Origin of the sequence: Spirosoma terrae (genome assembly GCF_010435915.1) — a bacterium.
Taxonomy (GTDB): Bacteria; Bacteroidota; Bacteroidia; order Cytophagales; family Spirosomataceae; genus Spirosoma; species Spirosoma terrae.
Genome location: NZ_JAAFZH010000004.1, coordinates 1 through 115,343, shown reverse-complemented (window position 1 = coordinate 115,343; position 115,343 = coordinate 1). Strand labels below are relative to the sequence as shown.

At 48.2% G+C, this 115,343-nt stretch carries 91 protein-coding genes, 1 tRNA gene, 1 pseudogene and 1 riboswitch (1 of these 94 running past the window's edge); of the genes and pseudogenes, 53 read left to right on the top strand and 40 right to left on the bottom strand.

The genetic code is table 11. The annotated features are described in order from the left end of the window. The 4 genes from GK108_RS10890 to GK108_RS10875 all read right to left on the bottom strand — a co-directional run. Nucleotides 1-2,439: the 5' portion of a TonB-dependent receptor gene (locus tag GK108_RS10890; protein ID WP_246224810.1), read on the bottom strand. It extends 1,065 nt beyond the left edge of the window; 2,439 of the gene's 3,504 nt are visible here — the first part of the coding sequence; it begins with the start codon at nt 2,437-2,439; its stop codon lies off the left edge, out of view. 206 nt (nt 2,440-2,645) lie between these two features. Continuing rightward, a complete protein-coding gene (locus GK108_RS10885) occupies nt 2,646-3,770 on the bottom strand; it encodes a FecR family protein (protein WP_163947280.1) in 1,125 nt (374 codons plus the stop codon). A 115-nt stretch (nt 3,771-3,885) separates the two neighbouring features. Next, nucleotides 3,886-4,503 carry an RNA polymerase sigma factor gene (locus GK108_RS10880; protein ID WP_317166513.1) on the bottom strand — a complete coding sequence of 206 codons (618 nt, stop codon included), beginning with the start codon at nt 4,501-4,503 and terminating at the stop codon, nt 3,886-3,888. 209 nt (nt 4,504-4,712) lie between these two features. After that, the gene (locus GK108_RS10875; RefSeq protein ID WP_212592779.1) at nt 4,713-5,783 is read right to left on the bottom strand and encodes a cellulase family glycosylhydrolase; all 1,071 of its coding nucleotides are present in this window, start codon (nt 5,781-5,783) and stop codon (nt 4,713-4,715) included. Between the two features lie 132 nt (nt 5,784-5,915). Between GK108_RS10875 and rsmI the strand changes: the two genes are divergently transcribed. The 13 genes from rsmI (at nt 5,916) to moeB (ending at nt 20,713) form a co-directional block, all read left to right on the top strand. Further along, nucleotides 5,916-6,641, top strand: a complete 726-nt coding sequence (gene rsmI / locus GK108_RS10870; RefSeq protein ID WP_163947277.1) for a 16S rRNA (cytidine(1402)-2'-O)-methyltransferase — start codon at nt 5,916-5,918, stop codon at nt 6,639-6,641. Next, a complete protein-coding gene (locus GK108_RS10865; protein WP_246224808.1) occupies nt 6,634-7,893 on the top strand; it encodes a lipoprotein N-acyltransferase Lnb domain-containing protein in 1,260 nt (419 codons plus the stop codon). The genes rsmI and GK108_RS10865 overlap by 8 nt, the downstream gene beginning before the upstream one ends. Before the next feature lie 164 nt (nt 7,894-8,057). Then, on the top strand, nt 8,058-9,347 hold the full coding sequence (locus GK108_RS10860; protein ID WP_163947274.1) for an acetylxylan esterase: 1,290 nt from the start codon (nt 8,058-8,060) through the stop codon (nt 9,345-9,347). 176 nt (nt 9,348-9,523) lie between these two features. After that, entirely contained in the window at nt 9,524-10,456 is a 933-nt protein-coding gene (locus GK108_RS10855) for a D-2-hydroxyacid dehydrogenase (protein WP_163947270.1), read from the top strand. 157 nt (nt 10,457-10,613) lie between these two features. Then, nucleotides 10,614-13,349 (top strand): DNA gyrase/topoisomerase IV subunit A, encoded by a 2,736-nt coding sequence (locus tag GK108_RS10850; RefSeq protein ID WP_163947266.1) that lies wholly within the window; start codon nt 10,614-10,616, stop codon nt 13,347-13,349. A gap of 54 nt (nt 13,350-13,403) precedes the next feature. Further along, complete coding sequence (locus GK108_RS10845) at nt 13,404-13,769, top strand: VOC family protein (protein WP_163947263.1); 366 nt, start codon at nt 13,404-13,406, stop codon at nt 13,767-13,769. A 1-nt stretch (nt 13,770) separates the two neighbouring features. Further along, on the top strand, nt 13,771-14,475 hold the full coding sequence (locus GK108_RS10840; RefSeq protein WP_163947258.1) for a SanA/YdcF family protein: 705 nt from the start codon (nt 13,771-13,773) through the stop codon (nt 14,473-14,475). 178 nt (nt 14,476-14,653) lie between these two features. After that, nucleotides 14,654-14,745: riboswitch (TPP riboswitch) on the top strand. 180 nt (nt 14,746-14,925) lie between these two features. Further along, nucleotides 14,926-15,129: a sulfur carrier protein ThiS gene (thiS, locus tag GK108_RS10835; RefSeq protein WP_163947255.1), complete on the top strand. Its 204-nt coding sequence runs from the start codon at nt 14,926-14,928 to the stop codon at nt 15,127-15,129. 2 nt (nt 15,130-15,131) lie between these two features. Further along, nucleotides 15,132-17,030, top strand: coding sequence for a phosphomethylpyrimidine synthase ThiC (gene thiC, locus GK108_RS10830; protein WP_163947252.1), 1,899 nt, complete (start codon nt 15,132-15,134; stop codon nt 17,028-17,030). A gap of 59 nt (nt 17,031-17,089) precedes the next feature. Then, the gene (locus GK108_RS10825) at nt 17,090-17,704 is read left to right on the top strand and encodes a thiamine phosphate synthase (RefSeq protein ID WP_163947247.1); all 615 of its coding nucleotides are present in this window, start codon (nt 17,090-17,092) and stop codon (nt 17,702-17,704) included. 11 nt (nt 17,705-17,715) lie between these two features. Next, on the top strand, nt 17,716-18,501 hold the full coding sequence (locus GK108_RS10820) for a thiazole synthase (protein ID WP_163947244.1): 786 nt from the start codon (nt 17,716-17,718) through the stop codon (nt 18,499-18,501). Further along, complete coding sequence (thiH, locus tag GK108_RS10815) at nt 18,501-19,637, top strand: 2-iminoacetate synthase ThiH (protein WP_163948554.1); 1,137 nt, start codon at nt 18,501-18,503, stop codon at nt 19,635-19,637. Before GK108_RS10820 ends, thiH begins: the two co-directional genes overlap by 1 nt. Then, nucleotides 19,634-20,713, top strand: coding sequence for a HesA/MoeB/ThiF family protein (gene moeB, locus GK108_RS10810; RefSeq protein WP_163947241.1), 1,080 nt, complete (start codon nt 19,634-19,636; stop codon nt 20,711-20,713). The genes thiH and moeB overlap by 4 nt, the downstream gene beginning before the upstream one ends. Here the strand turns inward: moeB and GK108_RS10805 are convergent. The 6 genes from GK108_RS10805 to GK108_RS10780 form a co-directional block, all read right to left on the bottom strand. Further along, entirely contained in the window at nt 20,699-21,298 is a 600-nt protein-coding gene (locus tag GK108_RS10805) for a thiamine phosphate synthase (protein WP_163947237.1), read from the bottom strand. The two genes, moeB and GK108_RS10805, sit on opposite strands and share 15 nt — an antisense overlap. 117 nt (nt 21,299-21,415) lie before the next feature. Further along, nucleotides 21,416-22,279 (bottom strand): HAEPLYID family protein, encoded by an 864-nt coding sequence (locus GK108_RS10800; RefSeq protein ID WP_163947234.1) that lies wholly within the window; start codon nt 22,277-22,279, stop codon nt 21,416-21,418. Between the two features lie 58 nt (nt 22,280-22,337). Beyond that, the gene (locus GK108_RS10795) at nt 22,338-23,600 is read right to left on the bottom strand and encodes a sensor histidine kinase (protein ID WP_163947230.1); all 1,263 of its coding nucleotides are present in this window, start codon (nt 23,598-23,600) and stop codon (nt 22,338-22,340) included. Continuing rightward, a complete protein-coding gene (locus tag GK108_RS10790) occupies nt 23,597-24,295 on the bottom strand; it encodes a response regulator transcription factor (protein WP_163947227.1) in 699 nt (232 codons plus the stop codon). Before GK108_RS10790 ends, GK108_RS10795 begins: the two co-directional genes overlap by 4 nt. A gap of 154 nt (nt 24,296-24,449) precedes the next feature. Then, a complete protein-coding gene (locus tag GK108_RS10785; protein ID WP_163947224.1) occupies nt 24,450-26,285 on the bottom strand; it encodes a M64 family metallopeptidase in 1,836 nt (611 codons plus the stop codon). Beyond that, nucleotides 26,282-26,647: a hypothetical protein gene (locus GK108_RS10780; protein ID WP_163947221.1), complete on the bottom strand. Its 366-nt coding sequence runs from the start codon at nt 26,645-26,647 to the stop codon at nt 26,282-26,284. The genes GK108_RS10785 and GK108_RS10780 overlap by 4 nt, the downstream gene beginning before the upstream one ends. A 381-nt stretch (nt 26,648-27,028) precedes the next feature. On the opposite strand from GK108_RS10780, the gene GK108_RS10775 reads away from it, so the two are divergent. Continuing rightward, nucleotides 27,029-27,628, top strand: coding sequence for a CAP domain-containing protein (locus GK108_RS10775; protein WP_163947218.1), 600 nt, complete (start codon nt 27,029-27,031; stop codon nt 27,626-27,628). Between the two features lie 74 nt (nt 27,629-27,702). Here the strand turns inward: GK108_RS10775 and GK108_RS10770 are convergent, their stop codons facing one another. From GK108_RS10770 to msrA, 4 genes are all read right to left on the bottom strand, one after another. Next, nucleotides 27,703-28,746, bottom strand: a complete 1,044-nt coding sequence (locus GK108_RS10770; protein ID WP_163947214.1) for an acetate and sugar kinases/Hsc70/actin family protein — start codon at nt 28,744-28,746, stop codon at nt 27,703-27,705. Between the two features lie 97 nt (nt 28,747-28,843). Beyond that, nucleotides 28,844-29,857 carry a lipocalin/fatty acid-binding family protein gene (locus tag GK108_RS10765; RefSeq protein ID WP_163947211.1) on the bottom strand — a complete coding sequence of 338 codons (1,014 nt, stop codon included), beginning with the start codon at nt 29,855-29,857 and terminating at the stop codon, nt 28,844-28,846. Nucleotides 29,858-30,000: 143 nt separating this feature from the next. After that, nucleotides 30,001-30,708, bottom strand: coding sequence for a hypothetical protein (locus GK108_RS10760; RefSeq protein WP_163948550.1), 708 nt, complete (start codon nt 30,706-30,708; stop codon nt 30,001-30,003). Between the two features lie 187 nt (nt 30,709-30,895). Beyond that, on the bottom strand, nt 30,896-31,588 hold the full coding sequence (gene msrA, locus GK108_RS10755) for a peptide-methionine (S)-S-oxide reductase MsrA (protein ID WP_246224806.1): 693 nt from the start codon (nt 31,586-31,588) through the stop codon (nt 30,896-30,898). Nucleotides 31,589-31,729: 141 nt separating this feature from the next. Here msrA and miaE point away from each other — a divergent pair, with 141 nt between their 5' ends. From miaE to GK108_RS10720, 7 genes are all read left to right on the top strand, one after another. Next, nucleotides 31,730-32,326, top strand: a complete 597-nt coding sequence (miaE, locus tag GK108_RS10750) for a tRNA-(ms[2]io[6]A)-hydroxylase (RefSeq protein WP_163947208.1) — start codon at nt 31,730-31,732, stop codon at nt 32,324-32,326. Nucleotides 32,327-32,592: 266 nt separating this feature from the next. Continuing rightward, nucleotides 32,593-35,613 carry a PD-(D/E)XK nuclease family protein gene (locus GK108_RS10745; RefSeq protein WP_163947205.1) on the top strand — a complete coding sequence of 1,007 codons (3,021 nt, stop codon included), beginning with the start codon at nt 32,593-32,595 and terminating at the stop codon, nt 35,611-35,613. A gap of 143 nt (nt 35,614-35,756) precedes the next feature. Then, complete coding sequence (locus tag GK108_RS10740; RefSeq protein WP_163947202.1) at nt 35,757-38,222, top strand: outer membrane beta-barrel protein; 2,466 nt, start codon at nt 35,757-35,759, stop codon at nt 38,220-38,222. Between the two features lie 179 nt (nt 38,223-38,401). Continuing rightward, the gene (locus GK108_RS10735) at nt 38,402-39,907 is read left to right on the top strand and encodes an ArnT family glycosyltransferase (RefSeq protein WP_163947199.1); all 1,506 of its coding nucleotides are present in this window, start codon (nt 38,402-38,404) and stop codon (nt 39,905-39,907) included. Nucleotides 39,908-40,012: 105 nt separating this feature from the next. Continuing rightward, nucleotides 40,013-40,411 (top strand): hypothetical protein, encoded by a 399-nt coding sequence (locus tag GK108_RS10730; RefSeq protein ID WP_163947196.1) that lies wholly within the window; start codon nt 40,013-40,015, stop codon nt 40,409-40,411. Between the two features lie 93 nt (nt 40,412-40,504). After that, nucleotides 40,505-44,872 carry a CusA/CzcA family heavy metal efflux RND transporter gene (locus GK108_RS10725; protein ID WP_163947193.1) on the top strand — a complete coding sequence of 1,456 codons (4,368 nt, stop codon included), beginning with the start codon at nt 40,505-40,507 and terminating at the stop codon, nt 44,870-44,872. Nucleotides 44,873-44,876: 4 nt separating this feature from the next. Then, nucleotides 44,877-46,019: an efflux RND transporter periplasmic adaptor subunit gene (locus GK108_RS10720; protein WP_163947190.1), complete on the top strand. Its 1,143-nt coding sequence runs from the start codon at nt 44,877-44,879 to the stop codon at nt 46,017-46,019. Between the two features lie 342 nt (nt 46,020-46,361). Here the strand turns inward: GK108_RS10720 and GK108_RS10715 are convergent, their stop codons facing one another. Both GK108_RS10715 and GK108_RS10710 read right to left on the bottom strand, forming a co-directional pair. After that, nucleotides 46,362-47,069: an SIMPL domain-containing protein gene (locus GK108_RS10715; RefSeq protein WP_163947187.1), complete on the bottom strand. Its 708-nt coding sequence runs from the start codon at nt 47,067-47,069 to the stop codon at nt 46,362-46,364. Between the two features lie 32 nt (nt 47,070-47,101). Continuing rightward, nucleotides 47,102-48,109, bottom strand: a complete 1,008-nt coding sequence (locus GK108_RS10710) for a cation diffusion facilitator family transporter (protein WP_163947184.1) — start codon at nt 48,107-48,109, stop codon at nt 47,102-47,104. 73 nt (nt 48,110-48,182) lie between these two features. On the opposite strand from GK108_RS10710, the gene GK108_RS10705 reads away from it, so the two are divergent. Together GK108_RS10705 and GK108_RS10700 are read left to right on the top strand one after the other, a co-directional pair. After that, nucleotides 48,183-48,731: an NUDIX domain-containing protein gene (locus GK108_RS10705; protein ID WP_163947181.1), complete on the top strand. Its 549-nt coding sequence runs from the start codon at nt 48,183-48,185 to the stop codon at nt 48,729-48,731. Nucleotides 48,732-48,837: 106 nt separating this feature from the next. Continuing rightward, the gene (locus GK108_RS10700; RefSeq protein ID WP_163948545.1) at nt 48,838-49,476 is read left to right on the top strand and encodes a LysE family translocator; all 639 of its coding nucleotides are present in this window, start codon (nt 48,838-48,840) and stop codon (nt 49,474-49,476) included. A gap of 65 nt (nt 49,477-49,541) precedes the next feature. Here the strand turns inward: GK108_RS10700 and GK108_RS10695 are convergent, their stop codons facing one another. Both GK108_RS10695 and surE read right to left on the bottom strand, forming a co-directional pair. Further along, nucleotides 49,542-51,083: a GH3 family domain-containing protein gene (locus GK108_RS10695; protein ID WP_163947178.1), complete on the bottom strand. Its 1,542-nt coding sequence runs from the start codon at nt 51,081-51,083 to the stop codon at nt 49,542-49,544. An 81-nt stretch (nt 51,084-51,164) separates the two neighbouring features. Next, nucleotides 51,165-51,941 carry a 5'/3'-nucleotidase SurE gene (gene surE / locus GK108_RS10690; RefSeq protein ID WP_163947175.1) on the bottom strand — a complete coding sequence of 259 codons (777 nt, stop codon included), beginning with the start codon at nt 51,939-51,941 and terminating at the stop codon, nt 51,165-51,167. Nucleotides 51,942-52,047: 106 nt separating this feature from the next. Here surE and GK108_RS10685 point away from each other — a divergent pair, with 106 nt between their 5' ends. Further along, a complete protein-coding gene (locus GK108_RS10685) occupies nt 52,048-52,593 on the top strand; it encodes a GNAT family N-acetyltransferase (protein WP_163947172.1) in 546 nt (181 codons plus the stop codon). Further along, nucleotides 52,590-53,546: a glycosyltransferase family 2 protein gene (locus GK108_RS10680; RefSeq protein WP_163947169.1), complete on the top strand. Its 957-nt coding sequence runs from the start codon at nt 52,590-52,592 to the stop codon at nt 53,544-53,546. The genes GK108_RS10685 and GK108_RS10680 overlap by 4 nt, the downstream gene beginning before the upstream one ends. 21 nt (nt 53,547-53,567) lie before the next feature. On the opposite strand, the gene GK108_RS10675 is transcribed toward GK108_RS10680, so the two are convergent. Both GK108_RS10675 and trhO read right to left on the bottom strand, forming a co-directional pair. Continuing rightward, on the bottom strand, nt 53,568-54,473 hold the full coding sequence (locus tag GK108_RS10675; RefSeq protein WP_163947166.1) for a hypothetical protein: 906 nt from the start codon (nt 54,471-54,473) through the stop codon (nt 53,568-53,570). A 210-nt stretch (nt 54,474-54,683) separates the two neighbouring features. Further along, a complete protein-coding gene (gene trhO / locus GK108_RS10670; protein ID WP_163947164.1) occupies nt 54,684-55,658 on the bottom strand; it encodes an oxygen-dependent tRNA uridine(34) hydroxylase TrhO in 975 nt (324 codons plus the stop codon). 221 nt (nt 55,659-55,879) lie between these two features. On the opposite strand from trhO, the gene GK108_RS10665 reads away from it, so the two are divergent. From GK108_RS10665 to GK108_RS10645, 5 genes are all read left to right on the top strand, one after another. After that, a complete protein-coding gene (locus GK108_RS10665) occupies nt 55,880-56,518 on the top strand; it encodes a deoxynucleoside kinase (RefSeq protein WP_163947161.1) in 639 nt (212 codons plus the stop codon). 93 nt (nt 56,519-56,611) lie between these two features. After that, complete coding sequence (locus tag GK108_RS10660; RefSeq protein WP_163947158.1) at nt 56,612-57,232, top strand: RNA polymerase sigma-70 factor; 621 nt, start codon at nt 56,612-56,614, stop codon at nt 57,230-57,232. Between the two features lie 2 nt (nt 57,233-57,234). Next, nucleotides 57,235-58,326: a FecR family protein gene (locus GK108_RS10655; RefSeq protein ID WP_163947155.1), complete on the top strand. Its 1,092-nt coding sequence runs from the start codon at nt 57,235-57,237 to the stop codon at nt 58,324-58,326. A gap of 43 nt (nt 58,327-58,369) precedes the next feature. After that, nucleotides 58,370-60,223, top strand: coding sequence for an STN and carboxypeptidase regulatory-like domain-containing protein (locus tag GK108_RS10650; RefSeq protein ID WP_163947152.1), 1,854 nt, complete (start codon nt 58,370-58,372; stop codon nt 60,221-60,223). A 210-nt stretch (nt 60,224-60,433) separates the two neighbouring features. Beyond that, on the top strand, nt 60,434-61,150 hold the full coding sequence (locus GK108_RS10645; protein WP_163947149.1) for a head GIN domain-containing protein: 717 nt from the start codon (nt 60,434-60,436) through the stop codon (nt 61,148-61,150). Nucleotides 61,151-61,301: 151 nt separating this feature from the next. Here GK108_RS10645 and GK108_RS10640 read toward each other — a convergent pair whose 3' ends face one another. Further along, nucleotides 61,302-62,582 carry an AGE family epimerase/isomerase gene (locus GK108_RS10640; protein WP_163947146.1) on the bottom strand — a complete coding sequence of 427 codons (1,281 nt, stop codon included), beginning with the start codon at nt 62,580-62,582 and terminating at the stop codon, nt 61,302-61,304. Next, nucleotides 62,575-63,585: a bifunctional heptose 7-phosphate kinase/heptose 1-phosphate adenyltransferase gene (locus GK108_RS10635; RefSeq protein ID WP_163947143.1), complete on the bottom strand. Its 1,011-nt coding sequence runs from the start codon at nt 63,583-63,585 to the stop codon at nt 62,575-62,577. The genes GK108_RS10640 and GK108_RS10635 overlap by 8 nt, the downstream gene beginning before the upstream one ends. 214 nt (nt 63,586-63,799) lie before the next feature. Between GK108_RS10635 and GK108_RS10630 the strand changes: the two genes are divergently transcribed. The 3 genes from GK108_RS10630 to GK108_RS10620 all read left to right on the top strand — a co-directional run bounded on the left by GK108_RS10630 (nt 63,800) and on the right by GK108_RS10620 (nt 67,225). Then, nucleotides 63,800-64,846 carry a sensor histidine kinase gene (locus tag GK108_RS10630; protein WP_163947140.1) on the top strand — a complete coding sequence of 349 codons (1,047 nt, stop codon included), beginning with the start codon at nt 63,800-63,802 and terminating at the stop codon, nt 64,844-64,846. Further along, entirely contained in the window at nt 64,827-65,669 is an 843-nt protein-coding gene (locus GK108_RS10625) for a LytR/AlgR family response regulator transcription factor (protein ID WP_163947137.1), read from the top strand. Before GK108_RS10630 ends, GK108_RS10625 begins: the two co-directional genes overlap by 20 nt. A 104-nt stretch (nt 65,670-65,773) precedes the next feature. After that, complete coding sequence (locus tag GK108_RS10620) at nt 65,774-67,225, top strand: S41 family peptidase (RefSeq protein WP_163947135.1); 1,452 nt, start codon at nt 65,774-65,776, stop codon at nt 67,223-67,225. Nucleotides 67,226-67,298: 73 nt separating this feature from the next. On the opposite strand, the gene GK108_RS10615 is transcribed toward GK108_RS10620, so the two are convergent. From GK108_RS10615 to GK108_RS10575, 9 genes are all read right to left on the bottom strand, one after another. Then, a complete protein-coding gene (locus GK108_RS10615; protein WP_163947132.1) occupies nt 67,299-67,694 on the bottom strand; it encodes a hypothetical protein in 396 nt (131 codons plus the stop codon). A 296-nt stretch (nt 67,695-67,990) separates the two neighbouring features. After that, on the bottom strand, nt 67,991-68,866 hold the full coding sequence (locus GK108_RS10610; protein WP_163947130.1) for a PE-PGRS family protein: 876 nt from the start codon (nt 68,864-68,866) through the stop codon (nt 67,991-67,993). 141 nt (nt 68,867-69,007) lie between these two features. After that, a complete protein-coding gene (locus GK108_RS10605; RefSeq protein WP_163947128.1) occupies nt 69,008-70,375 on the bottom strand; it encodes an AAA family ATPase in 1,368 nt (455 codons plus the stop codon). Between the two features lie 53 nt (nt 70,376-70,428). Beyond that, entirely contained in the window at nt 70,429-71,505 is a 1,077-nt protein-coding gene (locus tag GK108_RS10600; protein ID WP_163947125.1) for a hypothetical protein, read from the bottom strand. A gap of 148 nt (nt 71,506-71,653) precedes the next feature. Next, entirely contained in the window at nt 71,654-72,376 is a 723-nt protein-coding gene (locus GK108_RS10595) for a hypothetical protein (RefSeq protein WP_163947122.1), read from the bottom strand. A 10-nt stretch (nt 72,377-72,386) separates the two neighbouring features. Continuing rightward, on the bottom strand, nt 72,387-72,812 hold the full coding sequence (locus GK108_RS10590; protein ID WP_163947117.1) for a hypothetical protein: 426 nt from the start codon (nt 72,810-72,812) through the stop codon (nt 72,387-72,389). 12 nt (nt 72,813-72,824) lie between these two features. Then, on the bottom strand, nt 72,825-74,066 hold the full coding sequence (locus GK108_RS10585) for a sulfite oxidase (RefSeq protein WP_163947113.1): 1,242 nt from the start codon (nt 74,064-74,066) through the stop codon (nt 72,825-72,827). A 186-nt stretch (nt 74,067-74,252) separates the two neighbouring features. Then, complete coding sequence (locus GK108_RS10580; protein WP_163947110.1) at nt 74,253-76,622, bottom strand: DUF7133 domain-containing protein; 2,370 nt, start codon at nt 76,620-76,622, stop codon at nt 74,253-74,255. Nucleotides 76,623-76,871: 249 nt separating this feature from the next. Continuing rightward, entirely contained in the window at nt 76,872-79,499 is a 2,628-nt protein-coding gene (locus GK108_RS10575) for a TonB-dependent receptor domain-containing protein (protein WP_163947107.1), read from the bottom strand. A gap of 257 nt (nt 79,500-79,756) precedes the next feature. Here GK108_RS10575 and GK108_RS10570 point away from each other — a divergent pair, with 257 nt between their 5' ends. Then, nucleotides 79,757-80,824 (top strand): sensor histidine kinase, encoded by a 1,068-nt coding sequence (locus GK108_RS10570; RefSeq protein WP_163947104.1) that lies wholly within the window; start codon nt 79,757-79,759, stop codon nt 80,822-80,824. Next, complete coding sequence (locus GK108_RS10565) at nt 80,821-81,582, top strand: LytR/AlgR family response regulator transcription factor (protein WP_163947102.1); 762 nt, start codon at nt 80,821-80,823, stop codon at nt 81,580-81,582. Before GK108_RS10570 ends, GK108_RS10565 begins: the two co-directional genes overlap by 4 nt. An 80-nt stretch (nt 81,583-81,662) precedes the next feature. Here the strand turns inward: GK108_RS10565 and GK108_RS10560 are convergent, their stop codons facing one another. The 3 genes from GK108_RS10560 to GK108_RS10550 all read right to left on the bottom strand — a co-directional run bounded on the left by GK108_RS10560 (nt 81,663) and on the right by GK108_RS10550 (nt 86,034). After that, nucleotides 81,663-82,949 (bottom strand): adenylosuccinate synthase, encoded by a 1,287-nt coding sequence (locus GK108_RS10560; RefSeq protein WP_163947099.1) that lies wholly within the window; start codon nt 82,947-82,949, stop codon nt 81,663-81,665. 202 nt (nt 82,950-83,151) lie between these two features. Beyond that, nucleotides 83,152-83,661 carry a Fur family transcriptional regulator gene (locus GK108_RS10555; RefSeq protein ID WP_163947096.1) on the bottom strand — a complete coding sequence of 170 codons (510 nt, stop codon included), beginning with the start codon at nt 83,659-83,661 and terminating at the stop codon, nt 83,152-83,154. A gap of 120 nt (nt 83,662-83,781) precedes the next feature. Next, on the bottom strand, nt 83,782-86,034 hold the full coding sequence (locus GK108_RS10550) for a RelA/SpoT family protein (RefSeq protein ID WP_163948542.1): 2,253 nt from the start codon (nt 86,032-86,034) through the stop codon (nt 83,782-83,784). Nucleotides 86,035-86,481: 447 nt separating this feature from the next. Here GK108_RS10550 and GK108_RS10545 point away from each other — a divergent pair. The 10 genes from GK108_RS10545 to GK108_RS10500 all read left to right on the top strand — a co-directional run bounded on the left by GK108_RS10545 (nt 86,482) and on the right by GK108_RS10500 (nt 99,661). Beyond that, nucleotides 86,482-86,566, top strand: a tRNA-Leu gene (locus GK108_RS10545). Between the two features lie 105 nt (nt 86,567-86,671). After that, nucleotides 86,672-88,018: a trigger factor gene (tig, locus tag GK108_RS10540; RefSeq protein WP_163947093.1), complete on the top strand. Its 1,347-nt coding sequence runs from the start codon at nt 86,672-86,674 to the stop codon at nt 88,016-88,018. Between the two features lie 210 nt (nt 88,019-88,228). Continuing rightward, the gene (gene holA, locus GK108_RS10535; RefSeq protein WP_163947089.1) at nt 88,229-89,263 is read left to right on the top strand and encodes a DNA polymerase III subunit delta; all 1,035 of its coding nucleotides are present in this window, start codon (nt 88,229-88,231) and stop codon (nt 89,261-89,263) included. 185 nt (nt 89,264-89,448) lie between these two features. Next, a complete protein-coding gene (locus GK108_RS10530; protein WP_163947085.1) occupies nt 89,449-91,854 on the top strand; it encodes a TonB-dependent receptor in 2,406 nt (801 codons plus the stop codon). A gap of 45 nt (nt 91,855-91,899) precedes the next feature. Next, nucleotides 91,900-92,469, top strand: coding sequence for a hypothetical protein (locus GK108_RS10525; protein WP_163947082.1), 570 nt, complete (start codon nt 91,900-91,902; stop codon nt 92,467-92,469). Nucleotides 92,470-92,651: 182 nt separating this feature from the next. Then, nucleotides 92,652-93,953, top strand: coding sequence for a hypothetical protein (locus tag GK108_RS10520; protein WP_163947078.1), 1,302 nt, complete (start codon nt 92,652-92,654; stop codon nt 93,951-93,953). A 122-nt stretch (nt 93,954-94,075) separates the two neighbouring features. Continuing rightward, on the top strand, nt 94,076-94,429 hold the full coding sequence (locus tag GK108_RS10515; RefSeq protein WP_163947075.1) for a PadR family transcriptional regulator: 354 nt from the start codon (nt 94,076-94,078) through the stop codon (nt 94,427-94,429). A 39-nt stretch (nt 94,430-94,468) separates the two neighbouring features. Beyond that, nucleotides 94,469-94,972, top strand: a complete 504-nt coding sequence (locus tag GK108_RS10510) for a hypothetical protein (RefSeq protein ID WP_163947072.1) — start codon at nt 94,469-94,471, stop codon at nt 94,970-94,972. A gap of 51 nt (nt 94,973-95,023) precedes the next feature. Continuing rightward, nucleotides 95,024-97,432 carry an ABC transporter permease gene (locus GK108_RS10505; protein WP_163947068.1) on the top strand — a complete coding sequence of 803 codons (2,409 nt, stop codon included), beginning with the start codon at nt 95,024-95,026 and terminating at the stop codon, nt 97,430-97,432. A gap of 126 nt (nt 97,433-97,558) precedes the next feature. Next, complete coding sequence (locus GK108_RS10500; protein ID WP_163947065.1) at nt 97,559-99,661, top strand: acylase; 2,103 nt, start codon at nt 97,559-97,561, stop codon at nt 99,659-99,661. 66 nt (nt 99,662-99,727) lie between these two features. On the opposite strand, the gene GK108_RS10495 is transcribed toward GK108_RS10500, so the two are convergent. Continuing rightward, nucleotides 99,728-100,438, bottom strand: coding sequence for a LytR/AlgR family response regulator transcription factor (locus tag GK108_RS10495; protein WP_163947062.1), 711 nt, complete (start codon nt 100,436-100,438; stop codon nt 99,728-99,730). Then, a complete protein-coding gene (locus GK108_RS10490) occupies nt 100,435-101,475 on the bottom strand; it encodes a sensor histidine kinase (protein ID WP_163947058.1) in 1,041 nt (346 codons plus the stop codon). The genes GK108_RS10495 and GK108_RS10490 overlap by 4 nt, the downstream gene beginning before the upstream one ends. 237 nt (nt 101,476-101,712) lie before the next feature. On the opposite strand from GK108_RS10490, the gene GK108_RS10485 reads away from it, so the two are divergent. The 7 genes and pseudogenes from GK108_RS10485 (at nt 101,713) to GK108_RS10455 (ending at nt 109,436) form a co-directional block, all read left to right on the top strand. Further along, on the top strand, nt 101,713-104,157 hold the full coding sequence (locus GK108_RS10485) for an outer membrane beta-barrel protein (protein ID WP_163947055.1): 2,445 nt from the start codon (nt 101,713-101,715) through the stop codon (nt 104,155-104,157). A 91-nt stretch (nt 104,158-104,248) separates the two neighbouring features. Beyond that, complete coding sequence (locus GK108_RS10480; RefSeq protein WP_163947051.1) at nt 104,249-105,262, top strand: bile acid:sodium symporter family protein; 1,014 nt, start codon at nt 104,249-104,251, stop codon at nt 105,260-105,262. Between the two features lie 119 nt (nt 105,263-105,381). Next, nucleotides 105,382-105,768, top strand: coding sequence for a hypothetical protein (locus GK108_RS10475; protein ID WP_163947048.1), 387 nt, complete (start codon nt 105,382-105,384; stop codon nt 105,766-105,768). Nucleotides 105,769-105,932: 164 nt separating this feature from the next. Continuing rightward, on the top strand, nt 105,933-107,300 hold the full coding sequence (locus GK108_RS10470; RefSeq protein WP_163947045.1) for a GH1 family beta-glucosidase: 1,368 nt from the start codon (nt 105,933-105,935) through the stop codon (nt 107,298-107,300). Nucleotides 107,301-108,245: 945 nt separating this feature from the next. Beyond that, nucleotides 108,246-108,615: pseudogene (locus tag GK108_RS31535) on the top strand (AIPR family protein). A 304-nt stretch (nt 108,616-108,919) separates the two neighbouring features. Continuing rightward, entirely contained in the window at nt 108,920-109,174 is a 255-nt protein-coding gene (locus GK108_RS10460) for a hypothetical protein (RefSeq protein WP_163947039.1), read from the top strand. Nucleotides 109,175-109,235: 61 nt separating this feature from the next. Continuing rightward, nucleotides 109,236-109,436, top strand: coding sequence for a hypothetical protein (locus GK108_RS10455; protein WP_163947035.1), 201 nt, complete (start codon nt 109,236-109,238; stop codon nt 109,434-109,436). Nucleotides 109,437-109,455: 19 nt separating this feature from the next. Here GK108_RS10455 and GK108_RS10450 read toward each other — a convergent pair whose 3' ends face one another. Beyond that, nucleotides 109,456-110,523, bottom strand: coding sequence for a PDDEXK nuclease domain-containing protein (locus tag GK108_RS10450; protein WP_163947032.1), 1,068 nt, complete (start codon nt 110,521-110,523; stop codon nt 109,456-109,458). A 424-nt stretch (nt 110,524-110,947) separates the two neighbouring features. On the opposite strand from GK108_RS10450, the gene GK108_RS10445 reads away from it, so the two are divergent. Beyond that, a complete protein-coding gene (locus GK108_RS10445) occupies nt 110,948-112,486 on the top strand; it encodes a Gfo/Idh/MocA family protein (protein ID WP_246224801.1) in 1,539 nt (512 codons plus the stop codon). A gap of 113 nt (nt 112,487-112,599) precedes the next feature. On the opposite strand, the gene GK108_RS10440 is transcribed toward GK108_RS10445, so the two are convergent. From GK108_RS10440 to GK108_RS10430, 3 genes are all read right to left on the bottom strand, one after another. After that, nucleotides 112,600-113,007, bottom strand: coding sequence for a hypothetical protein (locus GK108_RS10440; RefSeq protein WP_163947029.1), 408 nt, complete (start codon nt 113,005-113,007; stop codon nt 112,600-112,602). 88 nt (nt 113,008-113,095) lie between these two features. Continuing rightward, nucleotides 113,096-114,214 (bottom strand): FG-GAP repeat domain-containing protein, encoded by a 1,119-nt coding sequence (locus GK108_RS10435; protein WP_394366276.1) that lies wholly within the window; start codon nt 114,212-114,214, stop codon nt 113,096-113,098. 245 nt (nt 114,215-114,459) lie between these two features. After that, entirely contained in the window at nt 114,460-115,305 is an 846-nt protein-coding gene (locus GK108_RS10430; protein ID WP_163947024.1) for an AraC family transcriptional regulator, read from the bottom strand. Nucleotides 115,306-115,343 lie beyond the last annotated feature (38 nt).

The window sequence follows — 115,343 nt, the reverse complement described above, 5'->3', positions numbered from 1 at the left end:
GACCAACGTATTGTTGAAGCTGTAATTGTCGGGGCGGAGGATAGAAACATAGGGGTAGTTGTCGGCAAACGCATTGTTGCCCGAAAGACCATAACTAACCCGGAGCTTGGTTTCGGAAATCTGGTTCAGGCTACGCATGAACGGTTCTTCACTAACCCGCCATCCCAGCGATCCCGCCGGAAAGGTACCCCACCGATTCTCGGACCCGAAGATGGATGAGCCATCCCGACGTACTGATAAATTGGCCAGGTATTTCCCTTTGTAATTGTAGTTGGCGCGGGCAAAATACGATACCGACGCATTCTCGGTTCTGAAGGACCAGGCGGTGGTGGTTGATCCCTGTGCACTACCGTTCAGCGTTTCAACCACATCGTTCGGAAAAGCACTGGCCGACGTACTGCTCGATTCAACTTTCGACGTAGTGGTTTCCATCCCAACCAAAGCCTCGAAATTGTGGACGTTTTTAATCGACTTGTTATAGGTCAATACCTGGTTGAACAGCAAGTTGATTCCCTGATCGGAGTAAGCCGTTCCGGTGGCCGTGGTAGGAGGGAGCAGATTACTCAACGGCATTCGTGAGGTGCGGTAGGTATTACGTCGGTTGGTGCTAAAGTTGGCGTTCCCCGAGATGCGGTACGTAAAGTTGTTTAGAAAGCCGTACTCAACGTAGCTGTTTCCGAGTAAGTTAGCGGACTGAAACGGACTGTTGTACTCCGTGATGTTGGCCAATGGATTTGTAACACCTGGCAGGTTGTAAGGCGCAGCCAGGGCCAGTTGAGAAGAGTAGGAACCATCAGCGGCATAAATGGGAGCCATAGGTACGGCCGCTAGTGCCGCCGTAATAATGCCGCCATTAAACCATTGCCCCTCAGCAATGACTTCCTGTTGTGAACGGAACGAGGGATTCAGGTTAAACCCAACCTTTAGTTTTGGTAGCAGATTGGCCTCTACGTTAGCCCGAAAAATGTACCGGTCAAGTGTCGATTTGAGGATGACACCGTCCTGTTTTAAATAGCTGCCACTCACCAGATAGCGCACTTTTTCGTTGCCGCCAGAAACAGATAACTGGTAGCTACTCATCTTCGCTTTTCTGAAGATCAGATCCTGGAAATCGGTATAGGGCAGATTCGCTACTTTGGTTGGGTCATCGTAGTTGAACCAATCGAACAGGTCGCCCCGTGGGTATCGATAGCGCAGGTAACTGGCTGGACGGACACTGTTTGGGTCGGTGGCTTTGGCCCCCGGTACATTCTCTACGTAGGCTGTGTTAGCTGCTTCTTTGGCAAATTCGGCGTATTGCTGTGAGTTGAGCAGGTCGATTTTCTTCGTTACTTCCTGAAACCCTGTATATACGTCGAAATTGACATTAACCCGACCTGCTTTCCCCCGCTTTGTAGTGACGAGCAATACGCCATTCGATCCTTTCGACCCGTAAATAGCGGTTGAAGAAGCATCTTTCAATACGTCGATACTTTCGATATCGATACTGCTCAACAGGCCAAATACATTAGCCCCAACGATGTTTCCATCTACGACCACTAATGGCGAGTTACCCGCACTGATAGAGCCAAACCCGCGAATTTTAATGGCTGGCGCACTTCCCGGTGCTCCGCTGCTCTGTTGAATAACCACTCCTGGGATTTTACCCTGTAAGGCCGTTGCTACGTTCGAAACGGGCATATCTTTCACTTCTCCCAAGGGCACCGATGCAATTGCCGCGGTTACGTCCGACCGTTTTTGTGTGCCGTAACCAACCACGACTACTTCGTTCAGCGACTTGGTATCGGCCGATAAAATGACACTGACTACGTTTTGATTGCCAACTACGATCTCCTGTTTGACATACCCGACAAAGCTGAAAACCAATGTTGTTTCGTTGTCCGCTAAATCGATTCGGAATTTGCCATCGGCATCGGTTGATGTACCTTTTTGAGTTCCTTTCACAAGTACGTTGACACCGGGTAAACTTTCGCCCGTCTGGTCCGTTACGGTGCCTGAAACAGTACGAAATATAGTTTCGGGCGCAGTTGACAACGAAGCCTGAGGATTTTCATCGATCATCGCTTTGTCAGGACGATCAGGTCTGATAATGATATTGTTACCGCTAACTTCATACGTTAGCAACAGAGGTTTTAAAATCCGATTGAGCAGGTCGGCAAGCGGTTCGGCCTGACTACGTACCGATATTTTACGGTCTGACTGAATGATCTGGGAGCTGAAAACGAAACGGGCTTCAACCTGCTTTTCGATTTGATGCAATACTTTCTTTACGTTCTGACCTTCAATCAGAATCGTAACTTTTTGATCAAGAAGTAGCTGCTGGGCCTTCCCGTCATGCGCCCAGGAAATCCCGGCCAACGCACAGACCAGAAACCATTGGATAAGGGTGATACGCATGATTGTTAGAAGACTGTCATGTGCCAGTTGCAGTTTTTTCATACATTTGTACTGATTTGTTGGGTGAACGAAAAATTCGACAAAGTCCCCCCTATGTCATTCATTGTCAGTGAATGGCTTCGGCTTGTCAGGTCAGAAAATAGGGGAGTTATAGGGGTCAGCTATGCGGGAACATGGCTGACCTTTTTTATTGGATGGGAGCGCTCATTAATCGTTAAAAAAGTTAAAAGGTTAGGAATAGTATAAGGTTATTGACAACGATGCCCACCGGTAATAAAAACCTGATTGCCCTGAATGGAATAGTTTGCTTCCAGTGCTTTGCAGATGACCGACAGTTTTTCGTGAAAAGGCTGGCCAATCAACGTAGCTGAGAGGGAGCATTTCCCCAGTATGGGTTCTTTATATACGATATCGACACCGTAGGCTTTTTCCAGTGTTTGAAACACGTCGGGAATGGGGGTTTCGTCGAAGTCGAACGATTGCCGCGCCACTGCCAGCGTGCCAGGTTCTGCAAAGGTGGAGAGTGTGTCGGTTCCGCGTACTAACTCATGGCTATCGGTTCGGTATTCAGCACTTTGGTTAGGGGTTAAAACCATGCCAGTGAGTTCAGGGCCCGTTGGTTCTGGCGCTTTCGACTCGTCTGGGTCTAACGAATAAACGGCTACTTTTCCAGTCTTAACTGCCACCTTGATGGGTTGATCGGACGCGGGTGCATTAACGAAAAAACTGGTTCCCAGTACCTTCGTGGCAACTCCGCGCGTATAGACGATAAACGGCCTACTCGGGTCTTTCACAACTTCAAAAAAGGCTTTCCCTTCCAGATACACTTCCCTTTGTTTAAGCTTGTTAGGATAACTCAAACGGCTGCCGGGTTGAAGCACAACTGAACTGCCATCACTTAAGGAGATCGTTAAGGGTTTATCGTCATCATTTCGGGCTACGCTAAGGGCTGTTTTCGGCGAAGCAGATTTTGTGAAGTGCTGGTACCCTACCGAAGGTTTTTCCTGATTCGTATACCAGTAGCCACCGATGCCTAAACCAACTACCAACGTAACGGTGGCTGCGATCTGGAGCCAGCGCCAGTTGTTCCGGCTCGTCTTGACGAACGGTATGGCCCGACGGTCGTCCTGGAGGTGTTGCTGAATAACCTCCCGCATCGACTGGCTCTGCGCTTCGGTAGGCAATTGCTGGCCTGTCTGTTCAACTAATGCTAAAACATACTGTCGGGCGGCTTCAACAACTGGTTTCTTTGCCGGATATTGCTCCAGAAAATGCCGCCAGTACGTATCCTTCACGTCATCGGGATACTTTACCCAGCTAACAAAGTCTGAATCTTCCAGAAAATCAATCAGAGAGTAGAAGGCTTGTTTCATTGGTTAGAAAAGGGGATCTACACAAGACGTAATAGAACTTTTTTGCCTTTCATATAAAAAGAAGCACGGATCAGGCAATTGACCTCTTTTTTAGAGGGAAATTTTTCTAAAAATTTTACAGGCTCATTAACAGCCAGAGAATCAGTAGAGATCCAATGAGCCAGTTCCGGTTCTGCCGGAGCGAAGTGAGGGCGCGGTGAATGAAATTGCGAACCGATTTTTCGTTAACATCCATGATCTGGGCAATATCATGAATGCTAAAGTCGTCGAAATAATAAAGCGTCAGGGCTTCGGCCTGCCGTTTGGGTAAGTTAGTAATTAACTCCTGTATTCGTTTGTGTAATAACACCCGGGATTCCTGCTCAATCTGTATTGACTCTTCAGTAGCCGAGATTGGCGTAGTGGCTTCGTCTGCCACCTCGTCGATACGTTCGTCGGAATGGTATTTTTCCTGCATCCGGTGGATACGACGACGTAGCGATCGGTATAAGTAAAATTTTATCGAGTTAATATCGGCCGACAACGTCGCGTGCATACGCCAGATGTCGATAAAAACTTCCTGAATGGCATCTTCAATCAGCGACGAATCGGCGGTAAGCTTACTGCCGTAGTTGTATAGCGTGCGATGGTATCGCTCAAAAATTGCTGTAAATGCCGACTCATCCCCTTGGCGCAGATAATGCCAGAGTTGCTGATCGGAAGCATTCACCAGAGAAGTTGGAAGATTGGCCACTGTTGCTACAAACAACTACGCACGCATCGTGCGCTTTAATTAGATAAACTTAATTAAAGATGCGCAAAATACAATTAGTTTGACGAATGGATCGATGGAACAGACCTCATTTGCACTAAAAGGCCAACCTTGCTGTAGGAAATGGCAGACTTTTATAACAAATGAGGTTTGTAGACACAGACCGATGCAGTACGGTTCGAGAGCCGAACCTATTTTTTGCCCGTCATATCTTTGATGACGGCTGTCTCTTCGGCGTCAAACACGGAACCATCGGGTCGAAAAATGTCATGAAACCAGACCTTAGGTTCTTCGCCACTAAGCATTGGGGCATCCCAGGCATAAATCGTGTTCGTTTTACCTTTGACCAATCCCCAGTTGATGGCTCCGACTTTATATTTCTTGAAAACAGGTAAACAGGTTTGGAACGTACTGTTACGTGTCCGGGCCATATATTCCGTACAAATAAGGGGCCGACCGAGTTTTTGTAATTCCAGAATCTGTGCTTCCAGCTTTTCGGCCTCCAGGTAGTTGTGAAACGTAATGATATCAGACTGGTCGAACATAAGTTTGTTAGAAAGCGGATGGTCGTGCCACTGGCCAGCCGTTATAGGCTGCGACGGACGTACAGATTGTGCCCAGGTAAAGGTTTTGGTCAGCAGTGGAAGTACCGCATCGTTGTAGCCGCTGTTTGTAGGCTCATTGAATAGGTCCCAGGCCAGAATGCGTTTGTCTTTGCCAAAAGCAGCCAAAACGCCTTTGGTGTATTGTTCCAACCCACCCCAGGTACGTGAATCGAAAAGCCGTTTGGTGCCGGGGCCACGAACCCAGCCGGAGTTATGTTTGCCCGTTACGGGGGCTGGTTGCTTACCGAGTTTAGGCTCATCGTTCCAGCAGGAATCAAACAGCACAAACATGATTTTGATGTGGTGCTTGTCGGCAATCTGCAAAAACTGGTCAATACGTTTTTTGTAGGCTTCGGCGTCCTGCTCCCAAACCAGATTGTGCAGAAACACCCGCATACAATTCATGCCGATACTGGCGGCAAAGCCAAGTTCGCGGTCGATGGTCGTAGGGTCGAACGTATCGGCCTGCCACATTTCCAGTTGATTGATTGCGGTGCTGGGAATAAAATTGGCCCCGACCAGAAACGGTTGCGTTTTATACCAGTCGTTGGCTTGTTGAGCGGTCCATCGTTGACCAATAGCTGATCCTGGAGAAAGTATAGTCAGTAACGAAAAGCACAGGAAGGCATATACGGTACAGAAACGTAGCATTTTCATAAAGACGAATAGGTTAGGAATCGGTGAGTTTTACTGAAACCGAAAAGTAGTCTATAAAGATGCCGACCCTACATTCTATACCGATTGATGAAGTTTTTGTAATTGACCACGGCTTGGCCGTTAATTTGTGGTATGAAACTGTACTTAGTGCCAACGCCAATTGGTAATCTCGACGACATTACGTTACGGGCCGTAAAAATCCTGCAAAGCGTTGATGCCATTCTGGCCGAAGATACCCGAACCTCGGGCGTCTTACTCCGCCACCTCGCTATCAGTAAACCGCTTCATAGCTACCATATTTTCAACGAACACCAGACTGTTCAGCGGCTGATCAATCAGTTGAAAGAAGGGAAAACGCTGGCGCTGGTGTCGGATGCCGGTACGCCCGGTATTTCTGATCCTGGATTTCTGCTGGTTCGCGAATGTATTAAGAACGAGATTCCGGTAGAATGCCTGCCTGGACCAACCGCTTTTGTACCGGCACTGGTTAATTCTGGTTTGCCCAATGATCGATTTACGTTCGAAGGGTTTTTGCCGCATAAAAAAGGACGCCAGACTCGGCTGGGCGAACTCGTCACAGAAGAGCGAACAATGATATTTTATGAATCGCCCCATCGATTACTCAAAACGCTGCAACAGTTTGCCGACGTTTTTGGGGCTGATCGGCAAGCCAGCGTCTCGCGTGAATTGACCAAACTGTTCGAAGAAACGCAACGTGGCACCTTATCGGAACTTATTACGTATTTTGGCCAAAAAACCATAAAAGGTGAAATTGTTGTTTGCGTTCAGGGTGGAAAAAGTGAAAAAGAACGAAAAAAAGAGAGTAGATACAACGACGACGATGAGGACGATGACTAATCGAAAACCCAGAAACAATCGGCAAAACAGAGGTTGGTACTACAGTTTGCTGATGATGTTGCTCATCGGTTTCGGTCAGTCGGCGGTGGCTCAAACTTCCTTGATGGGGTTGAAACTCTCGCCGTCTTCGCAGGTCAGTCTGATTACCTATGGACCAGGTAACGACGATATTTCATCCTCGTTTGGGCATACCGAAATTCGGATAGTCGACCCAACCCTGGGGCTGGACAGAGACTACAGCTATGGTGGTTTCGACTACCGGGCCGATTACTTTATCATCAAATTCCTGAGAGGGACACTGCCGTATTACCTGTCGGTTCATAATCTGTATCAGGTGATGTGGTATTATCAGCAAAACAACCGAAGCATTCGTGAGCAATTGTTGAATCTGTCGCTGACGCAGCGTCAGGAGTTGTTCATGGCCCTGGAAAAAAACAGCCTGCCCGAAAATCGGGAATATCGATATAAGTTTTACTACGATAACTGCGCCACCCGGCCACGGGATATGATCGTTCAGGCATGTGGTGATAGCCTAACGATTCCGACGCGGAACGTAAAAACGGGGAAATCGTATCGGAACCTGATGAACGATTACCTGGGCGAACAACCCTGGTATCAGTTAGGTATGAATCTGGCCATAGGCAAAGCCGCTGATGAACAAACCGATGGCTGGCTGGCCATGTACCTGCCCAACGAAGTACACGATCAGTTTGCCAAATCGACGCTACGTCAGGCGAATGGGCAAGTTCTGCCGTTGGTACGTAGTGAACAAACCCTGTTTGCGGGGCAGAAAGGCTTTCGGAAGCAGGTGCCTTTTCTGCTTGATCCCGACGTAGTGTTTACCATCCTGGGTGTTGTTATTGCGGTATTTACGATTCGTCGGTATATGGTTGCCGGAAAAGTAGATCGTTGGCTTGACCTGGTGCTGTTTGGGGTAGCAGGTTTGTGGGGTTGGCTGGGTTTTGTGATGTGGTTGATTCGCGACGATGGCGTAACGGCCTGGAACCCAACGTTACTCTACCTGTTACCGTTTCACCTGCCACTGATTTTCTGGGCGACGCGCGCATCGGCAACGGCGCGACGCCGGACTACGTATTTTAGCGTTGTGTCCATCTTGATTCTGCTGGGAATTTTTCTGTCCAGGATTCCGGGCGGATTTGACGTAATTTTTCCGCTGACTTTGCTGATCCGTTGCATTGTCAACATTCAGATGGTACGGCGTGGTTACCATACACCGGCGAAGTTGGCTTAACAACTTGATTGGTCAAGACGCTACGTAACAGACTTACCGGCTGGCAATGGTCTGCTACGTAGCGTTTTCTTTGACATACGTAGCGAAGATGCCGTCAGAAAAGCTGAATAATGAGTAGGCTAAAATATGAATCACCTTCTACGCATAAAACTTTACCCTCATTCATGAAACGTCTTATTGTTGTTTTCTGGCTTTTTTGCAGCCTGAATCTGCTGGCTCAGCCTTCTGAGCGCCTGGTCACCGTCATTGTTACACCCGACCATGCTGACTGGCTCTATAAAATCGGCGAACCGGTAAAATTTACGATCTCCGTCTATCGCGACAATGTACTGCTCAAGGGAGCAAAACTTAGGTATGAAGTAGGCCCGGAGAAAATGGAGCCTACCAAAAAAGAGACTGTTACGTTGAAAGACGGTACGTTGGCGCTGGATGCAGGAAGTATGAAAACGGCCGGTTTTTTGCGCTGTATTGCCACTGTTGATGTAGATGGAAAAGAATATCGGGGGTTAACAACGGCCGGTTTTGCGCCCGAAACCATTAAGCCAACAGTCGAAAATCCGGCCGATTTTCAGGCGTTCTGGGACAAGGCAAAAGCTGATCTGGCCAAAATACCGATGGACGCGCGAATGACGTTACTGCCCGAGCGTTGTACGGAGTTAACGAATGTGTACCATCTGAATCTGCAGAATATCAACGGTTCTCGTTTTTACGGAATTCTGTGTGTACCCAAAAAGGAAGGGAAATATCCGGCCATTTTGCGGGTGCCGGGCGCTGGTGTTCGGCCCTATAATGGTATGATTAACGAAGCCGAAAAGGGCTTTATAACCCTGGAAGTTGGTATTCATGGTGTTCCGGTGACGATGGACCCTGGTGTTTATATGGATCTGGCGCGTGGCCCGCTGAATGGCTATCCGGCCACCAACCTGGACGACCGCGACCGGTATTATTACAAACGGGTGTATCTGGGTTGTGTTCGTGCCGTTGATTTTCTGGTAGGGATGCCTCAGTACGATGGGCAGAATCTGGCCGTAACGGGGGGCAGCCAGGGGGGCGCCTTATCGATCGTTACGGCTGGACTGGATTCCCGCATCAAGTGGCTGGCGGCCTATTATCCGGCGCTGAGTGACGTAACGGGGTACCTGCACAATCGCGCTGGTGGCTGGCCGCATTTGTTTGCCGGCGATAACCTGGCTTACAACAACAAACCCGACCGAATCAAAACAACGGGTTATTATGACGTAGTGAACTTTGCCCGACTGGTAAAAGTGCCGGGTCGTTATTCGTGGGGTTTTAATGATGAAACCTGCCCACCAACCTCGATGTATGCAGCTTACAACGTAATACCAGGAACGAAAGAGTTGGATTTGTACCGTCAAACCGGCCACTGGACTTTCCCTGAACAAACCGAAAAAATGACAAACTGGTTGCTGGCTCAGTTAAAAGGGAACAAGTAAGGGTTTTTTGACAGGATTTACATGATTAACAGGATACGATCTTTAATCGCATGCGTTCATCAGATTGTTAAATAAATGCCATCCTGTTGATCCTGTAAATCCTGTCAAAAAACTTGTAAATCCTGCCGAAAAGCACATCCACGCAACCAAAACGCCCCGAATTACGTAAATTTAGTATGCAACTATTTGTTTATACAGCACTCAACGACACGCTCAAGGCTGCGCTTCAGCAACAGCTCCCTGCCGATACATCTATTTCGTTTCGGCGCGATTTGCCCCAGGACGAACAGGAGTCGGCTTTTCGGTCGGCCGACATGGTGTTAGGGAATCCACCTGCTGCCTGGTTTGAACAAGAGTTACCCAATCTAAAATTCTGGCAGTTGGATTCGGCTGGTTTTGATGGGTATCGCAACGCCCGCGTCGCAGGCCGAATCGCAAATATGGGCGATTATTTTGCCTGGCCCTGCGCCGAAACCATGCTGGCTGGCATTCTGGCCCTTTACCGCCGTATTCCTGAGTTAGTGACATTACAAAATCGCCCGGAATGGGTAGGAGCTCCTATCCGTGGGCGAATGGGGCTGTTACGTAACAAAGAGGTTGTTATTCTGGGAACGGGAACCATCGGCCAGGCGGTACGTCAGATGATGACTGGGTTCGACTGTCGGATAAAAATGCTCGCCCGTACTGATCCTAACGCCGAACTGCATTCGGCTGATGAATTGAAAGCCGTTTTGCCCCAGACCGACATTGTGGTCAACTGTCTGCCTGGCACCGCCAAAGGGTTTTATTCGGCGGAATTGCTGGCTGCCATGAAACCCGGCAGTGTGTATGCGAACGTTGGCCGGGGTAGTACAACCGACGAACCGGCGCTGATTCGGGCATTGCAGGAAGGTCGGCTCGGTGGCGCAGTACTGGACGTAACGGCCACAGAACCATTGCCAACCGATAGCCCACTATGGACATTGCCGAACGTATTACTGACGCAGCACACGGGTGGTGGACAGCCCGACGAAGATGCGGGAAAAGTGGTTCTGTTTGTTACTAACTTTAACCATCTTCAGGCTGGTGAGCCATTGGAAAATGAGGTGGAATTGGGGCGGGGGTATTAATCAAAAAGGTAAAAGTCGATTGAGTAGGATTTGTCGGTTTTTAGGCCGAAAAGCCTGATTTTTCAACTTTTTTTTGTATATTTAAGGAGTCGAATCCGCGTTTTGGCTTTGGCTCTCCCGCCTGAATAATCCACGGAAAAAGTACCTATAACAATTCATGATGAACGAAGAAAATCAGGAACCGATAGACGACGATCAGTCAATGCCTCATGCAGAGTTTTCTGCCGATGGTGCCGAATCGACCGACGCTATTGGACCGGATGGACAACCCAATGACACCAATAACGAGCTTCTGCACGATCAAACCGTGGTTTCGGGGCTTTATGAAAATTATTTTCTTGATTACGCATCATATGTTATCCTGGAGCGTGCCGTACCTGCCGTTGAAGATGGCCTGAAACCGGTACAGCGACGTATCCTTCACGCGCTGAAGGAGATGGATGATGGTCGATTCAACAAAGTAGCTAACGTGATCGGGCAAACGATGCAGTTTCACCCACACGGTGACGCGTCGATTGGCGAAGCACTGGTCAATATTGGCCAAAAAGAATTATTGTTCGATACACAGGGTAGCTGGGGTGATGTACGTACTGGCGATGGAGCGGCAGCTCCCCGTTATATCGAAGTTCGCTTATCGAAGTTTGCGCTCGATGCTATCTATAACGATAAAACTACCGAATGGCAACTGTCGTATGATGGGCGCAAGCGTGAACCCGTTACGTTGCCGGTCAAGTTTCCGCTGCTGCTGGCTCAGGGCGTAGAAGGTATCGCCGTTGGGCTATCCACAAAAATTCTGCCGCACAACTTCAATGAACTGATCGAAGCGTCGATTCAGATTCTGAAGGATAAGCCTGTTTCCCTGTTTCCCGATTTTCAGACGGGTGGGTTAATCGATGTCAGCAATTATAATGATGGCCATCGGGGAGGCAAGGTACGTGTTCGGGCGCATATTGAAGAAGTTGACAAGAAAACCCTGGCGATCCGCGATGTACCATTCGGAGTTACTACGTCGCAACTGATTGATTCAATTGTTAAGGCTGCTGAACTGGGTAAGATTCGGATCAAAGCCCCGAGCCGCAATGTCGCTGCGGTGGTTGACAATACAGCCAGAGACGTAGAGGTGCTGGTACACCTGCAACCTGGTGTGTCGCCCGACGTAACGATCGATGCGCTTTACGCCTTTACGGATTGTGAAGTGTCGATCTCTCCGAATGCCTGTGTTATCATCGGCGATAAACCGCATTTTGTCAGCGTTACGGATATTTTGCGGGTAAATACCCATCAGACTGTTCACTTACTGCAACGGGAGCTAGAAATCCGACGTAGTGAACTGATGGAGCGATTATTGTACAGTTCGCTTGAGAAGATCTTTATTGAAAACCGGATCTATCGGAAAATAGAAGAATGCGAAACCTTTGAGGATGTACTGGCAACGATCGATAAAGCGCTTAAACCCTTCAAGAAACAGTTCTATCGGGACATCACACAGGACGACCTGATTCGCTTGACCGAGATTAAGATTAAGCGTATTTCAAAATACGACGGATTTAAAGCCGATGAATTGATGCGCAAGCTGGAGCAGGATCTGGCTGAAACAGAAGATAATCTGGCGAATCTGACCCGCTATGCCATTGCCTATTACAAAGATCTGCAAAAGAAATATGGCAAAGGACGCGAACGAAAAACCGAAATTCGGGCCTTCAATAATATAGCTGCCAGCGTTGTGGCAGCCGCCAATCAGAAACTGTATGTTGATCGGGAGGGCGGATTTATTGGTTATGGTCTGAAGAAAGACGAATACGTTAGCGACTGCTCCGATATTGATGATGTCATTATTTTCCGGCGCGATGGAAAATGCCTGGTTACGAAAGTGCAGGATAAAGTTTTTGTCGGGAAAGACATTATCTACGTATCGGTATTTAAAAAGAACGATGAACGGAAGATCTATAACCTGATTTATCTCGATAGTAAGTCGGGAATTTCTATGATAAAGCGTTTCCCCGTAACGGGCGTTACGCGTGATCGTGAATATGATCTGACGATGGGTAATCCGAAATCAAAAATTACGTATTTTAGTGCGAACGATAACGGAGAGGCTGAAGTGGTTACAATTAACCTGACGGCCCAATCGTCGGCGAAAATTAAACAGTTTGATTACGATTTTGCATCGGTTGGTATTAAAAATCGGGGGGCGCAGGGTAATATTCTGACTAAATACCCGGTTCGTAAAATCACCCAGAAAACGGGTGGCGTGTCCACATTGGGTGGCGTTGATATTTGGTTCGATGAGCATCTTGGTCGATTAAATCGGGACGAGCGGGGCCGATTACTGGGCAACTTTGATGCAAAAGATAGCATTTTGGCCGTTTATAAAGATGGACAGTATGAGTTGACTAATTTTGATCTGACGAACCGCTACGAACCAAACGATCTGTCTGTACTGGTGAAATTCGACCCAGAGATGGTGTTGTCAGCAGTCTATTACGAAGCGAATCAGAAGGCCTGGTATGTAAAACGGTTTAAAGTAGAAACAACCTCGCTGGATAAGAAATTTAGCTTTATTGGTGATACCAAAGGCTCTAAAAACCTGGCCGTGACGGCAGATCGATACCCACGTATTGAGATCATACATCAGGTGAAAGATCGGGGCCCCGTAGAAAAGATGGTATTGGAGCCAGAAGGGTTTATTGAAGTTCGGGGCTGGAAAGCGTTAGGAAATAAGTTGCCATTTGCCCGGGTCAAAGAAGTGAAACTACTTGCACCGAAGCTGGCAAATCCTAATCCGGTTAATAATCCGTTACTGGCCGAATTAAAAGCAAGTGCCGATGCCGACAGTACTGAAGCAACCGTATCCGAAGAAAAAGAATCAGTACAGTTAGGTTTATTCTCGTAAAACGTTTTATAATCTGACGGGGTTAGACGCGATCTCGTCAGATAAGTTAGATTCATGGAAGCAAAGCCTTTTTTGGGATTACGGACCGTAATCTACGCTGCCCCCGATCTGGCTGCCACCAAGGACTGGTATACGAAGGCATTTGATACAACGCCTTATTTCGACGAGCCCTTTTATGTCGGTTTTTCAATTGGCGGCTATGAATTGGGATTAGATCCTGACGCAGAATTAGTTGAGGGAAGTACAATAACCTATTGGGGCGTTACTGATATTAATGTAGCGCATCAGCGTTTACTTTCTTTGGGAGCATCCGCGCACACCGACATTCAGGATGTTGGCGATGGTATTAAAACTGCAGCTGTCAAAGATCCATTTGGTAATGTGATTGGATTAATCGAGAATCCGCATTTTCAATTGTGACATGAACACAACACTGGCCACCGATTATAGCGAAGACACGCCACATGAGGCTGTTGGCATTCGTGTGGTCAAGTTGTTGATCAAAGGGGGCATCGTCGTTACGTTTGTCGGGGCAATGTCCATTTTACTATCTAATTGGTGGGTAGTCTATAACACACGGGATCAGATCTATTTCGATATTAACGAACTGCCTTCCAACGATGTCGGCCTTGTGCTGGGTACGAGCAAGTTTGTGCGATCAGGTAAAGAAAATCTGTTTTTTCGATACCGGATGGAAGCCACTGCGCGACTCTGGAAAGAAGGTAAGGTCAAATACCTGATTTTAAGTGGCAACAATGACTCGGAGTATTACAATGAGCCGGTTGATATGCAGCGGGCACTGGTAAAACTGGGCGTTCCGGCTTCGGTAATGACGCTCGATTATGCTGGTTATCGGACGTTTGATTCGGTAGTTCGTTGTAAGGATGTATTCAATCAGGAGAAGATCACGATTATATCGCAGAATTTTCATAATGCCCGCGCACTTTACATTGGGAACCACGAAGGAATAGAAGCTATTGCATTTGCGGCACAGGATGTTCCCGATGGCTATTCACTACGTACGCTTGTTCGGGAATATCTGGCTCGTCCGTATGCGCTTCTGGATGTGTATGTGTTACGTCCACAACCCGAAAAAGGAAACTGGGAACGAAAGAAAAATCGCTAGTTATACCGTAAAACGAAACGAAGAGGCTGCCCATGAATACAGGCAGCCTCTTCGTTTTGCGTAGCCTGGACGTCTACGTCCGGGTTAATTTAAGACTAAACTTACCCGGACGTGGACGTCCAGGCTACGGGTTGCTTGTCATTGTCAACTTAATTTAGTTACCTTTGTCGTGCTAACAGCAATGCTTTAGGGGTGCCCGGACGGGCTGAGATACCACCCTTAGAACCTGAACAGGATAATGCCTGCGGAGGGAAAAGCGAGAACAATACCGGTTTAATCATTTTATACTAGTCAGTCAGAGACACGTGCTTCCAAGGTACTGTGAATTGTGACTCATTAAACCGCTTAGACGGTTTAGTTGGCTTACTTCGGTTTTGCTTCCGTTTCTTCATTCATTTTCTGGTTCTGTGGTAGCTCCTGGCGTTGCGTTTGTTCCATAACGCACGATTTATGACTGTATCCGTTAACAACCAGCTTATTCGTATTGAGTCTGACGCTTCGCTCGGAGGTCTATTGGCTCAATTGGCGCTGGACCAGCAAAAAGGGATAGCTGTTGCGGTAGACAACGCGATTGTTCCCCGCGCCCGCTGGCATCAACATCCGTTGTCCGGCAACGAATCCATCACGATTTTACAAGCAACCCAGGGAGGATGAGTATGAAAACCAACACCCAACCAGTGGTAACCCAGCCATCTATTACGCGTCAGCCCCTTTCCGGCTCCCGCAAAATCTATGTACCAGGTCAACTCCACGACATTCGGGTTGCCATGCGCGAAATTAGTCTGACCGATACGGTATCCTACGTCGGTACCAGCAAGGTACGTCAGCCCAACGCGCCGGTAACAGTCTACGATACGAGTGGACCGTATACAGATCCGGATGTGATCATCGATCTCAAACAGGGCTTACAGCGCCTGCGCGAGTCCTGGGTTTCGAGTCGGGGCGACGTCGAGCAACTGACTGCTTTTTCGTCGGATTACTGCAGCCAGCGGATGGCGGATGCGTCGCTGAACGCGCTTCGATTTACGCATATTCGTCACCCTTACCGTGCCAGGGCTGGCCGGAACGTAACGCAGTTGCACTACGCCCGACAGGGAATCATTACGCCCGAGATGGAATACATTGCCATTCGGGAAAACCAACGAATTGACGCCTGGCAGAATGATCTGAACAAAAAAACAGGGCAGGCAGGTTTGTTTCATCAGCATCCGGGCCACAGTTTCGGGGCCAATACGCCCAGGGGACTCATTACGCCCGAGTTTGTGCGTCAGGAGGTTGCTGCCGGACGAGCTATAATTCCCGCCAACATCAACCATCCCGAAAGTGAACCCATGATTATTGGTCGGAATTTTCTGGTCAAAATCAATACCAATATTGGTAATTCGATGGTGTCGTCCAGTATCGACGAAGAGGTCGAAAAGGCCGTATGGAGTTGCCGGTGGGGGGGCGATACGCTGATGGATTTATCGACGGGGAAAAACATCCATGAGACTCGCGAGTGGATCATTCGAAATTGCCCGGTGCCGGTCGGAACAGTACCGATCTACCAGGCTCTGGAAAAAGTAAACGGTAAAGCCGAAGCCCTGACCTGGGAACTGTTTCGCGATACGCTGATCGAACAGGCTGAGCAGGGGGTTGATTACTTTACAATCCATGCGGGGGTACTGCTACGTTACATTCCGTTGACGGCCAGGCGCGTAACGGGTATTGTGTCGCGGGGAGGCAGCATCATGGCCAAGTGGTGTCTGGCTCACCACCAGGAAAATTTCCTGTACACCCATTTTGAGGAAATCTGCGAGATCATGAAGGCCTATGACGTATCGTTTTCGCTGGGTGATGGACTACGTCCAGGTTCGATTGCCGACGCCAACGATGCCGCTCAGTTCGCCGAACTTGAAACCCTGGGCGAACTGACCAAGATTGCCTGGAAGCATGATGTACAGGTTATGATCGAAGGGCCGGGGCACGTACCCATGCATCTGATCAAGGAGAACATGGACAAGCAGTTGCGGGAATGCGAGGAAGCTCCTTTTTACACGCTTGGACCACTGACTACCGATATTGCCCCTGGCTATGATCATATCACATCGGGCATTGGGGCGGCCATGATTGGTTGGTTTGGAACTGCCATGCTCTGTTACGTAACGCCTAAGGAACATTTGGGGCTACCCAACAAGAAGGACGTAAAAGATGGGGTGATTACGTATAAGATAGCCGCTCACGCAGCTGATCTGGCGAAAGGGCATCCGGGGGCGCAATACCGGGACAATGCCCTCAGTAAAGCCCGCTTCGAATTTCGGTGGGAAGACCAGTTCAATCTGTCGCTCGACCCCGATACGGCCAGGGAATTTCACGACGAAACGCTTCCCGCCGAAGGGGCCAAAACAGCCCATTTCTGCTCGATGTGTGGGCCTAATTTCTGTTCGATGAAAATCACGCAGGACGTACGTGACTACGCTGAACAAAGCGGACTTATGGGCGACGATATACTGACGCAGGCCATGCAGAGGAAAGCAAAGGAGTTTGCCGAGCAGGGAAATCAACTCTATTTGTGAGCCCAATAGCTCAGCCTTTTATCACCATTCATCGCTCAAATGGGGGCTCTCTTTTATCTATGACGATTAGTCCGTTACAATACATCGTTACCCGGCCCGAACAGGCACAACTAGCCTGTCAGGCGGGTGTCGACTGGATTCAGCTTCGGGTCAAGCATTATCCGTACGAAGACTGGAAATACCTGGCGCAGGACACCCTGGCCGTCTGCCGTACTTACAACGCGCGGTTGATTATCAATGATAATCCTCATTTGGCTATCGACATAAACGCCGATGGAGTTCATCTGGGGCAGGAGGATATGCCTGTTGCGGAGGCTCGCTCATTGATGGGCCCCACGTATATCATTGGTGGTACAGCCAACACGCTGGAGCATATCCGAAAGCACCAGTTGCAGGGTGCGGACTACGTTGGTCTGGGGCCTTTCCGGTTCACAAATACTAAAGAGAAATTAAGCCCTATTCTGGAATTAGCCGGTTATCAGCGCATTTTGGAGGCCTTGCGGTTGGAACGAATAACGATACCGATGATCGGTATTGGCGGTATTACGCTGGCCGATATTCCGGCACTCCGTCAAACGGGGCTGTCTGGCGTAGCGGTCTCGTCGGCAATCAGTAATGCCGCTGATCCTGTAGCTCAGGCACGTCTGTTTTGTCATCACTTTTCAAAGGATTAACCTCACTCTTTATGAACGATTCTGTAACGCAGCCACTCGTACTGGCGGGACGGACCTTTTCTTCTCGTTTATTTACTGGTACGGGCAAGTTTAGCTCGTCAGCGCAAATGGAAGCTACGCTGTTAGCCACGGGAACGGAACTGGTTACCGTGGCTCTTAAGCGAATCAATGCGCTTGATCGTCAGGACGATCTGCTCACTCATCTGGCCCATCCGGGGATTCAGTTATTACCCAATACGTCTGGAGTCAGAACGGCTCGTGAAGCTGTTTTTGCCGCTCAGATGGCTCGCGAAGCACTGGAAACGAATTGGCTTAAGCTGGAAATCCACCCCGATCCAAAGTACTTACTGCCCGACCCGATTGAAACCCTGGAAGCCGCCGAAGAGCTTGTCGAGCTGGGGTTTGTCGTATTACCGTACGTCCATGCTGATCCTGTGCTGTGTAAACGGCTGGAGGATGTGGGCGTAGCCGCCGTCATGCCGCTGGGGGCTCCTATTGGTACGAACAAAGGGCTACGTACGCTGGACTTTCTGGAAATTATCATAGAACAGAGTCGGGTACCCGTCGTTGTCGATGCGGGGCTGGGGGCACCTTCCCACGCAGCCGCTGCGATGGAACTGGGTGCCGATGCTGTACTGATTAATACGGCACTAGCCATATCGGGCGATCCGGTGCGTATGGCAATTGGCTTCCGACTAGCTGTTGAGGCAGGACGACTGGCCTACGAAGCGCGGCTGGCTCAACCATCGTCCCACGCACAAGCGAGTAGCCCATTAACCGCTTTTCTCAACGAATGATGAATTTGCAAACCTGGTTTGATCGCCACGATTGGAACGCTACCCAGCGTGCTATTAATGCGACAACCCCTCAACAGGTCGAGCAGGCGCTGGCGCGGTCCCGACGCACGCTCGACGATTTTAAGGCGCTGATTTCGCCAGCCGCTCAGGCATACCTGGAACCAATGGCCCGAATGAGCCAGCAGCTAACCCAAAAACGGTTTGGCCGGACGATTCAACTGTATGCTCCACTGTATCTGTCGAACGAGTGCCAGAATATTTGCACGTACTGCGCGTTCAGTCTGGACAACAAAATTCAGCGAAGGACACTAACCGACGACGAAATCCGTCGTGAAGCGGATTGGGTGCGACAACTGGGTTATGAGCACATTTTGCTCGTAACGGGAGAAGCCAGTCAGACGGTTGGTGTGCCGTATCTTAAAAAAGCCATTCGATTGCTGCGAGACTACTTTGCGCAGGTGTCTATGGAAGTTCAGCCGCTTGATCAGCCTGAGTACGAAACGCTCATTGCCGAAGGGTTGAATACGGTACTGGTTTATCAGGAAACTTACCATGAAGCTACGTATCGCCAGCATCACCCCAAAGGGAAAAAATCGAACTTTCGGTATCGACTCGATACGCCGGATCGATTAGGTCGGGCAGGAATTCACCGAATCGGTCTGGGCGCTTTGCTGGGGCTGGAAGACTGGCGCACCGACAGTTTTTTCACGGCGGCCCACCTTCAATACCTGGAACGAACGTATTGGCGTACCCGATACAGTATCTCCTTTCCCCGTCTGCGACCGATCGATCTGGCGGAAAATGAAACGATCTCTGTCAAAATCTTTGACCAGTGCATGAGCGACCGGGATCTGGTTCAACTGATTTGTGCGTATCGGTTGTTCAACGAAGAAGTGGAGTTATCGCTGTCGACTCGGGAAACGCCCCGCTTTCGCGACCACGTACTGAAACTCGGTATTACCAGCCTGAGCGCGGGGTCGAAAACCAATCCGGGCGGCTACGTCGTGGAGCCGCAATCGCTCGAACAGTTTGCCATATCGGATGAGCGTAGCCCCGGCGACATGGCCGACGTAATTCGCCGTCAGGGCTACGAACCAGTCTGGAAAGACTGGGATAAAACATTCCTACACGTATGACAGAGGCTGAACTCAACCGGTATAACCGGCATATTCGCCTACCTCAGATTGGCCTGGCCGGGCAGCAGCGACTCAACCGTGCGCGAGTAGCCTTGGTCGGGGCGGGTGGGCTCGGCTGCCCGGTAGCGCAATACCTGACGGCCGCTGGCGTTGGCACGCTGGGAATTATCGATGGCGACAACGTAGCAGAAAGCAACCTCCAGCGTCAAATACTCTTCTCGCCAGAACATATTGGGCAGAATAAAGCAGACGTGGCTGCTAGATTATTGACGCGGCAAAATCCGCATATTCAGGTAGTGGTGCATCCATTTTTTCTTGACGCAGGCAACATCCTGAACACGTTAAGTCAGTACGATCTGGTAATCGATGGATCGGATAATTTTGCTACCCGTTATCTGGTCAACGATGCCTGCGTACTGCTCAATAAGCCATTAGTGTTTGGCTCGATCTACCAATTTGAGGGTCAGGTCAGTGTATTCAATTATCAGGATGGACCAACGTATCGGTGCCTTTACCCAGAACCGAGCGATCTAGAAGCCTGCGGGGAGGTGGGCGTGCTGGGTGTATTGCCTGGAATAACGGGATGCCTGATGGCCAACGAAACCATTAAACTCATAACGGGTGTCGGCGATGTGTTGAGCGGAACCTTGCTGACATTCAATGCGCTTTCTTGCTCGTTTCAGCGATTCTCACTGACGGCCGACCCCGCCAATAAACTTATTCAATCACTTTCTGATCACGTCGCCGTCTGCGCTCAGGTTGTTCCCGCTGTTTCGGTTCCAGAACTGGACGTAGCTACGCTGCTCGATTGGCTGAACAGTCCGGTTCCTCCATTGTTGATCGATGTTCGTCGAGCGGATGAACATGCACGGGATAATCTAGGGGGGCAGCTAATTCCTTTGGACGTATTGCAACAAAATCCGGAACAAGTACCGACGAACCAGCCTGTTGTTGTGTATTGTCAATCGGGGGGGCGCAGCCGTCAGGCTGTCCAGTTTTTGGGCCAGCGAGGCTATACGAACGTAACGAATCTAATCGGGGGACTCAATGCTGTTCGTAAGCTAAGCAGAAATTGATGCCTTGATTTGCTGAAGGGCGGTAACTGGATCGTGGTTCTGCCAGAGGGCACCCATCAAAGCGGCTCCGTCAAATCCTGCCTGGCGAACCTGTGATACGTTGGTAGCGTCGATGCCTCCCAGCCCGATTAATCGGGGTAAATCCTGATGTTGCTTAGCCCGAATGGCCTGGACCTGCCGGGCCAGTTCGTCCAGAGGAACAGTAGGGGCGTAGCCAGTTTTGCTAATGCTGGGAAACAGAGGGCTGTAAAAAACCAGCTCTACTCGCCCGGCCAGGGCTGGCCAATCTGCCAGATTGTGAATGCTGGTCGAGAAGGGAAGGTGAGTCTTCAGGTCCTCTTGCGCTGACAAGCGCAGTCGATCAGCTTCTTTCAGATGCCAGCGATACGGGGGCGGGACCATATCAGGAGCTGGGGCAGCTAGTAGTATCTGATTCTGGCCGTAAAGGCTGTCTGTAGGTAAGCCTACGGGTGTGGCCGAACGGTGATAGATATAATTCAGACCATTTGCCAGTAGGGCCAATAGCGTTTTTTTGGATGGGTACGGTCGGTTCTCGTCTACAATGCCAATCAGTTGAAATGCCATCTCAGTGTTGATAAATAGGCCTATATACACACACATAAGGGCTACCAGTTGGCAAATTAATATAAGAAAACGGATAGAGTATGATCGGGATTATCAAGGCGGCAGGTGTGCCGATGACTAGTGTTGGCGTTTTCTTGGTTCGTATATAAGCCGGACGAAGGAACTGTATGATCCAGGCTGTTGCAAGTCCAGGCTGCCAACCAGACCAACTAGCAGGTTATCTTTCAGGGCTATCCGTACTTGCGGGCGGGCGACTTGCTCATGCTCCGGACCATTCCAGAACTGATAAACTTCGATCCCAATGAACGCTTTGGATCGCGGGAAGGCATAATGAACCGCCAAATTAAGCTCTCGTCCACTTGGGCGGATAGGCCCCTGTTTTGGAAGTTCTCCACCCCATGCCGCGTACAATAACGTGTGCCAATGCGACCCCCACCGTTTGGCCGCCACCAAAAAGGGGTGGCCCCGTTCGCTCAAGAATAAGGTTCCAGTATGACCTGCCGGACGGATGATTAGCTCATTGGTATAGCCAACCGCCAGCGAGGTTTGCCAGCGTTTCAGTACGGCAAATGTCCACTGAATGGAGGTTTTAACACTGTGTAGTTGTAGCGAAGCGGGCACTTGCAGAGCTTGATCCTGAGTCGGTACAGTTGCCTGAACAGGTAGTTCGACCTCCAGACCGAGCCGATTGACAGGCGCAAATTCGTATTCAATGAAGGGGTGCCAATTCATTGCGCCGTTGTGCTGGCTTAATTCAGTACCGATGTTCCATTCGCGTTCTCCCCGACGAGCCCCCAGGTCCCGCACTAAATCCATATACAACGGTTCGGCGTGTGAGATTTTATAGGGACGGACAGGGTATTCAACCGATTTCGTCAATGTGTCGTTGGATGTATACTGATTGTTTGACGGACGCTGTGCCCAACTGCCGGAGAAAGTCGCCAACAATATACCCAGTCCGTTTATCAATGCCTTTTTCATACCCGTTGTATTTTGTTGGGGTAAAGGTCAAAGGCATTTCTGGAACGAATCTGGAATCCTAGAAATGAATAGAAATAATGAACTGCTTACCTTGCAACATAATGATTGGCGTGAACTGATACGTATCGCAGATCGATTTAACAATGGCTAATCCCAGACCCAGCGATTGTGGTTTATCGCTCTGCTTGACAAATCGGCCGAATAATAATTCTGGATGGTCAACGGGAGCGACAGCCGTATTCTCGATGCGCAGGGATCGGTCAACCTGTTGAATCGTAATCTTGCCTTGGGAGACTGAATGGACCAGAGCATTTCGGACGAGGTTGCGCACGAGTATGTCAAGCAGGTGCTCATTAACCGTGACCACAATCGGTGATTCAATAGTCAACTGGAACTGAATATTTTTCTGCTCAGCCAGGAAAGCATACTCATCTACCGTCTGGCGGACAATTTCGCCTACGTCGACTGATCGGGTTTCAACAAATTGCTTATTGTCAATTTTGCTGATTAGCAGTAGCGTCTTATTCATGGCGGATAAGCGTTCCAGTTGCTGAGTGAGCAACTCCAGCGCCTGCGCATCGTTTGCCTTCAGATCCGGGTTCTGAATAAGTAGCTCGGTTTGATGAAGAGCAATCGCTAATGGTGTCTGGATTTCGTGGGACGCATTTTCGACAAATTGTTTTTGCTGTTGAAAGACTCGTTCGTTGACCGCTGTCAGCTTTTCGATGGTTTCATTTAACTGGTTAAACTCTTTAATCGTGCTATGAGGAAGCTGCAATGAGTCTGATTGATCAAAACGGAGAGCTTTCAACTGATCGAGCGTGATGTAGAAGGATTTCCAGAGCTTTCGTTGAAGAAAACGATTGACCAGCAAGGCTAACAGAAGCAGGCCAACGATTACCCATAACGTACTGTAAGCGATCACTTCCCCCATATCTTCCAGATCGAGCAGCGACGTCTGAATACGTAGTGAATAATAATGGCCCGCCCATTCAAATTTCGTTAGCAGTTGTCTATGAGGTTCGTGTTCTTTCTCAATCAATTCATAGATGGAAATGTCCTCAAAATGTTCCTGTAAAACGCTGAAAGTACTGGCACTAATCGAATCGATGCGAAAATCAGTAGCGATCGGTGTAGCAGAGATGCTGCTCCCCGACAAAGGGAGGCTGGCCAGAATTTCAAGCTTACGGTTGAGTAGTTTCTCATCAATCTCGTCCCGTACTTCCTGACTAACCTGATCAAATATGTAAAACCCACTGATGAGTAAAGCCAGCAGTAATATCGTTGAGCTGATTAGCGTACTTTGAGTCAATAGTCTCATAACGGCGACGGTTGGTGATCGGTAGGTGTAAACTTATACCCCACACCGTATACTGTCTGGATGGCCAGCTCATAGCCAAGCTGACTAAATCGCTTGCGGAGGTTTTTGATTTGCGAGTAGATAAAATCGTAGGAGTCAACCTGGTCGGACTGATCCCCCCACACATGCTCGGCCAGGGCTGATTTTTGTATTACCCTATTCTGATTGGTCGCAAACAAGAGGAGCAAATCGTATTCTTTTCGATTCAGAGTTACTTCCTGCTGATCGACAAAAACAGTCCGGGCCTCGGTATTGATCCGAAGTCGACCAAGCTCCAGGTGCTCCGAACCATCAAACTTCATCCGGCGCAGGATCGACTTAATCCGGGAATTGAGTTCGGCCAGATGGAACGGTTTAGGCAGGTAATCATCGGCTCCCAGATCAAGCCCCGCTAGTTTATCATCCAGTGAATCCTTCGCCGAGATAATAATGGCTCCTGTCTGTCGGTGCTCCTGTTTAAGCGTTTTTAAGAGATTCAATCCATCTCCGCCAGGTAGCATAAGATCGATCAGCACACAATCGTAAGCGTATATACTGATTTTATCCTGGCCTTCCTGATACGTAGTAGCTAACTCGCAAAGATGTCCCTGTTCACTCAGAAAACGAATGATGGTTTGGCTCAGCGCCTGCTCATCTTCAATCAATAATAACTTCATAGAATTGATAGGCTATTTGCAAATCAAGCCGTTAATTCTGGAAAGATTCTGGATTGTCGCTTAGAGATGCATCAACACACTAAGTACTACTGTATCATCTTTACTGCGAGGTTCTTCTCTTTTATCTCCTGATTTACTGGCGTTCAGTCTGATTCTACTCGACCAATAGCTTGCCTGTGATTGTCTGCTTGCCATTACTGACCCTGTATACGTATAACGCTTTGGGTAGGTTCTCGGTTGACACGACAGTAGTTCCCCGGAATACTTTTTTTAAGCGTTCATGCCCCGCATTGTCAAATAAAACAAAGTCAAGTTCGCCTGTCAACGTTGACTGAATCTGAATCTGATCATGAGCAGGATTGGGAAATATTCGGAATAGATCTGTGGATGGTGGAGCTACAGATAGCACAGGGCTGATACTGACAACTGTTTGGGCTGAACCCATACAACCATTAGCGTCTGTTACGTCGACCGTATAGACACCTGACTGGTTCACGTTGGCGGCTGTAATCGTTGGATTTTGTTCAGAAGATATAAAGTTCATCGGGCCATGCCACGAATAACGAGTTCCGCCGTCGGCAGTCAACTGAACTGTTTGTGCTTCCAGATAAGGCCCGGTATTAGCAGCTTTGGCTTTTGGTAAGGGAAATACTGTAATCTCAAGAGTAGCTGTTTGCGTCGCACCGTCCGCAGACGTACATCGGGCCGAATAAGCAGTTGAGTGGGTGGGCGAAACCGTAAAGACACTGGTTGTGTCTCCCGTCGACCAGTTAAGTTTTCCTGGGCAGTTTTTAACGGATAGTGTAGCCGACTCACCAGCGCAAAGCGAGGTTCGGGTGCTTGAAAGAGAGAGTGGAGTAAGTAAAGTGGCTTTTTCGAGCGCCCATTGGTAGGAGTAGAGGTGCTGCTGTCGGGGGTTTTCCAGTCGTATGTAAGCTGTCGTGTCAAGTACAGTAACACGTAGCGTATTGGTGTTTTCTGTCAACTGAGCGTTGGTGATTGCTACTTCATCGATATTGTGACCAATCGCTACGTCATTTAGCCACCATTCCACTTTAAGCGTGTTGGGGTTGGGCTTGAGCAAAGAAAGTCTGAATCGTTCTGGCGTGTTTTTTACCGTAACCCTCGAGTCGGATGCGGGCTGGGTGGTTAAAACGGGTTTGACAAGTTGCAAAATTTGGCTCGCTGTTGCCTCCTGACACACGGCGCAAAGTGGTTTTCCGTTAACCTCCATCATGCAATTCCTGGTGGTGGGTTTATACCAGCTGCTAGCACCTTCTCCGCCTGTATGTGAATGAATTCCCACATTGAATTGATTCAGCCAGTTTTTCCACTTAATAGTAGCCGGATTGTTATTGCGGGTCATGTTCGGGCTTTCGCGACCATAGCCTGCCCCGGCAAAGTATTCATCAGAAAGTCCTGTGAAGGCATGAGCAATTTCGTGGACACCGATCAGATTGGCCTGGCCGTTAGTAGTGAATACGGCTAAATTTCCTCCCCCTGAGCCACCATACCAGCTAGTATTGACAATCATTATAACCAGATTATACGACGGGAAATTTGTGGCCATTACATTAGAGAAAGCCTGGTAGTTCCTGATGGTAACTAATCGGTGAATATCATTGGTGCCGAATGATGAGCCATAAAAAGTTTCTTTTGTTTCAACTGGCTGATCAGGATAGCGGTCAGGGGCGGTACCGGGATTGGTAGCTCCGCTTTGCTTCGATGGAGTTTTGATCGAAAAGAAATTGAAATAGTCTTTGTAGGCTTTGTAGGGGTCATAGGTCATAAAAAACGCCATAAACTGTTTGGTATCCTGATCAAACTTTGCCATTTCTCCCTCGGTGTAGCCATCCCCCAGAATAACTACGTTAATACGTTGGTTGAGTGGTCCCGTTTTCTGCAAGGTATCGACTGGGAATTTCTGAGCGTGGCAAAGCGTGCTTAGGAGGATAAAACAGATAAGCAGCCGCAGTACAGTTGGGTTCATGGTTTTATCTGTATCGTGTGGATTTTTATGGTGCCTTTATCGGGAGTAACGCTATAAAAGTCAATCTTTTTGAGCGCAGTTGTATACGGAAATCGAATGGAGAAATTCCCGGTTAGTTCACTAGTTAGTTTGCGAGTCAGAGAGCCATCTATATCCGCAATTTCTATGGATCGTAGAAGAGGATGCTCAATACTGTCGGCTACGGGAGGGTGTTGGTCTGCGTATTGCCGGACGAATTTAAGTTGATAGGGAGAGTGAATCGCCTTGCCTATGTTTTTCATTTCACCATTGCCTACGATTGAGTTCGTTAACGTAAGGCGCTCCCGTTTGCCCGGCCCTGATCGATTTACTGTAAAATCCATAAAAAGGATGCGGTGGGTGGTATTGTTGTCATAGTTCGGTAAGGCATGAACGGTTAGCCTTTGATAAGAAGATTGACAACTTATCAGAACAATGAGCAACAGACAAAAACAGGAAGGTATAGGACGTAACATTTATGATCGAATAAACATGTGTTTTGTGCAAATCGGCGAAAATACTGAAAGTTCGGTATAAAGCTACAGCCACAATACCCGAAGTATTATCTGCTTTTGGCCTTTATAGAGAGTCGGTGAAAAGATGAATGCTACGTTGTTTTCTGTTTTGGGTACTATAAGTATATATTTTATAATTTATGTTAATGTTATTAATAATAAATACTCATATAGACCGTTTAATTTATAAATTATTTGCTTTATCTACTTATGAAAATTACTTACTTATTTGGGATAGCAGCCCTGTTCGCTGTAGTGTCCTGCCAATCGGATCAGGAGGCAACTCAAACACCGAATCCTGTAGCATCGTCGGTTTATAAAGAAACCACTGCTGGTGAAGCAACGTCGGTAACGCCAGACTTGTCGGGGGCCAGAGCTGCGGCTGCTACGTCCTCGCAGCAACAGGAAGTACTGACGTATATCAATCAGGCCCGATCCAAACCTTGTCAGTGTGGAACAACCGTATATCCCGCTGTTCCCGCTTTGACGCTTAGTACACAGCTTAACAGTGCTTCGGACAAGCACGCGGTGGATATGGCGACGTATAATTATTTTAGTCATACGGGGCGTGATGGGTCACAACCCTGGGATCGGATGACGCGTGAAGGGTACAAGTGGCGAGCTGCCGGTGAAAATATAGCTGCGGGATACACAACTACCCGAGCCGTGGTAGATGGATGGCTTCAGTCGCCGGGGCACTGCAAAAATATAATGAGTGCTAACTTTAAAGAGGTGGGCGTGGGATACGGATATAGTGTATCCAGTACGTACAAACACTATTGGGTTACTGATTTTGGTACTAAACTGTAAACGTATCGTAACCCTATAAGAAAGGCCAGCATTGCAAGATGCTGGCCTTTCTTATGAGCATAATTTAGTTGAGACTATTTGGGCATGTTCAACAGGAAGCCAATTGTAAAGTTCGCATCCCAGTCGAAAACAAACTGATCGCAACCCGTGGCTTCGGCAATCGCCTTATAAATGGTCAAACCGGCTTTTGATTTGGCATTGTCGAGTTTGTAGGCCGATGGCGCGTCGAGAACAGTATAGCGTTCTTTACCGTTACGTACTGCTTTGGCTAATTCGAAGGGTACGCCCCCGATGATGAAACAGGTTTTACGGTGATCTTCCGGAACCTGTTTAGCCTTGGCTTTAACCTCCGAAGTCACTACGTCGTCGCTGGTGCCATTCTGAAAATACTTGGCTCCATAAGTTTCAAGCGCTTTGGTTGAACCGCCATTTTTCCAGGAAATTTTGGTGTTGCCCGAGCCAATGTCTACGACGAACGAGTTGTTGTCGTAATCGGCAGGCAGAACCGAACGTAGCGCCAGGGTTCCTTCCTGCTCTGGAGTTACGGTATTTACGAAGTAATTGAGCGATTTCAGGGCTTTGATAATCTTCTGCGTGCCTTCGGCTTTGACGGCGCCCGAGCTAACCACAAAGTGAATGTCGCGGCCACTTACGCCGAAATCAAGCATTTTGCCAATGTAGCTTTTTAAACCAGCCCGGATATCGTCGTCCGAAGCCATGTTTTCAATAACCAGACTATTGCCGAATTCCGCCTTTTCGAGTTTCCAGTTCTTCTGATCGTCGATACGAATAATGAACGAGTTGAAACCACTCGCGCCCAGTTCAACGACGCCTTTGAGTTTACCGCCGTTGGGAGCCGGAGGAGTGTAGGTGAAGGCCCGGCGAGGAGTATCGCTGGCGGTAGCCTCTGACGAAGTGTTATCGGTAGCCGACGATTCTTCGGCCGAAGAAGACGAGCTTTGATCGTCCGATTTGGGTAGCGTTGCCGACTCTTCTGATTGTTTGGGAGCGAGTTTACGTAAAGCATCGTTCCCGCCAAAATAACGGAATCCGAAAAAAATAGCGGCCAGAATAAGCGCCGTGATGAGCAGCCGACCGGCTACGGTTAATCGTTGCATGGATGTATAAAAGATTGATTGATGGAATGATTGAATTGCTGGCAGTTGATTGGTTGACAGCGTAGAAAGGCCTAATCAGTCAACCAATCGATTCTGCTTAGTCGAGCAGATTACGGTAACCGGCGTCTTTCTGGGGATTAGGTCCCAGGTTAACAGTCGGTGCGGGGCTATCGAGCTGAACCATCTTGAATTCGCCCTTATTGTAGGCTTCCAGGAGTGCCTGGCCTTTGTCAGAAAGAATACCGTTCTGAATATCAACCCCGTTGATAAAGTCCATCGACAGATCCATCGCCCGTTTCATTTCGCCCAGTTTCTGACTCATGTCATCCTGAATAAATTCCATCGACTGATCGAAGTAGAATTTCTTGTCCGGGTCGCCCTTGAATATGCTCACGGCCGTTTTCAGCGCATTCGAACTTTCCTTCACGATCTGATATTCAGTCTCTTTCAGGCGTACTTTAATCTCGGTTTCCTTGATAATGTAGTCGGCGCTCTGGTTCACTTTTTCCATGAAAGCCATCACCTGCTTAATGTTCCGTTGCAGCGGCAGCAATTTTTCGTTCATCTCCTGGAGACCGGCCCCTTCGATGGTTGCCAGCTGGGCTGTTTCGCGCATGCCTGGCTTGTCGCTCATGGAGTTTGCCTTGTTGGCTTCGGCGAATTTCTGCTTAATGGACTCATTGTTTTCGTTAATCCGTTTGTTCAGCTTTACCAACTGACCAGCCAACGTATTGATTTGCCCCTGCATCTTCTCGCGTTTGTCTTTCAAATCCTGAATGTAGATTTTCATGATGGCGATTGGATTCAGTTGTATCACCGTACCCGTAATGCTACGCATCAACGATTTGAACAGAAAGAAAACGGCTGTACGAACATCTTTGCTCGTAAACAGGAAAATAAGAACGCCTAGCGCACCGAGCAGGAGCGACAATTCAAGAATATTGGACGTAGCCCGGATCAGGAATTCGAGTATATCGTTCAGATGCCACAGACCGAATCCGGCCAATCCGGCCAGAACCATCGTGCCAAAAATACCTTCGGGGCGGCTCCAGAACGAACGCTTATCTGCATTCGTACCACCACCCAGTTGTGAGAAATCAGGAGTTGCCATTTTATAGTTTTCAGTTTGGAGTTCGGGGTTTTCAGTTTGGAGTTTTCAGTTTATAGTCGCTGACGCAAGAGAACTGCTGATGCGTTAGTCACCGTTCGGGCGGCCCTGTATAAACTATAAACTCTATACTATAAACTGAAAACTTACTTAAGGTACTGCGTTATTTTGGTAATGTCGCTTTTGATCTGCTCCGTAAAGTGCTCAAAAGTCGATTCGTAATTTTGCCGGTTCTGCGTGATTTTTGCACTCTGGTCGTTGATTTCACCGCCAATAGCCTGCAAACGATTGGTATTAGCGCTGATTTTTTGCTGTATGTCGACGAGCTGTTTTTCCAACGCTTCGTTTTCTGATTGCAGACGCTTCTGCTCATTTTGCAAACCACCCACCCGGTCAGATAGAGCTGCTTCAACACTTTTGGAGAAAGCGTCACGGTCATTGTTCAGCGCGGCAATATACTGATTGGCTGTTTTCGTCAATGTCGTCATGTCGTTGCTTCCTCCCAACGCTTTGAAACTAGCCCAGGCTGCCTGAAACTGTTTATCTTCCGGTAAACCCAGATTAGATAAGCTACGTAGCGTTTCTCTAAACTCGAAATAATCGGGGCCTGGCGGGTTGTTCTTAGCAAGAACATCAGCCAGATGTTCAGCAAATTTTGGATCAATTGCCTCCTTATCCGCAGGGGCTACTGGTCGAGTAGCGGACGGCTGGGGCGTTGGAGCCGTATTTGCCGGACGTGGCGCTGTTGGTGTTGGAGATGGCGCAGGGGGCGTTCCTGCTGCCACATCGGAGCCTTCTTCTTTGATGAAGAAGCCCAGGATTTTTCGACCAAGCGATTTATCGGGTTCTGGCATAAGTTGTTTGTCATGTCGGAGCATTTCTGCGTGAAAATGCCCGTTGATGAATTACGAAACAATTTTACAAGGTTCGGCTCATTCCCGCAATACCAGATTTGGCCGAACGGTTACGGGGACTGACAAAATGTCCCTGGACGGGCCGAACGTTTTGACTAATTACGTACTTTCTTTGTTTTTGACCGGCTTAATCCGTTAACCAATTATGCATTCGTTCCCGAAATTTATCCACTTTGGGTTCCGAAACCAGATGAATATAGAGGCTGTAAGGATGTTGCCGATAGTAATCCTGATGATACATCTCGGCCGGGTAAAAAGCCTTGAAGGGAACAACCTGTGTAACAATGGGTGCTTTGTGATGCGTCGATTCACGTTTTATAGCCGCTTCAATAGCCGCCTTTTCGACTGTATTACGGAAAAAGACGATGGAACGATAGTGTTTGCCTATATCCGGTCCCTGTCGGTTCAACTGAGTCGCATCATGACCCGCAAAGAATGCATCCAATAATACGTTATAAGGCATGACAGCAGGATCGTAATAGACCTGAACCGCTTCGGCATGGCCCGTCTGATCGGTTCCAACCTGCTCGTAGGTAGGATAGTCCAGGTCTCCACCGGCATAACCCGACACAACCGCCCTAACGCCTTTCAGCAATCTCATTTCTTCTTCAACTGCCCAGAAACAACCACCACCAAACGTAGCAACTGCTTCTCCTGGACGTAGCGAGGGCAACGTAGCCAAACGGGTATCTACGACATCTGTTGTTTCTCTGGAGGCTGTAGTGGGCGCTTGATTGCAGCCTGACATCGCCAGATTTACCAGAAGAAAAAGAATAGTAAATAGGGGCAGATAATTAGGACACATATGCAAAGGAAACATAATGACACAACTAAAAAGTAAGCCAGTCAGTTAGAAGAAGCGTTTTATTTTTAGGCGCATATATAGGCTTGCGAAACCGTCGCGATACATTTTCAATACGTATCAGCTGTTACCTTTGTGGTTGGCTTAACAGATTGATTCATGTCGCTCACAACCTTAGGACTCGAACTGCCAACTGATCCTCGTTGGGTCAATATTGCCGAAATGAATATTGGTGATATTTTGATCGATCACGCTTACTGCGAGCAGAAAGCAGCTTCGTCCTGTATTTCGCTGATTGTTCAATATTCCGATAAAGAAAAGCTGGTAGAGGTGCTCACACCTGTGGTGGCTGAAGAGTGGGGACATTTTCAGCGCGTGCTGAAAGAACTCCGCAAGCGAAACATTCCTCTGGGTCGTCAGCGTAAAGACGAATACGTGAATCAACTGCGGTCGCGGTTACGTCGGTCGATTGGCGATCAGAAAGAGCAACTGATGGATAATCTCTTGCTTAATGCACTAATCGAAGCCCGGAGTTGCGAACGGTTCAAACTTTTGTCAGAGCACATTGAGGATGAGGGCTTGCGGAAATTTTACCGGGAATTGATGATTTCGGAAGCTGGACACTACCGCAATTTTATCGAACTGGCCGAAACGTATTTGCCTGCAGAGCGAGTGCGTGAGCGCTGGAAAGAGTTTTTAGCGGTTGAAGCCGATATCATGGCGAATCTGGAGGTACGTGGTGACCGGATGCACTAGGGGGAAAATGGTTTTATTGGTTTAGAAACCGTTTGGGTTAGCGTTCTGTCCGAATTTACCACCCCCAACTCCCTCCTAAAACAGGAGGGGCTAAAAAAAGCTCTGGAGTCTGGAGCCCCCTCCTGTTTTAGGAGGGGGTTGGGGGTGGTAAAGTATGGTAACAAGAGTTCCTTATGGTTTCGGAATTCTGAAGCCATAACCAATAAAACAGGAACCAGGAACCACAAACCTTCGTACCTTTACTAGTAACTATCGATAACCAGCTATTGACGTTTCTTCAGCAAACTGCTCAACGTATTTTTGACACGCACGGCCCCAGTCTACGTGATGTTTGGGTGATTTTGCCCACTCGCCGGGCCGTTTCCGTTTTTCTTGATGAGCTGGCTGCTCTGTCTGACCGCCCGTTTCTGGCACCTCACGCGCTGGCCGTCGATGATTTTATTACGCAGGCAGCGGGTGTGCAATTAGCCGATTCCGTAAGTCTGCTTTTCGAACTCTACGAGGTCTTTAAAGAGATTGACCCACTCGTTGAATTTGAGCAGTTTATTGGCTGGGCATCTATATTATTATCGGATTTTGACCGGATCGATCAATACCTGATCAACCCTCACGAACTGTTTAGCTACCTGACGGCGGCTAAAGCGCTTGAGCGGTGGAAAGTCAACGAAACATCGTCGGCCCATACTGTCGTTGAGACACCGGGTACGCAGCGTTACTTTAAACTGTTCGAAAATCTCCATGCGGCTTACCATGCGTTCCAGAAGCGGTTGACTGACCAGGGGCTGGCTTATCGGGGAATGGCTTACAGGCTGCTGGCTCAGGACGCAGAAACGAAGATTCGGGATAACTACGCTTATGAACGTATTTATTTCGTTGGTTTTAACGCGCTCAGCCGAGCCGAAGAGCATATTATCCGCGTACTGGTGGAAGCCGATAAGGCTGAGCTGATCTGGGATGCCGATCAATACTACGTTCGTGATTGGGGACAGGAGGCTGGCGAGTTTTTGCGTCGCTACCGCGACAACGGCTGGCTTTTTTCCCGACAGAACCGTGACGATCTGGAACAACTGTCGGATAATCTGCTTGGTACTGAAAAGAATATTCGCGTCGTGGGCGTACCTAACGCGAGTATGCAGGCGAAGGTAGCGGGAAAGCTGTATAGTGATTGGCAAACCGAGCAACGTAGAAGCGGCCCGACTGCCGAAGCCGGGCAATCCAGGCGATCCAGTCCACCCAGAACTGCTATTGTGCTGGCCGACGAAACGCTTTTGATGCCGGTGCTTTATGCGCTGGACGAGAACGTAACGAATCTGAACGTAACGATGGGCTTGTCGTTAAAAAGCTCATTGCTGTTTACGCTGGTCGATACGTTGTTTGAGATGCAACGTACCGTTCATGAGTTTCGCACGAAAGACGGCCGCGACCTGCGCATTCCTAAGTACCACCATCGCCACGTAGTGAAGGTGCTGAATCATCCATTCATCAAACAGTATGAACGGATCAGGGAGTTGCTATGGCCGGGCGACATACTGGAATCGGGTGAGGTGGTTCCGCCGGAGCCTTTGTTTCAGTGGATCGCCAAAGTCATCGTTAAAGAGCAGCGGGTGTATCTGACCGAACGGGAGCTCTGCGAACTAGGACAAAACGATCCGCTGGTGCGGGTGCTATTTACTCGCTGGCCCAACGAAGAACCACTCAAAACCATCCAGGCTCTTTATGACCTGATCGATTTGCTACGTGACGTGTATCGAACCAGTCAGGATGCCGTCGAGATCGAGTACCTGTATTTGTTCTTTACGTTGCTGAAACAGCTGGAAGCCACCTTGGATCGGCAGGCTAAATCCGGTGATACAAGTACCCCCGTTACGGTACGAAGTTTCCGGCAGTTTCTGTACGAGCTGATCCGACAGACGAGTATTCCGTTTACGAGCGAAGGAAAGAGTCAGCTTCAGATTATGGGGATGCTGGAAACGCGTGCCCTGGATTTTGACCGGGTCATTATTTTGTCGGTTAACGAAGGCGTACTGCCTCAGTCGCGGAAAGTAAATTCGCTGATTCCTTTTGATATTGCGTCGGAGCTGAGCTTACCTACCTATCGGGAGCAGGAAGCCGTTATGGCGTACCACTTTTATCGGTTATTGCAGCGCGCCAGCGATGTGGTCCTGCTCTACACGACATCGACCGATGCCTATGGGAACAGTAAGGGAGAGCCCAGTCGATTTATCCGGCAGATTGAACATGAGCTGGTACCACGGTCGAACGGGCTGATTCGGATTAGCCACCCGACCGTACGGTTTGGACGTAGCGGAACCAGTCAGGTAGCCGATTTGGCGGATCTGAGTGTTCCCAAAACCGATTCGATCCGGGCGGATTTGATCACTCTGTTGACCACAAAAGGGCTTTATCCGTCCTATCTGAACCAGTTTATCAGCTGTTCCATGCGATTTTACTTCAGCCGAATCGTCAACATCGCCGAGGAGGAAGAAATCGAGGAGAAAATGGGCGCGGCTGAGTTTGGTAGCTGGCTGCACAAGGTGCTGGAACGACTGGACGTAGAATATTATCTGAAAGGAAATCCGGTCGATGAATCAGTGGTGAAGACCTTGCTGGAAGAAGAGTTTGCCGTGTCGATGAAAGGACGGGTGATCGAATCCGGCATGAATCTGCTACTCTACGATCTGGCCCGAAAACTCATGCTGGATTTCCACCGGCAGCAGAGCGAACTGACTGGCCTGCATGTGATTGGTACGGAGCAAACCCTGGAAACGTTTTTAACCGTTCCGCTGCATGACGGGCGCTCGATCCGCGTTCGTATAGCGGGAAAGATCGACCGGATCGAGCGGTTGGGGGATCGAATCCGTATTGTCGACTACAAAACGGGTAAGGTCGATTTGCCCGATAAAGCGCCTAAAGACCTGGCCGAAAAGCTACTGAAAGATGGTCGGGAAGATAAGATGCGTCAGCTCTGGCTCTACCGCTATCTGGCCCTAAAAAATATCCGCGATTATGGCGGGTTACCCCGTGATAAGGCGAAACGTAACATTTATGAGGCCGCCAATTTGCCGGTTGATGCCGGATTTTATTCGTTTAGGGATCTGAAAGGCGGGTTTAAATCGAATCCCGTAACATTCGGTAACGATGATAGTCCTGAGCAGTATATTAAAGATTCGGAAGAACTATTGGGCGAACTAATCCGTCGAATTCTCGACAAAAACGAACCATTCCGCAAGACCGATCAGATCGAAATATGCCAGTATTGCGATTTTAAAGGCATTTGCGGGCGGTAGTCAGGGGCCGCATTTCGACGTTCATCTTTGGCAGTTCAGCGCGGATATTCCTCAATTAGGGATCAAGCCGGGTGCACGAGCTTTGGGGGAGTTCTATATTCAGGGGTGAATGTCTACCCATCTGACTCCATCGAGCTTCCGGCATGACTCCTAAATGGCTTTTATTGATTTCCGTTTTTCTGGTAGCGTGGCCGTTACGTGCTCAACAATCGAAGACCGCTACGATAACGGGCGTTGTGCATACCGCTGACGGTAAACCGATGGAGTTTGTGAACGTATTCCTGCTGAAAGCGGCCGATTCGAGTCTGGTTAAAGGAGCGGTTACGGATCAGCTTGGCCGCTACGAATTTGCGTCAGTAGGAGTCGGCACGTACCGTGTCTCGGCAAATGGACTTGGTTTTCAACGTGTCTATTCAGAATCTTTCGAGTTGAATGCGGGCAAGCAAACGTATCAGGTACCGCTGTTCGCACTTCAGGAGTTAGCGCAGCAGTTGGCTCATGTGACTATCAAAGCCCAGAAACCATTCATTGAGCAACAGATCGATAAAACGATACTAAACGTAGAAAATAGTTTGGTAGCCAGCGGAGGTACTGTGCTGGAGATTCTGGAAAAGGCACCGGGTGTTGTTGTCGATCTACAAGCTGAACGAATTAGTCTAAAAGGTCGGGAGAACGTACTGGTCATGATCGATGGCAAGCCAAGTTATCTGTCAGTCGGCCAGGTTATGGAACTGCTACGGAATACGCCCAGCAATTCAGTCGAAACCATTGAACTGATTAGTAATCCATCATCGCGCTACGATGCCGCTGGTACGGCTGGAATTATCAATATCCGACTGAAGCGAAACCGATCGGATCAGGCTTTGAGTGGGAACGTAACACTTGGCGTAGGGCAGGGGCGTTTCCCTAAATACAATGCCTCGGCGTTGCTGAATGCGCGCCGTGGGAAATGGGCTTTGTTCGGCAACTACGCCTTCGATAAACGTGATTACTGGTCCGTAGCCAACATCGACCGACGCTTGTCGCCCAATGGCGTACCAACGTTGATTCGTCAGACTAGCTACCGACCAATTCAGAATACGGGGCATACGTATCGGTTGGGAGTTGATTTTGCGCCGGATAAACGTAATACGTTCAGCGTTCTTGTTAATGGAATGAGCACGGGGCAAAAATCGCAGGGAGGAACCGATAGTGATACGTATCAATCCGACGTATTAACGTTGTCGGAACGAACGCAGAATACTAATCGTCGAACAATTAGCCGGTTAGCCGTTAATGGTAACTATCGACACGTGTTTGATTCAACGCGTCGGGGAGGGAAAGAACACGAATTGCTGGTGGATATCGACTATTCGGATGCATCATTTCGGCCATCGGAGCAGTTTGAAACCCGGTATCTGAATACCAGAGAAGAAGAAATTGGCCCGCGTGCATATCAGCGGCTAAACACGACATCTAACGCGCTGATTCGGGCTGCCAAACTCGATTATAGCTATCCCTTCGATAAACGTACTACGTTGGAGATGGGGCTAAAAGGTAGCTACGTTACGTTGGGAAATGATTTGCTCGTCGAGACTCAATCGGCCGAAGCAGGTCAAACCGCTCCCTGGCTGGTCGATACGTCCCGAAGCAATCAGTTTACGTATCGCGAACGTATTATTGCCGGTTATTTTACGGCTCGTCGTACCTGGGGTGACTGGACGTTGCAGGTGGGCTTGCGGGCGGAGCAGACGCAAAATGAAGCCGAGTCCGTTACGGCTAACGCTGTGGTGGAGCGCTCGTATATCAATCTGTTCCCGAGTGTTACGTTAACCCGAAACCTAGGCGAGAACCATCAGTTTCAGTATTCATTTGGCCGACGAATTGACCGGCCGGATTATCAATACCTGAATCCATTCATTCGAATTTTTAGCCCGTATGCCTATCAACAGGGGAATCCCTATCTGAAACCACAGTATACCGATGCGTTTCAGGTTGCTTACAGCTATAAGCAGGAAACAACAATCAGTGCCGGTTTTAATCGAATAACCGATGTTATTGTCGATATAAACGAGCAGAACGATCTGACCGGGGCAACGCGGATCACATTTGCCAATCTGGCCGAGCAGATGAGCATTAACGTAACGGGAAGTATTCCGTACCGATTTGCATCCTGGTGGTCGTCCCGCAACACGGGCAGTGTCTTATATAACGCTTATCAGGCCGAGCTGGCGGGCTCACCGCTGAACTACACCTGGTTTACGACGAACCTGTCAACCACGCATAGCTTTCTACTAGGTCGCGGACTAACGGGCGAATTAATCGCTACGTACAATTCGCCCTACGTCTACAGCCAGAACAAGATGCAGGCCTTTGGCCAGGTAAGCATTGGTCTCCAGCAAACCCTATGGCAGAAAAAAGCTGTGTTGCGATTCAACTGGAGCGATCTGTTGCAGACACAGCGATTCAGAGGGGCCGTTGATTTTCAGCAAATGAATTTCCGATTTGCCACCTACAGCGAGACCCGGATTGCCCGGTTGACATTTACCTACAATGTTGGGAATAAAAGCGTAAAAGGAGCGACCAACCGCAAAACGGTTTCGGAAGAAGAGCAAGGGCGAATGAATTGACTCGTAACCGTTTGTAGCCCGGATAAAATGAACTGGATTAACCAGGTGAATCGGTTTTGTTCGTTTCAGCAAAGTAAGTACTGGTACCTTTAAAAGAATAGTTGTGAAATTAAATTGATTGATAGTCAGATATATATAGATGTTGGATAATTTTAGGAGCTATCCATACTTTCTGCATAATGTTAAAACTGAAATCGATTACGCTTACAACTGGTATAAGTTTATCGGGTTGGCTAGTTTGTAGCGGCTTTATTGGTTTATTGTCGGTCAACTACCTGGTTACGGAGGGCTTGCTAGGCGATGGCTTGTGTTACGCAGCTATATCCCGCAATATGGCTGCTGGGCAGGGGACTTTCTGGAGACCCTTTTATTCGACATCCTATTGGTTGCCCTACAATCCGGAAGTGAGGGCTTTTTATGAGCACCCGCCACTTATGTTTGGCATTCAGTCCTATTTTTTTCGCTGGTTTGGCGACACACTCTGGACAGAAAAAATTTATTCTATAACGGTCCTACTGCTTACCATTTTGCTGATTGCCCAACTCTGGAAGCTGTCTCTGCCCGAAAATTCACCACTACGTTCGTATGCCTGGGCACCAGTAATGATATGGTATTCGTTTTCAATCGTTCATTGGGCTAGTCTGCAAAATTTGCTCGATAGTACCCTTTCTTTGTTCTGTCTGCTCGCTATTTTGCTGGTGCTACGTGGTATGCAGCAACCGTATTCGGGCCGTAGCTGGCTGCTGGGGACGGGCGCTGTACTGTCGATAATGGCGGCTTTTTTAACGAAAGGCCCGGTCAGTTTACATGTCCTCGGTTTTCCTGTTTTGTATGGGGTTCTCTTTTCTTCATTTCGATTGTTCCGGCGGAATGTTGTTTGGGTTTTGGGATTAGGAGTGGGTTTTAGCCTGTTGTTCATTTTGCTTCTATTATACGAACCGGCCCAGCACAATCTATCCATGTACATACAGCAGCAGATTTGGGCATCAGTAACCAACAAGCGAGAGTTGACGGGGCGATTTGTACTGATAGAATTTTTAATCAGAGACATACTATTGATTACGGTTGTATTGCTGGGTGTTTATGGAGTAGGACGTTTATTGAAGCTATATCCGGCAAAGGAGGGATCGTCGATACGAGTAGGGGTGTTTTGGGTATGTGTGGGGCTAAGTGTTGTGTGTCCTATGCTGATCAGCAAAAAGCAGTATGCTCATTATTTGCTGCCCGCTTTGCCTTATCTGGCGCTGGGCCTGGCTAACTGGCTCTTTTATGCTTTGCTGCCGATTGTTCGTCAGTTTGCGCATTGGCCATTTTATAGGGGATCCATGCTAACAGGTGGGTTTTTATTATGGGCGATTACGCTGGTCAATGCTAATAACAGGGTGGGCGATTTCGTTGAGGACCATCGGGTACTGTTAACCGATATCCATACAATCGGCCGTACGGTACCTCGTCAAAGCCTGCTGGGCGTTTTCCCCGATTTAATGATTCAATTTCCGCTGCATCCTTATTTACAACGGTATTATCAAATTGATATGGCAACGTTTAAGAGCCTGCCTCCGTATGCCATGTTAGCGATGGCGGCCCCAAAAGGTCAGGCTGATAGTTTGTTGTCAATCGGGTACTCCCCAATCTCGGTTACATTAAATCAGTTTCGCTTGTACAAGCGAGCATCAATTAAATGATTACCAGTTAGATAGTTAATTGGTCATGCCGGTCCATGCTGACACGGCGACCTATAAAAAGCGAATCAGGTTGGTTGGCTGGCGGTTGATATCTATCTTTGCCCCATGAAATCTGCCACGTCCCTGTTTTTGGGTATTCTCCTGTTCGTAGGCAGTCTGTTTCCTCAGACTGACGTGGAAGAAGTGTTCAAGCTGCCGTATTTACTGGCCCATTATCAGACGCACAAGCTGACAGCCAGTGCTGATTTCACCTTCTGGCAGTTTCTGGATATGCATTACAATGCATCCTCCAGGCATGCTAAGCAGCCCCACGAAGGGGTGAAAATCCCGCTCTACAATCATCTGTCGACTGGATTTATTTTTACTCTGACTCAGCCCCAGCCCAGGCACATACCGTCCATGCTGGAAGAACTGATTCCGTGGCCACAGGTGAATTTCGCCTACGAGAACCTGTATTCGTACCAGACTATCTCCTTTCTATTCCAGCCTCCGCAACGAGGATAATTCGTCCCGATCGTATTGGCTTATGACCGAATAGGTGCCTGTGGGCGCGTGTTCGGCCTACGAGCTATTTATTCTCAACGAGTTATTCTTATCATGCTACATACAATTATCCAGTTCTCTGTGAAGAACAAACTGGTCATTGGTCTATTCATGCTCGTCTGGATTACCTACGGAGCCTATGAAGTGACCCAATTGCCCATTGATGCCGTTCCTGATATTACCAATAATCAGGTTCAGGTTATAACAACGGCTCCCTCACTGGGGGCGGAGGACGTAGAACGGCTTATTACGTTCCCGATCGAACAGGCGATTAGCAATATTCCTGGCATTAAAGAAAGTCGCAGTATATCCCGATTTGGCCTGTCGCTGATTACCATCGTATTTACCGACGATGCCGACGTATATTGGGCCCGTCAGCAGGTGACAGAGCGATTGTCGCAGGTTGACATGAACGAAAATGCTGGTAAACCCGAACTGGCTCCGGTTACAACCGGACTGGGAGAAATTTACCAGTACGTAGTAAAGCCTAAAAAAGGCTTTGAAAGACGTTACTCTCTGGCCGATCTACGCACGGTTCAGGATTGGATCATACGTCGGCAGTTGCTGGGTACGCCCGGTGTGGCGGATGTTGCTACGTTTGGTGGCGAGTTGAAACAATATGAAGTGGCGGTTAATCCAGCGCGGTTAAAATCCCTGAACCTGACTATCAGCGATGTCTTTACGGCTTTAAACCGCAATAATCAGAATACGGGCGGTGCCTACATTGAGAAGGGGCCGTCGGTTCTCTACATTCGAAGTATTGGTCTGGCTAAAACGGAAGAGGATATCGGTCAGATTGTTGTCAAAAACAATAGCAGTGGTACGCCTGTATTAATTAGCCATGTTGCTGATGTGAGAACCGGGTCGGCCATTCGTTACGGTGCTTTAACCATGGCCGGACAGGGAGAACTGGCAGGTGGGATCGTCATGATGCTCAAAGGCGGGAATTCGTCGGACGTGATTCAGCAGGTGAAGAAGCGCATTGCCGCCATCCAGAAAACATTGCCCGAGGGGCTGGAAATCGAATCGTTTCAGGACCGGACCAAAATGGTCAATAATGCCATCGGTACTGTGGAGCATAATCTGATGGAAGGCGCGCTGATTGTGGTGCTCATACTGGTCCTGTTTCTGGGCAATTTGCGAGCGGGGCTGATTGTGGCTTCGGTTATTCCCCTGTCGATGCTGTTTGCTATTACGATGATGAATACGTTCGGCGTCAGCGGGAATCTGATGAGCCTGGGTGCGCTGGATTTCGGCCTGATTGTCGATGGCGCCGTTATTATCGTTGAAGCTATTCTGCATCATCTCCATTCATCAGACCACTATGCTACTACCGATCGGATCTCCCAGAAAGCGATGGATAAAGAAGTCTCCAACTCGGCTTCGCAGATGATGAATGCGGCCGTTTTCGGGCAGATTATAATCCTGATCGTATACCTGCCGATACTGTCGTTGTCGGGTATTGAAGGGAAGATGTTCAAGCCGATGGCCCAGACAGTTGCTTTTGCCATTACAGGGGCTTTTATCCTGTCGCTGACCTACGTACCGATGATTAGCTCCCTGTTGATCAGCAAGACAATCAGTCACAAACCTACCTTGTCGGACCGGATGATGGCCGTTATTGACAACGGCTACCAGCGATTACTGATACGGGCGTTACGTATCCGCAAGCTACTGGTAGGGCTGGCTTTTGGGCTTCTGGGGATAGCCGTCGTGCTGTTTACCTGGATGGGGGGAGAGTTTATCCCGCAGTTGGAAGAAGGCGATTTCGCGACAGAGACGCGGTTATTGGTGGGAACCAATCTGAGTACGACCATCGATGCCATCAACCGGATTTCGCAACGTTTGAAATCTGCCTATCCTGAGGTAGAGAAGATTGTAGCCCGAATCGGTAGCGCCGAAATTCCGACCGATCCGATGCCCATAGAAGGTGGCGATATGATCATTGTCCTGAAAGATAAAGCTGACTGGACTAGTGCCAGCTCGTTTCCGGAACTGGCCACCAAGATGGCTGCCACCGTGCAGCAGGTTATGCCGGGCGTCACAACGGGTTTTCAATATCCGGTGCAGATGCGCTTTAATGAGTTGATGACGGGAGCGAAACAGGATGTCGTGTGCAAAATCTTCGGCGAAGATCTGAATAAATTGGCGGCCTATGCCGATAAACTGGGGGCCATCAGCAAAACCGTGAAAGGAACGGCCGACTGGTACGTAGAAAAGGTAACCGGAATGCCGCAGATTGTTATCGAGTTTAATCGACGGGAAATCGCGAAATATGGGTTGGCTATCGACGACATAAACCGGACAATCAATGCTGCGTTTGCGGGAGCGGCTGCCGGAAAAATCTACGAGGGAGAAAAACGGTTCGATCTGGTTGTCAGGGTTGGTGATGAGGGACGTCGAAGTATAACAGACGTACAGAACTTACCCATTTCTACGCCAAGCGGTATCCAGATTCCGCTGTATCAGGTCGCTACGATTCGTGAGGTTGAAGGACCTAATCAGATTCAGCGCGAGAATACTCGCCGACGGATTATCGTCGGTTTTAACGTGCGCGGCCGTGACGTAGAGTCGATTGTGGAAGAATTGCAGCAAAAGGTAAATGCGTCCATGACCTTCGAGCCAGGCTATACCATTACGTATGGTGGAGCTTTTGAAAATTTGCAGCAGGCGAAAGCCCGGTTAAGTATTGCGGTGCCGGTGGCGTTGCTGCTGATTTTCGGTATGCTCTATTTCACGTTTTCGTCGGTTAAAGAGGGCGCGCTTATTTACACCGCCATTCCATTGTCGGCAATCGGGGGCGTATTTGCGCTGGCGTTACGTGGTATGCCATTCAGTATTTCGGCGGGTGTGGGCTTCATTGCGTTATTTGGCGTAGCGGTGCTGAATGGTATTGTTCTGATTTCGGAATTTAATCGGCTTAAGCGGGAAGGACAGATCACCGATCCGTTCGAACTCATTCTCACCGGAACAAAGAACCGATTGCGACCAGTTTTGATGACAGCAGCCGTGGCATCGCTGGGGTTTTTACCGATGGCCCTCAGTAACGGAGCTGGCGCTGAAGTACAGCGACCATTGGCCACCGTCGTTATCGGTGGATTGATTTCTGCTACGTTACTAACGTTGTTTGTGCTGCCTGCGCTGTATTCGTTGGTGGAAGGGAAACCGAAAACGCGAAAGAAGCCGGTTGCTACGTTGTTGATGTTGCTCGCGTTGACAGGGTCAGTTAGTTATGCGCAAACGCCACTCAAACCTATAAAACTAGACGATGCTATTCGGATGGCCGTAGACAGAAACGGTCAGATGCGTACTGCCAGTCTGACTGTTGAAGCTGCGCAACGATCACAGTCAACGGCATTCGATATCGCCAAAACCAGCATCAGTGCCGATTATGGGAAAATTAACAGTGTAGGCAACGATACACGAATCGGCATCAGTCAGAGTTTCAGTTTCCCGTCGGTATATGGAAACCAGCGTAAGGTTTTGGAAGCCAGTTATGCCGCAGCCCAGGCGCAGCGCCGACTAACCGAACAGGAACTACGAGCGGCTGTTCGGCAGATCTATTTTGATTATGCTGTGTTGGTTGAGCGTAAAAAACTGCTGACCTACGCGGATAGCTTGTTTCGCTTGTTTGAATCCAAATCAGAGCTTCGCTTTAAAAAAGGAGCGGCCAATGTGCTGGAGAAAACAGCGGCCGAGTCGCAACGTCAGCAGATTTCTAACCAACTGACGATGCTTAGCAAAGACATAGCAGTTGCCCTGCAGCAATTTAACTTTTTTGTTCAAGGTGATCAACGCTACGTTCCTCAACTGGATCGTGTCAAAATTGAGCATTTACCGGTTAGGCTGGACACCGGTATTGTTTGGGAACAACTATCCCCGATTGATTTAGCCAGAAAGCAAGAGCGGGTTTCACAGTATCGGTGGCAGACGGAGAAGGCCCGACTACTTCCCGATTTCATGGTTGGTTATAATAACCAGAGTTTTGTTGGGTCGCAGCTGGTTAATGGCCAGGAGCAAACGTTCGGTAGTAACAACCGATTTGGTTACGTCAGCGCTGGTATTAGCGTTCCATTGTTTTTCAAGGCGCAGTCGGCTCGTATCGAGGCTGCTAAACTGGATTGGCAGCGTAGTCAGCAGCAGGCCAATTACGTTCAGTTGCAGCTGGAAACCGAGTTGGCGAACGCGCAGCTTCTTACCCAGAAATACCGGGAAAGCCTGGCTTACTACGAAGGTACGGGCCTCAGTAATGCCGACATAATCATTGCCACTGCCGACCAGCAATTTCAGGGTGGGGAAATCGATTATCTGCAATACGTTATTCTGGTCAATCAGGCCATTGGTATTAAAGCTGAATACATTACGGTACTGGGTAATTACAACCAGGCTGTTATCCAATTACTTAAGTTGAACAATCTGTAAAATCATGAAACGATATATAATCATCGGGCTTAGTCTGCTCATTCTGGGTGCTTGTCAATCCCATACGAGTGATTCGGCCGATGCAACGCCAAAAGAAGACATTAAGGTAGCGACCAATGAAGTTGCTTTTTCGCCCAGCCAGCTACAAAGTGTTGGTATAGAAACGGGTACTCCTAAACGATCAGCGGTCAGCGGAATGCTGACTCTTCAGGGGACAATAGCCATTCCTCCACAAAACACGGTTAGCGTAAGTTTTCCGCTGGGGGGCTATCTGAAATCGTCCAAAATGCTACCGGGAATGGGTGTCCGTAAGGGGCAGGTGTTGGCTGAACTGGAAGATATGCAGTTTATTCAGCTTCAGCAGGATTACCTGACGGCCAAAGCCCAGTTTGTGCTGGCCGAGAGTGAATTTAGTCGTCAGCGCGATTTAAACGCCAGCAAAGCCAGCAGCGATAAGGTATTTCAACAGGCGCGGGCGGATATGGAAACGCAACGTATTCTGATGAGTGCATTAGCTCAGAAATTGTCGGTAATCGGCATCAATCCGGCAACGCTCAAACCGGAGAATATATCGAAGAGCGTATCGATTCTGTCGCCTATAAATGGATACGTAACGAAAGTGAATGTCAACGTAGGTAAATATACCGCTCCCACCGACATGCTGTTTGAACTCATCGATCCGGACGATATTCACCTAATCCTGAATGTATTTGAAAAGGACCTGAACGAATTGTCGGTTGGTCAGCAGGTGATGGCCTACACAAATGCCGATTCACGAAAAAAATACCCCGCAGAAATCATACTGATCAATAAAAATCTGAATCAGGATCGCATGGCTGAAGTTCAATGTCACTTTAAGCAGTACAGTCCTGTTCTGGCGATCGGTACGTTCATGAATGGCGATGTGGCTATTAAAAACAAAATAGCCCTCACTGTCCCTGAAGATGCTGTTGTTCGTTGGGGGAACAAATCCTATGTTTTTATAGATAGGGGAAATGGTGTATTTAAAATGGTCGACATCACACCCGGCGTAACAAACCAGGGATATCAGCAGCTAACGGGTGCAGGGATCACCGAACAGACTAAGTTAGTGGTGAAGAACGCTTATGCCCTGCTGATGAAAATTAAGAATACAGAAGGGGAATAGACGAACAGGCCATTCCAGTTAACGTAGTGAGTGACGTTTGTCAAACGTGCTACGTTAGCTGGAATGGAAAAGAAAAAACGCCCTCAATGGAAGAAGGCGTTTTTTGCTGGTATTTGAATACAACCTGAATTGAAAAAAGCAATGCTTGCGCTGATCTAACTAATCAGCTAACGAGTCAAAATTGGTAAATAAAAAGATTTAATACAACTTTTTGGGTAAATATTAATTTCCGGGTAAAAAATGGACCTTTATAAGAGTTAATCCCCAAAATCAGAAAGCAGATTTTGGGGATTAATGGGTAAAAACCTAGTTGAGGGAGAGTGACTTGAGCCGAGAGAGCAGTCAGTTTAATTCATATACAACTTTTACTACGGCGTTCAATCTAAAAGTTTGTTGAACTGCATTTATTGGGCGATCAGTCTGATAGCTATTCATATACGAAAGCATTGTTGTAGCTCGTAAGGTGGATATAACCTCGTTTTCATCCGTATCACCAAGACGTACAATACCTTTTATTGAGCGTGAAACCGCTTTGGCCAGTCGATCGGCTTTTCGTTGGGCATTGACCACCGCCTGCTCAAATAATCGAAGCTCAATGTCTCGTTGGTTGCTAAGTGAAAAAGTGGTTGCTACATCTGTAAATCCATTTGAGGCTATGTGTTGTTGAATGTCGGCATAGCGTTTCAAATCCCCAAACTTGATAAGTACCCGTTGAAATCCTTTAAATTTATCGGAAGGCGGGTTACCCATAGAAAAGTCACGTTCCTTACGCACAAGAAGCAGTTGGGTTTGTATGTCCTTTGCCGGTACTTTAAGCTCCGTTAGCATCGCCAAAATTCGTTCACGGGCTGCTTTATGCTGCTCGTAAACCATAGTGATGTCTTTTTCGTCCGAGAATGACAAGTTGATGTTGAGCGTTGCCTGATCGGCCATAACTTCTTCGGAGGCTTCGCCAAGCACAGTCAGATGGTTGTTGGTTGCCTGGGCAGACAAAGAGGTACAATAACCAATTGCCAGCAGAAGCAGGAACGGTACGTAGATGAGCCGCATGAGTATGAAGATTACGCGTTGATTCTGTAATATTAGTGACTTATAGCCTCAATCGAAACAAAATGCTTCTGATTTAAGGGCAAATTGTCGGCGTTCCAGTCAATATCCTGAACAAAGGCTGCCATCCGAACGGGGCAATCGGCAACCCGGCAGTAGTGGCAGCATTCTTTCTGACACGGATCTGTGTGGACAAAAATTTCAACCTCAACCTGAAAACCATCCTTTAGTGTGTCTTCAAAATGATGCACTTCGTCGTGAACCTGATTGAGTGTCCAATAGTGGGGAAGGGTTAAATGACAGTCGATATGAAGATCTGCACCGTACTTCTGCACCCGTAGGTTGTGTACATCAATCCAGTTCTGATCTTTATGAACGTTCAGCAACGTAACGACACGATCCAGCGTTGGTCCATCGGTTTCGTCCATTAGCCGGGCCACCGACTGGCGAGCCAGTTGAAACCCACTGTAAATAATAGCAAAAGAGAGAATTAGGGATATGGCGGCATCAATCCATTGCATGTCCGTGAGGACGACCAGCGCTACGCCCAGCATCACGGCAAGGCTACTTGCCGTATCCGTAAGCAGATGGCGACCATCGGCCATGAGCGCACTGGAATCTGTCTGGCGACCAGTACGGATAAGCATCCAGCCCACGAAGGCATTGGCTAGAGCGGTTAGTCCGATTAAGCCAAAGCCCACATCCAGATTCGCCAGCTCTTTGGGTTCGAAAAAACTTAAAATCGATTGCCAGAGGATAACCAGACCTGCCGAGAGAATCATCGCCCCCTCAAAACCGGAGGATAAAAACTCGATTTTACCGTGGCCATATGGATGGTTCTGGTCGCGGGGCTGACCGGCCAGATAAATACTGTAGAAGGCAAAACCACTGGCTATTACGTTCACAATGGACTCAACAGCGTCGCTGAGAATAGCTGTAGAGTACGTCAGAAAATAAGCCGTGAATTTAAGAACCAGCAGAACAATGCTCAGGCCCAGCGATACGCCCATCCATCGGTATTTTATGCGCTGACTGGCACTCATGAAGTGTTACGGTTTCTAGTTTGTGGCCACAAAGGTAGCAATTCATAGCCGTAATGTTCGTACTTTCGTCGGCATGAACGAGACTGAAAACCCCTGGAAAACGCTTGAATCGTCTGTTAAGTACGAAAATCCCTGGCTTTCTATTCGGCACGAAGAGGTTGTCACACCGGCCGGTACGCCGGGTATTTATGGTGTGGTTAGCTTTAAGAATAAGGCTGTTGGGGTGATTCCAATTGATGAAGATGGTAATACGTATCTGGTGGGACAATACCGGTATCCACTCAACGAATATTCGTGGGAAATTCCGGAAGGTGGCTCTCCACTGAATACCGATCCACTGGAGTCCGCTAAACGGGAACTGCGGGAAGAAACCGGGCTGGAGGCAAAAAAATGGACTAAAGTTGCCCGTATTCATACCTCAAATTCGGCTACTGACGAAGAGGGCTTCCTTTACATTGCCGAAGAGCTTGTACAGGGTCAGCATGAGCCCGAAGAAACCGAAGATCTGCGAATCTGGAAGTTACCACTGTCGGAGGCTGTCGATATGGTGATGTCGAGTCGCATCACAGACTCGCTTAGTGTGAGTGGCCTATTGATCGTTGCCCGAATGCGGGGAATTTAAACACCGTGTATCGTTTTTGGTTTAGAGCTTATAAGGTATGGCCCGGTCAACGAACCAGACCCTGTCTTATAATCATGAACCACACATTACAAATCAGTTTTTGCTTGTGTTTTTACCTATCCTATTTGGTTTTTTAGTTGGCGTTGCCCTTTGTCTTACCTTCGGAACGGTGTTCTTTGCGCTGATACAGAACAGCGTCGATAATGGCTTTCGATCTGGTCTCAAAATAGTTTTCGGCGTAATAACCGGTGATACGTTGTTCGTGCTGGCTGCCTTGCTCGGAACATCATTTATGCCCGAAATAAAGGGCCTGGATAATATATTGGCGGCTGTTGGTGTTGTTTTTCTGATCGCTATGGGGCTGGTGAACATTCTCAAGGGAACTCCCCGGTTAGCATACCCTAAAACTCGTTTCGGCAATTTCGTCTATTATTTTACGACAGGCTTTTTCCTGAACGCCCTGAATCCGGTCAACTTTGTATCGTGGGTGGCGATTGTCGCCTATATCCGATCGCACTTACATTACGATACCGGCCAGCAATATGCGTTTATGACTGCCAGTCTTGTTGGCGTATTTGCTATGGAAACAGCATTGGCTTATTACGCCAACCGGCTGAAGCGATTTTTTACGCCACGGGTGGTAACGATCTTTAACCGGACAACGGGCGTTGTCTTCCTGATTGGTGCCGCTAACATTACGTATACGCGGTTGCTAGAACCCCTGTCAAAAGCTATCAACTGGTAAGTGTAAGAATGACTTTTTTTTGCCGTCCCGACCAGCGGACCCGCCGGAACGGCAAAAGACGATCATTACTTAGCCAGGAATGCCTGCCATTCAGCAATAAGATTCTTTTTCAGCACGCGGGGGAATTTGTGTTGTCCACCCATTTTTCCCTTCGATTCCATCCAGTCATAAAAGGTTTTGGCGGGCAGTACGGTCACCGTAATTTCTTTAAGCGCGTGTTTCCGCTCAACGGCATAGTCGTCATTGAGTTCTTTTAGTTTGGCATCAATCCGGTCGCGAAGAGCGGTAGGGTCCACTACGTCGTCGGTCCCGATGTACCAGTGGTGGGCAAACAACGTATCGTGCGATATGCCCGCAACGGTGAACTCCCGTACCGAAATACCCAACTCCTGCGATACCAGTTCAACGGCCTTGTTCATATTGTCGACCGACAAATGCTCTCCGCAAAGGCTCAGGAAGTGCTTAGTACGTCCCGTAATGACAATCTCAGAGCGTTTTTTGCTGACAAATCGAATCGTGTCTCCGATCAGATACCGCCAGGCCCCCGAACAAGTGGAAATCAGCAGGGCGTATTCTTTCCCTTCTTCCACCTCATCGATCATGAGCGTCTGCGGGTTGGCTACTAATTCGCCGTCGGGCGAAAAGTTTTTCTCGTTAAAGGGAATAAATTCGAAGAACAGACCATTGTTGAGTACCAACTGCATCCCTTCTGCATTGGGGTGAGCTTGGTAAGCGATAAAGCCCTCCGAAGCCAGATACGTCTCGATGTACGTAATGGGATGGGCCAGCAACTTCTCAAACCCTTTCCGATATGGCTCAAACGATACGCCCCCGTGACAGAAAACCATCAGATTGGGCCATACATCATGGATCGTTTTTACATTATAGCGCGCTATAATTTTCTCCATCAACAACTGAATCCAGGCCGGAACACCCACTACGTAGCCAATGTCCCAACTACCCGCCTGCTCCGTAATTTCATCCAGTTTCAGCGCCCAGTCGCGTTCCTGAGCAATTTCTTTGCCTGGCTTGTAAAAGCGCTGGAACCAGTAGGGAATCTGGCTGGCGGTAATGCCGCTCAAATCACCCTCATAATGGCCTTCCCGGGCGTTAAGGTTAGTGCTGCCACCGAGCATCAGGTAGCCTTTCTCGTAGAGCGTGGAGGGTAGGTTCTGATAAAGACCGAGCGTCAGAATATGTCGAATACTGGTTCGTTGAATAGCCTTCGACATTGATTTCGTAACCGGAATATACTTGGACGCTGCTTCTGACGTACCGGAACTAAGAGCAAAATACTTAACCCGGCCCGGCCATGCTACGTCTTTTTCACCATCCAGTGATCGTTTCCACCACCGGTCGAACATGGAGTTGTAGTCATGAATGGGAACCTGCTGTTTAAACTTCTCATAGAATTCACGAGGGGTTCCAAATTCGGCTGCACTAAGCAGGCTTTCAAAATGATACGTAGTGCCGAAGTCCGTAAAACGAGCCTTACTGACCAGTTTGCGGAACGCTTTACGTTGCTGCTTAAAAGGGTTGGTTTTACGTAACCTTACGGCGTTCGTCAGACGAATACCGTTTTTTAGCATACTGCCTAAAAGTGCCATAGTTGAGAGATGTTAGGAAGTACGAGATATGAAAAGAACGTTTAAATAGCCCTTATATCATACATCATACGGTACACATCCTTAAAGTTTCCAGTTTTTTAGTTCGTCGAGCATGCCATATGAAGTCAGATCGTATTGACAGGGGACAACGGATGTATAATTCTGCGAAAGCGCATACTCGTCGGTATCTTCGGCATGAGTGTCGAAATTGACGAAATCGCCTGCCATCCAGAAATACCGGCGACCGTGCGGGTCGCGTCGCTCATCAAATTCTTCCTGCCATTTGGCATTGGCCTGGCGGCAGATCCGAATTCCTTTCAATGGCTCTGCTGTTCGGGCCGGGAAATTTACGTTCAAAGCGGTACCCCTCTGCAGGCCGCGCTCCAGCACACTACGGGTGATGGTCAGAATATGGTCGCGTGTGTGCGAAAAATCGGCCTGGCTGGTGAAATCGTTCAGCGAAAAGCCAATGGCAGGAATTCCTTCGATAGCGGCTTCGATAGCAGCCGACATGGTTCCGGAGTATAAGATACTGATCGACGAGTTGCTGCCGTGGTTGATGCCACTCACGACCAGATCGGGAGAACGGTCTTTCAATACGTGATGCTTGGCCAGTTTAACGCAATCGGCGGGGGTGCCAGAACATTCGTAGGCGGGAACATCGCCAAATATATCAGAAGGGTAGAGTCGAATCGGGTTAGAAATGGTAATCGCATGGCCCATGCCAGATTGTGGACTATTGGGGGCCACCACCACAACTGAACCTAGTTGCTTCATCAGTTCGACAAGCGTGCGAATTCCGACGGAGGTAATACCGTCGTCGTTGGTTACTAATATCAGAGGCTTTTGATCGGCCATAAACAAGATGTTTTGCTAGCGTAGGCTGGAGGATAGTTCGGCAACGATCTGCCGACTGGCAACCAACCACTATATTTGTTGCAAAACTACGTAAATACGCAAGAACGTGTCGACTAAACTTCGTACCGCCAGTCCTGAAGACATACCGACTATCATCCAGTTGCAGGAACAAATCTGGGAGCCAACCTATCGGTCCATATTAGAACCCGATCAGATTGAGTATATGTTTGCCGCCATGTATTCGCCCGAAGCGCTTCTGGAACAGATGACTAGGATGGGCCATACGTTTGTTTTGCTGGAGGTCGACGAAGGGGAAGCGAAACCTGTGCTACGTGGATTTGCGGCTTTTGCGCCCTACGTGGCCGATACTAAAATTTATAAACTGCATAAAATTTACGTGCTTCCGGCCACCCAGGGTAGTGGCTACGGCAAATTGCTGATTCAGGAAATAGAGCAGCGATGTCAGGAATTGGGAGCGGAAGAGTTGCAGTTGAACGTCAATCGGTTCAACAAAGCCCTCCATTTTTATCAGAAACAGGGGTTTCGCGTAGTACGGGAAGAGGACATCGCCATTGGGTCTTACTGGATGAATGATTACATCATGAGTAAACCACTACGTGAGCCGTTCGTTCGTAATTCCAATCAGGTATGACGTATCATGGGCTCATTTCAATTGTTATACCGTTATATCATGAAGCGGATAACATTCCCCCGTTGCTGGAACGGATTCGGGAATCCCTTCAAGCGCTACGTTATGAATTGATTCTGGTCGACGACGGCTCACGCGACAGGACCGTAGAGGCCGTCAAGAAGGCGGCTGATGGACATACAAAGCTCATCGTGCTGGCCAGAAACTATGGACAAACGACTGCGATGGCGGCTGGTATTGCCGCTGCTATGGGTGATTATGTTATTACGTTAGACGGTGATTTGCAAAATGATCCGGCCGATATTCCCCGGATGCTGCATCTTGCTGAATCGGGAAATTGGGATGTAGTGGCTGGAAATCGGGCGAACCGGCAGGATGGCGTTGTATTACGTAAAATACCCAGTCGATTCGCTAATGCCATGATACGCTGGTTTACGGGAGTGCACCTAAAAGATTACGGATGTACGCTGAAAGTATTTCGTCGGAACGTAGCACAGCAACTCGGGTTATATGGTGAATTGCACCGGTTTATTCCGGTATTAGCGGCTATGCAGGGAGCCAGAATGACGCAGATGGATGTGCAGCATCACCCTCGGGTTCACGGCGTGTCGAAGTATGGCCTGGGTCGGGTAGGAAAGGTCCTGGCAGATCTTCTGGTCGTGCTTTTTCTCCAGCGCTATTTCCATCGACCAATGCGTTTGTTTGCACCAGTGGCAACTTTTTCTATACTGACTGGGGTTGTTACCGGTTTTTATTTGCTAATACGTTTGGTGGTAAATCAACCAACTGTTGCCGTTAACTGGCTCATACTGATAGCTGTACTCGTGTTAGCGGGGCTAATGCTACTGGCCTTTGGGCTGATTGCTGAAATGCAGATGCGTACTTATTTCGAATCGGAGGGAAAGACGACCTACCGGGTGCGGGACGTATTTACCGGTGGCAGTAGACTCGACTAGCAAAGCCCTGGATGTGATCCGTTAAAATTTAGCACCAGCCTCTTTCATCATCTGCTTTAGGTCAGGTTGATTTTTAATTAGCTCAACCTCAATGTTTTCGAACGTACCATTTTCAAATGTATTGTAGGTGCGGGCAGTACCCAACAGTTTTATCTCGTTAAGCTTGCCGCTTACTTTCCCGGAAATGGTTGCTTTGTCGGCGCCCGTTTGCCACTTAGTGATCTCAACTTTGAAAGCAGTATCCCCCTTTCCGTTCACAAAGCCAAACAGTGTGGTGTGATCGGCTTTGCCGTCAGTAGCACCGGAGAAATTCACTTCCATATCCTTAACCGTGTAGGTAAACGGAGATTCTTTCGGGTTGAAAATCTGAATGGTCAGCACGCGGTCGTCGGGCGACATTGTGGACGAAAACTGAAGTTGCAGATACGGTTTCTCTGTATAGTTTTTAACCCCTTTCCTGAATAGAGAAGCGCCTTTGTAAGCCACTTTTGCCGTAAACGGTTTTCCATCCAGCGTACAACTAAAGTTTCCTTTGGACGTAGTACTCGAAATAGGAGCCGATTTTTCTACAGGGTTGAACGTATACGGATAAACTTTGTAGCCTTTCCGCAGATAATCTTTTCCCGTGGTGGCATCGTCGGTTGTTTTGAACTCAATAAAAGCGACGCTACCAGATTGGACTTCATTGACTTCTTTTTTTGGTTGATCCAGCAAACTCATCTTCGTGATGGTGGCGGAAAATTTTCTGCCCGTTTCCGCATAGATAGCCAGTTTGTCCGATTTTTTTAACGTCCCCGACAGTATGTTTATAGATCCGTAGAATTCGGTATTGGACTCGCCTACATAGATATCGCTGGTTTCGGCCGTAAACGACTGAGCCATTGCCAGCTGGACGCACAGCATAAGTACAACAAGCAGACTTTTCATGAGTTTCTTAGTGAGCTAATCGGTAGGAATAAATACCCAGAAATGAACACGCGAATATGGGTGCCAAAAGACGTAAAAATAGCTATGTCAAGCAAGTGCCAATCTGACCGTTTACTCAATCCCAGATACAACAAAAAGGGCCAAAATATGCCAGCACTCGATGACACGTTTTGGCCCTTTTGGGGAATATGATAAATGCCAGTTGGCTTACTACTCTAATGAAATAGTCAACGGTTGACCCTGCCGACTTTTGAAGCCTTGCAGGGGCGAATACGTTAGCGTTTCTTTGCCGTAATATCCCGTGCCGTCATACGCGCGCAGGTTCGGATCTTCCTTACAGGCATCCGTGCAGGTACCCTGATGCGCTGCTCCACAGGCTTCGCAGAGGGTAAAATGGTTATTGCAGGCCGGACTGGCGCAGTTTACCATGCGACTGGTTGATGTGCCACACCGAAGGCAGGTCGATACAACGGTCGGGTTCACGTGATTGACCGGAACCGTTACGCGGTTGTCGAATACGTAGCATTCGCCATCGAAATCTTCACCACCCGCTTCAATGCCGTATTTAATGATACCGCCATGAAGCTGATACACATTATCGAAACCCTGCGAAATAAGGTAAGCCGAGGCTTTTTCACACTTGATGCCGCCTGTGCAATACGTAATGATCTTCTTATTGGATCCTTTCAGATGCTCAATTTCCTGAATATGCTCGGGCAGCTCACGCAGGTTTTCCATATCGAAAGTAATGGCTCCCTTGAATTTCCCTACTGAATGCTCATAGTTGGAACGCATATCAACCAGCACGACGTCCGGATCGTTTTTCAGGTTCTTAAATTCGTCGGGCTCAACGTAAATGCCTGTTTGTTTTAACGGGTCAACGGGAAATTCAGAGTGAACAATTTCGTTTTTGACCCGAACGTGTAGTTTCTGAAACGTGTGCTTGTCTGACTCATCAATTTTAAACTCGACTCCGGCAAACCGAGGATCGGCCTGGAGCGTAGCCATATAGGCGTCACAATCGGCTGACAGACCCGATACAGTGCCATTTAATCCCTCTGGAGCTACTATTATCCGGCCAAGCAAATTGAGTTGAAGACACAGCAAGTGATGTTCCTCGCGATATTGCTCCGGATTTTCGATCGGCGAATAGATATAATACAGAAGAACGCGGTACGGTTTCATTTGTCAAACAGGAAAAGCGTTAATGACTGATCAGTGGTCTCTGTGCACACTCATTAACTGAAATTTACTGCAAAAATAAACCCATTTTGGTCAAGTTCGTTCCATAACAGGAAGGTTTGCGTTTACCCGTTTCGCGTTTAGTGAGTTTCTCTAGCTTGTTTTAAAGCGATTGCTTTATTTGTTACGTGTTCTATTCATTACGTTTAGCATTATCATTACGTATGCACATCGCCATTACTGGAAATATCGGAGCAGGAAAAACGACGTTAGCCAGTCTGTTAGCCAGACATTATAATTGGGAGGTTTTGTATGAAGCCGTTGACGACAATCCTTATCTGGCTGATTTTTACAATGATATGCGTCGCTGGGCTTTCAATCTTCAGATTTACTTCCTGAATAGCCGGTTTGCGCAAATGCGTCGGGTATTAACGGTGGCTAAAGAAGATCATCGATCCATTATTCAGGATCGGACCATCTATGAAGATGCGTCTATTTTTGCCCGAAATCTTCACCAGATCGGTACGTTAAGTGACCGCGACTATCAAACGTATCGAAACGTATTTGAGAATATGATCAGCCTGGTTCATCCGCCCGATCTGATGATTTATTTGCGGGCCGATTTGCCTAAACTACGCAGGCAGATTCGTAAGCGGGGCCGCTCGTTCGAAAAAGCGATTAGTGATGATTACCTGGAAAGTTTGAACAAACTCTACGAAGAGTTTGTACGGACGTATCGGAGCGGGGAGTTACTCATTATTGATGTCAATCAGTTGGATTATCACGAACGACCCGACGATTTTACGATGATCACGCAGTTAATCGATGAACGATTAATCAAGTTTGCCAGCCGAAATACGTAGTAAAGGCCAGTGCTCCAAAATCTTTTTTAACTGGCGTAGGGGGGAACCGATAACTAGGTGTCATAGTGCTGAACAAGTGTATTTGCAGCGAAAATGATAGCTTTGTCGCTTCCTATCATTCATCCACATAAGTCAGTGCAACCAACTGAGCAGGACGTAGTAACGGCTATCCGGCAGGGCGACGAGCGTGTATTTGAGACTGTTTTTCGGCAGTTTTATGCACCCTTGTGTCGGTATGCGCGCCAATTTCTGCCCGATGCCGATGATGCCGAAGAAGAGGTTCAGGCTATGTTTTTAGCGTTTTGGGAGAAACGCGACGGGCTAATCATTTCCATTTCATTGAAATCATATCTATTTCGGGCCGTCCATAACCGTTGTTTGAATCGAATAAAACATTTCGCCATTCGGGAAGAACATCGACAGCATACGCTCTACACGGCCGAAGCATCGGTCGAATCGCCCGTACAGGCAATCCTGGGCGACGAACTGTCCGGGCGTGTGCAGGTGGCTATTCAAAAACTGCCCGAACAGTGTCGGCTGGTGTTTACATTGAGCCGGTTTGAGGAATTAAAATATCAGGAAATTGCCGACCAGCTGGGTATTTCGATCAAAACCGTCGAAAATCAGATTGGAAAAGCTCTCCGTATCTTACGAACAGAATTGAGCGACTATTTACCAATTATACTATTGACGTGGCTACTGGGCCACTCCTGATCATGGCCAATCAACGACCCATAGACGACGCTCTGCTGGCGAAATTTCTGGCAGGCGAGACCGACCCTGGCGAGTCGGCCCGGGTGCAGCAGTGGCTTGTTAGCCAGGATTCGGCCCCAGATGAGCCTACCCAGGACGATTTTGCTGCGTTCGACCGTATTTGGCAAACCGCTACGCCTGCTGATGCTTCACCCATCGACACGGATGCTGCCTGGTTGTCCGTTCAGCAAAAAATGCGGTCTGCGGATAAAAAAACGGAAACCCAGGCCGATCCGGTCGTGAAACCGATGCCTGTTCTGCGGGACGAGCAACCACAGACACAAGCCCCGCCGATACGTAGCAATCAGTCATTCTGGGGGAGTTCTCTCTGGCGGGTAGCGGCTGTGCTGATCGTAGCAATAGGGGTTGGCTGGTCGGCTTTCCGGTTCCTGCACGAACCTAAAACCGCAAAAGCCTTTATCACGGTACGTACCACCGACCAACCTCTGGATCGTGTGCTGCCCGATGGAACAACCATCAGGCTAAATCGACACTCTACCCTTCGTTATCCCACAGAGTTTACCGAGGAGCATCGGGACGTAGCGTTGACTGGTGAGGCTTTTTTCGATGTGATGCCCGATCCGCAGCGTCCATTTCGGATACAGGCCGGGCAAACATCGGTACAGGTACTTGGCACATCGTTTAATGTGCGGGCTTATGATCGTAATGTCAGTGTGGCTGTAAAAACCGGGAAAGTACGGTTTGCCAGTAAGCAAAAAGCCGTATTGTTAACACCAAATCAGCAGGCAACCTTTGACGCTTCAGCCGATACGATACGTAGATCGTTGCAGCAGACGGCGAATGTTTTTGCCTACAAAACGGGTCTGCTTGTGTTTGATAATGAACCATTACGCGACGTAGTGAAAACGTTGAATCAGGTCTACGATGCGGATATACGACTGGCCAACGATAAAATAGGCAGCTGTTTATTGAACACCCGTTTCGATAATACGCCGTTAAACGCTGTTATCGACATCACGGCCGAATCGCTCAGTCTGCGAGTCCGGCACGAAGGAAAACAAGTTATTCTGGACGGGGCTGGCTGTCAGAAGTAGGGGCAACCATCAGAATAGGTGTCTTGCGTGAAAAGTACCCACCATGTCAATACGTTATTTTTTTACAATTCTTTTTTGTTCCGTTCTCAGTCACTGCCTGCAAGCGCAGGGAACGCCCCCTCTGGAACGTATTATTTCGGTTGATATTCGTAATCAACGACTGGAAGATGCCCTTCGTCAGATCAGCAGTGCGGGCCGTTTTGAGTTTGCGTACAGCCCGTCCCACATCGATGGAAATGCGCTGGTTTCCATTCGATTAACGAATGCACCAGTTCGGCAAGTATTGAGTCAGCTGTTTGCGAATAGCGTTACGGTCAAATCGCGGGGTAATCACCTTATTCTGCTAAAAGCCGACCAACCTGATCCGGCTCCTAAAAGTCTGCTGTTGGACGGCTACATACTGGATGAGCAAACGGGGGAGCGAATCGGTCAGGCCAGTATTTTTGAAAAAACAACACTGGCTTCTACGGTCAGCAATCCATTTGGCTATTACCGGATTAAACTGCCCACCGATATCCCTGTGATTCGGTTGGACGTGCGTAAACAGGCTTACGTAGGTGAGAGCGTGACGATACGTGGTAAATTCACGCACTCAGTAAACGTCCGATTAAAACCCTTACCTCCTCAGGTTTCGGTGGCAGCTTTACCGATACGTAGAACCGAAGATACAACCCGACCCGCCGATCCGCTGGCGTCTGTTTCTGTTTCGATGCCAGCCGTAGTCCCTGATTCGACACCTGAGTCAAAACCCTCGCTGCTCGATCGAGGACGAATGAGTATTATGAATCTGTTCGTATCGGCTCAGCAGGCCGTTCACGATATAAACCTGAGTCGGGATACCTTGTATCGGGATTGGCAGGTGTCGTTTGTGCCGTATATCGGAACCAACCACCGGCTAAGTGGCCGAATTGTTAACCGGATTTCGGTCAATATGCTGGCCGGTTATTCGTTTGGGGTTCGTTCGTTTGAGGTGGGTGGGCTGCTAAACCTGGTTCAGGCAGACGTTTATGGCTTTCAGGCGGGTGGTTTAGGTAACCTGGTCGGTAGAGAGGTTATTGGTACACAGATTGGCGGCCTTTTTAACGTAAACGGTGGTTCCGTTAGCGGTTTTCAGGCGGGCGGTTTATTTAACGTGAATATGAAGAATGCGCGTGGGGTTCAGGTGGGCGGGCTATTCAATACAACGCTCGGCGAGCAACGCGGTATGGTTCAGATTGGCGGCCTGATGAACGTAGCGGGTCAGACGTTGACTGGCGTTCAGATTGCCGGTATTCTTAATGTAGCTCGTCAGGATGTGCATGGGTGGCAGATCAGTGGTATCCTCAACCGCGCCCGACGAATTACGGGGGGGCATCAGATTGGCCTGATCAACCTGGCCGATTCAGCCGGCAATGTGCCATTCGGTTTGCTTAGTCATGTTCGGAAAGGCGGGTATCGTCGGGTTGAGGTGTCGACGAATGAGGTTAACCTGCTCAACGTTACGTATCGAACGGGGGTGCGGCAGTTCTATAATATCCTTACCGCCGGAACAAGCTTCGACCGGCCGGGTAGTCCGCAGCTAAGTGCTGGTTACGGAATTGGAACAGCGTTTAGATTATCCTCCCGAACGCTGTTAGGCCTGGAGCTTACGGCCAGCCATTTGTTCTATTTGCCGACCAATTTCAACGACTGGAATCAGCACATTCGCTTTAGTCCAACGGTAGAAACAAAACTGAATCGTCATGTTTCGCTCGCCTTTGGTCCCACCGTCAACTGGTATTTCAGCGAAGACCCGACTGTGCCGCCACTCATGCAGCCGACCTTCGCGTTGTTTCATGACTATTTACCGCAACGGAGTAATAGCTATCACTGGGGCTGGGTCGGTTTTCAGGTCGGTTTGCGGTTCGGGAATCCATAGAACTAATTACGATTCTTCTGGTAGCCAGGAGTTTAAATGAACCACAGAGGATACAGAGTGTTGACTGAAATCTATTCTTTGTGTTCTCTGTGGTTTCTATTTTGTTGAAAAATAATAAGAGCAACGTAGGGGTAAGGTTCGAATCAGATGTCTGTATAGCATGGGTGGATAGTAGGCCACTCGACTTTGAGCATCAATTTTACTTACATCATGAAACGCACTTATTTATTTCAGCTAATCTGTACTGTTTTAATCCTGGTTGCTTCTGTATCCTGCGGCCTGCAGAGAGAGGATGTTGGCCCTTATCAGGATGACAAACGAACTTTTGGTATGACCAACTTCGACCGACTCGATATGGGAAGTGCCTTTATCATTAGGGTGCAGGCTGGTTCTGAGTTTCAGATTATTGCTGAAGGAGATCGTCGCAATCTGGATGATCTGGACGTGTATACACGTAACGGAACCTTATACGCCCGCTACCATAATTCGCGGAGCCGAAAGTATGAAACGTCGTTTACGATTGTCATGCCCACGCTACGTGGCGTATCATTTTCTGGAGCCAGTCAGTCAACCATAAACGGATTCGACAACCTGAACGAATTGGATATCCAGTTAAGTGGCGCTTCGAAAGGCCAGTTTGCCCTTCAGGCCAGGGAGGTTGATTTGACGTTGTCTGGGGCATCTAATCTCGAACTCAATGGCGAAGGAGTCGAGATGGAAGCTGATTTGGCAGGTGCATCCACACTGAAGGCGTTTTCGTACCCGGTTAAGACTGCTGATCTGAACGTTTCGGGGGCGAGTAATGCGAGTGTCAGTGTTTCTGGTACGTTGGATGTCGAAGCTAGTGGCGCCAGCAAGGTTCGGTATCGGGGAACACCCTCGGTGCGCCAGCGTCTGAGTGGAGCTAGCTCCGTGCACACCGATTAGGGTCGGTTATTGAGCAGAAACCCGCTGATAAGCAAGTTTTTAGCTGGCATTCAGCGGGTTTTCTCAGGCGAAACAAATAATAAGTAACAGAGGACGTATTGTTCAGATAGGAGTCTGAGTTGATAAGAAATGCGTTACAAAGGCCAGGAAATTACTGGTCTTTTCGGGTCGTCATCAAGTAATCGAGCCGCCGAATCGATTGAATAACAGCACGAACGGTGTGGTAATTGATTTTCCAGGAATGGCTCATATGTGTCCAGATCGGAGCCCCCTGGCGAGTCATGAGCGGCCACCATTCCCCAACGCCATGATTCACCATTTTGTCCAGAACAAACCGGTGAACGTTCTCGTAAGCTTTCCAGTAGATATCGTCATCCAGGATTCGATACGCATCCAGAAAACCGATCATTACTTCGGCCTGCTGCCAGAATTCTTTTTCCCGATCATATACGGCACCGGCGTGCGAACCTTCAACGTAGACACCACCGTATTCCCAGTCAACTCCGTTCGTAACGGCATGGGAAAAGGATTTGGTAAATTGATCCAGGTAGGTTTCGTGGGGAATGTCCAGAATTGCCAGCGCATGTAGCAATAGCCAGGCAAACTCAGCATTGTGCCCATAGCTGGTATTGTCTTCTGCTTCCGATTTAACCCCATCTTCAGTGAAACGATCCCAGCCCCAGATAATATCAAATTTAATCTGTGGGGCTACGTCCCAATTGGCCCAGAACTGAGGAACCCCCGTTCCATAAACGGGATGCATAATTTTCATCACCAGAAGCTCTATAATTTCGAGCAGTTTTCGACGGTGTACAGGCTGACGGGTGCACTCATACAACGTAGTGTACGCTTCCATCAGGTGCATATGAACATCAAGCGTTTTCCGATCGCCACCCGCCGATCCGGGTCCTTTGAGTGTCCAGTCGCGCTCGAACATCTCGAAATAACCCCCATACGTAGTGTCAGTGGCGTATTTCTGGAGTAAATCGAATACGTTTCGGGCGTATTTAATACCACGTGGATCGCCGGTTGCCAGTGTGTATTCACTCAGGCAGTACATGGCAAAACTTTGACCATACACAATTTTCTGATCGTTGATAACCTCACCCTTCCGGTTGGTCATCCAGTAAAAACCGCCATGCTCCTCATCCCACATATGAGTCAGCAGATACTCGACTCCATGTCGGGCCAGTTCAGCCAGTGCGCCTTCGCCATAGCCTGCCCGGTGGGCTGACGCATAGGTGTAAATGGATCGGGTCTGGGCAATCAACGATTTTTCATCTTCTCCAGAATCACTGCCATACTGATCGAAGTGCGTGATAAAACCACCATCGATTTCGTCCATCGTGCGGGCCGTCCAGAAGGGAAGCAGTTCATCCGTCAGGTGAGTGTGTAGTTCCTGAAGATGCTGGAGAAGTAATTCTTTAGTCATGGACGTAATGCGTTTTATATTGCTCCAAAAGTTCGGAAAGATTGGCGGTACCGGTTTGATTGAGTTTCTGAACGGTAACGGCTGCGGCCAGGTTTGCCAATAAGAGGGCTTCCTGAGGGGGAGTGCCAGCGCCTAAACAGGCGGCCCAGGTAGCGACTACGGTATCGCCAGCCCCGACCGTGTCCAAGGGACCAGTCAGCATGAGCCCATTGACGGTATGGTAGCCCGTTTCGTCAAGGAAAAGTATTCCGGCCGGACCGCGCGTAATAAGTAGTGGACCATTGAGTCGTTTCTGAAACGTAGTACCCTGCTGAATACACCAGTCGAGGTCGGGGTGACTGGGATGCGGAACGGCCAGAAAGCGAGCCAGTTCGGCGGTATTGACTTTCAACGTTGATCCGTAAACCTGCGTGCCCGTATCGCGCATATCGGCTAAAAAACGAACGTTCGGAAAGCGGAAAATTAAGTTGTTCAACAACTGCATCCGACCCACAGGCAGGAGCGGGTTGGCAAACTGCTGGTTAATAATTAACACATCGAGGTTGGGCAACAATAGCTCCAGTCCTGCGAGTATGCTTTCGAACTGCTCATCAGTTAAGCAGTTACCCGTACCAAAATCAATTCGGTTCGTTTCCTGATCGTTGACGGTTGGTTTAGTATACAGGCAGGTGTCCCAGGCCGAAACAACCTGCAGATACGTAGTGTCGACGCCTAACGTACTGAACAAATGCTGCATTTCGCGACCAAACAAATCGTCTCCGATACAGCCTATTACGTGGATGTTGGCGATGCCCAGGGCAGCCAGATTCTGTACTACGTTCCCGGCTGCCCCCAGTGACGCTCTGGGGCGACTTCCCCAGAATACATCCAGCCCTGTTTCAATAGAGCTTTCACCCGTTTTTGTTTTAAGATCAAAATATAAATCCACGGCAAAATCGCCGATTACACCCACTCTACTACTGGGAAAACGCCCAAAAATTGCCTTAATATCTGAACCGGTCATTGAGTCAGCGTAACAGTTGAATGGGAAAAGTAGATTATGCGTAATTTATAATCAAATCGCATTTTTTGTTACTAATCGACACAATTTATAGGCAATGAACCGATAGCGCACATTGGTCTACAGGTGTACATTCATACAGTCTGGTCAGCTTTTCCGACACTTCGGTACCAGTCCTTTTCTGCTTCATCGGTTGTCGGCCTATCTTTACCAGGTAATGGAAAAGCTGAACGACCGCTGGCTTCGATTGATAGGGATTCCACTTATTTCAATCGTTTCCAACTTTATTTTTTTTCAGCCCGACAACGATGCCCACCACATCAGTCGTTGGCTGGCTTTGGGCGTGAGCCTGATTGAGTGTAGCCTAATCTGGGAAAGTGCCCGGATTGGTATTATCAAAGCGCGTCAGTATTATCCGAAGCTCAGTCAGACTACGCAACGACTTTGTGTGCAGATCGGCTGGTTTACGTTAACAACCGTTATTCAGCGGATTGGAATCGTGTATTTCTACGACGTAACCCAGTTCTGGGGATATCCTATGTCAACGCGGGCCTATTGGCTCAATACGTTGATTCCCTTTCTGTTTACAATTCCGCTGGCAACTATCTATGAAGCCCGCTATCTCTATAAGCAGTGGTGGACAACGTATTACGAAGCCGAAAAGCTCAAAAAAGAGGCTCTGCAGAGTCAGCTCGATTCGCTGAAAGCACAAATTAACCCCCATTTTCTGTTCAATAGCCTCAGTACCCTGTCGTCGCTCGTTAGTGAGAATCCCAGACAGGCCGAACGCTTTATTGAAGAACTGGCCATGGTATACCGATACGTGCTGCAGACTAATGAGCAATTGCTGACCACCCTCGACAGCGAACTTCAATTTATTCGGGCCTATTTTCACTTACTGCAAATGCGTTTCGGACGTAGCGTTGAATTGGATATTGCGGTAGAAAAGGAATGTTACGCCTTATATATTCCGCCACTGACCTTGCAACTACTGGTCGAGAATGCGGTAAAACATAACGTAGCGTTACCGGCCAAGCCGCTACTCATCCAGATACGTACCGACGAGACGAATCGGCTTTTGGTCCGTAATACGGTCCGTAAAAAACACAGCATGATCCCGTCTAACCGGACCGGGCTGGCGAATATTATCGCGAAATACCGGCTCATGGGCCACCCCGATGTGACCATTGTGCAGACCGACGACTTATTTCAGGTCACCATACCTTTATTACCAGAATCCCGCTATGACCATTCTCATCATTGAAGACGAAGAGCTGACGGCTCGAAAACTACAACGATTATTACTTGACGTTGAGCCTTCCGCCGTACTGGTTGGCAGTACAGTCAGTGTGGAGGAGTCAGTGGAATGGTTACGTACCAACAGTCGGCCTGATCTGATCTTTATGGATATTGAACTGGCTGATGGCCAGAGTTTTGATATTTTTAATCAGGTGACGATTACAAGCCCGGTAATTTTTACGACCGCCTATGATGAGTACGCCATAAAAGCCTTCAAAGTAAACAGTGTCGATTATTTACTGAAACCGATCAAGGAAGAAGAGCTTCGCCAGGCGCTGACCAAACTGCGGACCTTAAAAGAAGTTCTGGCAGGCGAAGGAGGTTCTTCAACACCAGTTTTGGGGTTAGAGCAGTCATTGGCGACTCTGCTTCAGCAATTGCGGGAAACCGCGCCCAATTTATCAATAGCTCCAAATCCAGGATTTCGGATAGAAAAAACCGTTGCTACGTATCGGGAGCGCTTTATGATTAAGCAGGGCCAGAAACTCTTTTCAATTGGGATTGAGGAGGTCGCCTATTTTCTTACCCGAAACAAAATGTCGTTTGTTAAAACGTACGACAATACGGAATGGATGCTTGACTACACGCTGGATGAGTTAGCACAGATGCTCGACCCAAAACGCTTTTTCAGGCTAAACAGACAGGTTATTGCGGAAGCAAAAGCCATCGACAAGGTGCATCTGTATTTTAACGGGAAGCTGAAAGTTGAGCTGAAGCCCATGTTTACGGAAGAAGTTGTTGTCAGTCGGGAAAAAGCGGCTGAGTTTAAGCTTTGGTTGGGTGAATAAAACCGACGTTCCAGACTTTAATCCGGGCTTTTCAGTAGCCATTGTATTGGCCCCACGGCGAGAAACGGCCAGTTTTGCGCAGTCAATCAACGAAACGACAACTAATGAAAAAGCTCATTTACGCCATTCTTTGCTACGTATTACTGACCATCTCCAGTTCTGCCCAGACGCTGAACCCCGACCAATTACGAGCCGATTTTGATCGCTTTCGAACAGCCTTGAACGAAGTTCATCCTGAAATGTATCGGTACACACCGAAACCAGTTTTTGATTCACTGTTTGCCGCCACTGCTGCCCAACTGAACCGATCGATGACCCAGCAGGAGTTTTATTGTGCTATGAACCCACTGCTGGTTGCATTGCGCGATGGGCACATTAAATGGATCGTTTCGGGACGCGATGAGCATTACCCATTTGCGACTGAACAATTGTTCCCGCTGAAGCTATACTTCCTGAATGATAAGGCCTGGGTTGTGGCGAATTATGGCACCTCTACCATTCCCGAAGGCGTAGAACTTATATCGATTAACGGGCTGTCGATACCAGCTATTCTACAGCGACTGCTGCCAAAAATGACCTTTGCTGACGGCAATCGAATAGGGGGTAAGTACGAAGATCTTAACCATTTCTTTTCTGGATATTATGCTACGTTCATTGGCGCTCCTGAATCGTTTGACGTCGTATACCGAGAAGGTAATGAGCAGAAAACGTTGCGGCTGTCGCCAACTACTGAATCGGCAATAAAGGCCTATACTGAAAAACATAAGCCCGCAACACAACCGCCGTTTCGTTTAACAGTCACTGATCCGCAAACGGCAGTAATGACGATTGATCGTTTTTGGGCGGGTAAAGACGAACCTGATTTTGACACATTTTTGAAGACGTCGTTTCGGGATATCAAAGCCCGTAATGTGCAGAATTTGATACTTGACCTTCGTAACAATGAAGGCGGAGAAGAAGCCTGGGGCGTTAAGCTGGCTACGTACCTAAGCGACCAGCCGTTTCGGTACTACGATCATATCAGCGTTCGTCAGAAAAAGAAGTACTCGTTCCCGGCCTGGACACCAAAGCTGTACGTTAAACTACGCTGGCTTGTGCTCAAAAAACAGGGAGAGGGTTACGTATTCACAAAACATCGCGGTCTAAAAAAGCAAAAGCCTAATCAGAACGCCTATCGGGGGAATCTATTTGTGTTGATCAATGGCAGTAGTTTTTCCGTAACGACCGAACTGGCCGCCCGACTCCATGCCGATCGTAGAAAACGCGCCGGTAACGTAACGTTTGTGGGGCAGGAAACTGGCGGGGGGTATAAAGTTAATAGTAGCGGAATCTTTACAATCACGCAATTGCCAAACTCGAAAATAGACCTGGGCATTGGTATGTTTGGCTTCAATATGGCTAATGTGTCGGGCTACCCATACGCCGACCGAGGCATCATTCCTGATCACCTTGTGGAGCCAACCATCAACGACGTAGTAAATCAAAAAGACACGGTTCTAGACTACACAATGAAACTGATTCATTCGCCGAAAGCCGCCCTGACCAGATCAAACTAAACCCAATAGGAATTATTTAACGGAGCATACGTATCAATTTTCAGCTAGGAGTAGGTTTGATACGTATGCCAGGTTAGCCTAAAATGTCCTTTATTTTCAAGATAAAGCTTTTCAGTTCTTCCTGATTGACAGGTTTTGTCTGATAGTCTTCCACATCAACAGTGCTGTAAAGCTGTTTTTGCTCTTCCCAGTAATCTTCGGCTAGTATAACAATCGGAATTTTTGCGTAAAGGTCATTATGTCTGAACCCTTTTATCCAATCAATTTCCATATTTGCCGGGGAAAGGCCATTGAGGATAATGAGCGCGGGTAAAGGATGTTCAGCTAGTATCGTTTGTTCAAATTGAGAAAATGTTTTGAAGTTTCTTAGGGTAATTTCAGGCCCCCAGTTCTTAATCCCTTGCTGTATTATGACGAAATCATCAGGGTCTTCATCCAGCAGGGCCACCCACTTGCTGTCTGGTTGCATACTCTAAAAATGTAAATCCAATTCCTTCATATGTTATAAGAGGATGCCTTACCAAAATGTTTGTATTTTTAATGAGTTTTTAATATCTCACTTTTTCGGATAAGCTGGATTCTGGCTTGGAAAAGGGATAATTCGGAAGCCGCTTTCGCGAGTTTTGGGAGCAAGCGTAGAAAGTAATGGCTATTTTAAAATGCACTTGGCTGTCGTTGTTGAAGATAGTCGATCTACTACACCAGAACTTTTTCTGGTGTACTGGAACTACGGATCAACAATGGAAGAAAACGGGTAGTGTTTGGCTACCTGGTTAATTTTTTGAAATAGTAGAGATTGACTGGAGCTGACGAATTTCGTTGGCTGAGGGTAAAATAACCATCCCCATCCTTGTCGAAACAAATAGCTTCTCCCTTTGCTTCTGAAGCCATAGGAGCATTTCTACCGACTGTTCGCTGAACCAGATCGTCGATAGTTTGGTTGGCTCTGCGCTTCCAGTAAAAGCCCTGGCCATAGTTTCTGATTAATAATTCAGTTCCATCGGTAGAAATGGCCGCTCCCGTAACGGTTAAACCAACGACCAGCTCGCCTAACGATTGCGCTACAGTTATCTCATTAATATTCTGAGGGTAGGGAAGTCTGTAAATCTGAACGTTCGGATTGCGGTTCGTAAAAATGAAAATATCCTTAGTTTGCGGATCTACCAGGAACGTTTTAGCATCCTGAGGGAAATCAGGGTAGCGGAAGTTAATACGTTCGATCTGACTGATCGTTGATTGCAAACTACCTGGTTCGGGAAGACGATAAACCTGGGAAATCTCGTTTTGCAGATTATGATCGCCAATTTCACCTATATACAAATAATTTACACCATCGGCTGGGCCGGGTCCAATAGCCAGGTCTGACCAATCCCGATTACCAAAACGAGGTACATTAACTCGCCCTTTCAAGGTGCCATCATGTCCAATCAGCGTAAGTGCCGACGAACTCCCTTCGCCCTGAATAACCCAAAGATTTCCCGGCTGGCTACGGCTATCGACCATACCCGTAACCTTATCAACAATACCAGATTGTATAGGACTGGCTGTTGGTGTAGGAGAAAACTGGGTTAAATCGGTATCGGGAATAACTAGTTTACAGGAAGATACAAGCAGGCAAAGTAGAACAAGAGCAAAGCGCATACGATATGATGTGAACAATCGGGGGAAGCTAATCAACTGCGAAAATACAGGACTATTTGATTTAAATTGCAAATGGACTTTGTAACCCTGCTATGTTGACGAAATCAAATAGATAGCGTCAACGTAGCAGGGTTAGCGAGATTACATGTCGTCAGACAAAAATTTACGTATCGTTTGGTAGGGCCGTAGCTGCGTCTTTCCGTTAGTCGGCTTCTCTATAGGGGTGCCGTTCGGTCGGTTACTGTTGCTAACCCGATTACTGTTTTGTAACGATAACATCTCCTTGCGCAACTCGCGCTGCTCGTCGTCGTTCAGCGATTTTCGGGTTGCTTCTCCCTGTCCGTATCCATCGTTGAAATTACTGATCCGACTATCGGTTTGCGCCAGTTTCAGCTCGGCCAACAACTCATTTAGTTCGGTTATTGCCGCTTGACGCTCTTCTTTCAATTCATCCAGCGTCGGTAGCAGGCTCAGATTATGCTCCAGTACGTTCTGTTGGGTACGTTGTTCGGATAACTGAGCATCTAATGGAGCAATTTCCTGGTCCAGCCGTTTGATTCGACGGCGTAATTTCCAGAGCTTAATGTCTGCCTGTAGCCATCGGAACCAGAACGCCGATAAAACGGGCAGCGCAATGCCAAGGCAAACCGCTCCAGCGAGTGCAAATAAAATACCGCTTAACACAAACGAGAGCAAAGCCCACGGACTGTCGACAAGCGCCAGATTTAACTCGCTGGATTCGTTCAGTTGCTTCTCAATTTTGCTCATTGTAGAAGGGCTGAGCGTTTGCGTTGTTGCCGTCGGATCGGTGTTGAGTTGCAATTGACGTACCGACTTGTTGATGGCTGCTTTTAATTGATCCGTCCGATACGCTTCGTAACGAAACCAACCCAATACGGCCAATGTCAGCACCGAAAAAACGGCCAGGATAATTTTGAACTTTTCGTATTTACCCCGGTTCTGTTCGGGGTTCTCCTGATAAGGTTTTTCAATCAGTCGATCATAGGCTGGTTTGAGTAGGATAGATACCATCGCTAAGCCGACAGCAAATGCCCATGCTTCATTGGTATTCCGAATGTTGAGGGCGTAGGCCACAATCTCGTGTGAAATAATTAGGTCACCCGCTAAAAAGGAAATACCAGCAACCAGAAACAAGAGACCCGCCAGCAGCGAATAATCCGGCGAAGCTTTGGCGCGTCGTTCCCGTAGGTTAGCGCGGTCGTTTTCGAGAACCTGCCGATCGGCTTCTTTCTGCTTAACCTGTTTGTCGAGCCGTTCAACCTGAAGTGCATGGTTTTGCAGTTCAGCGTACGCTGTTCTTCGGTTCTCTGTTGCTTCGCTGAGTTTTTGCTCGGTTTGAGCAATCTCGGTACGTTTTTCCTGGATTCGCTCCTGCAACCAGTCGGTATTAACCTGACTGGATAGGTAGCCTTCGTATGTTTCCCGGTTTACGCCTTCCACACCGCTGGTGTAGCCGTGCTGAAAATCGGGACTGTTGGTTGGTTCCATCTGAAAATAGGTAAAGTTTATGATTGGCGCACCCTTTTGTCGCCCATCGAAACTTAATTAAATAGAGCCGCCCGCTGTTTTTCAGTCAAACGATCGCGCAGGCTCCTGGCTAGTTCAAACTCACTCAAAAATAGATTAACAAGCTGATCGCGTTTGGTGTTCAATTGCTTCAGTTTAGCCTCCGACTGATTCAAGGCCGAAACAACAGGCCATTTCTGCATTCGGAGAGCAGTTAACCCTTGATTTAGTCGGTCAAGATTAGTCTCAAAAACCGGCAGGGTTTGCTGTTTATCGAACGCTAATTGGCGATTAATTTGTGTAGAAGTTAAGCCAGTTTGTAAGGCATTTAGTGAGCTTAAAAAGAGCTTCCCAGCCAACAGGAAAAGGAAAAAGACAAAAATAAATAAGGCGACAGCCTGTATAACTGGTTGGAATTGTACAGCCTGAATCCCTATAAAAAGAGACGTGGCAAACGGGAGGCCAACCTCTTCAATCAGTCTACGGCCGGTTAATGCTACGTTGTCCTGGTAGAAAAACGATGTTTGACCGAATAAATTGAACATGCCTGCTAAAAAAATACCAATCGAAACCCACGGATTCGGAAAGGCTGGTTGTAGAGTGCTGGCAATGAGATAATACGTGCCAATGCACATAACCGTAGACAGACATAGGCTAACCGCCGTTCGAAGGAGATTGGTGGCTGCCGGCTGTCTGTTCCGCAGTTCGTTAATTTGCTTCTGCTGGAGGTTAACGCGGGTTTCCTGCTGTTCGATCAACTCATCAATTTCGTTGACTCTCAGGGATAACTGATTGATCTGGGCTTCCAGAGGAGCTACCAGTTGAGCGTAGTACGCCTGGATTTCGCTGATTTTCTCGTCAGGCCCTACCGTTGATAAGCCAAAGAGCACACCTTCATCACGGAGCGCGTGTTCATCCCTAAGCCAATACGGAAGTGTTTCTGATGCGGTGGTAGGATTTATGTCGGGTAATAGCGGTAATGGATTTTCGACTGGTGGTCGGGTATCCGGTACAGCAGATACAGATGGCTGGGCCAAAGGTGCCGCCATGCTCTGGTTAGCAACAGCAGTGTTTGGCTGAAAAATAATACGAAGTCGTTCGGCGAGCGTCATTCGGTGGAACCGATACTTGGGTTAGTGTTGGTGAATACGTTCATGGGAAACACATGTAAATACGTAAATAGTGCCCCAATAATCCAAACCCACACTAAATGATTTGCTTAAAATGAGCCTACTACACAGAATATTACAACAGCAGGGCCTACTGACGATTCATTAAAAACATCCGCTGTAAAGCGCCCCATAATCGTTTTTTTAGATGTTGATCCGCTTCAATGGTGGGTAGCGAGTCGGCCATGAGGAACGTAATGCCGAAAAAGCGTATCGGCTGATAGCGGTCCATAGCAATGTCGAGATGAATTCGATTGAAAGGAACGCCAAACGTAATGAAATGATGAATTTTTTTGTCCTGAACCAGGGCCGCGAAATCCAGATCATGAGCACCGTTCAGGTTCAGTAAGTCGACCCCTTCGATATTGAGGTTGATGGCTTTCAGGATTTTTTCCAGGAATAGCAGATTACTGGGGTCCAGTTCCTCGTCGGCCAGTAAAAGTACTTTATGATTTAATTCCGGTAATACAGGGCGTTGATCGGACGGGGTCAGAGCGGGTCTGGATGCCGGTTTAGGTAATGGTTCTGGCTTAGTTACGATACTAACTTCTTCCTGCACAGCCAGTATTGTTTCGATAACCGGTTGTTGTTCAGCCTGAACTGTAATCACCTCATCTGTATCATAGCTGGCCGATAAAGCATCTAGCTCGCTCAGAAGCCCCGTTTTCTCGGCTATGTCCGACGTAGCAATTATCTCATCCGCAACCGGCTGTTCGTCGACCAATACATCCTGATTCGTTGTCCACGATTCGTTGGAGAACCGAAACAACTGATCATTCTGATAAAATGCCTGATAAAAATTCGTAGTAGACATGGTCTATTAATTAACGACTGCTTTCCAGTTTATACCATTTGATTGACTGCAAAGGTTCGCGCCGACCGTCGAATGAACCCGTTGCTGGGCCATAGTATTTAACCAGATAGTCGAGAATAATGGGTTCTGATTCGCCTAAATCCCAAAGCTTTTGGGTCCGTTGCATCCAGCGAATACGTTCGATCCATTTGTCGCGCGAAAAACGGCTTTGCAGGATAAGCTTACTCGAATGACAAGCCGTACATTGCCCTTTTACCAACATCAGCTGCGGGTCAATAGCCAATCCGGTTTCCGGGTCTTTTTTTACTGAATCGGCCAGCGAACGAGCGGAAGCGGTACGGCTACTTCGTGCGTCGGAAGTATGGCTTGCGGTTTGGGCGGCAATACCTAAAAAGCCAGCCAAAGCCAGAACAAGCATCAAACAGTTATTTTTCATACGTGATTTCGTCTAGCCAACTTTAACGGCAATCCGATAGCAGGCATTATTGCAGTATCCTTCCGGATTCCACTGGGGCATAACCATCGGCTGCGATACGCCCTCACTGTCGGTAGCCCGAGCCCAGATTTCATAGTAACCCGGCTGCGGAAGCTTTACCTCGGCGGTCCAGCGTTGCCAGGCTAGCCGGTTTTTGGGTGGTTTCAGGTCGGCTTTTTGCCACGTAGCGCCAAAGTCCTTTGAGATCGAAACCTCACGTACCGACCGGTCGCCCGCCCACGCATGCCCGCGAAGACTGAGTGTCTGTCCTTTGTCCAGCATGGCTCCCGTTTTAGGGTACGTGATCAACGATTTTACTGGCATCGACTCAATAATTTTGAACTGGTCTTCCGGGGGATCAACGCCTGGCTCAACGGGATTGATGGGAACTTTATAGCTCTTGCCTGTCATTTTGGCTCCATCGTGGACTTTGTTACGTACTGAAATCGTATGCAACCATTTCCCCGACGTAGAAGCGGGCCAGCCCCCAACTACTAACCGCAGCGGAGCCCCATTGACCAACGGAATATCATGGCCGTTCATGGCCCAGGCAATCAACGTTTCGTCTTCGAGGGCTTTCCGCATCGGTACACCCCGTGAGATCACTTCCTTTTTTGGATCCAGGCTGATATGCAGATCTTTACCGTAGTAACCGATGTAGACGGCATCGTCTTTCAGACCAACATCGTTCAGAATATCTTTTAATCGAACACCCGTCCATTCGGCGCAGCCAACACCACCGTCGGTCCACTGATTGCCCGAGGTTTTTGGGAAATAGCCAGCGCGGCCGTTACCGCCACATTCCAGCACGAGCTGGTAAGTGTAGTGTTTGAAGCGTTTCTTTAGCTCCTCAAGTTTATAGGTTTTAACCTGTTTAACCGATTCTCCATTGATGGTTAAAGTCCAGCTGGCTACGTCGATTTTTTCGGGAGCCAGTCCGTTGTTTCGAATAAAAAATTTGTCGGCAGGTGTTACGTCATCGTCCAGCAGATGGGCCGGTGTTTCCACGTTCCAGGGCTTGTTGTTCAGCACCACCAGATCTTTGTGTTTGGTAGCCATCGGGTCTGTTTCGAAGACCAGAGGAACGTAGTGTTTGGGCAGCCGATCCGCGAAAACAATGTCTGTTCCCAGCAACGTAGCAAAGGTGGCCAGTGAACTTTGTTTGAGAAACCCGCGACGATTGAATAGATTATCGGATGAGTTGAGTAAAGCCATAGGGTACGGAGGGACCGGATTAGTTATCAAAATTAAGCAAAAATGGAACGTGTCGTCGGCTAAATAAGTCGTTGTCGGCCAATAGTACCAATAAAATCTGTTTATGGGGTATTCTGGCGGTGTAAATGAATAACCCAAAGCAACTCATTCTGATTTGCTTTGGGTTGCCGGAGAGAAAGCGCCTGCTTATTGTCCGGTTTTTTCCAGTTCAGCGATTGTCCAGGGCGTACTACGTGATACGGTTTCTTTGCGGAGCGTTAGTATGTCCTCATTCTTGATCATGGGATAAATCCATCGCCCAAACGTACCACCCGCCCGAACAACGGGTGGATTGGCTACCGGTATGGCGGGACGATTTGCATTGGGGTTGCTTCCTGCGCCAGCCGGTCGGGGAGGAGTCGGATTACCAAACTCAAACCGGATATAGTTGGCTACCGAAGCAATCCATTCGTCACTATTATCGGCCATCGAAGGCATTACGGTGGGGTAGGTTTTCCCATCAATCGGTCCTGATAAACCCTGGAGTAATATCTTAACCAATAAATCTCTGTCGGCCAGATGCTTCGAACCGGCTATGGGTGGAGCAACCTGGCTAGCGAGTCCTTTCCCATCCGTACCATGACAGGAGGAGCATAGGGATTTGAAAATTTCAGCACCACGTAGCACCGACGCCCGATCGTTTTCGGCCAGACTTCCCAGTTTGCTGCCGTACAGTTTGAAGTCATTGTTTTTCAGCAGGCTATTTCTGACCGCTGTGAGCATAGGATTACCTGAGTTTTGGGCCAGCAACGCTGCTGTGGCTGACGTAGCGGCTGCCGATGAACTATATTGTAAAGACTCCAGCAATTGGACACGAACATCGTAGCTGGGATCTTGGTGTAATGACGCCACCTGAGCGATCAGTTGTTCGTCATTTTTCTTCAGATAAGGCTCGCTAATCCAGATGGCCGTACGTCGTACCTGCGGATCTTCGTCTTTAAGGGCTGTACTGATCGTGGCCTGATCAATGGCATCTAAACCTTCCAGCGTCCAGAGGGCATGAATTTTGGCAAGCGCACTGAGTTTTGTAGAGGACACTGTTGACTGGCCAGCTACTAGCTGCTTCAGAGTAGGCACAATCGATTTATCGCCCAGAACAATCAATTGTTTCTGGGCATTGTCGCGCCACCAGCCGTTCGGGTGGTTCAGATACGTAACAAGTTGGCTTGCCGATTGATCCAGCATATTGGGTTTTGGGCCAGGCTTTACGCTATCCTGAACCAATCGCCAGATACGTCCGTGTTGAATGTGTTTATCCAGGCCAAGCCGTTCAATTTGCGGACGAATCCAGCTCCCTTTGGGCGTCCACTGCGACTCCTGAATGATCCCCCGGTTCATATCGACCAGATACAAACTACCATCAGGGCCCGTATACGTATTGACCGGGCGGAAATTGAAGTCGGTCGACGCAATGAACTCCTGTTCTTTATAGACATTCTCAAGCTGGGTTTTCCCCTGATTATTGACGATCCGGGCCCGGCGAACAATCCGGGCTACGGGCTCACAAATCAGGTAATCGCCCACTAAATCAGCCGGTAATTTGTCACCCCGATAAATGGACTGGCCGCAACCTGCCGTAAAATGGTTGAGCGTACTATCGGCACGCAGTCGCTTGGGACCTCCCTGGGCATCTGGATTGGCAATGATCGACCAGACCGGGCTGAACGTAGCTTCGTCGTAAGCATCCGCAAATTCAAGCGAGCCGTATTTAGGGTTGATCTGGAAGCCTGAGCCTGCGTTTTCGCCACCACCCCGACTGAAAAATAATCGCCCGTAATTGTCGTGCGTTAATCCCCATTGGCCGTTTGAGCCGCTGTAGAGCGAATCAACACGGATTTGGCCATTCGTATACCGGAATCGTACCGGATCGACAGTGACGTATATCCAGTTATCCAGATTCCAGTCTAAACCACTACGTTGGTGTTCCAGATTGCCCGGCGCTTTACGATCGACATGGTAAATTCGCTTTTTATCGTCGGCAACGCCATCGCCGTTGGTGTCTTTGTAACTCCACAGATCATACGTATCCGTTTCATTGACAATGAGTTCGTGGCCAACGCATAAGAGCATCCGGGGCAGGAGCAGTTTATCGATAAAGACCGAACTCTTGTCCATTTTTCCGTCGCCATTGGTGTCTTCCAGCAGCATAACCCGGCTCACGGGTTCGTGCTCGCCAGTTGCATCGGCATCCTGCATGTACGTATCCATTTCTGCTACGTACATACGCGCATTGCCATCCCAGGCTATCGCCACCGGTTCGTGAATCATGGGTTCACTGGCGACTAATTCCATGTGGTAGCCCTTCGGAACCCGAAAGGACGCCAGACTTTGTTCTGGATTCAGATACGCCGTATTGGCCACTGGATTGACCGACGGTTTAGTCGCGGAATCGACGCCCACCGGAGTGGGTGATGCGTTATTCTGAACAGTTTGCGTTTTTGTTGTTTTGGAAACGGTACACGTTACCACTAACGCAGACAAAGCCACCAGGTGACCCAGTCGAAGATGTTTTTTCATAGAGGTTTAGGGGAATAGTCGTTAGGACGCCACGTATTGATTGAGTTGACTAGTACCACACAGGAAACAGAAGATGTTATTCGTTACGGACATGATCCCGCTTTTACTCACCAGCACAGTTGATCATGGTTCCAGAAGTAACAAATGGTCTATTGTTTACTCTATAATTACATTAATTCAGATCGATATAGCAAAAGAACCCGAATGCCTGCGCGTTCGGGTTCTTTTGAGTCCAGTTTGGCGTGCTCGTTAACGTGGGCGGCCGCCTGATTGGGTACTTCCTCCGGCTGGGGCTGCCTGTTGATTGCCACCGTCACCGCCTTCGCCACCTTTTACGTCGTCATTATTAACCGAGCGGCCTTTTTTGCGTTGTTGCTCGAAGGTCATCTTGCCGATTCGATACGTAAAGGTGAGTTTTACGTTTGAATTGTAGAGGTGATTGGTATTGACCTGCGTCAATAATGGCGTGCTTAGGTTCGTCCGCATGGTAACACCATTGCCAACAAAGTTTTCGGCGGCCAGACCGATACTGCCCCGTTTGTTGGCCAGGTCTTTTCTGACCCCCAGCGAATACATGTAAAAGCTACCCATCGTGCCCTGTAATTGTGGCATCGGACCACGCCAGAAACTGAATAGCTGAGCGCTCCAGCCATTGTTGATTTGTAGCTGACTCATTAACCGGCCACCAATGCTTACCCCTGTATTGCTGATCGTGATCGACTTTCCATTGGCATCCGGAGTTTGCCCCTGCATGTATACGTAGTAACCATCCAGACCACCGTTTACGCTCCATTTGGACGTAATACTGGTGTTGAAGAAAATGTTGGCTCCGTAGGTGCGCTGAATGCCTATGTTCTGGAACGTAGTAATAATGCCACCCGCCAACGTATCAGACGGAACCCGGATCTGCGAAATAGCATTATTGGTCAATCGGCCGAACACGGCCGCGTTCAGGTAGGTTTTCTGGATCGTGGAGCTATAGCTTAATTCAAAATTATCGGTAAGTTCGGGGCTTAAGTTTGGATTGCCGACCGAAATCATCTGAGGGTTGGCTGCGTTGGGGTTGGGATTCAACTGCTGCAAACCGGGGCGTTGAATTCGACGGTTATAAGCTGCCTTAAGCGTGGTGCCTCCCTTCAGGCTTTTCGAAATATTGATGCTGGGAACCAGATTGCCATAGTTCGGAATATCCAGGGGAGTATAAGTCCTAGATTCGGTCGACTGATTAGCCGAAATGCTCGTGTACTCGTAACGGGTACCTACTTTAAAGGTGTATTTGCTGGGCGTTACGTAGGTATAGGAGATATAGCCTGCGCCTATGTTCTGATTGTAGGCTAACGATCCGCTCGGATTAGTTGGGTCGTTGTTTAATTCACTGTTACTGCTACCAATCAAATAGCGATAGTCGCTGTCAACTTTCCGCATGATGGCTTTACCACCGAATTCGAGCAACTGGTTTTTACGAATAGGGGTCTGATAATCAGTTTGTATGGTAAATTCCTGATTCGTGTTGTTGTTGAGGTTTTGCTGACGCGCGGTTAACGTACCGCCACTGTTCAACAAGTCGGCGTAAAAATTATTGGTCAACCCCGTTCGGCTGTACTGCGTGGAAATCGACCATTCCTGCTGCGGTTTAAACGTTCGCACGTAATCCAGATTCATATCGACCGAATTGGACAGGTCTTTCCGGTTCACGTCGCGATTGGTCATGCTTAACAGCGAATCGGCCAGATACGTACTGGTAAGCTGATTCTGTTGTTGCACGAAATTCCGGGTGCCGTATCGAATGCTGGCCGATAATGACTGATCTTTCGCCAGATCGTAGTCGAATCCCAGGGTATACTGACCAAAAAGGGGCTGGTCAAAAGCGGTTGCCTGCTGATTGGTACGTTGAGCCTGCGTTCCGGTTAACGTCGTCTGATCTAAGGTCGACGAAGCCCGGTTGTACATATAACGCCCGAATCCGCCCAGACTGACGCCTAACTTGCCTTGTCGGTACGAACCATTCAGCCCCAGGTTCGAAGCGCGAAGGCCAACACCAGCATCCAGATTCAGCGTCAAGCCATGCAGCGTATTTTTCTTGGTGATGATGTTGATAATTCCGGCGGCACCTTCGGCATCGTATTTGGCCGATGGGCTGGTAATTACTTCAACCGATTTGATCATATCGGCTGGCAGTTGTTTGAGCGCATCCGCTACGTTTGAGGCTACGATAGTTGAGGGTTTGTTGTTGATCAACACCCGGATATTCTGGCTGCCCCGTAGCGAAACATTGCCGTCCAGATCGACCGAGAGCATCGGTACCCGTTTTAGTACGTCCGACGCATCGCCCCCTTTGGCCGTCAAATCTTTATCGGCGTTGAAAACCAGCCGGTCTACTTTTTCTTCAATCAGAGCCGCCTGCCCCGTAACGACCACTTCGCCTAAGGTTCGAATATCGGGAGACAGTTTAACGGAACCGACGTTGATGTCGGAGCCTTTCACTATTGTGAACGGTTTAGAATTCTGGTTTTTGTAACCAATGAACGAATACTGTAACCGATAGTCGCCGGGAGCCAGTTTTGACATCAAAAAAGCCCCCTTGGTATCGGAAGTGGTGCCATCGATGGGCTTATTGGTTTTTTGATTGATCAGCGCAATGGTTGCAAACTCAACCGGTTTCCCGGAAAGCGAATCGATCAGTAGTCCGTTGATTTTTCCGTTGCCTTTGGGAGTATCCTCCGTAACGCCGGTAAAGTCACTTTTTTTGCGTCGATCATCCTGATTGCCGAAGCCTGGACCGCCAGGCCCACCACCCGGAGGGCCAAACTGAGCATATGCCTGATTGATACCAGTCCAAAGTCCGAATAGAAGAAGTATATGAAATTGCCAGCGCATCGTTTTAAGAAAGATTACCGTATTGTGTATCAAAACAACAGCGGGTTTCTTTACCTGAAAAATGCAATAGACCAGTGAGTTAGGAACGTCGGCAGACAGGGAGTTTCAACCGATGAACACCGTTTGGATGAGACTCGGTAATCGATTGGTGCGTTCGTCGGGGAAAAGCGGTAAACCATCGATAAATTGCAGGAGGCCAGCGATTCGGTACGTAACGTTTCGCGTTTTGCGCTAAACTTGTACTTTGCTTTTTACTTATGGCAGCTACTCTGTTTTCACGTCGATACGTATCGGTGCTGAGCCATCTACTGGGCTGGGGCTTAATGGGTTATTTGCTGTTTTTTTATCAGCCGCTTAGCTCAGAAATTAAATTCCCCCGATTGTTTTTCGTCAGGCAGGTTATCTTTTTGGGGCTTGTGGTCGGTACATTTTACCTGAACGGAAACGTTTTTGTGCCCCGTTTGCTGCTTCCCGGCCATACTGGTCGATACTTGTTGGCGCTGACAGCCGTTATTACATTACTTGTTTTAATTCTTGGTGGCATTGAGATTGGATTTAATCTAGCCGAACAGATGCATCGAGCTTTTCATCCAGATGGAAGTGGTAAGCCAAAACTCTATGGCTGGATTCAACCGTCTTTGTTTACCATCGTGCTGGTATTGGGCATCAGCACCAGTATGTCACTGTTGCAGAAATGGCAGACCGATGCTAATCTTCGTCTGGCACTCGAACAGGCCAAAACCAGTTCGGAACTGTCTTTTCTGAAAGCGCAGATAAACCCTCATTTTTTCTTTAATACGCTGAATAATATCTATGCGCTCACGCTCATTGACGCAGAGATGTCGCGGGAAGCGTTGCACCGTCTGTCGCGAATGATGCGCTACGTTCTGTACGAAACGCAGTCTGGTACTACGTTGCTGAGCAAAGAAATTGATTTCATTAGTGATTACATCCAGCTCATGCAATTGCGCTTAACAGATAAAGTAACGGTGGCGCTCGATACGCCGTCTCCATTGCACGATCAGCCAATTGCGCCAATGATTTTTTTGCCTTTTGTTGAAAATGCGTTCAAGCATGGTGTTAGCACATTGGATTCCAGTAAGATACAGATCCGTATTCACCAAAAGGAGAATCAATTGAAGCTCGATGTGAGCAATACGTTGTTTCAGCAGAAAGTCCCATCACTAGAGTCGGGAAACGGTATCGGGCTCACCAATACCCGTCGGCGACTTGATCTGCTCTATCCAGATCGCTACGTATTGCTGATTAATGAAGACATTTCAGGTGGCGAATATGAAGTCCACCTAACTCTGGAATTATCATGACTTTATCCTGTATTGCCGTCGATGATGAGCCGCTGGCGTTGGGCCTGGTATGCGCCTTTATTGATAAAACTCCATTTCTGGCGTTAAATGGGCGATTCAGCAGCGCCGTAGAAGCATTGCAGCATCTGTTACAGCATGCTGTCGATCTGATTTTTCTGGATATTCAGATGCCCGATCTGACGGGCCTGGAGCTGGCCCGTGTATTGGAACGTAGCAATCGGGGAGGACATACGACGAGGATTATTTTCACGACGGCGTTTGATCAGTTTGCGCTGGAAGGCTTTCGGGTCGATGCGCTTGACTACCTGCTGAAACCATTTAACTACGAAGAGTTTCTACGAGCATCCAGCAAAGCGCGACACTATTTTGAATTGATACACCGGCCAAATCCAACGCCTGTTACGCTCCCGCTACCAGCAACTGTAGAAACTCCGGAGGATTACCTCTTTCTGAAGGTAGAGTATCAGTTGGTTCGAATTGCGTACAACGATATTCTATATATCGAGGGACTGAAAGATTACGTGAAAGTGTACCGCCAAAGTGACCCTGACAGACCTATTCTATCACTCACTAGCCTGAAATCGCTGGAAGAGAAGCTACCGCCACGTCGATTTATGCGCGTGCATCGGTCCTACATTATAGCGCTGGATCACATCAGTGCCGTTACGAAGAACTCGGTACAGATTGGGTTAGTCGTGATTCCCGTCAGTGAGCAATACAAGGACGTATTCGGTCAGTTTATCAGCCGGTGGGTGTGAGAGAGTTTTCAGTTTATAGTTTTCAGTTCGCTAAGCAGTCTTGCGCCAGCTACTGAAAACTATAAACTATAAACTGAAAACTAAATTTCTACCGCCTGGCGGTGAATGATAGCTTCCCGGTCTGGGCTCGTTGAAATGAAGCTGATGGGTAAGCCAAGCGTTTCTTCGAGGAAGCTAACGTAGGTAGCCAGCTCGGCGGGCATTTCATCAAATGAGTGGATGTTTGCCAGATCAGCGCGCCAGCCTTTAAATGATTTGTAGATGGGCGTAACGGCTGTATCGCACAGGTCGTAAGGCATCTGTTCCGTTGTGGAACCGTCCGGTAACTGATAATGCGTGCAGATCTGAATCTCATCAAAGATATTCAGTACGTCCACTTTCATCATAACCAGCTGCGTGACGCCGTTGATCATGATGGCGTATTTCAGGGCAGGCAGATCGAGCCAGCCGCAACGCCGTGGCCGACCAGTAGTAGCCCCAAACTCGCGGCCTTCCTGACGAATTCTTTCGCCGGTCTCGTCGGATAGTTCAGTAGGGAAGGGCCCGCTACCAACTCGGGTACAATAGGCTTTGAAAATACCGAACACTTCACCAATCTGCCGGGGGGCAACGCCAAGTCCGGTGCAGGCACCCGCCGTCATGGTATTGGAAGACGTAACGAATGGATACGAGCCGAAATCGATATCCAGCAGCGAACCCTGAGCGCCTTCGGCCAGTACCTTCCGGTTGTCAGTCAGCGCCTGATTCACAGCGTATTCACTGTCGGTGAGCTGAAACTGCTTCATGAAATCGACAGCTGCGAAGAAATCAGCTTCCGCTTGTGGCAGTACAGACGAATAATCAAAATTGTTCTGCTCCAGGATAACCTTATGGACCGCTACCAGCTTACCATATTTTTCCTGAAAGTTAGGAGATAAGATATCGCCGACACGAAGTCCAACACGAGCCACTTTATCCTGATAGGTAGGTCCGATGCCACGTAACGTTGAGCCAATTTTAGCTTCTCCTTTAGCCTGTTCGTAGGCCGCATCCAGCAGACGGTGAGTGGGGATAATGATCGAGGCTTTCTTCGAAATCTGGAGATTTTTCGTGAGCGCCAGATTGTATTTCGCTAAGCCATCGATTTCTTTTTTGAAAACGATAGGGTCTAATACAACGCCATTTCCGATAATGTTCAGAATGTCATCTCTGAAAATACCGGATGGGATTTGGTGAAGAACGTGTTTAAATCCGTTGAATTCAAGCGTATGCCCGGCGTTGGGGCCACCCTGAAAACGCGCAACAACCTGATATTGTGGCGCCAGTACGTCCACGATCTTACCTTTTCCTTCATCGCCCCACTGGAGGCCTAATAAAACATCTACCATTATGATTGGCCGTTGATACGGCTATGTTATACTAATTCACTACGTTCATGCGTACTCTTTCCTGAAGCTGGCTGATGAAGCGATTTGCAAGAGTAATGTTTGATAGAAATTACTAAAGAGTGAATACTGGAGAGAAGAAGAACATTAGTACGTTCTGTATGCTTTACTCAGCCAGTTTCACTCTTTATCGATACGTTAATCGTTACCCCTCAACCGAAACCGGAAATGCCTGGGTTTCTTTGGCAAGGTTCTGTTTGTTCTCACACCCCTCACGGGCGCATGCTCCATAAAAGATTAAGGAATGGTGCATGACATTAAATTTGAGCAGGTCGCCGACCATATTCTGGATGTTCTGAACCCGTGGGTCGCAGAATTCCAGCACCTTATGGCAGTCCGTACAGATCAGGTGATCGTGCTGACGATAGCCATATGATTTTTCATATTGAGCCAGATTCCGTCCAAACTGGTGTTTGGTAACTAAATCGCAGTCGACCAATACGTCGAGCGTATTGTATACCGTAGCCCGGCTGACGCGATAGTTTTTGTTTTTCATGGATATATACAGCTCATCAACGTCGAAGTGATCTTCTCGGTTGTATATCTCCTCCAGAATAGCGAATCGCTCGGGCGTTTTACGCAGCCCCTTATTTTCTAAGTAGGCGGTGAAAATTGTCCGGGCAGATTCTAAGTTTGATTGTTTCGGCGCAGCCATATCCGTTCCGATGATTGAAAGTGCAAAAATAGAATTTATAGTCTATAGTTCATGGCGTATCGGTTATTGTTTATGCGCCATAGGGTAACAATAACCGATACGTACCAAAGCTACAGACAGTTACGAGTCGAAGCGGACCACTTCAAATACTCCCTGAACGCGCTCTAGTTTACGCATCAGGATTTCGAGGTGGGCCGTATCATGAACATATAACCGAATATTTCCTTCAAAGATGCCATCCTTGGAGTCTATCGTTACCGAGCGCATATTAATATGTAGCTCGTTACTGATAACTCGTGTTACGTCGTTGACTAGTCCAACGCGGTCGGTACCCGTAATGCGAAGCCCGGCCAGGAAAGCCAGTTCTTTTTGGGATGTCCATTTGGCCTTGATGATCCGATTGCCATGATTCGACATCAACTCAACCGCATTTGGACACGTAACGCGGTGAATTTTAATGCCATCATTGATGGTTACAAAGCCAAAAACATCGTCGCCAGAGATCGGATTACAACACTTAGACAGTGTGTAATCGATTCGATCCATGTCTTCACCAATCAGCAACATATCGGCGTCGGCCCGCTCGCCATGAATCTTTTTAAGCTCTTTGGTAAACGATTTACCATCCTGAAGTACGTCGGTATTGAGTTTGTTCAGGCGGTTTTCTTTCGCTTCTTTATCCGTTTTGAACTTCTTTAACTCCTGTGCGTCAATATGCCCTTTGCCAACCCGGTAAAAGAAATCGTCGGTGGTTTTGGAGCCAAAATAAGCGCGGAGCTGGTTAATGGTTTCATTGGTCATCTCCATCCGTAACACGCGCAGTTTTTTCTGCACAATGTCACGTCCGTCGGTTACGTATCGCTTATTATCTTCCTTGATTAAATCTTTAATCTTGGTTTTGGCTTTCGACGTAACTACAAAGCGTAGCCAGTCTTCGCTGGGTTTCTGGCGGTTCGACGTAATGACTTCGACCTGATCGCCATTCTGCAGCACGTGACTTAACGGAACGAGCGTATTGTTCACCTTGGCAGCCATACAACGGGCGCCAATCTGCGTATGAATATCAAATGCAAAGTCGAGCGCAGTCGCTCCCCGCTGGAGTACTTTTAAATCTCCTTTTGGGGTGAAAACGAAAACTTCCTCGCTGTATAAATTACTTCGGAAGTCGTCGACGAACTCAATAGCCGCCTTTTTATCACTGTTGTTGGCCGACTCAAGCATATCGCGGACCTGGCTGATCCAGGCTTCAATGCCCGCGCCGGTCTGAGTGTCGTTGCCTTTATATTTCCAGTGCGCAGCATATCCTTTTTCCGCGATTTCGTTCATGCGTTCGCTCCGAATCTGAACCTCAACCCATTGTCCCGTACGGCTCATGACGGTTGTGTGCAAGGATTCATATCCATTAGCGCGGGGGGTACTGATCCAGTCCTTGAGTCGGTCCGGATTGGGCTTGTAATGATCCGTGACAATAGAATAAGCCCGCCAGCAGGCTGCTTTTTCTTCCTCCTGAGGTACCTGAAGTATGATCCGGACGGCAAACAGATCATAGATTTCCTCAAACGGCTTTTTCGATTTATTGAGCTTGTTCCAGATGGAATAAATCGATTTAGGGCGGCCTTTAATGAGGTATTTAATTTTCGTGTCGCCTAAATCCCGTTCGATTGGTTCAATAAAACGACCGATAAAGCGATCACGGGCGATGCGGGTTTCGCGCAATTTTTTGGCTATATCCTTGTAGGCTTCGGGTTCGACGTGTTTTAAGTACAGATCTTCCAGTTCTGATTTGATCGTGTACAAGCCAAGTCGGTGAGCCAGTGGAGCATATATATAGATGGTTTCGGCCGCAATTTTCAACTGTTTGTCGCGGGGCATCGAATCCAGTGTCCGCATGTTATGGAGTCGGTCGGCCAGTTTGACCAGAATGACTCGCACATCATCGGAGAGCGTCAACAGCATTTTGCGGAAGTTCTCGGCTTGCTGTGAGGTACCATAGTCGAATATCCCGGAAATTTTGGTCAACCCATCAATAATTCGGGCTACCTTAGGACCAAACGTCCGTTCAATATCGGCAATGGTCGTATCCGTGTCCTCTACGACGTCGTGGAGCAGCGCTGCCACAATGCTGGTTGTGCCCAAACCAATCTCTTCAACCGCTATCTGGGCTACGGCCAGCGGATGGTAGATGTAGGGTTCGCCAGACCGGCGACGCATATTCTTGTGCGCTTCGGCCGACGTATTAAATGCTTTCTTAATCAGTTTGGCGTCATCGCCTTTGAGCATTGGTTTAGCCGCTCGTAACAAGCGTCTGTACCGTTTCAGTATTTCCTGTCGCTCCAGTTCTAAATCAATTGTGGGTTCGACGGTGGCATTCATCATGGTTGGCGTCTTTGCAGGTAATAGCCTTTAGGTTGTACTCGTACTACCAAGATAACAAAATAATAATCGAAAACTGATGCAATTAAGCCAGATAAATTTAAGAGCAAGTTTTATTGCCAATCTTTAATTTAATAGGTGGGATATATAAGCTACTTCTGTAGTCAGTTTCTTATGTACTACGTTTATGGTGTTTTGGTAAGATTTGCTGGTAACAGAGCCAACGCTTTTTCGCTGAATGAGTGGTAGAGGATTTCAGGTATGAAAAAAAAGTTTCCAATAGAAGGTTCTGATAATAAGCCTTGTAGCCAGAGTGAGCCAATTTTTTGTGAAAAAACTTTGGGGGTACGTATTGCTTAGTTGAAATTCTTTTCTACTTTTGCACCTCCAAAAGCGAGTTTTTGAGACGCCAATCGAAATAAAATTGGTTCTCTCTACTCCAGAGCCGCGGGCGTGGCGAAATTGGTAGACGTGCCAGACTTAGGATCTGGTGCCGCAAGGCATGGGGGTTCGAGTCCCTCCGCCCGTACCAAGTGACTAGCGAAAGAGCGAAATAGTGAAAGAGCGTTTGTCTGTACATGATCTACTCTTTCGCTTTTTTTACTCTTTCGCTCTTTTATTTTAAAACGATACAAAAGTGGATATTACGTTAGAAAAAGCTAGCGATACCAACGCTTCGCTGAAAATCGTCCTGACGCCGGCCGATTATAAACCAGAAGTCGATAAAAAGCTGAAAGATTACGGTCGTAAAGTTCAGCTGAAAGGCTTCCGCCCTGGTCATGTTCCTGCATCGCTTGTTCAGAAAATGTATGGCAAGAGCATTCTGGTTGACGAAATCAACTCGATGCTGAGCAAAACAGTTAGTCAATATATCCGCGACAATAAATTACAGGTTGTTGGTGACCCGGTTCCGAACCGCGAAGAAGCTGATGCCATTGATTGGGATAACCAAACTGATTTTGCGTTCAGCTATACGCTGGGTTTAGCATCTGAATTCGATATCGATTTTAGCGATCTGCCTACCGTAACGGCCTACGACATCCAGGCTGGTGATGCAGAAGTGAACTCAACGATTGCCGATCTGCAGCAGCGTTTTCATACCCATGCTCATGCGGAAGAAGTAGGAGACGGCGATACCATCTACGGTGAGCTAAAAGAAGTAAACGGCGAATTTTCGGCTAAAACTGCGTTCCCAATGAACCAGATGGCCGACGAAGCGAAAGGCCAGTTCGTAGGTAAGAAAAAAGGCGATGTTGTTACGTTTGTTCTGGAGCAGGCATTCCCGGATGAGAAAGCTCGTGCCAATGCTACGGGCGTGAAGAAGGAAGAAGCAGCCGACCTGACAGGTGAGTTTACATTTGAAGTGGACGACATTACCCGTCATGAGCCAGCAGAACTTAATCAGGAGTTTTTTGATAAAGTATTAGGGGCGGGTGCGGTTGAAAACGAAGAGCAATTCCGTGAAAAGGTAATTGAAATCATTAAAAGCAATTACACGCGCGAGTCTGACCAGTTGCTCCGTCTGGATATCGAAAAAGTGCTATTGGATAGCACGCCCATTCTGCTGCCCGATGAGTTTTTGAAAAACTGGTTGCTGGAAGTAAACGAAGGTAAGTTTACACCGGAGCAGATTGACGAACAATACGACGACTTCACGAAATCAGTAAAGCTACAGCTGATCAAAAACAAGATCGCTGAAAAAGCCGATATCAAAGTTGATTTTGAAGAAGTTCTGGACGTAACCCGTCAAATGGTACGTGAACAGTTCGGCTTCGCAGCAGGTGATAACGAAGAAATGAATCAAACCATTGATCGCATCGCTCGTAACTATCTGCTAGATGAAAAAAATAACGGCCAGAACTACACCAGTACGTTCAACCGGGTGTATGATGATAAAATAATCGACTACACTAAATCGCAAATTACCCCAGCGAAACAGGACGTAACAGTCGATGAGTTTAAAGCATTGGTAGAAAATCGCTAGTCTATCGCTCGATTCGCAAAAAGCCTCGATCAGTGATCGGGGCTTTTTGTTATCTGGTCACTCAGTACGCTTTCAGCAAGAAACTTATCGTTGGTAAGGCATACTGTGTCTCATTAAAACAAAGACAAACACGTATTTTTGTGGTTGTTTTTAGACAATGTCGGACTCCGATAACGTCTGAAAACTGAACACTGAAAACACAAGACAATTTTGATTCCGGCTGTTGATGCGCTTTTAAAAGATATCCGTAATAAGCGGATTGCCCCTGTTTATCTTGTTCATGGTGATGAACCCTATTATCTTGATCGGATTGCGGAAGAGCTAGAAAAAGTAGCTGTGCCTGTAGCCGAGCGTGGGTTTAATCAGTTCGTGCTCTTTGGGAAAGACACGGATGTTGGGGCTGTATTAAATTATGCCCGGCGATACCCGTTTATGGCCGAGCGCCAGCTCGTACTGGTTAAGGAAGCGCAGCAAATGGCGGGAATTGGCGATAAATCAGCCCAGACATTATTGGAAGATTACGCTTTAAATCCATTGTCGAGCACCATCCTCATGCTTTGTTATACCAAAGAAGACGGGAAGCCGGGACTCGATGAGCGCAAGGCCTGGGTAAAAGCGTTTGGCGCTAAAGGGAAATTGCTGGGCGTAAAAAAAATATACGACAATAAAGTCCCTGATTGGGTAGGAGAGTATTGCCGGGAACAGGGGGTGAAAGTGAGCCCGAAAGCCTGTCAGTTACTAGCCGACCATATTGGCAATGACCTTAAACGCCTGGCTGGCGAGATCGATAAAATCCTAATCAATCTACACGTCGGCGAGGAAATCTCAGCGGCAACAGTAGAACGGCTGGTTGGGATCAGCAAAGAATATAACGTATTTGAACTGCAAAAAGCCCTTTGCCAGCGCGACGTAGTTAAGGCTAATCAGATTGTCGACTACTTCGCGCGCAATCCTAAAGACAATCCACTGGTTGTGATCCTGGCCCAGTTGTTCAGCTATTTCGGTAAAGTACTACTGGTGCAGTCGTCTAAAGATCAAAGTGAAAAAGCACTGGCTTCCCTGTTAGGCGTAAATCCGTTTTTTGTTAAGGATTATTTGTCGGCGGCTCGTACGTTTCCGCTGCTCAAAGTTGCCGATATTATTCATGCAATTCGGCGGGCCGATGCGCTTAGTAAAGGTATTGAAGCTCCAACCATGCATGAAGGCGATATTCTTCGTGAACTGGTATTCAGTGTCTTGCACTGATCTTTAAAGTGATATAACTACATACATCTAAAGAGCTGCTCATCAGTAAGAGCGGCTTTTTTTATGAAGCCTTATTAAGATTTATAGTCTTGAATTTGTAGAGTAGCTCTGCTTTTTATAATATTGCAACGTTGTTGCATAAAAAAGCAGCCTGCCGTTAGAGATACGGGAAAGTGCGATACTGAATGCGTGGTTATTTAACAATCTGGTTCGTGATGAACATTCTGGCGGGAGTGGTTCAAGTAGGATATGGGCAATCCCGTTCCTGCCGGGCTATTCTGACAGGCCGTATTCTGGGGGCTGATAATCACGAACCACTTACAGGCGCTACGGTATATATCCGTGAACTGGCGACGGGAGCAGTGGCCGATTCGGCGGGAAATTTTCAGGTGCTTTCCGTCTGTCCGGGGCGATATACCATTGATTTTCAATTTGTCGGTTATAAAACCATTGACCAGACGATTATAGTCAGAAATGATTCGACACTTAGCTTAGCACCGATAGCGTTGTTGCCCGATAGTGAGACACTAAGAGAAGTGGTTGTAACCGAGCATCGGTCAGAAGCTCAGCAGTTACTTCAGAACCAAGCCGCTTTGTCGGGTAACGCCCTGGAAGCCACCCGAGGTCAATCGTTAGGCGAAAGTCTGAAGGCATTGCCCGGCCTCTATTCAATTCAGACCGGGCCTTCTATTTCGAAACCCGTCATTCATGGGTTGTATAGTAACCGGATTCTTACGCTGAATAATGGCGTCAGGCAGGAGGATCAACAGTGGGGAAGCGAGCATGCGCCACAGATCGATCAGTTTCTGGCCGCTCAGCTAACAGTTATAAAGGGAGCAGCCAGTATTAAATACGGTAGCGATGCCATTGGTGGCGTTATCCTGGTGGAGCCGAAAGCTATGCCGACAGTACCCGGCCTACGTAGTGAAGTGAACCTTGTCGGTGGTACAAATGGCCGACAGGGAACTGTATCGGGTTTGATGGAGCAGGCGTTTACGAACAAGTTGGCGGGATTGAGCTGGCGTCTACAGGGCACTTTGAAGCGGGTTGGCTATGCAAAGACACCCAACTATTATCTGGAGAATAGCAGCTATCTGGAAAACAGCTTTGCCGGTACCGTTAAGTACACGAAGCAACGTATCGGTGCCGAGCTTTTTTATAGTCAGTTTTATACAAAAGTAGGGTTGTTTCGAGGGGCTCAGGTTGGGAGTCTGGCCGATTTTTATGCGGCCATTGCCCGTCCTGAACCACTCAGTCAGCCAGGGTTTTCGTATGATCTGGGTCGGCCTTATCAGCAAGTGCAGCACGATTTACTGAAAGCAAAAGCCTTTATTCGTTCGGAGCGATTGGGGATGCTGACCTTAACCGTTGCTCATCAGCAGAATGTTCGTAGGGAGTATGATATACAGTCGTTTAGCCGCGTTACGGACCCTGAACTATATCTTAAATTAGTGACGCAAACGGCTGATCTGATCTGGGAACATCAACCCATTAAAACGGCCAATGGCGGGCAATTGTCAGGTTCGGTGGGGTTTAATGGCATTACACAGGGTAACGTTCGGCGCTTTTTGTTTCTGATTCCAAATTATCGGAACTACGGCGGGGGGGTGTATGCTCTGGAGCGCTACGCGCATGATCGGTGGACTTTGGAAGGCGGCATTCGGTATGACTATCGTTGGCTGCGGGCTTATTTCCTCGACGAAACGACCAAACTGACAACCGAAAAAACACGCGACTGGAGCAACGTAACGGGATCATTAGGTACTACGTATCAGTTGACGTCGAAATTGATGCTGTCGGGGAATGTAAGCACGGCCTGGCGGGCCCCAACGGTCAGTGATTTATACTCCAATGGCCTCCATCAGAGCGCAGTGGCTTATGAACAGGGGAATCCTGATCTTAACCCTGAACAAGCCTACAATCTGAACGTCTCCGTTGAGTATAGCAGTGATCGATTGTATGTCGACATGGGTATTTACAATAACTGGATCAATAACTATATCTATCTCAAACCCGATTCAGTACCGATAATACGCCAGCGGGGAGCGTTTCCGGCTTATACGTACAATCAGGTTCGGGCCACGTTTCGGGGGCTGGATGCTACGGTACGGTATAAACTAACCAGCCAGCTAACCCTTACGTCCAAAACATCCCTGCTATTTGCCTATGACCATACGAATCGGGATTATCTGGTATATATCCCGGCCAATCATACGGAAAACGGCCTGCGTTACGATTTCGAAAAACCTGCCTCACGTCAGGGACGTATCACGGATGTTTACCTGAGCGTGAATCACCAGTACGTAGCGCGTCAGAATCGGGTACCGATGGTAACCCAACGGGAAGAAAACGGGCAAATCATCTTTACGGGCGATTTTGCTCCACCTCCACCCGCTTATTCGCTGATTGGAGCAGAGGTCGGGTTTTCGTGTAAAGTAGGATCGAATCCGATGAATGTGATTCTGATGGGCACAAATCTGCTCAATCAGTCTTATCGTGATTACCTCGACCGATTCCGATATTTTGCCGACGAGCCGGGCCGAAATATTATGCTGAAAGTAAAATTACCCCTGGTATTTGCCAGAGGCTAAAGAGCAGCTTGTTCATTTTTTGTTTCACTATTAATCAAATACGTTATGCAACTGTTGAAAAAAGCGTTGTGGATGATTGTTCCTGTTATGCTGGTGGCTAGTTCCTGTAAAAAAGACGAACAGAATGTAGACCCAACCGACGACAATGAAGCCATTACGACGGCTACGTTGACACTGACCAACAAAGCGGTGCCTACCGACATCGTAACTGCTACGATCGAGAATCTGAACACGAACGCCAATTTTACGAACGCTACGTTAAATCTGAAGGCTAATACGACCTATTCCGGCGTAGTCACCTTGCTGGATAAAACCAAAACGCCAGCGCTCGATGCGACGGAAGAAATCAAAGAAAAAGCGAATGAGCACCTATTCGTATATACCTATACGGCAGCTACCAGCGATCCGTCATCGCTTACGGTAACCATTACTGATAAGGATTCGAATCCGGCGCCGGGGCCATATCCTATTGGATTAACTACGGAAATGAAAACAGGAGCGGCTGGTTCCGGTAAACTCAAGGTAGTTCTGCGCCACCAGCCGAATTCAAAAAACGGTACGGCAACACCAGGTTCTTCCGATCTGGACACGGATTTTCCAGTTGTCATAAAATAGTCGGTTGTAGGGGAGTTACTGTTTATAATGAACTTATGGTAGTTGACGAGCGCAGATACAATTTGTTCATCGTACGTAACAATTAGCGAGTTAATCTGAGCAATTCATTCGATTTGTGTAAGGTCTTGACGTGTTTGCCGCTGAATTTTGAGCCGTAAACAACACAACCGCATACAAATCGAATGAAAGTAAGATACTACTGGATACTAGGCTTTTTCATGCTGGCCAGCATGACGGCATGTAAGCACGATGAGGAACCAATTACGCCAGATCCCGTTAAACCCGGTCCTGGTCAAGAGCTACCAGGCAAAAACCAAACAGAAGTTGGTGTACCACAGGGAACGGCTACCAGTCTAACAATCGGACCAGCTGGGGGAATACTGACAACGGCCGATGGGCGAGTGCGGCTTGAGATTCCGGCTGGTGCAGTAGCGTCTAATACGCTAATTTCCATCCAGCCGATCTCGAATCATGCCCCAAATGGATTGGGATTAGCGTATCGATTTTCACCGGATGGAACGCAGTTTGCCAAACCGGCAACGTTGACGTTCAAGTACCAGAAAGGGGCCGTAGCGGTTAATGATCCATTAATGCTTCAGGTTGGTTATCAGGGCAGTGACAAACGGTGGCTGCGTGTGCCGGGCGTAAAAGTCGATACGTTAAGTCAGTCTATTTCGGTACCCATGCCGCATTTCAGCGACTGGACTGCTTACGAAATTGCCAAGATTGAAGCCCTTAGTGTGGACGGTGGACCGGCTAAAGGGGCTCCGCTTGACTTTGGGCAGTCGACAGAGCTCGAAGTTACGGGCGCTTTGCTGGACCCTTTGATCAAAACAACCGAATCCCTCACGATTAAAGATGTGACATGGTCGGTTGCCGGTGAAGGCGATAATGGCCAGATTAAAGGCGACGGTGAAACCGCTACGTATACGGCCCCAGGAAAGTATCCGCCCCAAAACCCCGTGACGGTTGTTGCTGAGATTACGTTTAAAGAGACCAACAAGAAAGTCTATTTACTAAAGCGGATTTTAATCGGTAAGGATTATTTTACCGGTACGTTTGGAGGGGTTCCATTTAATTGGGAAATCGTGAGCTTCACCCGTACCGATGGCGTGATGCACATGGCAGGTTGGAATGAAAGCCCGGCCCAATCGCTACATATTTTGCTCAATTTGCCTAAATCGGAGAAAACGCAGGGTCTGTTTCCCTACAGTGCTGGTTATGAATTGGGAACCGCTTTTGCAGAATACACACCCGTTTATAGAGACTTTAGTGCGTATTTGTCATTTATCTACGAATGCGAAAGCGAAGTACCTGAAATATCGCCTGGTGGAGTAACAATAACCCAGGTTGATGAAGTAGATGGTGTTGAATACGTGCAAGGACGTTTAACGGGATCTTTACTCAATCTGAGCGGACCTTGTCCATCCCCGGTCTATCGAAAAACAATACAGGGCGAGTTTCGAATAAAGCTTACCCGCTGAGAAAAAGCCAGACAGTACGTCTGGCTTTTTCTTTTTACAAGAAATTAGCGTTGATAGTTGTATATATAATTTTCTTATATATTTTTGTTTCCAAATACTAAGCAAGCTATCAACTGAAATCGATGGATACAGCAACTGGCGAGTTTTTACGGGGAACACTTAAGACCATTGTTCTTCGATTGCTGGCTCAGCAGGGCCGGATGTATGGGTATGAAATAACACAGGCAGTTGAGGAACGGACTGCTGGTGAGCTTTCTCTCACCTTTGGAGCGCTATATCCAGTGTTGCATAAACTGGAAAACGAAGGGCTGTTAACGACAAAAAACGAAGAAGTCGATGGCCGACTTCGCAAATATTATCAGCTAACGGCCAGAGGTTCTGAGATTGCCGCACGTAAAGTGGACGAGTTTGAGCGTTTTGTACAGCTTGTCCGGTTACTGATCGTGCCTGCCCCCGATGTTACCTTCGGCCGATGAACTAGATCATTTCATATCTATTAGCCCTTCTCTACTGCTATGAACCAATTATCTGATACCCAACTTGACCGCATAACACATTACATTCAGCAAACCAGTGTTCAGCCCGCGCTGCAAGCGGAACTAGTCGACCACGTAGCATCGCTCATCGAAAAACGGATGGAGCAGGGGCAGGACTTTTCAGCCGCTTTCGAGCAGGTGGTACAGCAGGCCAATCCGCAGGCGTTGGCCCGCTTGAAAGAACTCTATGTTCAGGAAACAATGGGTCGGTCGTCATTGACTATGTCAGTTATGGCAAGGCGACGAGTCCGTTCGAAACGCCGTTCATTATTGCAGCCTATTCAGTATTCGATCTATGTGAGTGCGTTTGCGTGTATCGTTATAATGGGTATTCTGATCCTGATTAGTCGAAGCATGTCGATGTCGCTGGCCCATTCTCAACTGACCTGGATTATGGGTGGAGTAGGCTTGACTGGGGTGCTCATTGCCCGGTGGTTGCTATCACCTAAGATTCGTAAGCTTAACTTGTTAGTGGCAGCCTGATTCGGACAAGACGATTTCATCCATCCTCATTCCATCCTAAACCCTTTATCGATGATTGTACACTACCTGAGGGTGGCTAAGCGCCACCTGTTTCACTACTGGCATGTCAATCTGATCAGTCTGTTGGGGCTCGCCGTGGCGTTAATGAGCGGTCTGGTTATTTTTCTGGTGGTCAACTACATGTTCAGCTTCGACCGCTATCATCCACATCTGGATCGTTCTTATTGGATCGTAACGGATATCAAACGAGAGAAAACGATGCCGACGGATGCCGCTCCTCGCCCGTTAGCTGACGTACTCCGGCGGGAGTATGCATTCGTAGAGAGTGCTGTTCGGCTAGAAACCTTTTATGGCCGAACGCTCAGCGTGCCGGATGGAAAGGGGGGATGGGAAAAAAAGTTCGCCGAGGCACGTACGGTCTGCTTTACCGAGCCTCAATATTTTGAGTTGTTTGGTGTTGACTGGATAGCCGGGAATCCTAAAACGGCACTGAAAGCGCCCAACACTATTGTGCTGAGTGAACGCTACGTCCGCAAATATTTTGATACAACGGCCACGGCTGCTATGGGGCGAACGATTCGGCTGGACAATCAGGCGAATCTGGTTGTTACCGGCGTTGTTAAGGACCCACCGCCCAATACCCAGCTTCGATACGATGCCTTCGTGTCCTACGCCACTATTCCGGTACAGGAGGGGCCCAAAGCGTTAGATGACTGGCAGGGCCTCCAGGCCATGTGCTTTGTTCGACTACGCGAAGGCGCTGATCCTGGTTTACTGGTTAAAACCTTACCGGTAATTCGACAGAAATATCTTCCAGCTGAAGAGGTAGCTCAGTACGATTATCAGGTTTTACCCCTGGCCGAACTCAACCACGAACGTAGCGGCACAGCACCCCGTCCGATTCTCTACGCGCTGGTTGGAATTGGCGTATTGCTGGTCATGGCCGGTTGTGTAAACTTTATTAACCTCGCAACGGCCCGTGCGCTCAAACGGGCGCGGGAAATAGGCGTTCGGAAAGTAATGGGGAGTACTCGCTGGCAGCTGATTGGGCAGTTTATGCTGGAAACGAGCTTGTTGGTTATCCTGTCGATGGTTGTGGCGCTTCTGCTGACTCAGCTCAGTTTGCCGCTGGTTAACCAAACCCTGGCGACTCAAATTGAGATGCTACGTCCGGAACTATCGATACTGGATGTATTTCAGCCTCAGGCGTTGGGATGGTTTATCGGACTGCTGATAGGTGTTGTTATTCTGGCTGGTTTATATCCTGCCTTGGTGCTGGCGCGGTTTAGCCCCGCAAAAGTGCTGTCGGTTCAGCCTGCTGGCCGAAAAAGAAAGGGTATGACTGTTCGGCAAGCTCTGATTTTGGGGCAATTCGTCTTGATGCAGGTGTTTATTCTAAGTGTATTGGTCATGACAACCCAACTCAGACATATGCAGCAGGTAGAGTGGGGGTTTCGGCTAGATTCAACCCTGGTTGTTTTTCTGCCGCAGCATCAGGCTACCGCGTTCGCGCCCCTGCGTGACCAGTGGATGCGTATACCTGGGGTAGAACAGGTTGCCTTCGGAAGCGATCCTCCAGCATCGGCCTACAACAGACCCAGTCCATTCAGTTACCATACAGCAACGCAACCCGAGCCGTTTGAAACCCGAGTGCGAGCAATCGATGAAAATTACCTGTCGCTTTTTGGCTTATCATTGATAGCCGGTCGAAATGTTCGTGCTGCCGATACGTCGGGCCGTGAGGTATTGGTCAACGAGATGATGGTGAAGCAACTGGGAATATCTTCAGTTGGATCGATCATTGGTAAATCGTTACGGGTAAAAGATGCCGAACGGGTCATTGTGGGTGTTGTGCGAAACTTCCGTAGTGGCGATTTACACCAGCCGATTTCCCCGATAACACTAATTCATGATGTGCCCCACAGTCGGGTAGCGATGCTACGTCTGCGTACGGCCGATAAAAGCCAGACCATCAAGGCCATTCAACAGGTTTGGGATAAGCTATTACCCGATCAGGTGTACCACGGCGACGACTTGCCTGATCTTATTAGCAGTTTTACGGCAACGGAACGCCTACTGTCTGGGCTGGTTCAGGGGTTTGCCCTGATCGCCATTGGCTTGAGCATCCTGGGGCTGTATGGAATGGTTACATTTCTGACCGAACTGAAAGCGAAAGAAATAGGCGTTCGTCGTATTCTGGGAGCGCAGACAACGCAGCTGCTTTGGTTGCTAGGTCGGGAGTTTGGGAAATTGCTGGGGCTGGGCTTTCTGGTAGCCGCGTCAATAGGGGCCTGGCTATTATCGGGCTGGTTGCAGCAGTATACGTATCGTATTTCAGTAAGTGGCTGGTTGTTAGGGGGGACGCTTGTTAGTGCCGCTCTAATTACCGCTCTTACCGTTTCGCGGCAGGTTGTTAAAGCGGTACGAAGCAATCCAGTTCATTATCTAAAAAGTGAATAACCTCATTCCGCAATTGTTTTTCGACAGGATGAACAGAATTGACCGGATTAGTAGTCTCAGTTGCAAACTCTGTCGAAAAGTAGGAGTGATTTTTCTAGCCAATACGTTTAACCTTTCTGCCTGTTTATGAAACTTATTACCGTTTGCTTTTTGCTGTTGAGCCTGATCGCCAGTGCTCAGCCTACTACGCGCAAGACGCTGTCAACGGGTCGTTCGGCGGCCTCGACCGTCGAGATTTTATGGGACAATGCCGGAGTGCCTCATATTTACGGGCAAACGCTCGAAGCCATGTATTATGGGTTTGGCTATGCGCAGATGGAAAGCCACGCCAATCTGTTGCTTCAACTATACGCTCAGGCCCGCGGACGAGCGGCCGAATATTGGGGGCCGCAGTATCTGGATTCCGACAAAATCGTAACCTTATTTGGGGTTCCGCAACAAGCGCAGCAGAGTTATAACCAGCAGGATGCGGAGTATAAACCCTGTCTGGATAGCTTCGTCGACGGCCTGAATGCCTACGCAAAAGCACACCCGGAAGCTATCGGGGCCGAATTCAGGCAAGTATTACCGATTACACCACAGGACGTACTGGCTCATATAAGCCGCGTCATTTGCCTTGAATTTATCGGCTCGGCCGAAGCGGGGGCGGTTAGGGCCATGCCGCCGGGGTCAAATGCCTACGCCATAGCGCCCGCCAAATCGGCATCGAAAAAAGCAATGCTGATCGCCAATCCGCACTTGCCCTGGGAGGGGTTCTTCCTTTTCTTTGAAGCCCATCTGAATGGCCCGGATTTTATGGCGTACGGAGCTTCTCTGGTGGGCCAACCCGTCTTGAATATTGCTTTTAATAATCAGCTGGGCTGGACGCATACCGTAAATACGATCGACGCGGCTGACCGGTATGCACTCACACTACAGGAGGATGGGTACGTACTGGATGGTGTTAAAAAAGCCTTCGAGACAAAGGCCGTAACACTTCAGGTTCGGCAGCCAGACGGGCAGCTTAAGCCGCAAAACGTTACGTATCGTTATAGTAAGCATGGTCCGGTAATGGCTGGCAAAGATGGCAAAACCTACGCATTCCGGTTTGCCGGTTTAACCAATTCGTCAACGGCCGCTCAACACCACGCGATGGCAAAAGCCAACAATCTGGCGGAGTTTGAAAAAGCCCTCCAGCGGATGCAACTGCCCATGTTCAACGTTATTTATGCCGACAGGGCGGGTAATATTCTGTATTTGTTCAATGGAAACGTACCCATACGTAGCGAGGGCGACTGGCCGTTCTGGCAGGGCGCTATCGATGGAACATCGACCAAATACATATGGACGCAAACGCATCCCTATAAAGATTTACCTCGGGTCTTAAATCCTGCTTCTGGGTTTGTTCAGAATGCAAACGATGCCCCCTGGAGCTGTACGTATCCAGCGGTACTAGACCCTAAAAACTTTCCTGACTACATGTCGCCGGTGGGGATTCCAATTCGACTCCGTCCTCAGCGGTCAATCAATTTAATCAAGGACGATGCATCGATCAGTTTTGAGGAGTTGGTTGGTTATAAATTAAATACGGGTCTGGAAGCCGCCGATCGCTTTCTGGATGACTTGCTGGTTGCTGTTGACCAAAACCCTGATTCACTCGCTCAAAAAGCGGCTACGGTACTGAAAGCCTGGGATAAAACGACCAATCGCGATAGCAAAGGAGCAGTACTGTTTGCAGCCTGGTTCGATCAGTTCAATCCGGGCATGGTAGCCGTTGGCTGGGACCCTAAACATCCGGTCAGTACGCCCGATGGGTTGAAAGATCCTAAAAAAGCCGTTAGTATCCTGCGTAATGCCGCTGAACAGGTGCACCAGCGCTATGGTCGCCTGGATGTGGCCTGGGGTGAGATAAACCGGTTTGGCCCGGCGGGCCAGGACTTTCCGGCCAACGGCAGTTCTGAACAGTACGGTACTTATCGAACCATTTATTTTGCTCCAGATCCTAAAAACCCGAAACTGAATCGAGCGGTTGCCGGTGATACCTACGTAGCGGTTACCGAGTTTGGCGAAAAGCCCCGTGCTCAGGTATCGCTTAGTTATGGAAACGCCAGCCAGCCAGGACACAAGCATAATGGCGACAATTGGAAACGCATGTCCGACAAAACACTCCGGGAGGCATTGCTGGATAAGCAGGCGATTATGAGTCAACTGGAAAAAAAGGAAACGTTACAACTCAAACTGAAACCGTAGCGGTAATAAACGTCTGGTCAGACGGCAAAACAGCTGGCTGGCTGATCAGGCTTTTATTACAGGACATTAAAGACCCAGTTCGTTCAGAAAGGCTTCGCGGTAATTGCTGCCGATCGGAATTTCGGTTAAATCAATATAGACCCGATTCCCTTCGATATGGCTGATTTTAGCTTTGTTCACAACAAACGAACGATGAACACGCAAAAATCGATGGGCAGGAAGTAACTCAAGAAAGCTCGAAAAGGTCATGCTGGGTAGTAGAGTAGCATTCGATGTAGTGATTTTCGTGTAATTTCCGCTGGCTTCAGCGTAGTACAGATCGTTGTGAAGAATCTTGTAAATTTTGCCCTCTGCTTTTAGGAAAAAATAACCCTGTAAAGCGTCGTCATTAGTAGGCTGGGCGGCCACTGAAACGGGTTGTAATCGCTCCAGGGCTTTGTCGACCGCAACAATGAACCGTTCGAGCGAGAACGGTTTTAGCAGATAGTCGCAGGCGGCTAAATCGAACGCGTCGACCGCAAATTCTTTGTAGGCTGTCGTGAAAATGACCTGCGGTGGATTTTTAAGCGTTTTCAGAAACGCAATTCCGCTCAGAATGGGCATATTGATGTCTAAAAACAGAATGTCGACCGGCTGTTTCTGTAGCTCTGTCTTGGCGTCGAGTGCGTTGTCGCACGCGGCCACTACGGTCAGTTGTGGCAAATGCCGACAATACGTTGCTATGATTTCTCGGGCAATCGGCTCGTCGTCGACAATCAGACAGGCTACTTTTTTCATTGGTTACGAAGCTGTAAATGAACCGTAAAATAGCCGTCGGCGTCGTGAATAACCAATTCGTGGGCATTGGGATAGAGCAAATTAAGCCGTTGCCGCACATTGGCCAGTCCCAAACCGCTCCGTTTGTTGAGGTCGGTTGGTACGTCTTCCGATGGAGAATACGAATTTTTAACCGAAAACAGAATGGAATTTCCCCAAAGCTTTACCATAATATCGATTACTATGGTCTGATCGGTGGTGTTGCGGGCGTGTTTAAAGGCATTTTCAACAAACACGATCAACAGCATGGGTGCTATGCGTATGCGCGTATCCGTTACGTTGTCGATGACGGTTGTCAGTGAAAGCTTACTGCCAATACGTAGCGTTTCGAAGTCGATGTAGTTGTTGATATAGGTTAATTCATCGGGTAGCGGCACCAGCAACTCCTTGGCGTCGTAGACCGAATAGCGGAGCAATTCAGACAGTTTGAGCAGCAGGGTAGGTGTTTTATCGGGTTGCGAAATCGAGATGCCATAGAGATTATTCAGCGTATTGAACAGAAAATGAGGACTTAACTGCGATTGTAACAAATGTAGTTCACTCTGGCTATGTTCGGCCTGGACTTTGGCTGTCTGTAACTGATTCTGTACCCGGCTTCGGATCAGTTTGATAAACATTCCCGTTGTGACACAAAAGACAAAAAGCGGCAATCCCAGAAACAGTACGTAGATTGTTTTGAGGTGATTAGGAAGCGCACCGGCAAAATGTGCGGTAAGAAATGCAGCGCCTACCATCAGTATCAGCAGTAGCGCAAATAGCCAATCAGGAGCTTCCTTGCCCGGAGACGACCATAATTGGGCCAGATACCGGCCGCTATATACACCCATTAAAGAGCCGAACGTAGCCAACAGGGCGGTTTCTTCGTCGTAGATTGTCGTAATCGATTTCGTGTAGGTCCTGAAAAGGAAATAGAGAGGAGCTGCCGCTACTACCCAGAGCAGCAGATGTTCAGAAAATCGGAAGCTGGTTACAGGACGTATCGGTTGATTTGTTTTCAAGGAATGGCTGGTTTTGACCCTGTGCAAAGCTGATGAGCCAATTCGACATCCGTAAACTTACGGGACGGATAGCTAATTACGGCTGACGGAAAGTCAGAAAACGAGGACTAATCCGTTGGACACCGTAAAAACATAGTCTGTCAGGTTAGCTCACTGTTCTGTCAGCATTCTTTTAAGGGGCGGTATGCTACGTCAATCTTTGGATCGTAGTGAATTAGCCACCTAAATCAACCTGTCATGCGACCAGCTATTCTATGTTTGTTACTCCTGTTTTTATCCTACGAAATTCGTGCTCAACCGTTGGGGAATAGCCTGGGCGGTCTGGTAAAAGATAGCCGAAATGAAGCCATACCGGGTGCTACGGTACGATTGCTACGTGCCGCTGATTCAACATTAGTACGGGGAGTGCTGACGGACGCAAACGGGAAATTTATCGTTACCGCCATTCCCGCTGATACGTATCGACTGGTTATAACGAGCGTAGGAAACAAGGAGTATCGGAGCGCTGCGATCCAGATTGCCGATCAGCAGTCGGCTATTACGTTACCCGTTTTTATCCTGACACCGTCGAAAACAACCCTAAGCGAAGTAAAGGTCGTTGCGAAAAAACCGTTGATCGAACAGGACCTTGACCGTACCATTGTCAACGTTGACGCCATGATTGGTAGCGCCGGAAGTAATACGTTGGAAGTACTCGGGAAAACACCCGGCGTCAGCGTCGATATCAACGGTGAAATCAGTCTGAACGGAAAGGCGGGGGTACTGATTCTGATTGATGGGCGGCCCACCCATATGTCAGGTTCTGATCTGGCGGCTTATTTAAAATCATTGCCCGGTGGGTCGCTCGATAAGCTCGAACTCATGACCAATCCGCCCGCCAAATACGAGGCCGCCGGTACATCAATCATTAACATTCGGTTGAAACGTAGCAAAATGCAGAGCGTTACTGGTAACGTAGCGTTGGGGTATGGTCAGGGCCGATTAGGACGTAGCAACGATGTTATTAACCTGAATGTCAATCATAAAAAAGTAAATCTATTTAGTACGCTGAGCTACAGCCAGGACAGTCAGCTTACTGACAGCCAGAGCGAACGCAGATCATACGACTCTTCAGCCAGCCTCCTGTCGTCGATCCGGCTGACCAATCGCAACCAGACCGGGAGTCATGGCGGTATGGTTCGACTGGGAATGGATTATGCGGTTTCGCCCAACACAACGTTAGGATTTGTGCTAAATGGTCAGCGTAGCCGCCGGTCGGAGCGTCTGGATTATGTCAGTCTGCGTACCGACAAACGCTACGGCAGCGATTCGGTGGGTACAGGTACAACGGATGGTGATTTTTTGTGGACGAACAAAAGCGCTAATCTGAACGGGCTGCATAAATTCGGCAACACAGGCCGGGAAATCACGGCCGATCTGAACTACGTTCAATACGTAACGCAGGGAGAACAAGCCTTAGAGAATCGGGTAGACGACGCCAACGGTACGTTCGGCAGTAAACATCAGTTTTTGTATAGACTACCATCGGCCATTGCCATTTATACGGCCCGGATCGATTATGAGCACCCGCTTCCCGGCAAAGGGAAACTTGAGGCCGGAATGAGAACAAGCCGTGTGTCGAACGATAATAATGCGCAGTATTTCAGAAACGTAGGAGCGAATTACGTACCCGACTACGGGCAGTCGAATCATTTTCTGTATGGCGAAACCATTCACGCAGCTTATACCAACCTCCGTAAAGAAGGAAAACGGCTGGCCGTTCAGGGTGGATTACGGCTGGAAAATACGCAGTTGGACGGGCGGCAGCTGGGTAATCCGGAGCAGGCCGAAACGTCCTTTAGTCGAACATACACCAACCTGTTTCCGTCCGTTTTTATGAGCTATAAGCTGGATACCGCCCGGCGTAATATACTAACGGCCAGTGTGTCGCGTCGAATCAGTCGCCCGAATTATCAACTGCTGAATCCGTTTCTGGCGTATCGTGACCAGTATTCGTTTACAACCGGTAATCCGTACCTAAAACCCCAGTATATTAACCAGTTCGAGCTCAAGTATCAGCATAAGCAATTTCTGGGTATGGCGCTTCAATACAGTCGTTTTTCTGACCTGATTTTTCAGTTGACCGAAGCCGTTGGTGATACGTTTATTCTCAGGCCAGACAACGTAGCGAATGGGGCCATACTGGCGCTCAATACCAACGTATCGGTATCGCCCGCAAACTGGTGGCGCTTGAACGTAAACGTAACAACCGCCCATCTTGCCCTGCGGGGGAGGGCCTACTCTGAACCGTTGCAGGTGAGCCGCTATAATGCCCGGATAAACCTGATGAACCAATTTCAGTTTGGGTCGACCTGGAGTGCCGAATGGCTTCACTATTATTCGTCCAACGACGTATCGGGGCAAACCATAACCCGGTCGCGTTACCGGATGTCGGCGGCAGTACAAGCGAAAATCATTCAGGGAAAAGGCAGCGTTCGACTCACGCTGGATGATATTTTCCTATCCTGGAAAACCAATTCCCAAACCGTAAGCCTGAAGCAGGCCGAAGCCTTCCAACGTAGCGTTTTCGATACTCGCCGGATTGGCCTGGCCTTTACGTATCGTTTTGGAAAAGAAGCATTTGGGCGTAAACGAAACCATTCCGATAATGGGGCTGATTCGGAAAAAAGTCGGGTAAATTAAGCGTAGTGGAAGAGACGAAGCTGTGCATAACAGCCTGGAAACCTTTACCATGAACTAAACGAAATTTGCGCTGGACGGGTTGTTCTGATGTATGGCAAAAACGTCTCTAAGCGCACTATTGGCCCGTGTTGGCCTCGATTGGTTTATTATAGCATTGCTGGCGATGATTGGTCTCGCCAAATTTTTTCCTGAACCGGGTGTCTACGAAGGCCCTGTGTCGCTCTCGACCATAGCGAATGTTGGCGTCTCGATAATCTTTTTCTTCTATGGACTTCGGCTGAATTTTACGCAATTGCGGGAAGGGTTACGTAATTATAAGCTCCACCTGGTTGTCCATCTGACTACCTTCGTAGCATTTCCAGCCTTTGTGCTGGCGGCCAGGGCTCTCCTGATGACACCCGACACCGAACTGTTCTGGCTGGGTATATTCTACGTAGCAGCTTTACCCTCTACGGTCTCGTCATCAGTCGTCATGGTGTCTATCGCTGGAGGAAATATTCCGGCGGCTATCTTTAACGCCAGCATTTCCAGTCTGATTGGGGTGTTTATTACGCCGATCTGGATGAGTATTCTGCTTTCCAGCACCAACGGTCAGTACGATCTGGGTGGAGTCATTGCCAAGTTATCCCTACAGGTTATTGTGCCGGTTTTGCTGGGGCTACTTCTGAACAAACGGTTGGGGTGGTTTGCGGAACGTAACAAAACCTATTTACGCTTTTTTGACCAATTCACCATTTTGCTGATTGTTTACACCGCCTTTTGTGAATCGTTTTCACGGAATTTGTTTGCCAGTTATTCGCTGGACGATTTATTGTGGTTGTCGGCCATGTTGCTGGGCCTGTTTTTTCTGATTTTTAGCTTTGTTACGCTAATTGGGCGCCTGTTAAACTTTACGCGGGAAGATCGCATAACGGCGCTGTTCTGTGGATCGAAAAAATCGCTGATACAGGGTAGTGTAATGGCGAATGTGCTTTTTCCGGCTACTGTTGCTGGGGTTTCGTTGCTCCCGATCATGATTTATCACGCCCTTCAGTTGATTGTAGCCAGCATCATTGCGCAGGCTATGGCCCGGCAGCGAAAACTTTCTGAGGTCACTCAGGCGTGATTTACCTGGATTAAGCGGCTTAAATCGGGCATTCGACCAGATCGGCCCATTACCCGATTAAACGCTGAGCAACGATTGGCTTCTAAGAATCAGTAACGCACAAAAAAACACATACTGACATGAACAAGACAATCGCAGCCGCCCTAACTTTCTTCGCTCTTTCAACCGGTGTAACATTCGCTCAACGCGTATATACCCAACCATACAATAACAGACCTCCTCAAGGAAGATACAACGATAGAGACCAGTATCAGGACGAACTGAAAATTGACCGTATCGATGCTGTTGTTGGGTTATCTCGTCGCCAGGAGAAGCAGTTGCATAAAATCGAAGACAATTACGACCGCATCATGCAGACTTCTCGTATGACTCCCGATGGCCTTCGTCAATTGAAACTCCGTAAACGGCAGGACATGCTGGCCGTCCTGACATCCGCTCAACGCGACCGTTTATTCGCCAGCCAGCAGTATGGTCCCCGAAACGCTCCATTCGGACGTAGAGGGTAATGGATAGATAGACGTGCAACGCGTTCCGTTTGGTCGATTCATCGGCCAAATGGAACGCTTTTTTATGACCATTCCTTACTTTTGATGCGTTTACTACGTACAGCGACACCAATCATTCTGTAAAATCTAGTTCGTCGAATTTTACATTACAATTAGCCTGTACATTGACTGATTATTTAGGGTTTGATCGCCACGATTTCGGTCCCGATTTCGTGTGGGGAACGGCCACGGCCGCTTATCAGATAGAAGGTGCCGTTGACCGGGATGGCCGAGGTCCCTGCGTTTGGGATACGTTCAGCCGTCAGAAGGGAAAAATTAAAACCGGCGACATAGCCGATACTGCCTGTGAATTCTACGACCGCTACGAGTCGGATCTGCTGCTTCATAAAGAAATGGGCTTCGATGCCTTTCGGTTTTCGCTGTCGTGGTCCCGCATTCTTCCCAACGGAACGGGGCCATCGTTAGGCGGACACATCAACGAAGCCGGACTAGCTTTCTACGATCGGTTAATCGACAAATGCCTGGAATTGGATATAACGCCCTGGATTACGCTCTATCACTGGGATTTGCCGCAGGCGCTGGAAAACAAGGGCGGCTGGCCGAACCGAAACATCGTTCACTGGTTTACTGAATATGTCGAGATTTGTACCAAAGCGTTTGGGCATAAAGTCAAACACTGGATTATTCTGAATGAGCCGCTTGCATTTTCAGTGCTTGGTTATTTTACGGGGCAGCACGCGCCGGGTCGGCGGAGCTTTCGAAACCTGCTACCCGCCATTCACCATACCGCGCTTGCCCAGGCCGAGGGTGGACGTATCGTACGCCGGAACGTACCGAATGCGCACGTAGGCACTACGTTCTCCTGCTCGCCCATCGAGCCCTTTTCGACCTCTACCCGCGATAGGTCAGCGGCTAAACGGGTCGATGCATTGCTGAACCGCCTGTTTCTGGAACCTGCACTCGGGTTGGGGTATCCAACCGACGATTTGTCGTTTCTGTCGGGCATTGCTAAAAAAGTGGCACACCCCGGCGATATGGAAAAGCTTGCTTTTGATTTCGATTTTATTGGGTTACAGCACTATTTCCGGGCTGTGGTGGAGCATTCGTACTTTATGCCCTACCTCTGGGCGGCTCAGATTTCGCCACTCCGACGTAACGTTCAGACGATAACAGAAATGGGTTGGGAGGTTTATCCCGAGAGTATGTATCAGATCATTAAACAGTTTGCTCAATACGATGGCATCCGGAAACTCTATATTTCGGAGAGTGGCGCGGCCTTCTACGACAACGTAGTGAACGGCGCGGTAAACGACTCGGCGCGGGTTCAGTATCACCAGGATTACTTGCGGAGCGTATTACGTGCCAAACAGGAAGGATTGCCGGTAGACGGCTATTTTGTCTGGACTTTCCTCGATAATTTCGAATGGGCCGAAGGCTTCCGACCCCGTTTTGGCCTTGTTTACGTCGACTTTCGAACGCAGAAACGGATTATTAAAGAATCAGGACGTTGGTTTCAGAAGCTGTTGACCTGACCACTACGTTATCAATTGCCCATGATGTCAATCAAATGGAAAGCAGACTTGACTGATAATTATGCCATAAAAATTGTCGTTCTATTTGCTGGGTGCCAACATAGAATCCATATCACTACGTCGACTACCTGGCGAAATCCAAAAGTAACATCTATCAATAGCAACATTGAAATTGACTGACTAGCCAAGAGTGCGCCGATACGATTGGTATCTATCAATATCAGTTCCTAGCCAAGTAATATTCTACAAGAATGTAATGTAGGGGAGTGCGTCGATTTCGTGAAACTTAAAGGTCTTTATCTTTATTAGCACTCTTATGCCGACCTTTCTTTCTCAGCCTAAATTTTCTGAGGAGATCATCAGAGAACGTTCTCTTCCACTTAGGGGCTAAATAAACGCTGCATAAAACTCGCAGTTCATCTGTTGGCGACGTAGTTATTTTCTGCCATTCACTGACAGCTCGCTTTGTAGAACGCTCTACTGCCCCCATGTCAATTGGCGCATTGTCGGTCCGATCCTGACAAGCAATCAAGTCTATGATTGATACTGGATCGTTTTCAAATTCAAACTTCCGTGACCTAAGATTATAGAGAATGACGTGTTTTTGCGTAGCCTGTTCTATCAATACAGCAATTCGTGATTCTTTTCCCTTGTAAACTCTAGACGAGTACAAGCTATCTGCCAGACTTCGCAGCTAACGCTCGGTGTTTGTCTAGGATTGCCGTGTGCCGGGAAAGAGGGTCAGGCAAGCTACTATCTTCGGCCATATTCAAACTATCCATAAAGGAGGCTGAGATGGTCCAACAAATCGGCACAGTGAACTTGCTTAACTTGCAAGAACATGCAGCCTAAAAACAAACCCCTGAAACGACGCCACGACGTACCCATTTTGGGCTAATTCGTCTGCTCGACCTCGTTGCATTATACCAGCAATAGGGACTTGGCCTGTACGATAAAAATATCAGAACGTTTCTGGGGAAAAAGACAGACGTTAACCAGGCAATACGTCGGACGCTTACCGAAGAACCCGCTAACTTCTTTTACCTCAACAACGGCGTTAGCAAACACAATTTCAACTAAAGGACTGAGACCTGACGACAAAAACAGACGGTTAGACGTAGATGGGTTTTCTATTGTGAATGGGGCGCAAACCATTACCTCTGCCGCTCAGTTTATGGCCGACAACCTTGGTGCAGACCTGACTGCTGCCCGCGTTTCTATTACACTTATCGATACTGAAGGGGGAAGCCAAAACCGGATTTCATTCCTTTGTTCTGTCAGTCAACGCCCTGAATTATCAGCCCCTATCAGATGAACTATGGATTCAGCACTTACGAACGGGAAGCCTCGAAACAATAGCATTAGCGGATTACACAGATAACGATACACGTTTGGAGGACTATATAGTAATAGAATTAGCTGGGTTTAACGATGTCCGTTACGAAGAACAGGCGGATCAACTTTATGAACTGTCTAGCCAGCCTGTTGAGCACTTTCTGAGTTACCTTTCTACAGAGGAGACTCGCAGGGTCATACAGGTTCATCAACGGCAAATCGGCCAGTTTATTCACGCACAGATGCTTAATTATGTCTGGAGTGAGTCAAACGCCTGATATGAAGTGAAGATTAATAAAGGCTTTACCGAATTGAAGTCAAGTGCTTACAAAGTCATTGCAGAGGAGCCAATGCTGGATTATAAAGTAGCCCCTACCGACAAAAGCAACATGGCAAAATATCTGTTTACCGGATTTAACCACTGTTTATATCCTGTACAGAAGTTCGATTCCGATGCAGAACGGGTATTAGCAGTTATACTTGACCGAGATGCATTGAAGTGGTTCAAACCAGCAGAGGGCCAGTTTCAAATCTCGTAATGGGGCAGGAATTGTCGAGTATCAGCCCGATTTTATTGCCGAAACTGGAACAGTTATTTACATGCTGGAGCCTAAAAATAAGTCTGAAATTAATGATGGCACTGTATTGGCGAAAAAGGAAGCTGCAGTAGAATGGTGCAAAAATGCCACTAATTATGCTTTACAGAATGAGGGAAAACCCTGGAAATATATCCTCATCCCTCATGATGCTATTACAGAAAATAAAACACTATCTGGGTTAGCTAACCAGTTTGGCAGATGACACGTTTACATATTCTTCTTTAACCTAATAGTTTCTTAAGGTCTTCAGGGTCAGGCAACACATTGCGTAGGTGATCGGGTAAGTCGGAACTAAGTTGGTACGTTGCTACGCCCATTGGGTTGTGGATAGACTGAAAGGCATACTCAACGGTCTTGTTATTCTTCTCTTTACAAAGCACAATGCCAACAGCTGAATTTTCATCTGGAAGTCGTTCCTGTTCGTTCAATACGTTTAGATAAAAATTGAGCTGCCCGGCGTAAATGGGTTTGAATTTTCCCTTCTTGAGTTCAATGGCGACCAGACATTTCAGTTGCCTATTGTAAAATAGCAAGTCTACAAAAAACTCCTCATCGTCGACTAGCAATCGGTGTTGATTCCCAATGAATGCAAAGCCTTTCCCCGCTTTCAGAATAAACTCTTTGATGTTCTGAACGATACCCTTTTCAACAACCCGTTCGTCGTCGGTTTCTACATTAATGAAGTCAAGTAAGTATTCATCTTTGAAGGCCTGGATAGCCGTATCTCGGATGGTTTCGGGTAGCGTTGTACTAAAATTATTTAGTATTGTTTGATCACGTTTCTGGTAAACCTTTGCTTTTATCTGCCAGTCGAGCATCTCAACGGTCCATTGCCGATCAACCGTTTTTTGCATATAAAACCATCTTTCTTCCCAATCCGAGCAACGGTTAAGAAGAAGAATGTGATGCGTAAAACTGACACTTAAGAAAACGTTGAGTCTGTCTTCATCTAATTGGCCAGTTGACAACTGGCCAATTGGGTTGTGTACTGCTGCAAACCCCAATTGGCTATAAACTTCCGCGAACTGCCGCATATTTTTCATGTTCGTGGCAGAAAAACCTCGCAATCCCGGTAACTGCTTCTGCAAATCAGCGGAAATCTGTCCAAGTACTTTCGAACCCCACTTTTCAGCTGCGACTTTTTCGGATAAGTGCTTACCGACGACAAAATAGAGCAGTAATAGTTCGCGATTAACCAAGCGTGCTGCCCGGTAGCGACTTTGCAGAATCTGGCTACTTATTTCCTGCAATAAAGTCTTGTACTGATCTGTTGTTTCTGTTTCGTTCATACTAGGTGGGTTTAGTTTCTCTCAGCAGTGCTGGGACTTTTTACAAGTCACGCGCTGAAGCTCTCGGAAATAATAATCACCGGCTCAGTCGGTGCAAAGACTACCGGCGCAATAGCCATTACAGACACACCTTCATCGGGCTAACTAAGCGGGTAACCAGTCTGGATACCTCAATCTTCGTGAGAAGTGAATTCTGATTTTCATTGGTGAAGAATTTAGTCTGCATTCAGTAGGAAATATCAGGCAATATATAGATTCTATAAAAAAAGGAATGAATAAATACGGTATGTCAATTTTATCACAATGAAAATGAGATGATTTGCGTAGGAATGAATTTGATTTAACGTAAAATACACATAGCAAAAGGGTAAATAAATGGATTGACCCTCTTTTCTATGATGGATTAGTTCAATACTCTTATTATATGCATCTACCAGATAACTCGACGCCCTCGATGGATTCGCCCGGCGCTCCTAATCAGGATTCGTCAACCGCGACTAAGGGCACAACCTCACGGCGTCAATTCCTCCAGGCCGGAGCGCTGGCCGCTACCAGTTTCCTGATCGTACCACGGCACGTTCTGGGCGGAAAAGGCTTTATTGCACCTTCTGACAAGCTTAATATTGCCGGTGTTGGTATTGGTGGTAAAGGCTTTGGCGACGTGAATAATTCATACAACAACGGAGCTAATAACGTAGCTGCGCTTTGCGACGTAGACTGGGGGCTTCCGCGCGTAAAGGAGATGTTCACCAAACACCCGAACGCCAAGAAGTACAAAGACTTCCGGGAAATGCTCGACAAGGAAGGGAAAAATATTGATGCCGTGACGGTATCGACAGCCGACCATACGCACGCGGTTGTAGCCATGGCAGCGATGCAACGGGGCAAACACGTGTATGTTCAGAAGCCGCTGACGCACAATATCTACGAAGCCCGGATGCTGACTGAAGCCGCCCGGAAATACAAAGTAGTTACGCAGATGGGTAACCAGGGATCATCCAACCCGCAGCAGAAACAGATGGTGGAGTGGTTCGACAAAGGGTTGATCGGTACAGTTCATACTGTTTATCTATGGACGAACCGCCCAGTGTGGCCTCAGGGTATTCCCGTGCCACAACCTGCCGAACAAACGCCCGTCGATCTGGACTGGGATCTGTGGCTTGGACCAGCGCAGAAAGTAGGTTACACGCCTGCTTATCACCCCTTTAAATGGCGCGGCTGGTGGAATTTCGGTGCTGGCGCATTGGGCGACATTGGTTGCCATATTATGGACGTACCATTCCGGGTACTGGGTATTGGCTATCCGACGGAAGTAGAAACCAGCATTGGCCAGGTATTCCTGAAAGACTGGACGCCTGAATATATTCCGGAAGGTTGCCCGCCATCATCGCATGTTGAGCTAAAATTCCCGGCATCTGCCAAAAATAAATCGGATGTGAAAATGGTCTGGCTGGATGGTGGACTTCGTCCGTTCCGTCCGGAAATGCTGCCCGAAGGCGAACCATTCCCAGAAAATGGCGAAAACGGCGTATTCCTGATTGGAGATAAAGGTTTGATTGCCTGCGGTATGTATGGCGATGATCCGAAACTGTACACAAAGAAAGGCGAGAAACTGGAAGCAGCTCCGAAGCCAAAAGCAGGTTCGGGCGTGACCGTTTATCCCGAAAATGGACACCAGGTTCTTTGGACAGAAGCGTGTAAAGCTGGTTTCAACAGCAAGGAACATAAAGCCCTTACATCGTCATTCGACTTTGCGGGCCCGCTCACCGAGTCGGTTCTGATGGGTAACCTGGCCATTCGTAGCTATACGCTTCGTCAGCCCAAAGCGGATGGAAAAGGGTTTACCTATCCTGGCCGCAGACGTCTGACGTGGGATGGTAAAAACATGAAGATTACCAACTTCGATGATGCGAACCAGTTCGTTAAGCGCGAATACCGCCAGGGTTGGTCGCTGAACGCGTAGTAGACTTGGTCAGTATCCATAAAAACGTCATTGCTAGCACGAGTAAAAGCTTTTACTTCGTGCTGGCAATGACGTTTTTAGTAGAATCGGTTTAGCTACTTCTGAAAAATTGACTACCGGCTCGTTCTGAGAAATAAAGATTGAGCCATGTTCCGTAGACGACCATGCGCTACGTAGGCCCAGATCAACAGCATATACATCGAAAAATCCTGGTACGATACCGGGAAAGCGGTATTGTTAAAATAATACTGCGTTGACGTGAAATCGAGCGTGGGGGTAAAGCCCAGTAAATTTTCGTAGCCCAGAACCAGCGTTAGTCCAAGGGCGTAAAACAGATACGCTGGCTTGCGAAGAGCCCAAAATAGACCGGCTAAAAGGGTAGCGCCGAAGCCAGCGTAATGTTTCCAGGTAAGCAGTAAATCCGTGGTAGAGGCCACGTAAACCGAATAAAGTTGAGCGGCTACCAGTAAGCCGACAATCAAACCATAGCCATAAAATTCTTTTAATTGGGCTCGTTGCATACAGTTACGTTTATCTGAAGAGAAGTTTTGGTAATTAATCGGAAGGATAAAAATACAATAAACTTCTAAACAGATCGACTAACTATTGTTATTTTTTTGTGCCCGCTTCGTTAAAAAATACTACTAATCCGTCTTTCCCGGCTACTATGATGTCTTTTCGGCCGTTTTTGTGCAAATCGGCTATCGCGAAATAAATGCCGGTTCCTTTGCCGACGCCCGCCGGTCCGTAAGCAATTTCGTGTTTAACAAACTGTTTCCGGGCTGTATCCCAGGTGAAATAATATAGACCCACCGGGTCGTAACAGCCGGGGTCACCATCGTTGTGTGCCCGGTAGCGTTTGCCCGTAACCAGATCAGGTCGGCCATCGCCCGTAATATCAGTCCACTCCAGACAGTGATATTGCGAGTTTTTATCATCAATCAGGTGTTTGGTCCAGCTACGTTGCCCCTGCGCGTTACGTACCTGCTCATACCAGTGAATGCCGTAGCTATGTCCCTGTCCAACGATCAGATCGTTCAGTTTGTCGCCATTGACATCAGCAACAATAATGGGTACGCTGGCCGTGCCAAGTTCAAATTCTTTATGCAGTGTCCACGGACCTGATTCCCGATTTTCGGGCGCTTCGAGCCAGCCATCGCTAACAATCAAATCGCCCCGGCCGTCGCCATTGATATCGCCAAAACCTAACCCATGGCCCTGTTTTGGGGCAACCGTAACGGTTTTAAACACCCCTGGACTCGTTAACTTAACGTATTTCAGTGGATGATTTGGGTTGTTAGGGACAATATCCAGCACCCCATCGCCGTCAATGTCCCAGGCCCGGGTTGTTTCGACATTGCCAACTTTCCCGATCTCGTGTAAGGGCCAGGTCGATTTCTTGTTGGAGGCTCCTGGATTTTCGACCCAACGTAGCGTTTGATCAAACCAGCCGCCCGTTACGAAATCCATGTAGCCATCGCCGTTGACATCAAGCGGAATCGTAGAGAAATCATCGTAATACTGATCTTTACGAGGCTCATTGCCAATCAGATGACGACGGCGGAAATTGGGGCCTTCGTACCAGAAATCGCCGGAAACGATGTCGAGCGTATCGTTCTTGTCGACGTCAAAAACACCGACCGACTCGTAACTTTCGGCAGCTACGAAATAACGATTAAATCGCGGGGTAGGCGTAGGGGCAATGGAGGCTATGAACGTAATAGCCATGAAAAAAAGAAGCAAACTACCGATAATTCGCTGCATACAGTGTAAACGGTCAAGGTTTGGAAAATGGCTCCGGTCGTTTATCAGGATTAGCCGGAGTGTCGGACAGAAACAGTCTATTAGGCAACTGCTTCCCGTATAAGGCATTTCGGGTACGTTTCTAATGAAGAGAAACGGAGAAAGTGCGTTAAGGTAATACAGAAAGTGCGTTAACCTGACTGGTGATACGTAACCGCATGAGTTCAGGATTAGACCAGCGCCTTTCGATAAGCACTGGGTGTTTGGCCGGTTACCGCTCGAAATGTTTTATTGAAATGGGATAAATTATTGAATCCAACAGCAAAACCCACGTCGGCAACGGTACGTGACGATTGCAGCATCCGACGAGCCTGATTGACCCGGTATTCATTGACAAAATCAGTGAAAGTCACCTGTGTCATTCGTTTGAAATACCGGCAAAAGGCCGGAACCGTGAGACTGGCCAGATCGGCAACCTTCCGAACATCCAGTGGCTGCGCGTAATGTTTTTCAACGTACCGACAAATCCGATTGATACGTTCCTGCTCCTTGGGATTTAAATCGAACCGGACACCATCGGCGTGAAGGGCCTCCGTGTCGTGCGCGTCGGCTAGCTGTTGCAAAACCCGTAACAAGGTGAGTAATCGCTCAAACGGAGGCTGTTGGGGCATTTTTTCCAGCAAAGGACCTACCTGCTGTTTGGTCGTACTGCCAAAGATGAGCCCGGCATGGGCCCGTTCAAACAAGCGACGAACGCTACTCATCTCGGGCCGGAGCAAAAAGCTGTCACCCATGAAATCATCGCGCAGTTGCACCACAATTTCTTCAAACAACCCCTCTATGCCATAGCTAAAATTCAGGTGTGGGAGATTCGGACCAATAAACGCCAGTTCGCCACCATCGTAGCGTGATACGTTCGTGCCGATACGTCGGCGGCCATCGCCAAACGGAATATAAACGATTTCGTATTCGGGATGATAGTGCCAGTAAACCCGGCACGTTTCAGGCTCCGTATGATGAACAACCCGGAACGAACTTCCGACTTCCGGCTCAATTTTTTCAAATTGTAATTTCATAGAAGGGGAGTTTCAGTTTTATGGTTTATAGTTTATAG

What these genes read in the sequence shown, in the direction of transcription:
- GK108_RS10885 (WP_163947280.1), bottom strand. Translation starts at nt 3,770, where the DNA reads ATGAAACAAGCCTTCTACTCTCTGATTGATTTTCTGGAAGATTCAGAC.
- GK108_RS10875 (WP_212592779.1), bottom strand. Translation starts at nt 5,783, where the DNA reads ATGAAAATGCTACGTTTCTGTACCGTATATGCCTTCCTGTGCTTTTCG.
- rsmI (WP_163947277.1), top strand. Translation starts at nt 5,916, where the DNA reads ATGAAACTGTACTTAGTGCCAACGCCAATTGGTAATCTCGACGACATT.
- GK108_RS10865 (WP_246224808.1), top strand. Translation starts at nt 6,634, where the DNA reads ATGACTAATCGAAAACCCAGAAACAATCGGCAAAACAGAGGTTGGTAC.
- GK108_RS10860 (WP_163947274.1), top strand. Translation starts at nt 8,058, where the DNA reads ATGAAACGTCTTATTGTTGTTTTCTGGCTTTTTTGCAGCCTGAATCTG.
- GK108_RS10855 (WP_163947270.1), top strand. Translation starts at nt 9,524, where the DNA reads ATGCAACTATTTGTTTATACAGCACTCAACGACACGCTCAAGGCTGCG.
- GK108_RS10850 (WP_163947266.1), top strand. Translation starts at nt 10,614, where the DNA reads ATGATGAACGAAGAAAATCAGGAACCGATAGACGACGATCAGTCAATG.
- GK108_RS10845 (WP_163947263.1), top strand. Translation starts at nt 13,404, where the DNA reads ATGGAAGCAAAGCCTTTTTTGGGATTACGGACCGTAATCTACGCTGCC.
- GK108_RS10840 (WP_163947258.1), top strand. Translation starts at nt 13,771, where the DNA reads ATGAACACAACACTGGCCACCGATTATAGCGAAGACACGCCACATGAG.
- thiS (WP_163947255.1), top strand. Translation starts at nt 14,926, where the DNA reads ATGACTGTATCCGTTAACAACCAGCTTATTCGTATTGAGTCTGACGCT.
- thiC (WP_163947252.1), top strand. Translation starts at nt 15,132, where the DNA reads ATGAAAACCAACACCCAACCAGTGGTAACCCAGCCATCTATTACGCGT.
- GK108_RS10825 (WP_163947247.1), top strand. Translation starts at nt 17,090, where the DNA reads ATGACGATTAGTCCGTTACAATACATCGTTACCCGGCCCGAACAGGCA.
- GK108_RS10820 (WP_163947244.1), top strand. Translation starts at nt 17,716, where the DNA reads ATGAACGATTCTGTAACGCAGCCACTCGTACTGGCGGGACGGACCTTT.
- thiH (WP_163948554.1), top strand. Translation starts at nt 18,501, where the DNA reads ATGAATTTGCAAACCTGGTTTGATCGCCACGATTGGAACGCTACCCAG.
- moeB (WP_163947241.1), top strand. Translation starts at nt 19,634, where the DNA reads ATGACAGAGGCTGAACTCAACCGGTATAACCGGCATATTCGCCTACCT.
- GK108_RS10805 (WP_163947237.1), bottom strand. Translation starts at nt 21,298, where the DNA reads ATGGCATTTCAACTGATTGGCATTGTAGACGAGAACCGACCGTACCCA.
- GK108_RS10800 (WP_163947234.1), bottom strand. Translation starts at nt 22,279, where the DNA reads ATGAAAAAGGCATTGATAAACGGACTGGGTATATTGTTGGCGACTTTC.
- GK108_RS10795 (WP_163947230.1), bottom strand. Translation starts at nt 23,600, where the DNA reads ATGAGACTATTGACTCAAAGTACGCTAATCAGCTCAACGATATTACTG.
- GK108_RS10790 (WP_163947227.1), bottom strand. Translation starts at nt 24,295, where the DNA reads ATGAAGTTATTATTGATTGAAGATGAGCAGGCGCTGAGCCAAACCATC.
- GK108_RS10785 (WP_163947224.1), bottom strand. Translation starts at nt 26,285, where the DNA reads ATGAACCCAACTGTACTGCGGCTGCTTATCTGTTTTATCCTCCTAAGC.
- GK108_RS10780 (WP_163947221.1), bottom strand. Translation starts at nt 26,647, where the DNA reads ATGGATTTTACAGTAAATCGATCAGGGCCGGGCAAACGGGAGCGCCTT.
- GK108_RS10775 (WP_163947218.1), top strand. Translation starts at nt 27,029, where the DNA reads ATGAAAATTACTTACTTATTTGGGATAGCAGCCCTGTTCGCTGTAGTG.
- GK108_RS10770 (WP_163947214.1), bottom strand. Translation starts at nt 28,746, where the DNA reads ATGCAACGATTAACCGTAGCCGGTCGGCTGCTCATCACGGCGCTTATT.
- GK108_RS10765 (WP_163947211.1), bottom strand. Translation starts at nt 29,857, where the DNA reads ATGGCAACTCCTGATTTCTCACAACTGGGTGGTGGTACGAATGCAGAT.
- GK108_RS10760 (WP_163948550.1), bottom strand. Translation starts at nt 30,708, where the DNA reads ATGCCAGAACCCGATAAATCGCTTGGTCGAAAAATCCTGGGCTTCTTC.
- msrA (WP_246224806.1), bottom strand. Translation starts at nt 31,588, where the DNA reads ATGTTTCCTTTGCATATGTGTCCTAATTATCTGCCCCTATTTACTATT.
- miaE (WP_163947208.1), top strand. Translation starts at nt 31,730, where the DNA reads ATGTCGCTCACAACCTTAGGACTCGAACTGCCAACTGATCCTCGTTGG.
- GK108_RS10740 (WP_163947202.1), top strand. Translation starts at nt 35,757, where the DNA reads ATGACTCCTAAATGGCTTTTATTGATTTCCGTTTTTCTGGTAGCGTGG.
- GK108_RS10735 (WP_163947199.1), top strand. Translation starts at nt 38,402, where the DNA reads ATGTTAAAACTGAAATCGATTACGCTTACAACTGGTATAAGTTTATCG.
- GK108_RS10730 (WP_163947196.1), top strand. Translation starts at nt 40,013, where the DNA reads ATGAAATCTGCCACGTCCCTGTTTTTGGGTATTCTCCTGTTCGTAGGC.
- GK108_RS10725 (WP_163947193.1), top strand. Translation starts at nt 40,505, where the DNA reads ATGCTACATACAATTATCCAGTTCTCTGTGAAGAACAAACTGGTCATT.
- GK108_RS10720 (WP_163947190.1), top strand. Translation starts at nt 44,877, where the DNA reads ATGAAACGATATATAATCATCGGGCTTAGTCTGCTCATTCTGGGTGCT.
- GK108_RS10715 (WP_163947187.1), bottom strand. Translation starts at nt 47,069, where the DNA reads ATGCGGCTCATCTACGTACCGTTCCTGCTTCTGCTGGCAATTGGTTAT.
- GK108_RS10710 (WP_163947184.1), bottom strand. Translation starts at nt 48,109, where the DNA reads ATGAGTGCCAGTCAGCGCATAAAATACCGATGGATGGGCGTATCGCTG.
- GK108_RS10705 (WP_163947181.1), top strand. Translation starts at nt 48,183, where the DNA reads ATGAACGAGACTGAAAACCCCTGGAAAACGCTTGAATCGTCTGTTAAG.
- GK108_RS10695 (WP_163947178.1), bottom strand. Translation starts at nt 51,083, where the DNA reads ATGGCACTTTTAGGCAGTATGCTAAAAAACGGTATTCGTCTGACGAAC.
- surE (WP_163947175.1), bottom strand. Translation starts at nt 51,941, where the DNA reads ATGGCCGATCAAAAGCCTCTGATATTAGTAACCAACGACGACGGTATT.
- GK108_RS10680 (WP_163947169.1), top strand. Translation starts at nt 52,590, where the DNA reads ATGACGTATCATGGGCTCATTTCAATTGTTATACCGTTATATCATGAA.
- GK108_RS10675 (WP_163947166.1), bottom strand. Translation starts at nt 54,473, where the DNA reads ATGAAAAGTCTGCTTGTTGTACTTATGCTGTGCGTCCAGCTGGCAATG.
- trhO (WP_163947164.1), bottom strand. Translation starts at nt 55,658, where the DNA reads ATGAAACCGTACCGCGTTCTTCTGTATTATATCTATTCGCCGATCGAA.
- GK108_RS10665 (WP_163947161.1), top strand. Translation starts at nt 55,880, where the DNA reads ATGCACATCGCCATTACTGGAAATATCGGAGCAGGAAAAACGACGTTA.
- GK108_RS10660 (WP_163947158.1), top strand. Translation starts at nt 56,612, where the DNA reads ATGATAGCTTTGTCGCTTCCTATCATTCATCCACATAAGTCAGTGCAA.
- GK108_RS10655 (WP_163947155.1), top strand. Translation starts at nt 57,235, where the DNA reads ATGGCCAATCAACGACCCATAGACGACGCTCTGCTGGCGAAATTTCTG.
- GK108_RS10650 (WP_163947152.1), top strand. Translation starts at nt 58,370, where the DNA reads ATGTCAATACGTTATTTTTTTACAATTCTTTTTTGTTCCGTTCTCAGT.
- GK108_RS10645 (WP_163947149.1), top strand. Translation starts at nt 60,434, where the DNA reads ATGAAACGCACTTATTTATTTCAGCTAATCTGTACTGTTTTAATCCTG.
- GK108_RS10640 (WP_163947146.1), bottom strand. Translation starts at nt 62,582, where the DNA reads ATGACTAAAGAATTACTTCTCCAGCATCTTCAGGAACTACACACTCAC.
- GK108_RS10635 (WP_163947143.1), bottom strand. Translation starts at nt 63,585, where the DNA reads ATGACCGGTTCAGATATTAAGGCAATTTTTGGGCGTTTTCCCAGTAGT.
- GK108_RS10630 (WP_163947140.1), top strand. Translation starts at nt 63,800, where the DNA reads ATGGAAAAGCTGAACGACCGCTGGCTTCGATTGATAGGGATTCCACTT.
- GK108_RS10625 (WP_163947137.1), top strand. Translation starts at nt 64,827, where the DNA reads ATGACCATTCTCATCATTGAAGACGAAGAGCTGACGGCTCGAAAACTA.
- GK108_RS10620 (WP_163947135.1), top strand. Translation starts at nt 65,774, where the DNA reads ATGAAAAAGCTCATTTACGCCATTCTTTGCTACGTATTACTGACCATC.
- GK108_RS10615 (WP_163947132.1), bottom strand. Translation starts at nt 67,694, where the DNA reads ATGCAACCAGACAGCAAGTGGGTGGCCCTGCTGGATGAAGACCCTGAT.
- GK108_RS10610 (WP_163947130.1), bottom strand. Translation starts at nt 68,866, where the DNA reads ATGCGCTTTGCTCTTGTTCTACTTTGCCTGCTTGTATCTTCCTGTAAA.
- GK108_RS10605 (WP_163947128.1), bottom strand. Translation starts at nt 70,375, where the DNA reads ATGGAACCAACCAACAGTCCCGATTTTCAGCACGGCTACACCAGCGGT.
- GK108_RS10600 (WP_163947125.1), bottom strand. Translation starts at nt 71,505, where the DNA reads ATGACGCTCGCCGAACGACTTCGTATTATTTTTCAGCCAAACACTGCT.
- GK108_RS10595 (WP_163947122.1), bottom strand. Translation starts at nt 72,376, where the DNA reads ATGTCTACTACGAATTTTTATCAGGCATTTTATCAGAATGATCAGTTG.
- GK108_RS10590 (WP_163947117.1), bottom strand. Translation starts at nt 72,812, where the DNA reads ATGAAAAATAACTGTTTGATGCTTGTTCTGGCTTTGGCTGGCTTTTTA.
- GK108_RS10585 (WP_163947113.1), bottom strand. Translation starts at nt 74,066, where the DNA reads ATGGCTTTACTCAACTCATCCGATAATCTATTCAATCGTCGCGGGTTT.
- GK108_RS10580 (WP_163947110.1), bottom strand. Translation starts at nt 76,622, where the DNA reads ATGAAAAAACATCTTCGACTGGGTCACCTGGTGGCTTTGTCTGCGTTA.
- GK108_RS10575 (WP_163947107.1), bottom strand. Translation starts at nt 79,499, where the DNA reads ATGCGCTGGCAATTTCATATACTTCTTCTATTCGGACTTTGGACTGGT.
- GK108_RS10570 (WP_163947104.1), top strand. Translation starts at nt 79,757, where the DNA reads ATGGCAGCTACTCTGTTTTCACGTCGATACGTATCGGTGCTGAGCCAT.
- GK108_RS10565 (WP_163947102.1), top strand. Translation starts at nt 80,821, where the DNA reads ATGACTTTATCCTGTATTGCCGTCGATGATGAGCCGCTGGCGTTGGGC.
- GK108_RS10560 (WP_163947099.1), bottom strand. Translation starts at nt 82,949, where the DNA reads ATGGTAGATGTTTTATTAGGCCTCCAGTGGGGCGATGAAGGAAAAGGT.
- GK108_RS10555 (WP_163947096.1), bottom strand. Translation starts at nt 83,661, where the DNA reads ATGGCTGCGCCGAAACAATCAAACTTAGAATCTGCCCGGACAATTTTC.
- GK108_RS10550 (WP_163948542.1), bottom strand. Translation starts at nt 86,034, where the DNA reads ATGAATGCCACCGTCGAACCCACAATTGATTTAGAACTGGAGCGACAG.
- GK108_RS10530 (WP_163947085.1), top strand. Translation starts at nt 89,449, where the DNA reads ATGCGTGGTTATTTAACAATCTGGTTCGTGATGAACATTCTGGCGGGA.
- GK108_RS10525 (WP_163947082.1), top strand. Translation starts at nt 91,900, where the DNA reads ATGCAACTGTTGAAAAAAGCGTTGTGGATGATTGTTCCTGTTATGCTG.
- GK108_RS10520 (WP_163947078.1), top strand. Translation starts at nt 92,652, where the DNA reads ATGAAAGTAAGATACTACTGGATACTAGGCTTTTTCATGCTGGCCAGC.
- GK108_RS10515 (WP_163947075.1), top strand. Translation starts at nt 94,076, where the DNA reads ATGGATACAGCAACTGGCGAGTTTTTACGGGGAACACTTAAGACCATT.
- GK108_RS10510 (WP_163947072.1), top strand. Translation starts at nt 94,469, where the DNA reads ATGAACCAATTATCTGATACCCAACTTGACCGCATAACACATTACATT.
- GK108_RS10505 (WP_163947068.1), top strand. Translation starts at nt 95,024, where the DNA reads ATGATTGTACACTACCTGAGGGTGGCTAAGCGCCACCTGTTTCACTAC.
- GK108_RS10500 (WP_163947065.1), top strand. Translation starts at nt 97,559, where the DNA reads ATGAAACTTATTACCGTTTGCTTTTTGCTGTTGAGCCTGATCGCCAGT.
- GK108_RS10495 (WP_163947062.1), bottom strand. Translation starts at nt 100,438, where the DNA reads ATGAAAAAAGTAGCCTGTCTGATTGTCGACGACGAGCCGATTGCCCGA.
- GK108_RS10485 (WP_163947055.1), top strand. Translation starts at nt 101,713, where the DNA reads ATGCGACCAGCTATTCTATGTTTGTTACTCCTGTTTTTATCCTACGAA.
- GK108_RS10480 (WP_163947051.1), top strand. Translation starts at nt 104,249, where the DNA reads ATGGCAAAAACGTCTCTAAGCGCACTATTGGCCCGTGTTGGCCTCGAT.
- GK108_RS10475 (WP_163947048.1), top strand. Translation starts at nt 105,382, where the DNA reads ATGAACAAGACAATCGCAGCCGCCCTAACTTTCTTCGCTCTTTCAACC.
- GK108_RS10455 (WP_163947035.1), top strand. Translation starts at nt 109,236, where the DNA reads ATGCTGGAGCCTAAAAATAAGTCTGAAATTAATGATGGCACTGTATTG.
- GK108_RS10450 (WP_163947032.1), bottom strand. Translation starts at nt 110,523, where the DNA reads ATGAACGAAACAGAAACAACAGATCAGTACAAGACTTTATTGCAGGAA.
- GK108_RS10445 (WP_246224801.1), top strand. Translation starts at nt 110,948, where the DNA reads ATGCATCTACCAGATAACTCGACGCCCTCGATGGATTCGCCCGGCGCT.
- GK108_RS10440 (WP_163947029.1), bottom strand. Translation starts at nt 113,007, where the DNA reads ATGCAACGAGCCCAATTAAAAGAATTTTATGGCTATGGTTTGATTGTC.
- GK108_RS10435 (WP_394366276.1), bottom strand. Translation starts at nt 114,214, where the DNA reads ATGGCTATTACGTTCATAGCCTCCATTGCCCCTACGCCTACCCCGCGA.
- GK108_RS10430 (WP_163947024.1), bottom strand. Translation starts at nt 115,305, where the DNA reads ATGAAATTACAATTTGAAAAAATTGAGCCGGAAGTCGGAAGTTCGTTC.